The sequence below is a fragment of the Sphingomonas sp. PvP055 genome, assembly GCF_040546365.1.
GTDB lineage: Bacteria > Pseudomonadota > Alphaproteobacteria > Sphingomonadales > Sphingomonadaceae > Sphingomonas > Sphingomonas echinoides_A.
In genome coordinates this window covers 3923981-4006003 of record NZ_JBEPNS010000001.1, presented here as the reverse complement: position 1 = coordinate 4006003, position 82023 = coordinate 3923981, and the positions used below count along the sequence as shown (strand labels likewise).

Here is an 82023-nt window from a genome sequence, read left to right as displayed (position 1 = left end):
GGGATCACGCTGCGCAACACTGCCCGCTATTCGCACAGCGATCAGGCCTACATCTTCACGCTCCCCGACGACAGCCAGGGCAACGTTCGCGGCACTGCCGCGACCAACCCCACCACCGGCGCGGCGGGCACGCGCGGCGACGTGCTCACCGGCGGCTATGTCTGGCGGCGGGGCAATACGCGCTATGGGTATAGCGAAAGCCTGATCGACCAGACCGACCTCAGCGGAACGTTCGACACCGGCGGGATCAAGCACAGCTTCGCGGTCGGTGCGGAAGTCGCGTGGGAGAAGACCCGACGCGGAACGCTCGTTTCGGCGAACGGCTCGACCGTCAACCCGCGCTGCAACACCGCGACGATCGCACGGTATTATTGCGCGAGCCTGTTCAACCCCAACCCATCCGACCCGTGGGTCAATTACACCAGCGATACGTCGAGCATCGCGACACCGATCGTGCGTGGGGCTTCCAACACCGAGACGCAGAACGACGCGACGACGATCGGGCTGTACGGGTTCGATTCGATCACGCTGCTCCCGCAGCTGATCCTCAACCTCGGGGCGCGCTACGACCGGTTCAAGTCCAGCGTCACGCTGCCGTTCGCGGCGGGGGGCAATGCGACCAAGCTGTCGCGCAAGGACGAGCTGTTCAACTGGCAGGCGGGGCTGGTGTTCAAGCCGACCAGCGAGACCAGCCTCTACGCAAGCTACGCCACCGCCGCGACGCCGCCCAACGCGCTGCTCGGCGAGGGCCGCGAGGACAATGCGCTCCCGACCACCGCGACCCCGGCCAATCTCGCGATCCTCGATGCGTTGAAGGTGCAGAAGACCAAGTCCTACGAGGTCGGCGCGAAGGGCAGCCTGTTCCACGAACAGCTCCAGCTAGGAATTGCGGTATTCCAGACCGATATCAGCAACGCGCGGGTGCAAATCGACGCCAATACGGTCGGGTTCCTTGGTAAAACGCGCATCCGTGGCGTCGAATTGACGGCAAGCGGGACGATCTTGCCGGGCTGGACCGTGTTCGGCGGCTATACCTATCTCGACCCCAAGGTCATCGACGGCGGCAACAGCGCGCTCACCGCCGCTGCCAATGGTCGTGCCGCCGCGCAGACGGTGTACGTTCCTTCGGTCAATACCGGCAAGCAAGTCCCGCAGACTGCACAACATAGCTTTACCGCGACGACCAACTACGAACTGGTGAAAGGCCTGCAGATCGGTGGAAGCGCGATTTACATGGGGCGGCAATATGGCGGCTATGCCGACAATCGCACCGCGACGCAGACGACCGCCGGGGTCGTCACGATCACGCCTGCGACCACGATCCTGTCGCGCGGCATTCCCGATTACTGGCGCTTCGATGCGCGCGCCAGCTACGCGGTCACGCCCAATCTGGAGCTGAGCGTCAACGCGCAGAACTTGACCGACAAGGTCTATTTCACACAGACCTACGCGTCACACTTCGCCAATATCGCGGCGGGGCGGACGGTGTTCGGCACGATCACGGCCAAGTTCTGATGCTATCGGCGGATCGACTGGCGGCGCTTACCCCGGACGAGATCGCCACGCATCTCTCCGGTCCACCCGAGACCCGCGCGGCCTTCGTCCGCGCGGCGGCAGATGCAGGACATGCCGAGGCGCAGGCGGTGTACGGCCAAATGCTGCTCGACGGGGTAGGGGTGCCGCGCGATACCCCCGCCGCGCTCCGCTGGTTCAAGCGCGCGGCGGCGCAGCATCATGTGATGGGGATCAACATGGTCGGGCGTTGTTACGATCTCGGCTGGGGCACGGCACCCGACAAGACTCGCGCCGCCGATTGCTACCGCATCGCCGCCGAGCGTGGCCTCGATTGGGGCATGTACAATTACGCGACGCTGCTCGCGCTCGGGCACGGCGTGACGGAGGACAAGGCGGCCGCGCTCGACTGGTTCCGCAAAGCCGCTGCGCTGGGAAATGCCAAGGCGATTAACTTCGTCGGCAGTTTCCACGAGGACGGCTGGGTCGTCCCGCGCGATCTCGCCGCGGCGGCGCAGTGCTATGCGCGCGCGGCACACGGCGGCGACTTTCGGGGCGCGTTCAACCATGCCCGGATGCTCGGCAGGAAGGGACAGATCGAGGAAGCGATCGGTTGGCTCCGGCGGGCGGGCGCGAGCGCGACCCCGGCGTTTGTCGACAAGGCCGCGGCATGGCTCGCAGCTTCCGACATCGCTGCGTTCCGCATCCGGGGCGTCCAGGCGATTCGGGCGGCGGCATGCTGACGATCATCCCCGATCTGCTGAAGGCTGCGCAGGTTGCCGACCTGCGGGCGACGCTTGATGCCGCCGACTGGATCGACGGCAATGCGACCTCGGGCGCGCAATCCGCGCTCGCCAAGCGCAACACGCAATTGCCCGAGGATAGCGCGGCGGCACGGGCAGGGGGCAGCGCCGTTCTCGACGCGCTCGGGGCATGCCCCCTGTTCGTCGCGGCGGCGCTGCCGCTGAAGGTGTTTCCACCGCTGTTCAATCGCTACGGTGCGGGCGATGGTTTCGGCGCGCATGTCGACACCGCAATCCGCATCCGCCGCGGAAGCGATTTCCGCATCCGCAGCGACTTGTCCGCAACGCTCTTCCTGTGCGATCCGGACAGTTATGAAGGCGGTGAACTCGTCATCGCGACGCAATTTGGCGAACAGCGAGTCAAGCTGCCCGCCGGCCAACTGGTGGTCTACCCGGCATCGAGTGTCCACCACGTCACCCCCGTCACGCGCGGGACGCGGGTCGCCTCGTTCTTCTGGATCCAGTCGATGGTCCGCGACGATGGCGCGCGCGCGATGCTGTTCGAACTCGACACCGCGATCCAGTCGGTCGCTACACGGCTCGGCAGTGACGATCCCGAAATCGTCCGGTTGACGGGCGTCTATCACAATCTGTTGCGCCGCTGGGCGGAGGTCTGATGTCGAAGATTGGGTTGCGGCGCGCCTGGTTTCAGGCACACAAATGGATCGGGCTGCTGCTCGCGGTGCTGATCATTCCGTTGTCGCTAAGCGGTGCGGCGTTGGTGTGGGACGAAGCGGTCGACCACGTCCTCAATCCAGCGCGCTATGCGGTCAGCGGCAACACCACGCTCGATCCCGCACGCTATGTCGCAGCGGCGCGGACCACACTCAAGCCAGCCGAACGGATTGCCAGCATCGCGTTTCCGGAAGGCGAAGGACCGGTCCAGGTAATCGCGATCACGCCGCCCGATCCTGCAAGACGCGGCCCGCCGCAACGGACCACCGTCTATCTCGATCCGCCGACGGCGAGGATACTCGCGACGGCGAGTAGCGGCAGCGGTGTGCTGCGCGTTCTCCACAATCTCCACGGCAATCTGCTCGTCCCCGGCGTCGGTCGGCAGATCGTCGGCTGGATCGGCGTGGCGATGCTGGTGTCGTGTGTCTCCGGGTTGTGGCTGTGGTGGCCGACGGTCGGGCGCTGGACGCGTGGGCTACGCTGGCGGCGGCATCGCAACACCGACACTAATGTGCACCATCTGTTCGGCTTCTGGATTGCGCTGCCCTTGTTCGTATTGTCGTTGACGGGCGTTTGGATCTCCTTTCCGCAGGTCTTCGCGGGGGGTGGTGCGTCGCGCGGTCCGGGTGGACCGGGCGGTCGACCTGTCGCGCTGGAACGTCCGATACTGGCGGTGGATACCGTGCTCGCCCGCGCTGCAACGGTGACCCCCGGGGCGGTGTCACGGGTAGAATGGCCCACCGATCGGAAGCCCGAATGGAAGGTGCAGCTTCGCAAGGCGCGCGGGGTGACCGTCGATGACGTCACGGGCCGAGCAATGCCTGCACGGCCTGAATCCGAGACGCTCGCGCGGACCATGCGGCGGTTGCACGACGGCACGCGGATGGGGTTTGTGTGGCAATTGCTGGTCTTTCTCGGTGGGATTCTACCAGCGGTGCTTGCGGTGACGGGCATCATCATGTGGTGGCGCGCGCGACGTTGGAAGGCGGCGTTCAAGGCCAAGCAGCGCGTACGGGCCGCAGCCTGACGGGTCTTCAAGCGCGATCTGTACCCTCTGCTTTCGCCAGCTTACCGCCTCACCCAAAGGGTAATTTCGCCAACCCGTGTTGCGGGGCGGTACGGCAGCATTGCGCGGTGAACGGCCGGGTGTGCGATGATCCATGCCATTCCCGGTTCGGCATCCACCAAAACGATATTGGGTGCGTTGCGCGTGATGTCCGTAGCAAGCATTGCCGCTTCCTCGGCGGCTGCCTGCGCGACGGCGGCGCGCTGCGTCGGGGCGAGCGCCGGATCGGCCAGTTGCTGTCGACTACTCCCGGTCACCCATAGGCTGCCGCGTCGCCCGACCCAGCGCCCTGCCACCCAGCGCGTCAGGGGATGGCCAAGCCCGAAGTCGAAGGAGACGCCGATCATTTTCGGACGTGGTGGACCCAGCCGCAACACAGCGTCCCGCAGCGCATAGGGCTTCGCGACCTGCGCGTAGCCGTACGTGGCGGTAAGGGCCAGGACGGCAAGACAGGCCGTACCAAAAACGTCGCACAGGGCTGGGACGGGTGAGTTCCAGCGCAATTGCCAACAAACCTAACGCAACTGCCGGATAGCCGTGGTTGAGATAGCCCTTGCCCTGCACCAGCCCCGCGGCCACGAAGCCGACCGACGCGAGCAGGGCCGCCGTGGCCGGGATCGTGGCGCGACCGCGTGCGATCCAGACGGTCAGCGCCACGGCGACGGCCGGGATCAGCACCATAGATCCCATCAGGAGATGCGGCCAGCTATCCCGATTTGGCAGATACACGCGCCGCAGCAGCGGTAGCATGTGATCGAGATACAGCGGAAAGACTGTCCACACGACAAAAGCGTAGCCGACGCATAGCAGCGCAAGCGCGACCCATTCGACACCCAGCGCGGGTCTTGCCGATCGCTGCCGGAGGATTGCCCAGCCTGCGACGGGGAGAAGCGCCAGCAGCAGGTGCGGCTTAATCGCCACCATGATCCCACCGCCGAGTCCCGCCATCCAGGCATCGCGTCGGCGGAACGCGCGACCCTCGACCCGCCCAACCAGCACCGTCAGCATCGGCAGCGCTGCGATCAGCGCAATGTGTTCGCGCTGGGCAAACAGGTCGGCTGGAAGCACCAACAGCACAAACGCCGCGGCACCCGCCAACTGGGGCTGCGTTTCAGGGGGCGGATCGAGAAGCCGCCCTGATGTGATAATCGAAACGGTTGCCAATACCGTGACGAGGACCACCGTGACCGCTTCGGGGGGCAAAGCGATTGCGCGCGCCAACGCCAAGAACGGCATATAGATCAGGATCGACGCTGGCGGGTTCACCTCTTCGACGTCGCGGTACAGCACTGCCCCGTCGATGACCCGTTCGGCGGTGGTTATCAGCCAGGATACGTCGCAGTTGAGCGACGACAGCGCCTGCTGCGCGAGCGCAAGCACCACCACAACTCCCACCCACACAGCCGAAGGCCACCGGCCAACGGGTCTGAAGACAGAGGATCCAGCAGAAGCCATCTGCACCCGCTATCGCGGAACAGTTGCGGTCACCTTAAGCGCGCGGGCAACGGAGATGTTCACGCAACGCTGATCGGTTGCTCCGACGCTGCCCTTGCCCACTGGCAAGGGCAGCAACCGGATTCACCGCCCCAGCAACACCCGCGCTTGGCCCGCAATCTGTGCCAACATCGCGGCATTCGGGGCAGGGGCCAGCCGCGCCCGGTCGACCACCGCCTTGAACTGCGCGACGCGCGCGGCATTGTCGGAGAGCCATGCCTCGACCAGCGCCTGCGGATCGAGCTTGCCGCCCGCCGCCCGCGCCAGGAATTCCAGCCGCAACTGCTGGAAATCGCGCGCCAGGCCGGCAATCAGCAACCGCTCCCATGGGTCGCTCGATTCGATCCGCGCAGCATTTGCCTGCGCCCAGTCGAGCCCGAGCGCCTGGCCCAGCCGCGTGAAGGCGCGCGTCAGTTCGGTCTCGTCGATCCCGAGCCGGTCGCCAAGATCGGCAAGGCCAACGGCACCGTCCATCTCGAACAACCGGACGACCTTCTGCACCAGTGCAGTCGGCGCGCCTGCCGCTTCCAGGGCGGCGGCGATGCGCGCGCTGTGCGCGCTGGCTTCCTCGAGCAGCAACGCCTTGGTCTGCCGGTCGAGATCCGCGATCCCCTTGCCGAGCCGCTTTAGCGTCTCGCCCGGTCCGGTGCCGGTCCGGGTCGCGCGGAGCAGGTCCGCGATCTGCGAGCGGGTCGCGACCGCAGTCTCGTCGAACAGCGCGATGCGTGCCGCTTCAGGCATGTCGGTCGTCTCGATCTCGCGCCACAACGTCGGCAGGTCGAACAGCCGCTCGGCCACCACGAACATCCCGGCGATATCCGCGATCGCGGCGCCTTCCTCCTCGGCCAGCTCGAACGGATACAGCACGCCCATTCGGTTGATGATGCGATTGGCAAGCTTGGTCGCAACGATTTCGCCGCGGAGGCGATGCTCATCGATCGCCTTGCCGAACCGTTCCTGCATCGCCGCTGGGAAGGCCGCGTGCAGGTCGGGCAGCAGTTCGTCCGCCATGCCCAGGCCCGACCGTTCGATCGCCGCCTGCAACGCCAGCTTGGCGGTCGCCAGCAGCACGGCGAGCTCGGGCCGCGTCAGGCCGCGGCCCTCGACCGAACGCCGCAGCAGATCGTCGTTGCCAGCAAGCCCCTCGACCGCGCGATCGAGCGAGCCCGATGCCTCGAAGATCTCGATCAGGCGAACATAGCTCGGCACGGTTTGCGCACCGCCCGCTTCTGCGATCGACAAGGCAAGCGTCTGGAGTCGGTTATCCTCGAGCACCAGATGCGCCACATCGTCGGTCATGCTCGCGAGGAAGCTGTTGCGGTCCTCGAAGCCCAGGCGCCCTTCGATCATCTCGCGGTTGAGCGCGATCTTGATGTTGACCTCATTGTCCGAGCAATCGACGCCCGCCGAATTGTCGATGAAGTCGGTGTTGATCCGGCCGCCCCCCAAAACACCACTGCGCGCCGAGAAGGCAATGCGGGCCGCCTGCGTCACGCCAAGGTTCGCACCTTCGCCAATGGCCGTCGCGCGCAGATCCTCGGCATCGACGCGCAAGCGATCGTTGGCGGGGTCGCCGACCGCGATGTTGTTCTCGGCACGGGCCTTCACATAGGTGCCGATCCCGCCGAACCAGATCAGGTCGACCGGGCTCTTGAGGATCGCCGAAATAAGCGCACCCGGCTCGATCTCGCGTTCCGCGATGTCGAGCGCGGCGCGGACTTCGTCGGTCAGCGCGATCACCTTGGCGGTGCGGGGGAATACCCCGCCGCCTGCCGAAATGAGCGACTCGTCATAGTCCGCCCAGCTCGAGCGCGGTAGCGCGAACATCCGGGCGCGTTCGGCGAAGGAGGCGGCGGGCTCGGGGTCCGGATCGAGGAAGATATGACGATGGTCGAACGCGGCGACGATCTTGAGCTCGTGGCTGAGCAACATGCCGTTGCCGAACACGTCGCCCGACATGTCACCGCATCCGACGACGCGGATCGGCTGCGTCTGGACGTCGGTCCCGCGCTCTGCGAAGTGGCGCTGGACGCTGACCCAAGCGCCCTTTGCGGTGATCCCCATCGCCTTGTGGTCATAGCCGACCGACCCGCCGCTCGCGAACGCATCGCCGAGCCAGAAGCCGTGCTCGAGCGCGATCGCATTGGCGACGTCGGAGAAGGTTGCGGTGCCCTTGTCGGCGGCGACGACGAAATAGGGGTCCTCGCCGTCGTGGACGACCACGCCTTGCGGGTGGACGACCTTGCCCTCGACGATGTTGTCGGTGATCGACAGCAACGTGCGGATGAACACGCGGTAGCTTTCGGTGCCTTCCGCAAGCCATGCGTCGCGGTTGGATGCGGGCGGAAGCTGCTTGGCATAGAAGCCGCCCTTCGCGCCGGTCGGAACGATCACCGCATTCTTGACGCGCTGTGCCTTCATCAGCCCGAGGATCTCGGTGCGGAAGTCGTCACGCCGGTCGGACCAGCGCAGGCCACCGCGCGCGACCGGGCCGGCGCGCAGGTGGATGCCCTCGATCCGCGGGCTGTACACCCAGATCTCGCGCCATGGCACTGGGGCGGGGAGGCCGGGAATGCGGTGGCTATCGAGCTTGAACGCGAGTGCCTCTGAACCTGCGGGCGTGAACGCGTTGGTCCGGAGCGTCGCCGCGATCATGGAATAGAACGCGCGCAGGATGCGATCATCGTCGATCGCGGTCACCGCATCGAGGCCTGCTTCGATCGCCGCGTCCGTCTCCGCGGGATCACGGTTTTGCGCAGGATCATGCACCGCGGCAAAGCGGGCGATCAGCGCTTCGGCCACGCGGGGTGCCCGACGCAACGCATCCACCACGGTGGTCAGCCCATAGGTAAGCCCCGCCTGGCGCAGGTAGCGGAACCACGCGCGGAACAGCACGACGGCCTGCGGACTGACCCCGACTTCGATGATCAGCCGGTTGAACGCGTCATTCTCCGCAGCGCCTTCCAGCACGGCTGCGATCGCGCCTTCCAGCACCGCAGTGTCGACCTGCGACGCGGCGTCGTTCGATTCGACGATAAATTCATGGACGAAGGCATCGCTTTCGTCCTGCAGCCGCGTCGGCAACTCGCCGATGACACGGAAGCCGAAATTCTCGAGCACGGGTACCGCATCGGACAGCGGCAGCGCATTGCCGAGCTTGTAGATCTTGAGGTGGCGATCCTCTCCCGGAGCGGTCGGGATAAGGCGCACGCCCCGTGCGCTTTCATCTTCGAGCGCAGCGAGCCGCTGGATGTCTTCTCCAGCTTCGGCGGGGGTACTGACGTTACGGTAGTTCTGCGGGAACCCCGCCGCCCAGCGCAATGCGAGCCGAGCCGCACGTGGTGCATCGGTCTGCTCGACCAGCGCGGCTTCGACCGCGGGGACCCAGCCGCGCACCATCCGCGCGATCCGGGTGTCGAGCGCGTCAGTGTCGGGCAGCACGCCGCCTTCGCGCAAATCGAGCGTGTAGCGGATCAGCGCGATCGTATCGTCAACCGCGATCGACCAGTTGAGGATATTAGCATTGGCTGCTTCCGCCAGCATATCGCCGATTGCAAGGCGACGCGCGGTGGTGAGGTCGTCGCGTGGCAGCCATGCGAAGGCGAACAGGTGTCTTCCGAGCGTGCTGCGGACGAGCGCCAGCTTCGGTCGTGGCCGATCCGCCAGCGACATGGCGGTGAGCGCAACATTCTCGAGCGATTCGGGCGTGAACCCGGCAACGAGATCGTGCGGCAGCGCGACCAGCGCGTGCGTCAGCGCCTTGCCCGTGTGCCCCTTGGGATCGAACCCGAACTTCTTTTCCAGCGCAGCCAGACGCGCGCGCAGCACCGGAACATCCTCGGGCGCCGCGAGCAATGCCGCGCTCGTCCAAAGGCCGGCGTGGATCGACAACCCCGTTACGCGTGCGCCGTCGCGCAGTGGGACCAGTGCAAGATCAAGCGGAACATGGCGGTGAACGCCCGAGATCAGATTGGACTTGAGCAGCAACGGGGCTTCGCCGCCGTCTTCGAACCACGACATCGCGAGGCGCCGCGAAGCTTCCGCAAGGATTGGCACGGGTTGCTGATTGCGGGCGATACCCAAGGCCTGCGGGCTGCCCGAGCCTTCCGACACCCATGTTTCGTGGCCCAGCAGCGTCATCTTGCGATCGAGCAGCCAGGTGAGCAGGGCACGGCCTTCCCCCTCGGGCAAGGTCGCGATGTCGGATGCCATCGCATCCTCCAGCCCTTGCCAGTCCCCGACCGCCGCACGCACGTCCTCAAGGTTCTTGGTCAGCTCGATGACGAGGTCGCGTCGTTCCCGGGCGTCGACGCGTTCGAGCTCGATGTAGATCATCGACTCGGCGGCGCCTTCGTCGACTTGGGTCAGTGCGCCATCCGAATCGCGTGTGACACGCAACACGGGGTGAATGATCCGGTCGATCGAAATATCGTGCGCGCCGATCGTGGCAGCGATCGAATCGACCAGGAAGGGCATGTCGTCGTTGACGATGGCGAGTCGCATCAGCCGTCGGGGATCGGTCGCGGGCAAGGGCTCGAGCGCGATCGTTACGGTCGCGGGCGAGCGCTGTTCGGCGGTGGCGGCGACGAAGCTTGCGGCGGCGGCGCGCTCGGCCTCCCCGAACCCCTGCAATTCACCCGGAAGGGCGCCTTTGGTGAGCCGGACGGCAAGTGCATCCGACAGCGATTTGAGCGTGGTCTTAGGCATGGGCGGTCCTATGCGCCGGTCCGATGGCGACCTCAAGACTTGTGGCGGTGCAACATTTTCAACGAGTCGCCTGGCGCATCACGCGCTCTGTAAGCGCGGAGTCATCCGTAACCGTTGCAACGATATCGAGCGTACCAACGACGGAGGTGCGCGCGAGGAGCAGCACATACTCTCCTTCGATCGATCCGGTCTGCAGCTTGACCTGGGCAAGCGCGGGGCGCTCGGCAAGCATCATGGACGGGCTGATTCGCTGCCCGACCGCGGGCGCTCGAGCCTGTCGCTCGGCAGATACCACACCCTTTATCCCGCCGTCGAACCCTTCGAGAAAACTCTGAAGAGCACCCGCCGGCACACCGATCCGCCGCGCATGTGCCAGGACGGCGGCATATTCGGTCAACCGGGTCTTTTCATAATCAACGCCGAAAACAAGCTTCACCACCGGGGTCATGGGCGCACGAAGCTGGACGGTGATGTTCGCCCGATCGAGCAGCGTCGCATACCCAAGCGGATCGGCATCGGCCGCGATCGCGAAATCATGTGCGCGGGCAAGGGCACGGTACAGCGTTCCGCGGCTACGGAGGTCCGCGGTTGCGGCGGCCGCCGCAGTTTGCCGCGCGAGCAGTAGCCGATCGGACAGGCTGTCGTTCTCTTCGCCGTCCTTGGCAACCATGTCGGCATCGAGGGTGGATTGGCCCGTTTCGTCCTCTTCGGTATCGTCCTCCAGGTCGATCAGGGACGCTAGGGCGTGGTTTGGCCCGTCGGCCCAGACCGGTGCGGTGGCGGCGCGTGCCGGAACGGCGCGCGCTGCGGCGATTTCCGCATACAGTCCCGCCGCGGTATCGGCGTCGACGAGTTCCTTCCAGTTGATGACGCCATAAATGAAGTCGATCGTGTCCGCGTCGGAGGAAAAGGGCATCAGGATGCCGCGATACAGCGTATTGTGGCCGCGCATGCTGACGAATTCGGCTTCGAAACCGATCGGCGAGCGGCTGGCAATGATTTGCAGATAATGGTCGGTCAGCCGCGACAGGAGCGACCCGGCGGGCACCTGTGCGATATGCGTCGTTCCGGTATCGAGCGAACATTCGTCGCGAAGCGCCCGCCCGAGATACGCGATCGCAGGGTTCTCGATTCCCTGCGTGAAATCGAGCAGGACGCTGTTGCTCCCGAAATCGGCGATCGTCGCCGGGTCGAGGTCCTGGATCGAGGGATAGCCTCGCCCACCGAGCAGCGAGACCCAATAGTTGTAGGCGCGAACATGCATGCGGCGTTCATCGGTACCGACCGCGATCTGCGGTTCGGCCAATCCGTCGCCGGTTGCATCCGGCCCGCCGCGACCGGGGGTGCCGGCGCCGAACCGGTCGTCCTCGAAGTCGTGAACACTATCCATTGCGCAAACGCCCTATCTGGCCCGGGGGCCGCTATCGATTTGCTAATGCACCATGTGTGGTAAACGTCCGGTAAAGGAGCGATCGATCGCCAAAAATCGGAACGACTTTGCCGCATTGGCTTGCCAGCGCCAAATCCATTTGATAAGCGCCCGCCTCCACGGTCGCCGATCAGGCGCCGTGTGTGCCGCTTTAGCTCAGTTGGTAGAGCATCGCATTCGTAATGCGGGGGTCACAGGTTCGAGTCCTGTAAGCGGCACCAGAGCTTCCTAAAAGCCTGATTACCCTCAGAAATCCCAGAACAGCGTGACTTCGAAGTGCCATCGCGTACATTGCGAAGGTACAAAACGCCATGGGGATCACCGTGAAACATATCCTCAAACTTGGCGCGGGCCGCATGAGCTACCGCCGTGCCTACCCCGTTGCATTGCGCCCACATATCGCCGGAGAGCCTGTGCAGCTCAAGGTAGCTTTGGGGCTGGAAGGGTCCCCAGGGTTCCTATCTCGCTATGAGGAGGCTGAGGGCCGATACCGTGACATCGTGACGATGGCGAAGCGCAGGGCGGCGGGGGCCTTTGATGCCCTAGACTCGGCCACGATTGCCTATCTGGCTGAGACGTTCCGGGTCCAACTCCTGCAAGATGACGATGAGGCTCGGTGGGATACTGAAGAGCGCGATCAGTACCGGAGCATCACTGCGGACCTTGAGGCCCGTGGGGTCCCTCACATAGCGCCTTGGAAGGGCAAAGAAGCGCAACGCTTCGCCGCTAAGGCCCGAGCCCGTCTCGCGGAGAGCTTGCCCCTCTATCGGGGACTCAGGGGCAACGGGGACCTTAATGGCATCGTGGTCCTGTGGATGGATGAAGCCTTAACTTTACTGGAGGCGGCTGAGCTGGCTGTAGCCCCTGATGCTCTGAAGCCCTTTCAGCATCTGTGCAGGGCTATGAATGATGCAGCTATCTCGGCCGGGGAAGCGATGCTGCAGCGGTTGGATGGCTTCGATATCCCCACCCCTGCTTCTCCCGAGCCGCTGGGGGACCGTCCTGTTCCAACCCCTGCAGCTGAGGGTGTCGCCGCCGTCCCGTTGCTTGCGACCTTTGAGAGCTACGCTCAGGCTCAGGGGATGACGCCTGGGGTTCGTGCCGAGTGGCGTAACTATGTCCGCCGCCTAATCGACTTCCTAGGGCACGATGACGCAGCCAGACTAACGGCCACCGACCTAATGAACTGGCGTGACAAGCTGCTGACGGAGCCTTCCCGCCTGGGGGTGTTGAGGAAGCCCATCACCGTCCGGGACAAGTACATCGTCACCGTCAAGGCCATGCTGGCGTGGGCTGTGGAGGAGCGCAAGCTACCTGAGAATGTCGCTATGGGGGTGAAGGTTCGGGTCCCCAAAGAGGCGAAGCTTAGGGATGCTGCATTCACTACTGAGGAGGCCCGAGCGATCCTTTCGGCCACTCTGGAGCCTATGGGCCCTCGGGTGTCTGAGCGGCACGCCTTGGCCAGGCGGTGGATACCATGGCTTTGCGCATACAGCGGGGCTCGGGTGAACGAGATCAGCCAGCTACGGAAAGAGGACGTCCATACCGTAGATGGCGTGTGGGTCTTGCGGATAACGCCTGAGGCGGGGACGGTGAAGAGCAAGGCAGCAAGGCTGGTGCCGTTACACTCCCACATCATCGATCAAGGGTTCCTTGAGGTCGTCAGGCGGCGGCCAGACGGGCCCTTGTTCTTCGATCGGTCCCAGACGCGGGTGGAGTCGGATAGCAACCGGCATTTCAAGAAGGTGGGCGAACGTCTCGCGGCGTGGGTGCGGGCGGATGTGGGCATTACCGATCCAACCCTGCAGCCCAACCACGGCTGGCGTCACCTGTTTAAGGCCTTGTCCTATGATGCCGGGATTGAAGAGCGCTTGGCCGATGCGATTCAAGGGCACGCTCCAACTACTACCGGGAGGTCTTACGGTGGGCCATCGGTGACGGCAAAAGCGGAGGCCATCGAGAAGCTACCGCGATTTGATGTATAAAAATGATAGTCCACAATAAGATACTGTTGCCGATGTGGTGGTGACATTGGCTGGGCTTCGAACCTTAGCAGTCTGTCAATAACTCTGCTTCTAAGGAAGTGTTACAATCGGAGATTATCCACACCCTGCTAAATAATAGTCTGATCTACAACGATTTTAACTGTTGCTATTGGCGTGAATAACGTCACGATTGCGGTGATATTCACTGACGGGAGCAAGAGTATGGCACGGTCAATCAATCAGGCTGCGGTTATCGACATCAAGTTGGCCGATGGGATGGCGTTCGGCATGGGCGAAGGAGCTTACCTTATCGTGCAGCACGATGAGTACGGGCACCGCCATGCTGTGTTGGTGACCCCGGAAACGCTAAAGGCGATCGGTGCTGTTGAGCGGGCAAGGTCTGGCGGCGTGGCTGGGGCCATCATGAAGAAGGCTTCTGAGGGGGCCCTTGAGGCCCGTACAGCGCTCGTGGGGCTACGGCACCGGGTAGGTAGCCAGTGGGGCGCAAAGGCCCTTGGCGACTCTCAGGGGACTCAGGCTGGGCTATCTGCTGCCTGAGGTGGCAAAAGCCCCAGGGAGGCCCTTGAGGGGACCCTGGGGCGATAGTTCACTTGGAGGCCAGTACGTCTGCCTTACTTAACCTCTTCCACCGTCCAACCGTGTGCCGCAGGGGACTTACGGGTCGATGGGGGCGCTGAGCGCAGCTTGTTCGCGTAGGCTGCGTCAGACCCTACCAAGGAGCCGTGAGCCTTGACGTAGCTGTCCCGGAACTGGTGCTTATCAATCACGGATTGGTTGAGACGGCGTTGTTCTTCGACGAACTTCTTGTTGGCTTCGTAGGGCTTATCCTCGCTGCCGACGATGCCTTGCTGAACCTGAAGGTCCCTATCGGACTGAGGTCCTGAGCCTGGCTTATGTTGCTGCAGGGCCATCTTGCTAGTGATGGCTCGGAGGCGGGCTAGATCGGTATTGCCCATCCATCCCTGAACGACATGGGCCGCGTGGTCCAGAAGGCCTCCACGGGGCCTCAGGCGGTTGTTGATGCCTTCGAACTCGTTGAGGGTGGCCACGTTAGCAGATGCTGCGTCTGCCTCCTGTTGCTCGGCCAGGAGGGCTTTTTGGGCCTGTCGTCGCTCTGAGTCCGAACCGGCTTGGGCGAGGCCTTTGGCCCTGTAGGCGTCTAGCTCTCTCTTGTGTTCCGGCTTCAGTTTGCCTTGAGCCTCTCCTATTTGGAGGAGGGCGATGCGGGCCTTGAGTTGGTCTGCCATGGTTGGATCCTATTTCAGGTAATCAAGGTCGCTGTTGCCCGAAGGCTTGGCGCTGGGTTTCTTGCGGGTGGACGGCGGCGCAGCGTGCTTACGTTCAGCGAGCCCCAAGCGCTTGGTAGCGAGGCCGTAGTTGCGGTCAGCGTTGGTTTGGGTTCGGGCTCCGGATGCGGTGGCTCGCTCCCCAGCTGCTCGGGCTCTGGCGTCGGTCATGCGTTCCGTGGGGCTGACGGTCTGCCCAGCCATCGCTGTTGCCACGTCAGGGTTCCATTCTTCGGGGAGACCAAGGTCATACCCCAACCGAGTGCTATCGGCCCTAAAGTCACTGTAGGCCTGGGCCTGCTGTTCCTTGGGAAGTTGCAGGATTGCTGACATGGTGGCCGCCCGCATCCTCACATTGTCGGAGGCATTTGGGGCCGGTGGGGCTTTGGCAGCGCGGGCCTTGTCCGTTAGGTAGCTCTGGACCTGGGCAATCGGGGTATAGGTACGCATACCCGTTATAGGGTCCGTAGTGATCTCGAAGGCATCGTCAGGGCCCCCGGTTGTTACGTCTCTCTTTTGGAGGGCAGTATAGCCTTTGCGAAGCTGGCTAATGTTCTCTGCTGCCCCGCCGAGGCCGGCTGCGAAGCTTTCGGGGTGAGAGAGGAAACCGCTACCAATTGCGGCGAGGCTCTCAGAAAGGTTCTCTTTGGCAAAGGGCCTGTAGCGTTTGCGTTCTATGGACGCCGGAGGGGCCTGTGGGAGCCCCTGGGGACTCGCTGGGGCTTGTGAGGGCATCGGCTGGGCCATTGTGGCCTGAGCGGGCTGGAGAGGCCCAGGGGAGTCCTGCGAGGCCTGAGGGGCGAAGGGACCCTGAAGCCCAGTAAGGCGGGGGTCTGTCGCTGGGCTCAGGGGGGAGCCGTGAGGGACGTTGGGGTCGAATTGGCCGTAGAGGCTTTGGAGCCGGGGGTCCCGGTTTGAGAGGATTGTCAAAAAGGCTGACCTTATGAGAGAGGGCAAGCCCGCCACACAATGCGATTGTGCGTACCATTGGCGGGTGTTTAGGGAGCCCTCCGCCATCTCAGTGCGGAGTCTTACAGGCAGTAGACTGGCACGAAGGCTCAGTGACTGTGCTGCGTGCGGATCGGCGTTAGCGTCAGCGAGGAACCGCTTTTGGGGCGGCCCGATCCACTTCTTCCAATAAAGTACGCTCAATGGACGGCTTGGTCAATCGTCCCGTTGCAACGGTGTTTGTCTCATTGCGCTTAAGTCGCCGTGAGCTACGCTATGTCGACAACAGGCCAACCGGGAGTAGATTGTGGCAGTTCGTGAGCTTCGTTCGCAGAGAGAAAAGCGGCTGGCGGGCCTTATTAACAATGATGTGTATCAGTACGATCAAGTTCCAAACAGCACTCGCGTGCAGCTTTTGCTGATAGGAGTGGACGTGTTTGGTGAATTCCGAATGCGATATAGCAGGGGGGTTTCCGACAACCGAACATGGGATCGTCTGGAAAAGGACTACTGTCGAGAAATTGGAATTCACCAGATTAGGCCAAGTAGCACTCTCGCAGGTAGGATAGAAGACTTTTACCATAACGCCGCCGCACCCAAGTTGTTGGACTTTCTTGAGTTGGTTTGCTGCCAAATGATTGGTACTTTTCCAACTTTTGGTGATGAAGGTAAGCAGGGCGTGGAGGAAATCAATCATAGATTGAGGCAGGGACTTGTTGGGTACCAATTCGAAAACAATCAAATTGTGAGGGTAGATAGTCAATTCATCCACGCAGAGGTAGTCAAGCCTGCATTGAAATTGATGAATTATCCTAGGTTCGAGGGCCCTCTGGAAGAATATCTAGAGGCGCATAACCACTATCGTAATGGAGAATACAAGCAAGCTATAGCGCAAGCCTCAAATGCATTCGAGTCTATGATGAAAGCCGTGTGCGATGAGAAGGGCTGGGCCTACGACAAGAACGCTCGCGTCTCTGACTTAGTTAAAGTTCTAAAGTCTAACGCCCTTTGGCCAGAATATATGGACAACTCTTTCGAGCAACTTATTGCTACACTAAAGTCAGGGTTATCAGTTATTAGGGATAAAGATGCAGCGCACGGGCAAGGGGGTATTCCGAAAGAAGTCCCTGACTACATCGCCGCATATGCTTTGCATCTCGCAGCTAGTAAGATTGTGTTGATCGGGGAGGCCGCCCGGGTATGACGGCGGTTCGAAATGCTTCGCTTGCCTTGGGGCTATTGATGACCCTTTGGGTGGACGGCCGTTGAAACGGGTGGGTAGTCTTAGTGAGTGGGGCGGATGACGCGAGAGTCCGAGCTGGGTCAATTGCGGCGCAGCGAAACCGCCACTTTCTAGCCCGGATTACCAGAAGATCGATATGGAACCAGCCTTTGGTATAGGGGACCCATTGGAAAGGCATTGCCATTTTCTTGATGGGGCTGCGGTGGCGGGCCGTTTGGAGCTGTTGAATCGCAAAGGCCGCGTTCCGTTGGTCGGAGCAGGCGCGATGCACCCGGGTGCGAGCTGGGACATTCCAGGCGACACAGGGGCTGGCCGGTCCCGTAGGGTGACATTTGGCCGCCGTGCACAGCGAGCCCATCGCTGGTTCCGATTGACTAAGCCGTGGACCCAGAGTCCCCTGCGAGGGGGCGTTTGGGGGATAGTAAGTGAAGGTCTGGTTAGGCGCGACGATGATGCTGCTGGCGGGCTGTGGTCCGTCACCGAACGACCGTATCTGTTCAACCCCGGAGGCGGTGCCCGCTGTAGGCGACTGGGAGGGCTGTGTGCACCGATGGTCCTATCGGTTGGCGAGAGCTGATGGCTCGCTGTCCCAGATTGCCAGCGCTGCTGCAGGGGGGTGTGAGAATGCCATAGAGGCGGCGGTTGAGGCCGGGGTTCCGAACGGTAGCAAGGACCTGACATATATCCTCGACGCGACGACAAGGCGGAAGGCCTACGCCAGTGCCCTATTCCACGCGGCCCAAGCGCGGGCTGGGCATTGTGCCGTGCCGTGAACCTTACTGTTCGCATAGAATTATTCTTCGGACGCGTCCTTATGAGCAATCTCAAAATCTAATAGAGGCTTCCCAAAATGCCGCGCCATGTCTTTCTTGTAGAGGATCAGGCACCGGTCAACCTTCTCCATGTTCTCGTCTACCAATTGAATCATGCTCTCAAGTAAGGACTCAAGCATCAACGTATATGGTTTGATGCGGTCAGATTCCTCCTTGTTGAGATGGTGCGTAAAGGTCATTCCCTCATTGGCAACAGGTGTCGGCATTAGCTCGTACAGTGCCTCATGACGGACTTTGTACTCGTTCATTGCGTAAACAATAGACGAGTATCGGCCAAAGCATAACTCTAAGTCCATGAGGAGATCTGCCGATTGCGACTTCAAGAGGAAATCAGTTTCGCTTTGGTTTAGCTCTTGAGGTTTGCGATCAGGGACGCCCAGCGGCCTCACCAAAGGGAACTTCATGCCTGGGGGATACATCGGCTCCCGATTGGCGAGGCTCGCTTTCATGTGTCGATCAATGTCAGCGGTTTGGTTGAGCAAGGTCATGGCTTTCCAACCGATGCCTCTGCCAATCTCTGCATCGCGCTGTCGCTCGTCTAGTCGTCTCTGCCGCTTGCTGATGGGATAAGCGGATAAGGCCACAGCTACAGCCAGCGCTGACATCGATCCCGAGAACCAATCGGCCCAGCTTCCGGCTTCCAAACTGGCGAAGCCCAGCAAACTGTACACTTGCCCCATCCGTTAATCCCCCGCGAAACTCACCTCCGCATACCTCAGACGCGCCCTAATATCATCACGCTGTTGTCTGAGTTGCTGGTTGATAGCACGGTGTATCGCAAACGAACGGTTTCGAGCCCCTACCGGATACTGTATCGATAATTAGCTTGACCCGACTTACGATACATGAGCAATAGCGAGCTACGTTATCGATACAGGAACGGTCCCATGGCTCGCACATTCGCTTACTGCCGCGTCAGCACTCTCGATCAGACCACCGACAACCAGGTTGGGGAGATTGAAGCAGCGGGCTTTGCAGTCGATCCTAAGCGGGTGATTACTGAAACAGTATCCGGATCTACCTGCGCTCGGGAGCGTGTCGGCTTTGCGAAGCTCATGGACCGTCTAGAGGCGGATGATGTGTTGATCGTTACCAAGCTTGACCGGCTGGGCCGCAACGCGATGGACGTGCGGGCTACAGTCGAGGCGTTGGCCGAGGTGGGCGTTAGGGTCCACTGCCTTGCCTTGGGCGGTGTTGACCTCACCAGCTCAGCGGGGAAGCTCACCATGGGTGTAATCAACGCGGTTGCCGAGTTTGAGAGAGACTTGATCGTGGAGCGGACCCAGGCGGGCTTGAAGCGGGCTAAGGCCTCTGGGGCAGTCTTAGGCCGTCGCGCTGCTTTGGACCCGGAGCAGCAAGAGGTCGTACGGCAGCGTAGGGCCGCCGGGGACTCGCTGGGTGTGTTGGCGAAGACGTATGGTGTGTCCCGGGCGGCAATCCAGCGTGTGGAGCGTAGGGCCTCTGCGGGGGCCTGAGGGGCTACATTTATCCGGGCAGGGCTGGGTAGGCATTCTCAATCAATACCAGCGTGTTATTATAGTCCTACACCTGTAGTTTCGTTTTGATTGCCCCCAGTCTCACACGACGAGCCGTTGAAGCCGCGCAGGGACCAGAGGGACCCCACCGGTCCTCCAGGGCTCCTAGTGGACCTTGGGCACCGGGGCGCTTGCCATGCCTAGCCGCTCGGTGAAGTATTGCTCGAAGGCCTTCCCCAAAACCTCCACCCCAACCCCATGCTTGGACTTAGGGACAATCAGGGCGTCATGGACCGGGAGGAACCCTATTCCTTGGGCCTGAAGTTTGGTCATCGCCATCATCATTATCTCCGCCTCATGGTACTGGAGGTCGTGAGTGTTGATGCCGCAGGCAGCTAGACCCTCAAGGACCGGAAAGCGCTTTGAGGCAGCCTGGCGCACCTTGGAGCATCGGGGTCCCCCTGCATTGGGATCGGATGCCCCCAGCGCGATCATGACCCACCGCTTTACCTCTTTCGGATCGAGGTCGGGGAGAGCGTAAGGGGCCTCGTTGGCATCAAAGGGCAGGTTAAGGAGGCCGTGTAGGATTGTGAGGTGTGCCGCACTGAGGTCTACCTCTTCTACCTCTTCCCCATCGATCCTGAGGATAGCTGCGCGGGCCCTCCGCCCCCTGCCCCCTTCGTCCCCACCGTCGCTCATGGTTTCGTAGGCGTCACCCTTAGGCATCGAGTGGAAGCGCCCACCCCACTGCCACTTGAAGCCTGGTTGGTCGGCGTGGCTGTAGAGGCGGCGAAGGCCCGCAAAGACGATACCCTCAATTCTTCCAGGCGCCATGAGGTAGGCGTTCAGGCCTTCCATGCTGGCGACCAGGGCGGAGGCCTTAGGGTCTGCAGGATCGATAGGGACCTGTACGGCCCTGGAGGTCTTAGTCTCCTTCCTGGCCCTTGCCTCGATCACATCACAAGCGGCTGGGGGGCTGGCGGACCCTACAGCGAAATGGGTCGAGAGGTTGCTTAGGATGACCCCATGATCTTCCGCCATCTGGACCAATTGCAGCGTTGGACGAAAGCTGGTCATTGCGGCCCGCTTGTAGGTTTGTCCGAACCTCTCCTCTTCGTCCATGAAGAAGCCGGGAAGCTCCTCAAGCAACCCGGACGCTTTCAGAGAGTCCCGCATAGCTTTGAAGGCCGTGGCACGCCCTGGGTAGCTTGCTATCTCGCTATTGTTGGTCCTCAGTTTGCTCCATCTCCCTGCACGAATGCCGTGGAGTAGGTCTGACAGGAAGGGCCCCAAAGCCTCCCGGTAGCGCACAAGCATGGTCGGACGAGCTTGGACCTTACCGGCCATATAGGGGGCAATGACGATATCAATAATGGATCTAACCAAGGCCTCTGCCTCAGGGGACTTTGCATCACCGGCAAGGAGCATGGAGCGGGCAAAAGTCCTAGCGTCCCGTCGATCCGAAAGGCCTTCGGGTGACGACAGGGCCGCTAGGGGTGTGGATGCGTGCATGACTAGACCTTGATGGGTATTAATAATCATCCCTGTGGGGCAGGCTTGAGGGACTGAATGGGTCTTATGGTAGCGTAGGGTGAACGCTTAGCATAGTGGAGTAAAAACTCATGTTGAAATTGGACCGTTTGGAACAAGCAGCTTCGAAGGGCCATCATGAGATCGGCTAAGGTGCAGTGTTAGGTGCTTGCCTGCGAATTTTATGTGAATAACATGCTGTTTTATAATCGACGGCTGGACATGCAGCAGTGGTCACATTGACGATAAGGGTACGATCGATGGACCATAGTAAATTGCCGGCGGACCCAGCTGTAGCAAAAGAGGTAATAACCGCACAGTCAGCAGCCAGCAGAGTCAAACTTGATCGGGGGATAATAGGCGTAATTCTTGGAACAAAGGACCATGCGCCAAATAATGTTGCGGGTACCGTTGTTGTCGCTTCATTGACTGCCATCATCTATCTTGCCGCGAGTGATAGTGAACCACCTCACCATGAAAAGGCTATATCGATTTTGATGTCTATATTATCGATGTTTGGTGGCTTTATGTTTGGACGAAGCGTTAAGTGAACTAAAGTTTTCGCATCAAAGGTTTTTAGGGAGCTTGTCGTGTCCGTAACGATTAATCAGAAGATTCTACTGCTAAACGAACGCGTGCTGTTCAAAGAAAGACAATTAGTTGAGATTAGTGGAGCGTTCCCAATTCGTATTAGAGCAAACAGTGCCGCCGCCCCAGGAATTGGATTCGTGAGCGTTGGTGGTATCTTTGAGCTCTCCATTGACGGCATGAGTGTATCGAACTTTGATCAGGTTACTTCCGGATCAGGATCGTTAAACGGCGTAGCGTTTGAATACATTGTCCGTACAGTCTATGTTGCTGCGCTGGGTGCTGACAAAATTTACGAAGTAAGTATGACCGTTAACGCTGTTTGACGACTAGCGCACAGGTTCATCATGGTAGGATCGTCGTCCGCCATCTCACGAGCGCGTATGCTAATGGGCGGAAACGGAATGACCGCTTTATAAGTCTATGGTCTGCACCGTCGGCACCGCGTTGATCTGTGCCACCGCCAAATCGCCCCGGGGGGTCGCTCGGTACCGCAAGAGCCTACCATCCCCATCATCCCACCGTGCCCCCACAAACCTAGGACCCAGGGAGCCATCGCGCAGTTCCACGCCTAGGGTGCGCAAGTCCTGAGAGGCCGTGGTGGCGGGCATGTCCACCCTCTCTGCTACCTCTGCCCGTGTGGTGTCTGGGTGGGCAGCCACGTCAAGGAGAGTCTGTATCAGCCGAACGGGGGCACGCGGTCCCACAATGGCTTGAGCTGCCTTGAGGCCCGACAGGAACAGCTCAAGGCCTTTCCGCGTATCGGGGTCGAGTGGCTCCACAACCGGACGGCAGCGCGGAGGCGAAGGGCTGGGCGAAGGCTGAGCGGTCTGCATGAGCTAGGCCCTGAGCCTAGGAACTCACGCCGTCTAGTCGGATACACAAACGGAGAATGTCCCGGACTAGGAATGAACAAATCCCCAAAACCTAGAAATGCTAGCTTGAGCCGTTAGTAAAAGTAGGTACAAAGCTAAGGTCAGAATCAAGCGAAACGGGACTCGAAAGCTACGCATTTCCGCCGTTTCTTGAGGTAAAGGTCGCTTCCTGTAAGCGCACCATTTTTCATATATGAAAACTAGAGGCGGTCCGTGAGGATACGGGCAGTTGAGCATGCCATGGGGCTGCCTGACGTCTGCACGCGCTCTACCCGGCGACGGGTAGTGACGACGATGTCCCCCCACAGCGTCGCCGGGAATGGCATCCGGTTCGGTCCATGACGTTTTGGCCGGCGTTGGCGTGCTAAATTGTGCCGTGGCCGGCGCTGCGACCATACGCGTGGTCAACGCGAGCACCGATAAAGCGTTCGGCGTCCGTGATGAAATTGCTGCCATGATGCCCGCGTTTGTAAGCCTTTACGTGCCGCTTTGCCCTTTATCTCAATATCCTGTGATGGAATTAGGATTGTGGACAGAGCTTCTATTGGCTGCGGCATAGTCGCGCTTGGTCGACATCCCCCGGTCACTTGTTACTGGTCGGGGTGTCGGCGGATAGCGTTGGACATGACTCGCGGAAATAGATCCTATGGTGCCCAAGTTGCGCATGATCTGGCGCAGCGGTCGATCTTGGGGTGATGTTAGCGTCGAACGGTCCCGTAAAACTTGGAGCGCTTCCCGTGCGGGGCGAGTTGGCTACAAGCCAAGTCATGTCATCTTTGATCCTCTACATCGGTGCGGCGCTTGCGGAGATCGCGGGCTGTTTCGCGTTTTGGGCTTGGTTGCGCTTGGGCAGGTCGGCGCTGTGGGTCGTACCCGGAACCTTGTCGCTTGCGACGTTCGCGTTTCTTCTTGCCAAGGTGGATTCGACCGCTGCCGGCCGTGGCTATGCGGCATATGGCGGGGTTTACGTAACTGCGGCGGTGGTGTGGTTGTGGCTTGCGGAAGGTGTTCGACCGGATCGCTGGGACCTTGGCGGTGCTGCGCTATGCCTTCTTGGCACGGCCGTGATATTCTTCGGACCGCATCGCGCCTGATCCCTTCCAGGACGACGGAGGGCAACTTGGGTTTGCGGCCAGCCGAATGTCGATGTTGCGACGGACAATGGACGCTCCTTTGCATTTGCACGGTACCGAGTGGTGATCAGTATGGTGCCGAAAGCATTCATCGACTTCCGCTCCGCAGCCCGATACGTCTGCGCGGGCTATCCTGTTTCGATGCCACGCTAACGCTGTCGCGTATTGGCAGCGGCAACGGCGGATCGCCGCGTAACCTCTTCGCCAGGACTGCACAGGTTCGTGATAGCCGTTTCCCGCCATGTCGCGATCATCGCGCCGCCTACGCCCGGCCACCTGAATCCGCTGCAGGCGCTCGGTGTCGCCCTTGGAGAGTATGGTTACCGCGTCACGGTCGTTCACTTAGCTGAGGTAGCACGGTTCGTAACCACGCCGGGAATTGGTTTCGCCGGGCTCGATACAGCCGGCTCCACCACATTGTCGCTTGATTCCTATCTTGCCACGCTTGCCGATCCCACGGGATTCCTGGGCCTGACACGGATGATCCGCAGCACCGCCGCGATGACGGCGACGTTGCTCGACCAGGCGCCGGAAGTCCTGCGGCGAATCGGTGTAGATGCCGTGATCGCTGACTCGGCGGAGCCGGCCGGGCCGCTGATCGCCCAAAGGCTCGGCATTCCGTACGTCGTGAGCATCACAGGACTGCCGCTGCTGCGCGAGCCAAACATCCCGCCGCCGTTTCTCGGTTGGCGGTATCGCGCAGATCGATGGGGCCGAGTCCGCAATCAGGTGGGGTATTTCGTGTCGGACCTGCTCCTGCGCCCGATCACGCATGTCCTGGACGAACGCCGGCGTGCTTGGGGTGTCGGGGAGGACATGGCCCCGTCCGCGCCGCTGTCGATCGCGCAATGTCCGGAGTCGCTGGATTATCCGCGCTCGGAATCGGTCGTCTATGGCGGGCCTTGGCGTACGGTAGAGAGCAAGATGCTCGATTTGCCGGTCGACGCGCGGCCGCTGGTCTTCTGTTCGCTCGGGACGCTGCAGGGTGGGCGGCGCGCGCTGTTCTCGACGATGGCGCAAGCGTGTGCGGCGATCGGCGCACGTGCGGTGATCGGCCATGGCGGAGGCTTGAGTGCGGCGGAGGTGGCCGCGTTACCGGGGGACCCGCTGGTCCGGGCGTTCTGGCCGCAGCAGGCGGTGTTGCGGCACTGTTCGGCGGCGGTTCTGCACGGTGGGTTCAACTCGGTAATCGATGCGCTCTCTGCGGGGGTGCCGATCATTGCGCTCCCGATCGCGTTCGAACAGCCCGGAACCGCTGCGCGTCTGGTCCGGATCGGGGCGGGACGAACCCTGTCCCCGCGCGGGCTGACGGTGGAGCGGCTTGCACGTGCGCTAAAGGATGTGATGCAGGATCCGCGCTATCGTATCGCCGCGCGGGGGCTTGCTGCACAAATCGATACCGCAGGCGGCGTCGTTCAGGCCGCTGCCCGCGTCGATGCGGCGTTGTCGGCCCCAGCCTGAGCATCGCCCGATGTGAACTTGGGTAACCTCCACCACGGCGTGTGCGGGCTCAGGTGATGCTGATGGTGATAGGTTCCGAAATGGAAGCAGGTCACCAGCGAGACCAACGGCGATAGCGCGTTGCCGCGCGCATTGTGGGCGTCGGCGAAGGGTGTGTCTTCGTGGCGGTGGGGCAGGTAGGTGCCGAACAGGAACAACTGGACGAGCGCGAGCAGCGCCGGAATCGCCCAGAACACCACAATATTGAGAAGCGACGCGCCAAGTAACATGTACACGATTGCCGCGACGGTAATCCGCAGGATCTGTGCGTGCGTGTAATAGCCAAGGAAGAACCGGAAGAACCACGGACCCGCACGGCGAGGCTCGCCTGCGTGGAAGTCGGGATCGTCGGCAGTGCCAGGCGCGGCATGATGCGCGTGATGCTTGGGAAATAAAGCGCGATACGACAGGCCCGCATAAGCTGCCAGACACAGCGTGCCGATCGCGGTATTCACGCTTCGTCGACCCGGCATCAGCGACCCGTGCATGCAATCATGCGCGACGATGAACAGCCCGGTGCTGAGCCACGCCTGGATCAGGATTACCGGGACCGCGAGAAGCGCCGAAGCCACAGTCCATTGCCAGAAGAAGATCGCGCCCACGTGGATCGCCAGCCACGCGATCCCGATCGCCGCCGCAAGCATCACGCTGGTGCGGGCGTCGCGCGTTCTCGCGCGGGCACGGATATGACTGGCTGAAGCGGTGGTCATCGCTCGGTTCGGGCCGCAAGTTCGCGCTTCAGGCGGGCTGGGTCGGGGGCGAACAGGAAACCGAAACTCACGCTGCCGTCCTTGCCCTTGACCGCATGGTGAAGCCGATGCGCCTGCAACAAGCGCTTCGCATAGCCGCGCCGCGGGACCCAGCGCGCGCCAAACCGCTGATGGACCAGCATGTCGTGGACGAACGCGTAGATACCACCGTACACCGTGATCCCGAGTGCTGCCCACCACACGGGTTCCCACAGCACGCCCAAGCCGAACAGCGCGATCACGAATACCGCGAAGGTCACCGCATACAGGTCGTTCTTCTCGAACGCGCCGTCATGCGGTTCGTGATGCGAGCGATGCCAGCCCCAACCCCAGCCGTGCATCACATATTTGTGTGTCGCCCAGGCGAAGCACTCCATGAACAGCACCATGCCCACCACGATCGCCAGTTTGTCGTACCACGCCATTGCAAACTCCGAATCTCGTTGCGGCAAGCCGGAGCCTGTCTCCTATCGCCGGTTTACCCGGCCTGACCAGCCGTTGCGCGCGGGTTTTCCTGCACATTCGCTCTTAACCGTGCCAAGCCCGGCGCGACCGCCAAGCCGAGCACCGCCATCGCCAGTCCGGCCAGCACGTCCACGCCATAGTGGCCGCCGAACAATGGCGTCGCGAGGATCGTTACGCCAGCCCAGACCGTTGCAGCGACTCGCCATCCGCGCAGGTCGCGCTGTGCCCAGGCCAGGATCACGGCCAAGGTTGCATGATAGCTGGGAAAGCTGACGATACCCATAAGCTGCGTCAGGTCCACCGTGCGCCATGACCCATCGCGCAAGCCGAGTAGCATGTCCTGTTCGATCCATGCCACCGAAGGCCATAAGAGGTGATACGCGGCGGGATCGAACACGTTCCCGAGGGCCGGCATGAAGGCCGAGATCAGGATGGTCGCGAAACCAGTGAGAATGGCCGCCGCGACCGTTGTTCGCAGCGTGCCGATCCGGTCCGTTGCGGCCAGCGCGACGATGCAGACGATCATCTGGAGTGTCAGGCTGTGATAGGCGACCCCGCCGATCCACAACAGGGCTGGCGATCGGTCAGCCACTGCGAAGATGGCATGCCAATCGAATCCAAGGCGCCGATCCGCCGCCGCAAACACATCGTCCCACAGCGGGGCTGCATGGGCCGCGAGCGCGTAGGACAGCACGACGCCGATGGCTGTGAACAACGTCATTTGTAGAAACGCGATCGCGCCGTTCGCCAGCCTTGCTCGACCCGTCCGCGACCCGATGGCGTATCCGGCGTACAGCAGCACCAACCCGATCCCCAGCGGGGTCATGCTCGCGGGGCGAACATGAAACCCGAGATTGAACGAAACGGCAAAGCAGACCAGCGCCATGGCGCCGATTAACCACCAGGAGCCGGCGTCGGTGGTCTGCGCAAGGGGCGTTTTCATCGGCGGGGAACGCAGAACCGGTCCGACAGTGCCAAGACAAGGTAAACAAACTGCTATTTAAGGGGGGCTTGGCATCATGCACGTCAGGTTTGCCCGCCGCGACCCTCTATCTCGCTGGTGGAAAACGATTCTTGCTTATGCGAACGGTTGGCATATCATCCCGCATAGAGCGGTCGTACGAACTGCCGCGTTGGAGAAGATGATGATCGTTGATCGCCGATCGATGCTGTCGCTGGCCGGGCTAGGAATGGGATCGCTGCTGACGGGAACAGGGACGGCCGCAACCGGCGGCGTGTTCCGTCCAGCGTGGCAATCGCTGACTGACCACTATCGCGCGCCGGACTGGTTTCGCGACGCCAAGTTCGGAATCTGGGCGCATTGGTCCGCCCAGTGCGTTCCAGAGGCAGGCGACTGGTATGCGCGGGACATGTATCTGCAGGGATCGCGCGCCTACGACCATCATGTTGCGCATTACGGTCACCCGTCGCGCACCGGCTTTATGGAAATGTATCCCCGCTGGACCGCGAGCCGCTGGGATCCGGCGCGGTTGATGGATCTGTATCAACGTGCCGGGGCGCAGTATTTCATGGCGCTCGCCAACCACCACGACAATTTCGATACCTATGCATCGAACCATCAGCCGTGGAACGCGACGCGGATCGGCCCGCGACGCGACATCGTTGGCCAGTGGAGCAAGCTGGCGCGCGACCGGGGGCTGCGGTTCGGTGTGTCCAACCATTCCGCCCACGCCTGGCACTGGCTCCAGCCAGCCTATGGCTATGATCCCGAAGGCCCGCTTGCGGGGAAGCGCTACGACGCCGCCTGGCTGACCAAGGCCGGCGGACGAGGGAAATGGTGGGACGGGCTGGATCCACAGCAGCTCTACACCGGGCGTACCATGCCGATGCCGGATGGGTTGGGGTCGATCAAGGCAGCGAATGCTTGGCATGAAGCGAACGACCGCGTCTGGACCGAAGCAGCACCTGCCGCCAACCCCGCCTTCACGCGCAACTGGTTCCTGCGCTGCAAGGAACTGATCGATCTGTACCGGCCCGACATGGTGTATTTCGACAATTTCACCTTGCCGCTTGGGCAGGCCGGGCTCGATATCACCGCCTATTTCTATAACCAGTCGATGCGCTGGCATGGCGGGCGTAACGAGGCGGTGGTGACCGCAAAGGGCACGCCGGTCAACCGCCGCGCCGGGATCGTCGACGATGTCGAACGCGGCGTGCACAATGATATCCAGCCCTATCCGTTCCAGACCGACACATGCATCGGCAACTGGCATTACGATCGGGAGCTGTACGATCGAGATGGGTACAAGACCCCCGCCAAGGTCATCCACACGCTATGCGACGTGGTCTCCAAGAACGGCAATCTGATGCTCTCCGTCCCGATGCGCGGCGACGGGACGATCGACGAGAAGGAAGAAGCGGTGGTCGAGGGGATCGCCGCCTGGATGACGCGCTATGGCGCCGCGGTCTACGGGACACGACCGTGGCGTGTGTTCGGCGAGGGTCCGACCAAGATCACGAGTGGGGACTTCAACGAAGGAAAGCCGACGTCCCCCTATACCGCGAGCGACATTCGCTATGCGCGCAAGGGCGCGGCGGTCCATGCGTTCGTGCTCGGCTGGCCCGAGAACGGGGTGGCGAGGCTGCCGGAACTGGCGAAACAGGGCACGGTTCGCCGCGTCACTCTACCGGGGGCAGCGGCGCCGCTCGAGATCCGGCGCGGCGGCGACGCGCTTTACGTCACGCTCCCGGAAGCCCGACGCAATGCGATCGGCGTGGCGCTGATCGTTGAGGGGGACGGGCTAGCCTGACGGGCAGGCGCTCAAAGGAGAGACGCGCATCGACCAAGATCGATGCGCGTCTCGAAGGTCATTTCAGGTCGCGGATCCAGATCGACCGGAAGCTGATCGGCGCGCTGGGGTCGCCATGGTCCTGCAGCTTGATCGCGGCGGGGCCGTGCGCTTTGTACATGGGAGCGCCGATGTACCGAGTCTCCCCCTTGAGCGCGACGTGGTTCTGCACCAGCACGCCGTTGAACAACACGGTTGCATAGGCCGGGCTGGTCACCGAACCATCGGCGGCAAAAACCGGGGCGGTCCAGATTACGTCATAGCTCTGCCATTCCCCCGGCGCCCGAGTCGGGTTGGCGAGGGGGACGATCTGCTTGTAGATCGCGCCCGCTTGACCGTTGACGTAGGTCTTGTTGCGGTAGCTATCCATGATTTGCAGTTCGTAGCCCGCGTCGCCATCGCCGGTCGACGCGAGGAACAACCCGCTGTTCCCGCGGGCCTGACCCGTGCCGGTGATGTTGGCGGGAACGCGCCATTCGATGTGCAGCTGGTAGTTGCCGAACTTGCGCTTGGTCTCGATGTTACCCGTGCCCTTCAGCACCGTCAGCACGCCGTCGCGGACGGTCCAGCGCGCTGCGCCTTTGTCCTTTGTGCTGGTCCACTGGTGGAGGTTCTTGCCGTCGAACAGGACCAGCGCATCGGCGGGTGCGGGCACGGACGGCGTTGGCGCGACCACCACGACCGGGGGTTCGGGTTGCCAGACCTCGGTATCCTCGGGACGTTGCGCGGGCGCGGCCTGCGCAAGAAGCGTGATAGCGAGGAGACTGAACGTAGCGGCCATTTTAGACCATCCTTTCCGATGACGGTGTCGCGCGACATTTGCGGCACCAGGTATCTGCGGGGTTTGTGCGGAACAGCGCCGAAAGGCCGTCGCGGCCGATATCGAACTGATTCCCCCCCGTTTCGTTGCCGCAACCTGACACCCGATTCTCGCGGGAGCAAGCCGCCGATCCACTCGACCTGAAATTCCACGGTCGAAGTCGTGTGTTGCTCGGGCTAAACGCGATTAGGTGCGGGGCGGGGCAGTACTGCCCCGGACGACCAGCATATGCTTCAGCGTCACCTGGCGTGGTGGGCTCGGCGCATCCCGCAGAATCTGGACGAGCAACTCGACTGCACGGCGGCCGATCATCGCCTTGGGCTGCGCGATCGTCGTCAGCCCAGGCTGAAAGTACCGCGCGAGCGGAACGTCGTCGAATCCGACCACCGATACGTCGCCAGGGCAGGACAGGCCGGCTTCGGCGACGGCACTGATCGCGCCGATCGCCATTTCGTCGCTGAAGCAATACAGGGCGGACACCTTTTCCGCGAGCAAGATGCGCGCCTGTTCGAATGCAGTCCCTGCCGAATAGTCGGCGATCCGGACCCGCAGTCGATCGGCAATCCCGTGCCGTTCCGCCGCTGCGATCGCTCCGGTCAAGCGATCGCGGCTGATCGGACTAATCGGCGGTCCGGTAATGATACCGATGTCACGATGCCCGAGCGCCACGAGATGTTCGAACGCTTCGCCGCTCGCGGCGGCATTGTCGATATGGACGCTGGGGACGCCGATGCCGGGACTATATTCACAACCGTTGACGATCGGCGCCGAGTAGCCGCAGCGATCGAGCAATGGCTGGAGGCTGTCGGGCAAGCGGTGGCCGAGAAAAATCAATCCGTCGACTTCGCGTCGCGACAGCATCACGGCATATTGTTCTTCGATCTCGGGATCGTGCCGCGTATCCCCCACGACCACGGCGTAGCCCGCGTCGCGCGCTGCTTCTTCCGCGCCCCGTATGACGCTGGCGAAGAACGGGTTTGATATATCCGGTACGGTTAGGAGGATCTTCGCGGCTCGCAGCGTGCGCAGCGTCCGCGCTGCGACGTTGGGAGCGTAGCCCAGCGTGCGGATCACCTCGAGCACGCGCAATCGGGTGGGTTCGGCGACTCGATCCGGGCGACTGAGGACGCGCGAAACGGTGGCGGTCGAAACCCCGGCCGTTGCGGCAACGTCGATGATGGTCGTCATCTTTCCGTCATGGATCGAGTTGCAGGGCATGTCGATGACGATCCGATGTAAACCTTTACATCCTGATTTGGCGCGGTTAGCTTCTTGTCCGACAAGCAGGCAAACTGCGCGGGTGGGGATGATGATGGCCGTATCGGAACAGATTGAACGGACGATTGCCGCGCCTACCGATGGGTGGCTGACAGGGCGTCTCAGCGCTTTGATGTTTCTGCAGTTTTTTGTGTGGGGGGCGTGGACTGTCACGCTCGGCCTGGTCATGCAGACGGTTGGGATCGGCGCGTTGATCGGCAACGCTTTTTCGGTCGGGCCGATCGCTTCGATCGTCGGGTCCTTCCTCATCGGCATGGCGGCCGCGCGGTATGTCGCGCCGCGTTTGCTGATGGTGATCCTGCACTTGATCGGCGGCGCGCTTCTGTTCGTCCTGCCGACGCTCATCACGCCTCAGGCGGGCGGGACGTTCGTCTGGGTTCTGCTCGTGTATATGGTTCTCTACATGCCGACCGTTGGCCTCGCCAACACGATCGCGCTCAAGAGTTTCGGCGAGCGCACCGACCGGTTTCCCTTCGCCCGCGCCTTTGGTACGGTTGGCTGGATCGCCGCCGGGTTGATCGTGGGCTGGGCAGGGCTGTCGGCTAGCCCGCAAATCTTCACCATCGCGGCGGTCGCATCGATCGCGCTCGGTCTTTACAGTTTCACGCTGCCCAACGTGGCGCCGGATGCGCCGCGCGACGAAGGCGTGCTGCGTCAGGTGCTCTGCGTCGAGGCGTTCAGCCTGCTCAAGCAGCGGTCGTTCCTCGTTTTCATCGTCTGCGCTACGCTGATCTCCGTCCCGCTCGCGATGTATTATGCTTACGCTTCGCCCTATGTCGGCGCGGCTGGGATCGAGAATGTCGGTGGCACGCTTGCCATCGGGCAGATGTCCGAACTGGCGTTCATGTTTTCGATGCCGTGGCTGTACCGCCGGTTTGGCGTCAAGCCGCTGCTGCTTGTCGGGATGATGGCGTGGGCGTTGCGGTATGCCCTGTTCGCGATCGGTGACGGTGGTTCCGGCCTGTGGGCGGTCTACCTTGGCGTTGCTCTGCATGGCGTCTGCTACGACTTCTTCTTTGTCGCTGGCGCGATCTACACGGGCACGATCGCGACCCCCAAGGGGGTCAATGCCCAGGCGCAAGGAATGCTGACGCTGTTCACCTACGGGGTCGGGATGCTGTTGGGGTCGCAGATCGGGGCGTTGTTGTACGCGCAACTGCCCGCCACGCCGGACATCGCCGACTGGCATAGCATGTGGTGGTATCCCGCAATCGCAGCGGCTTGCATCGCGGTGCTGTTCCAGCTGACGTTCAAGGACAACTCAAGAGCAAGGACGGCCGTATGACCGCGATGAAGGGGCCGGGCATTTTCCTGGCGCAGTTCCTGGGCGACGCAGCGCCGTTCGATACGCTCGAAAATCTCGCGCGCTGGGCGGCGGGGCTGGGTTATGTCGGGGTTCAGATCCCCTGCAACGATCGGCTGATCGATCTGTCGCTGGCCGCCGAAAGCACCGCGTATTGTGACGATCTGCGCGGGATGCTCGACGGGCACGGGATCGCGATTACCGAGCTTTCGACGCATCTTCAGGGGCAGCTTGTTGCGGTTCACCCCGCTTATGACACGCTTTTCGATGGTTTCGCGCCGGTTGAAGTGCACGGCAAACCAGCCGAGCGGCAGGCCTGGGCGGTCGAGCAGCTCAAGCTTGCCGCCCGCGCGAGCGCCAATCTCGGCCTCTCCGCGCATGCAACGTTCTCGGGCGCGCTCGCCTGGCCCTATGTCTATCCGTGGCCGCAGCGCCCGGCCGGTCTGGTCGAGGAGGCGTTTGCCGAACTGGCGCGGCGTTGGCGACCAATCCTTGACACCTTTGATGCCGCCGGTGTCGATTGCGCATACGAAGTCCATCCGGGCGAGGATCTTCACGACGGCGCGTCGTGGGAGCGGTTCCTGACCGCGGTCGATCACCATCCACGTGCGCGAATGCTGTTCGATCCGTCGCATTTCGTGCTGCAACAGCTCGATTATCTGGACTTTATCGATCGGTATCATGACCGAATTGCGTGTTTCCATGTCAAAGATGCGGAGTTCAATCCGACCGGCCGGTCTGGCGTCTACGGCGGATACGAACCTTGGGTCGATCGTGCTGGCCGGTTCCGCTCTTTGGGGGATGGTCAGGTTGATTTCTCGTCTATTTTCAGCAAACTAGCGCAATATGGCTATACGGGCTGGGCTGTGCTGGAATGGGAATGTGCGTTGAAGCGCGCGGAGGACGGCGCGCGGGAAGGCGCTCCTTTCATCCGGGATCATATCATCCACCTCACCGATCATGCGTTCGATGATTTCGCGAAAAGTGGCGCTGACCAGACGGCAATTCGCAAGATCCTCGGTCTGCCGGCGAGCGAAGGCTAAGCGATGACGCGATATCCTCTTCGGCTCGGCATGGTCGGCGGCGGCGACGGCGCGTTCATCGGCGCGATCCATCAGCGAGCGGCTGCGCTCGACGGCGATTGGCGGCTGGTGGCAGGTGCGTTCAGCACCGATGCCGAACGTAGCCGCCGGAGCGGCGAGCGGCTGGGGCTGGCAGCAGACCGGGTCTACCCATCGTTCGACGCGCTGATCACGCAGGAGCGGGCGCTTCCTGCCGAGGAGCGGATCGACGCGATTGCGATCGTGACGCCGAACCACCTCCACGCGCCGATGGCGATCGCCGCCCTCGAGGCGGGTTTCCACGTCTTCTGCGAAAAACCGATGGCGATGAGCTTGGCGCAGGCACAGGCGATCGCTTCTGCAGCGACCGCGAGTGGCCGGCACTTCGGGCTCGCCTTCACCTACAGCGGCTACCCGCTGGTCGAAGAGGCGCGGTTGCGCATCGCGCGCGGCGATCTGGGCGCGATCCGACTGGTGCAGGTGGAGTATCTGCAAGGCTGGCTCAGCTTGCCGATCGACACCGACGGCAACAAGCAGGCCGAATGGCGCACCGATCCCGCACGCGCCGGGCTTGGCGGATGTCTCGGTGATATCGGCACCCACGCCTTTCAGTTGGCCGAGCACGTCTCCGGGCTGCAGGTCGAAACGGTTTCGGCCGATCTCGCGATCCATGTCGAAGGGCGGCGGCTCGACGACGATGTCGGCGCGATGCTGCGGTTCGCAGGCGGCGCGCGGGGCTTGCTCAAGGCGAGCCAGATCGCCGCTGGCGAGGAGAACGGCCTGCGCCTGCGCATTCATGGCGAGCGCGGTGGCCTGGAATGGGCTCAGATGGAGCCAAACACCCTCATCCTGCGCTGGCTCGATCGCCCCGCCGAGACCGTCCGCGCAGGCGGACCAGGGCTCGACGCCGCGACAACCGCCTTGCTGCGGACGCCCGCCGGTCATCCCGAAGGGTATATCGAAGCGTTCGCCAACCTGTACCGCGCGTTCGCCGCCGCCATCCGGGAAGAAACCGCAACCGCTGCTTTCCCGGGTGTCGCGGACGGTTTGCGTACGATGGCGTTCATCGAAGCGGTGATAGACAATGCCCAGTCCGACCAGAAATGGACTCGTGTCGTATCCGGAGAGTATGAATGAAGCTTCAAATCAGTTTGTTGGCGGGGGCCGCGGTTGTTGCGGCAGTCCTCGCGCCTGCATCGCCGACGGTTGCGCAAGGCGCCTCCGCAGCGCCGTCTGCGTTCAATGCGTGCCGTGCCTGCCACACCGTCCAGAAGGATGCGAAAAGCGGAATCGGTCCCAATCTTCATGGAGTGGTCGGTCGTCCGGCGGCATCGCTCGCGGGGTTCAACTATTCGCCGGCGCTCAAAGCCTCGAAATTGCGCTGGGACGAAAAGACGCTGGATGAATATCTCGCTGGGCCAAGCAAGAAGGTCCCCGGTACGCGAATGCCGATCGCAACGCCCGATCCGGCCAAGCGCGCGGCGCTCATCGCGTATTTGAAGAGCGAAGGCGCGAAATGATGCGGGTGGCCGCATGACGCTGTCACGCCGGACGCTACTCGCGGCGGGTGCCGTGGCTACGGTCGCGTCCGGTGTGGCTGCGGCGCGCGGTCGCACGTCCACCACCGCAAAGTTCGGGCTGAAATTCGCCCCGCATGAAGGCAGCTTCGCCAGTCGCGGCGGGTTGTTCGAACAGATCGCTTACGCCGCCGACCAAGGCTTCACCGCGTGGGAAGACAATGAAGCGCGCGCGCGACCGATCGCACAGCAGGAACAGCTCGCACGGACGCTTACCCAGCGCGGAATGACGATGGGCGTGTTCGTCGCGAGCATGCCGCAATGGTCCAAGTCGCGCCCGATCCTTGGCAGCACCGATGGCGCGGAGCGCGAAGCGTTCCTCGCCGACATTCGCGGATCGATTGAGGTGGCGAAACGCCTGGGCGCGACGCGGATGACGGTGGTTACCGGCTTCCTCGACCCCAAGGTGCCGGTCGATATCCAGACGGCGCGCGTCATCGACGTGATGCGTCGCGCGGGAGAGATCGTGGCGCCGCACGGCATTGCGATGGTGATGGAGCCGCTCAACACGCGGACCAATCATCCGGGCGTGTACATGCAGTCGATCTCACAGGGCTATGCGGTCGCGCGCGGCGTCAACAGCCTGGCCGTCAAAGTGCTGGCGGATCTCTACCATGAGCAGATTCAGTCGGGGAATTTGATCCCGACGCTGGATACGTGCTGGGACGAGATCGGCTATATCCAGTTCGGCGACAATCCGGGCCGCAACGAGCCCGGCACCGGCGAAATCAACTATGGCCCGATCGTCCGCCATCTCAAGGCCAAGCGCTATTCCGGCGTGATCGGCATGGAGCATGGCAATGCGACTGCTGGACGGGCGGGCGAAGACCGGTTGGTTGCCGCCTATCGAATGATCGACGCAGCGGACGGCACGGCATGATCCGCGCTGCCGCTTATACAGGAGAGGATAAGAGATGATCGATCGCAGAAGCGCGCTTGCGAGCGTTGCAGCGATGTTCGGTACGGCGGTGTTTGCGCCGATCGCCCGTGCGGCGGGGCCTGCCGGTCCAGTCGCCGTCGTTCCTAAGATCAGCGATGGTCCGCCGACCGTCGCGGTGTTCACGCCAGCGCAGCGCGAAGCGGTGACGGTATTGTCGGAACGCGTCCTGCCGACGACCGATACCCCCGGTGCGATCGCCGCAGGCGTGCCCGCTTATATCGAGAAACTGCTCGCCGACTGGTCCTATCCCGCCGAGCGAGAACCGCTCCTCGCCGGGCTCGCGCTGATCGAGGCGCGCAGCATGCAGGATTATAAGGTCCCCGTATCGAAGGCGACTTCCGCTCAACAGGATGCTTTGCTGACGCTGGCGATGAACGATCAGCTTCCCGGCGGCAGCCCCTTCTTCCTGGCGTTCCGGCAGCTCGTTCTCACCGGCTATTATACGTCGGAAATCGGCATGACGCAGGAGCGCGAATATCTGCCGGTGCCGGGCGAATATAACGGCGCCTTCCCCTATTCCAAGGTCAACAAGGTGTACACGGCATGATCCTCGATCGCAGACACTTGCTCGCTGGTGCCGGTGGCGCCGTCGCCCTTGGGCTGGCCGGAACCACCGTTGCCCGCGCGGCGGCGACCCGTCGGATCGGCGCGATCGGGTTGCAGCTCTATACCGTGCGCGAGATTTTCCAGAAGGACCCGGTCGGCACGCTCGAAGCGCTTGCGAAGATCGGCTATCGCGAGATGGAGTTTGGCGGCGGCGGGTATGACGCCATGGACCACGCGATGCTGCGCAAGACGATGGACCGGTTGGGCCTGCGCGCACCGTCGGCGCACATCAGTTACGATGCCCTGCTCGGCAAATTCGATGCGTCGCTTGCGATGGCGAAGACGCTCGGCGTCAGCACGGTGGTGCTGCCGTACATGACCGATCAGCACCGCACCGAGGCGGGCTGGAACGCGGCGCTGCCCAACTTCACCCGGTTCGCGACCGAACTGCGTAAGGCTGGGATCGGCTTCGCCTATCACAATCACGATTTCGAGTTCACGACCAAGCCGGGCGGGGTCAGCCTGTACGACCGGTTGCTGCGCGAAACCAACCCGTCGCTCGTCAAGATCGAGCTCGATCTCTACTGGGCTGCGCATGCGGGCGAGGACGTGGGCGCGTTGATCGATCGGCTCGGTGCGCGGCTGTATGCCTATCACGTCAAGGACATGCGCGCGGACCGCAGCATGTGCGCAGTCGGCGCCGGCAAGACCGACTTTGCGGCGCTGTTCCGCCGCAAGGGCAGCGCGGGCGTCCGCCATTTCTATGTCGAGAACGATGAGGCGCCTGCGCCATATCTGCCCGACGTCACCACCAGCTTCGAGACGCTGCGCGCCTTGCGGTACTGATCAGTCTAGCGGGAAATACCATCATGGCATCCACCAACAGGTTTGACGCGATCGTTATCGGATCGGGCGTCAGCGGCGGGTTCGCCGCCAAGGAACTCACGGAGAAGGGCCTGCGCGTCCTTATGCTCGACCGGGGCATCATGGTCGAACATGGCGAAGGTTACACATACGACGGCAAGCCGGCTTATGAGGTGCCTGCGCGCAATCGTATGCCTAAACCTCTGGAAGACAGCGACTATTTCATTGCGAAACACGGGTATGTGTCGCCCAGCAACCAGAAGTTCTACAATGACGACCGGCTGAACCCCTACGCCTTCGACGAGGGCGAGAAGTTCTACTGGATCCGCCCTGCCGCGGTTGGCGGGAAGTCGCTGATCTGGGGGCGCTGGGTGTTCCGCTGGAGCCCGGCCGATTTCGAGGCGAACAAGCGCGACGGGATCGATGGCGAATGGCCGATCGGGTATGACGATGTCGCGCCATGGTACAGCTATGTCGAGAAATACATCGGCGTTTCGGGTTCGCGCGAGAACCTGCCGTATCTGCCCGACAGCGAGTTCCAGCCGCCGATCCCGATGAATATCGCGGAAAAGTGGGTCAAGCAGCGGCTCGAGACGCAGTTCCCGGGGCGCAAGCTGATCAATACGCGGCTGTCCAACATGACCGAAGACAAGCCCGACCAGAATCGCACCAAATGCCAGTTCCGCAACCAGTGCGGCAATGGCTGTTCGTTCGGTGCGTATTTCTCCACTCAGGCGGTGACGCTCCCTGCCGCCCGTGCGACCGGGCGGCTGACGTTGCGGTCGGACGCGGTGGTGACGAAGCTGGCCTATGACGCGAAGCGCAAGCGCGTCACGGGCGTGCACTTCACCGATGCCAAGACCGGACTTTCCGAACTGGTCTCGGCCGATCTCGTGTTCCTGTGCGCATCGACCATGGGGACCAACCAGATCCTGATGAACTCGCGCATTCCGGGTGGTGATCGCAGCTATTTCGACACCAGCGGCACGCTTGGCAAATATGTGATGGACCACATCTTCCGCGTTGGGATTTCGGGAGAAATTCCGGGCATGGAGGACATGATCGAATATGGCCGTCGTCCGGGCGCGGTCTATATCCCGCGGTTCCGCAACATCGACAAGAATGACGGGGCAGGCTTCCTGCGGGGGTATGGCTATCAGGGCGGAGCGGGGCGTGAGGCGGCGTCCCCGGTCGGTTTCGGCGCCGAGATGAAGCACGGCATGCGCAAATATGGCCCGTGGAAGTTCAACATGGGCGCGTTCGGCGAATGCCTGCCTTATGCCGACAACAAGGTGACGCTCCACCCGGACAAGGTCGATCGCTTCGGCGTTCCGCTGATGAAGTTCGACGTCCGCTTCCGCGACAACGAACTCAAGATGATGGCGGACGCACGGGTACAGGGCGAGGCGATGCTGAAGGGCGCGGGGCTGCTCAACGTCACCAGCAGCGAACGCGAACATGTCCCCGGCGATGCGATCCACGAAATGGGCGGTGCACGCATGGGGCTCGACCCGCGCAAGTCGGTGCTCAACAAGTGGAATCAGGCGCACGAAGCGTCGAACCTGTATGTCACCGATGGTGCGCAGATGGCGTCGATTTCGTGCGTAAATCCCTCGCTGACCTTCATGGCGCTGACGGCACGCGCCGCGTCGCATGCGGTGGAGCACCTCCGCAAGGCGTAAAGGTTCGGCCTCGTAAACTGCCATGCCACCCTGACCTCCGGTTCGCCGGTGGGTCAGGGTGGTTTTTTATCGAGTGGATCGCAGCGCACGTATGACCACGGTTACTGTGCTGCAGGCGCTAGAACTCGCGACCTGACGCCTGCTCCCGCCGTGCACCCCCGGCCGAAATCAGACTGCTTTCGGATCCAGCCGTGGAACCAGCACGTGGACGATCGCCAGCGCGAGCAGATAGGCGGTACCAGCCCAGACGAACACGGGCGCGTAGCTGCCGACGGTCTCCAGCACATGGCCGACATAGCGCGCCATGATCATCCCCCCGACCGCGCCCGCAGCGCCGCCGATCCCCATCACCGACGCGACCGAACTCTTGGGAAACGTGTCGGAGACCATGGTGTAGAGGTTGGACGACCAGCCCTGATGCGCCGCCGCGGCGAGGCCGATGATCGCCACCGCTGCGACGAGACTGGAAACGGTGCTCGCGAACATGATCGGGAGAACGCCCAGCGCGCAGACCAGCAGGGCGATTTTTCGCCCCGCATTGACGCTGAAACCGCGCTTAATGAGCGCGGATGACAGCCATCCGCCGCCGATACTGCCGACGTCGGCGAGCAGATACACCGCGATTAATGGCGGTCCGAAGGTCTTGAGGTCGAGTCCGTGGCGTTTGGCGAAGAAGTCGGGGAGCCAGAACAGGAAGAGATACCATACCGGATCGGTCAGGAACTTCGCGCAGACGAACGACCAGGTCGCGCGCCGCCGGAACAGGTCGCGCCACGGAATGCGGGCAGCACCAGCGTCATTGTCCTGATCGCTGGTGATATAGGCGAGTTCCTGTTGGCTCAGGCGTGGATGGTGTTCTGGCGCGCGGTAGAAGGCGAGCCATGCCGCCAGCCAGATGAAACCGAGCAGCCCCGTCCCGATGAACGCCGCCTGCCACCCGTAGGTGAGCGCGATGATGGGAACGATGATCGGCGTCGCGATCGCGCCCACATTGGCGCCTGCGTTGAGGATGCCGGCGGCAAGGGCGCGCTCTTTCTTGGGAAACCATTCGGCGACCGACTTGATCGCGGCGGGAAAATTCGCCGACTCGCCGAGCCCGAGCGCGAACCGCATCGTCGCGAACCCACCAGGACTGCGCACCAGCGCATGCGCGAGGGCCGCCAGACTCCAGACGGTAATCGCAGCGGCATAGCCGAGTTTGGACCCGATGCGGTCGATCACCGGACCGCACAGCAACAGGCCGATCGCATACGCCGCCTGGAACCAGAAGACGATCGTGCCGTAATCGACCTCGGACCAGCCGAGTTCACCCTGCAACGTCGGCTTGAGGATGCCGATGACCTGCCGATCGATATAGTTGATCGTCGTTGCGAAGAAGAGCAGCGCGCAAATGACCCAGCGCACGTTGCCGCCCGCGCGCAGCGGTGGCGCGATGTCCGGGGCCGAACCTACAGCTCCTGTTGATCCGTCCACGCGCGCTCTCCCTGCGGTCATTTTTATGGGGTATCAAAAATTCGGCGTTGGTGTGGTTCGGTTCGGTCAGGCGGCACTCCGGTCGCGCGCGCGTTCCGTGGCATAGGCGATGCCGCGTTCCAGCCCGCGCAGCTCCGCCAGCCCGCGCATACGGCCGAGCAGGGAGTAGCCCGGCAACGTCTGCTTGGACAGATCATCGAGCATCTGGTGGCCGTGGTCCGGCCGCATCGGGATCGACCGTCCTTCGCGTGTTTGCAGCGCATGGACCGCCGCGACGAGATCAATCATGCCCGCGCTCCCGGCGAGATGCGCCGCTTCGTGGAATGCATCATCGGGCTCGCGCTGGACCGAGCGCAAATGCAGGAAGCCGATCCGGTCCCCCAGGCGAGCGATCATCCCGGGAAGATCGTTGTCGGCGCGCACGCCGAGCGACCCCGCGCAGAAGCACAGTCCGTTGGAACGATTGGGGACGCGCTCGAACAGGCGGACGAGGTCGGCTTCGGTGCTGACGACGCGGGGGAGGCCGAACAGGGCGAAGGGGGGATCGTCGGGATGGACGACCAGCCGGATCCCGAGCTCGTCCGCGAGCGGGCAGACTGCTTCCAGAAAGGCGACATGATTGGCGCGCAGCGCGTCCGCGTCCACCCCGTCATATTGGCCGAGCGCTTCGAGGAATCGCTCGGTGGTGAAGGTTTCCTCGCTACCGGGCAGACCCGCAATGATCGTGCGGTCCAGCAGACGACGTTCGGCGTCGGACATTCCCTCGAACCGACGTGCGGCGCGGTCGCGTACTGCCGGGGTATAGTCGTTTTCGGCACCGGGCCGGCGCAGGATGTGCAGGTCGAACACCGCGGCCGCCTCTAGCTCGAACCGCAACGCGAGCGCACCGTCGGGCATCGCCCAGGCCAGGTCGGTCCGGGTCCAGTCGAGCAACGGCATGAAATTATAGGTGACGACGTGGATGCCGCACTCTGCGAGGTTGACCAGGCTTTGACGGTATCGGTCGATCAGCCCGTCCCAATCCTGCCCACGGGTCTTCAGCGCGTCATGGACGGGAAGGCTTTCGACGACCGACCAGACCATGCCAGCGGCCTCGATCATCTGCTTGCGCGCCATGATGACGTCGCGCGGCCAGACATCGCCGTTGGGAATTTCGTGCAGCGCGGTCACGATTCCGGTCGCACCCGCCTGTCGAATGTCGCGCAGGGTTACGGGATCGGACGGTCCGAACCAGCGCATCGTTTCAGTCATCAACACCGTCAATAGTCTCCCTCCGCAATGGCTTGGGACGACGCGTCCATAGCGGATCCGCGGTTTGTTAGCAGCAGACAATTTGATAGGCCAGAAGCAATGAATTGGTAAGGCCATCTAGATCGATGGGCCGCCAAGGGTATTCCCGCGTAATCCGCGCGGTTCGGGAAACGGTATTGAGAAGAACGGGTTGCGGCCGCCGAGGCGATCCGCAACCCATGGTTACCGGTCAGAACTGGAAGTTGACCGCCAGGGCGTAGGTGCGCCCGAACGTCGACGTGTACAGCGGGTCCTGCCGCGTGCTGTCGGTGTACAGATTGTTCTGTTCGTTGGTGATGTTCGACACCTCGGCGATCAGCTTGATATGGTCGTTGAGGTTGTACGACGCCGAAGCGTCGACGAAGATCGTCTTCGGGGAGCCGACCGCGTCGCTGTCCTGCGGGCCCGGGATGCTGGTGAGATAGCCCGAGCGGTAGTTGATGGTCGAGCGGATGCTGAACTTCTTGTCCTCGTAATACACCGTGCCGCTCGCGGTTTCGGGCGACAGGCCGACCAGCGGCGCGGTGCGCGTCAAGGTCGCGACGCCGTTGACGCTCTGCAGGATGTAATTGATGTTCGACCGCACTCGCGTGAAGTTGGCGAGCACCCCGAGGTTGCGCAGCGGCCCCGGCAGGAAGCGCAGCGGCAGCTGGACGTTCGCTTCGAACCCGCGGAGCGGCCCGCCCGGCGTATTGGTGCTGCGCGAGACGTTGAACAGTTCGTCCGGCGTCGCATTGCTGTTGACCAGCAACGAATCCGGCAACCCCAGGTCGCGGAACGGCAGCAATTGCGTGGTGTTCTGGATGTAGGTTTCGATGTTCTTGTGAAAATACGCGACCGAGATCAGCGATCCCGGCGCGAAATACCATTCGAGCGCGGCGTCGAACGTGTTGGCGCGGATCGGGTCGAGGAACGGGTTGCTGAACGATCCGGTGCGGATCGCGACGTTGACGCTGCCGGCCGGGATCAACTGACCGTAGGACGGACGCGACATCACGCGCGCGGCCGAGAGACGCCCGATCAGGTTGGAGGTGATGTCGAACGCGACGTTCGCCGAGGGCAGCCAGTCGTCATAATCGCGGTCGACGCGCGAGATCACGCCGATCGTGGGATAGACCGACCCTGCCGGTGCCGCGGTCGGAATGACGCCTTCGGTATGTAGGTTGGTGGAGATGTAGCGGACGCCGACGTCGCCGCGGATCCCGATCGGCAGCCGGTCCTCGGTGTTGAACTTCACCATCAGATATCCCGAGGCGTAGCGTTCGTTGACCTTGCCATACAGGCTGCCGCATTCGATTCCACACAGCGGGAAGCTGCCAAAATTGACCGCTGCCTTGAATTTGTCGGGGTCGATCACCGCGAAATCCTGCATCTTGCCGCCGAGGTTGTTGGCGATCCCGGTGGTGGTGAAGGTCAAGTCGCGCAGCGCGACGTTGGCGGGCAGTGCGCGCGGCAGGCTGAACGCCGGCGTCTGGTTGAGCTGGCGCTGGGTATAGTCCCCGGTGCGATATTGCCCGCCCGTCTGCAGCGTGAAACCGGGGGTCGCTTCCCACTCGGTGTTGAGCTCGAAGGTCTTGCTGACGATGGTGTTGCGGCGATCGAAATAGGAGATCTGCCCGCGCTGGTTGCCGTCGGCAAGCGGCGGGCCATAAGCGTAGATCGACGGGTCGGTCAGATCGACGCCGTAGCCGAGCTTGGGAATATTGGGGCTGTCGCGGAAATCGATCGAGAAATTGTCGGTGTCGTTCGCATCCATCGCGACCTGAAGGCGGTTGGATTGCAGGACCGAATCCGAAATGCCCGCAAGGCCATAGACGCGGAACGTATCAGTGAAGCGATGGTCCACGTTGAAATTGGCCTGTCGGAAGGTCGAGGTGAACTTCTCGTTCTGCATTTCCGAGCGCAGATCGACGCCGTCCCACACGCCGTGCACCAGCGAGCCGAGATCATCGACCTCGATCTCGCGGACCGACATCATCGGTTGCCCGTTGTTCGAGGCGGTGCGGCCCATCGAGCGCGCGTCGAGATAGGTGTCGAGGCGGTCGACCTTGAACCGCGCATACAAGCCGTCGAGCGAGATGTCCGTGCGGTCGTCCGGCTTCCATTGCAGCGTCAGCGAGCCGGCGATGCGTTCCTGCACCTGGCTCGATTTCGCCGGGCGCGGGAGGCGCGGCAGGAACACGCCGCCGCCGGGGCGACCCGACACGCCCTTGCGGCTCATGATGTAATCATAGGCTTGCTTGGTGCTGGTCCGTGGGTTGCCGGTGCTGCAATTGGCCGCGTTCGCGCCGACGTTGTTGCCGCTGTTCGCGTAATTCGGCCCCGGGCTGTTCACCGCCGCGCCATTGTAGGTGTAGCCAACGGGTGTGCAGTAGGGGAACAACACGCTGCTGGTGGTGGTCGCGCCCGGTGCGGTCGGCACGGTCTGCGCGAGGCCCGCGACGTAGGAGGGCAGGACGTCCGCCGCGGAATAGGCGTATTCGTCGATGTGCCGCTTGGAATAGGCAACGCTGCCGAGCACGCCGAACGTACCCCCGAAGAACTTCTTCGAGACCAACGCCGACAGGCGCGGATCCGCCGTCTTGCTGATGTCGTTGTAGATCCCGCGCGCGGTGGCGGAGAGGACAAAATCCTTCTTCTGGTCGAACGGCTTGGGCGCGCGCAGGTCGACGGTCGCGCCGAGCGAGCCTTCCTCGACATCCGCCGAGGTCGTCTTGCGCACCGACAGCGCAGAGAAGATCTCGGTCGGGAAGGTGACGAAATCAAACGATCGCCCGGTGCTCACGCCGCCGCGGATGTCGCTGCCGCTGACCTGCGACACGCCTTCCATGCCGTTGATGCGGACGCGGGTGAATTGTGCGCCGAGCCCGCGCACCGAGATGTTGCGACCCTCGCCGCCATCGCCGCGTGACAGGGCGACGCCGGGGATGCGCTGCATCGACTCGGCGAGATTGGAATCGGGGAACTTGCCGATGTCCTCGGCGACGATGCTGTCGACCGCGGCGGTTTCGCGACGCTTGAGGTTGAGCGCGTTATTGAGCGAGGCGCGGAAGCCGGTGACGACAATATCGTCGTTCGCGGGAGAATCGACAGTGGTGCCGGGCGCGGCCTGGGAGGGATCCCTGCGATCCTGGTCGATGGTCTGGTCACTGGGCGGGGCGGGGACGGGGTTGACGGCTTGCTGCCCGAAGGCGGGCGTCGCCATCAGCAGGCCGATGACGCTCGTCGTGATAAGCAGACGCGGCTTATCGAAGCTTGTGCAGCGCATATCCCTCTCCCTTTTTGCTCGGGCCTACGGGGTATCCGTTGCCCAAGCCCTGACCTGCCACCTGGTTTGATCGGTTGGCTGAAAGGGTAGGTATCATTGCCATTCGCGTATGACAATGCCGTTAGATTTGGTCAGGGAAGTCCGGGGGCGGGAGGGCTAGACGGACCGCCTGGCCAGCGCACGGCGGCGCTGGTTGGTTTCCGCGCGCGCGCGCTCGACCGCTTCGGTTTCCGTGACGTCGAGCAGATGGTCGATCAGCCGGGCGAGATGGTCGCGCATCGCGGTGCGCGCGTCGACCGGCGAACGCGCTTCGAGCGCGGCAAGGATACGGCCGTGCTCGGCCATGCGACTCTCCGTGCCGAGACTGCCCGCCTTGACCAGCACTTCGCGCGCAAGCGGCGAGCGGAAGCGCATGTCCCAGAAGTCGGTGACCGCCGAAATGATCACCGCATTGCCCGTCGCTTCGGCGATTGCGATGTGGAAACGCCGGTCGGCGGCTTCGGCGGCGGTATTGTCGTCCTGCGCCATTTGCGCCAACAACGTGCGCAGTTCGGCGAGCTGCGCTTCGTTGATTTCGGTTGCGGCAACGGCGGCGACTTCGCCTTCCAGCAAGCGCCGCGCCTCGGTGATCTCGAACGCGCCGATGTCGAGTTCCTTGTCCTCGTCGATCGTCGAGGCGGCGAGCACGAAGACGCCGGATCCCTTGCGCGCCTCGACCAGGCCTTTCATTTCGAGCGCGATCATTGCTTCTCGGATCGTCGGACGGCTGACCTGGAAGCGGTCCGTCAGGTCGCGTTCGGCGGGCAGCCGCGATCCGACCGGGAACGTGCCATCGGCAATATCCGCGAGGATCGCCTGTACGATCTTGCGGTACAGCTTGCCGCCGCCTTCAGCCATGTTCATCGACTACCTCCCATTTTCGCCGGCGAAGCGAAGGATCATCCGCGCGAAAACGCCCCTTGTCCTTCGCGCCACGCGGCCGATCGTCAAGGCCTGTCCACCTCGAATCGCACACTTTGCGTAGAAATGTCTTACAATCCTATTGCGTGTGGTCCGACCACAACTTACTGAAGTTCGGACGAGAGGCCGCAAAGGCTCGACCAGACCAGACGGCGCGGCAGGACCGAACCTTTCGAGGTGGGATGTCCCGATGCGTACGGTCGGCGATAGAACAGGGGAGGCGCTATGACTCGACCGCTCACATTCCTGGCCATTGCGGCACTGCCGATGATGACGCTCGCATCCGTCCAGGCGGTATCGCAAGCCACACCCGCGCCGACGGCGTCGCAAGCCAGCGCCCCGTGGCAGAACGTCACGCCGCGCGCAGGGCTGGCGGGTTGGCATGTCACTGGCGGCAAAGCCGATTATAGCGTCGACAATGGGGAACTCGTCGGGCGGGCGATGCCTGGGGCAACCAACAGCTGGCTGGTGTCCGATACGAAGTACGGCGATTTCATCATCGAGTTCGACGCCAAGACCGACCCCAAACTCAATTCCGGCGTGATGATTCGCGGGCAGAGCCGCCCCGATTACCGCAAGGGAGTCGTGTTCGGCTATCAGGCGGAGATCGATCCCTCGCCGCGTCGCTGGAGCGGCGGGCTTTACGACGAGCAGCGACGGCAATGGCTGTACACGCTCGGCCGTAACGAGCCGGCGCGCGCGACCTTCGTGTCGGGCGGCTGGAATCATTACCGCGTCGAGGCGATCGGCAACCGGTTGCGGACGTGGATCAATGGCGTGCCCGCGGCGGACGTGGTCGACGATGTGGACGCCCGCGGGTTCATCGCGTTTCAGGTCCACGCGATTCCCGACGCGGATGCGGCACAGCACCCGGAAGTGCGCTTCAAGAGCGTGCGAATGATCACTGATAATCCAGCACGTTACGCGATGCCCGCGACGACCATTCCACAACAGGGGTGGCAATCGAACCAACTGTCCGAGGGCGAACGCCGTGCCGGGTGGAAGCTGTTGTGGGACGGCCGGACGACGGCGGGCTGGCGCAGTTTTGCGGCGCCCGCTTTTCCCAAGGGGTGGTCGGTCGCCAACGGCTTGCTGAGCGTCGAGGGGTCGGGCGGCGGCGATATCATCACCACGCGCAGCTATCGCAATTTCGAGCTTTCGGTCGATTTCCGGCTGACTCAGGGCGCGAACAGCGGGATAAAATATCTGATCGATCCTGCTTTGGCGAAGGGCGGTCCGGCGATTGGGCTGGAATATCAATTGCTTGATGACGCGAACCACCCGGATGCCAAGATGGGGCGCGACGGCAACCGCACGGTTGGATCGCTGTACGACATGATTGCGGCGCGGAACCTGTCTGACCCGGCGAGCGCAGGGAAGCGGGTCAATCCGCCGGGGGAATGGAACCGGGCGGTGCTGGTGGTGCGGGGCACGCATGTCGAGCATTGGCTCAACGGCTTCAAGATGGTCGAGTATGACCGTGGGTCGCCCGCGTTCCGCGCGCTGGTCGCGCAGAGCAAATATGCCAAATATCCGCATTTCGGGGAGGCCGACCAGGGCCCTATCCTGTTGCAGGATCATGGAAATCATGTCGACTTCCGGTCGATCAAGCTGCGCGAACTCTGATGGGGGATAAGACCATGCTGGACCGCCGTACGATGTTGACGGGGGCAGGCGCCGCGCTGGGCGTCGCGATGAGTGCGCGGAGCTATGCGCAGATCAAGGGGGCGAACGACCGCCTGCGGGTCGCTGTCGTCGGCGTAAACAGCCGCGGAATGGCGCATATGAGCGCCTTTTCAAAGCTGCCCAACGTCGAAATAACGCATTTTGTCGACGTAGATTCGCAGATTCTCGCCAAACGCGCCGCCGAGTTTACCGCCAAGGGCCATCCCGCGCCAAAGACCGTGGGCGACTATCGCCGACTGCTCGACAGCAAGGCCGTCGATATAGTGACGATCGCGACGCCGGACCACTGGCACGCGAAACTTACGATCGATGCGATGAATTCGGGGCACCACGTCTATTGCGAGAAACCGATCGGGATCGCGCCCGCCGAGGGCGAGGCGATGATCGCCGCGCAGAAGCGCACCGGCCGCCAGCTCCAGGTCGGCAACCAGCAACGCTCCAGTCCCGAGACGCAGCAATTGCGCGCGCTGGTGCAGGCGGGGGAGCTTGGCGACGTGTATGAAGCGCAGACCTGGTATGCGAACAACCGCAAGTCGATCGGCACCGGGCAGACGGTCGCGCCACCCGCGCATCTCAACTGGGACCTGTGGCAGGGGCCGCGGCCGCGTGGACCCTATCGCTCCAATCTGGTGCCGTACAATTGGCACTGGTTCTGGAAATACGGGACGGGCGAACTCTGCAACAATGCGATGCACGAGCTCGACGTGGCGCGCTGGCTGATGGGGCTCGCCTATCCGACGCGCGTGGCGGTGCAGGGGGCGAAGCGGTTCCACGCCGGCGACGATTGGGAAATGTACGATTCGCTCGCGCTGGAGCTCGCCTATGGCAAGGATCGCATGATCCGCTGGAACGGGCAGAGCTGCAACGCGATGCTGACCTATGGGCGGGGCCGCGGGGTGCTGCTGCTGGGGACCAAGGGGTCGGCGGTGGTCGATCGCAACGGGTTCGAGCTGTACGACCTGGCGGGCAAGTCGATCCGACAGGTGATGGCGAAGGCAACGTCCGAAACCACCGGGACGGTCGGCGAGGGCGTGCTCGACGTCTATCATGCGGGCAATCTGGTCGATGTGATCCGCGGCCGCGCGAGCGCGCTCGCCTCGCCGATCGCCGAGGGGCATATCAGCACCACGCTCTGCCACCTCGGCAACATCGCCTATCGCACCGACAGCGCGCTGACGATCGACCCCTCGACCGGCAAGCCCAACGGGGCCGAGGCGATGAAACTGTGGTCGGTCGCCTATGAACCCGGCTGGGAGGTCAAGGGCTGACCCCCGTGTCGATCTCCGCGGACGTCGAACGCTTCATGGCGATGGGGACGCGCATCGAACTCCACCGCTTCGGCGCGGCAGGGGCGGACGATGCGCTCGTCGCCGCACGGCACGCGATCGAGGCGGTGGACGATGCGCTGACGATCCACCGTCCCTCGGCGACCACCGCGCTCAACGAGCGGTTGCTGGCGGGCGAGACTGCGCCGGTCGACGATCCGGTGCTGTTCGATGCGCTCGTCGCGATCGATGCGGTGCATGAAGCGACGCTTGGGCTGTTCGATCCCGCCGCGGATCGCCGGTTTGCGGTGGCTGGATGGCGGGGGATCACCTTCGATCGCGCGGCGGCACGGCTGTATGCCACGACCCCCGTGGCGTTCGACTTCGGCGGGTTCGGCAAGGGTTTCGCGCTCGACCGGGCCGGTGAAGTCCTGCGCGCGGCTGGGATCGTGTCGGCGTGTCTGTCGGCGGGGGAAAGTTCGATCGCGGTAATCGGGGAGCATCCGCTTGGCGGGGGATGGCCGTTCGCGGTGCCGAGTCCGTCCGATCCCGATGATAGCCTCGTCCAGGTCGAGCTGATCGACCAGTCACTGTCGATCTCCGCGACGGTCGGGGCGGGGACGGCGGCGCCCGAGCGTGCCGCGATGCTGCGGCCCGATGATCGGGCGGTGATCACCGCACCGCGCTGCGCGGTTGCGGTCGCGCGGACCGGGGCGCTGGCCGAAGCGATGAGCACCGCGTTGCTCGTGGCCGATCCCGGGCGCGCGGATCGCCTGATCGACCAGGACCGGGCAAACCGCTTCCTGTTCGACCTACCTTGCGCGACCGCCCGCGCTTCCTCTGCGAGAATGGCTCTGCAATGACCGACATGGACTTCGACCTTTCCCGCCGTTCGTTCCTTGATCGCGTGCTGATGGCGGCGGCGGGCGCGGGGATGACCGCTGCGGCTCCCTGGGCCGCGATCGCGGCCGGCACCGCGGCGGCGACATCGGATCGCATCCGGATCGGCGTGATCGGAACGGGCGACCGCGGGCGCACGCTCATCCAGAACATCAACAAGACGCGCAACTGCATGGTCGCCGCGATTTGCGACAATTACGAACCGCATCTGACCAAGGCGCGCCCCTATGTCGGTGCAAACACGCCGGTGTACGCGGATCACCGCGCGATGCTGGAGAAGGGCGGGCTCGACGCGCTGGTGATCGCGACCCCGCTCAACCTGCACGCCAAGCATGTGCTCGACGGGTTCGACGCCGGGCTGCACGTATGGTGCGAAAAGGCGATGGCGCGGACGATCCCGGATTGCGGCGCGATGGTGAAGCGTTCGCAGGACAGCCGCAAGATCCTCCAGATCGGGCATCAGCGGATGTTCCACCCGAACCTATCTCAACGCGTTGCGCCGCGCCAAGGCAGGCGAGATCGGATCGCTGACGCAGATCCGCGCGAGCTGGCACCGCAACAACAGCTGGCGGCGCCCGGTCCCGGCCGGGGTGAGCGACCGCCAGATCAACTGGCGGCTGTACCGCGACAGTTCGGCGGGGTTGATGACCGAACTCGCGACGCATCAATTGCAGGTCGGCAACTGGTTCTTCGATGCGGTGCCGACGCGCGTGATGGGATCGGGGAGCATCTGCTTCTGGAAGGACGGGCGCGAGATCTATGACCATGTCGCGCTGATCTACGAATATGCCGGCGGGCGGAAACTGATCTACACTTCGCTGCTCAACAATGCGCGCTATGGCTGCGAGGAGCAGATCCAGGGGAGCAAGGGGACGATCGAACCCGAACTCGGCCGAATCTTTCAGGAAGTGCCGCCAAAGGTGCTGGCGTTGCAGCGGATGCAGAAGGACGTGGCGCGCGGTAAAAAGCGCGCCGTGCCGATCGGGGGCGCGACCTGGTTCCCCGAGCTGCCGGTGACGACGCCGGGCGAGTCGCTCGGCTGGGGCGAATATGACGAGACGATGCTCCAGTTCGAAGGGTTTGGCGAAGCGGTCCGCGCGAACAAGCCGCTCCCCGGGCTGCTGGCGCAGGCCTATGCCGCGAGCGTCGCGTCGCTGCTCGGCGAGCAGGCCATGGACCGGGGCGAGGCGCTGACCTGGCCGACCTCGCTTGTTACCATCTGAAGGGAATAGGACCGTGACCGATACCGATCGACGCGCGCTGCTCGGGCTGGGGCTCACCGCGGGCCTTGCCGCCGGGTTCGCGGGCGACGCCTTCGCGCAATCCGCGACGCGCGGGGATGCAGCGACCGAGGCGGCCCCCGCGCGTCCCGCGCCCGAGGCGAAATACCGCGTCCCGTTCGCGGTGATCGGGCTCGACCATAACCACATCTACGGCATTACCGACGCGGTGATCCGGGGTGGCGGCGTGCTGACCGCCTTCCTGTCGACCGACCCCAAGCAGATCGCGGCGTTCCGCAAGCGCTATGGCGACATCAAGCTCGCGCGCTCCGAACAGGAAATCCTCGACGACCGTGCGATCAAGCTGGTGTGCAGTGCCGCCGTCCCCAGCCTGCGCGCGCCGCTCGGGGTGCGGGTGATGCGCGCCGGGAAGGACTATCTGAGCGACAAGGCGGCGGTGACGACGCTCGAGCAACTCGCCGAGGTGCGCCGTACGATCAAGGAGACCGGGCGCAAGTTCGGAATCATGTATTCCGAACGGCTCGAGGTCCCCGCTGCGGTGATGGCGGGGCAGATGGTCCATGACGGCGCGATCGGCAAGGTGATCCAGACGGTCAACCTCGCGCCGCACCGCCTGTCCAAGCCGAGCCGTCCCGACTGGTTCTGGGACCCGGCGCGCAACGGCGGGATCCTGACCGACGTCGGCAGCCATCAGGCCGACCAGTTCGTCTATCTGACGGGGAGCAAGCGCGCGCATGTGGTCGCGTCGCAGACCGGCAATTTCAACAATCCCGACCATCCGCAATTCCAGGATTTCGGCGACATGATGCTGAACGGCGATGGCGGCGCGGGATATGTGCGGGTCGACTGGTTCACCCCCGACGGGTTGCCGACCTGGGGGGACGGGCGGCTCTTCATCCTCGGGACCGAGGGCTATATCGAGCTGCGCAAATACGTCGATATCGCCGGGCGACCGGGGGGCAACCATTTGTTCATCGCGGACCGCAAGGGCGCGCGTTATCTCGATTGCTCGAAGGTGCCGTTGCCGTTCGGTCCGCAATTCGTGACCGATCTGGTCGAACGCACGTCGGTGGCGCAGGATCAGGACGGTGCGTTGCTGGCGGCGGAACTGGTGCTGACCGCGACCGCCCGCGCGACCCCGGCACGCGCGTAAATGCTCCGGAACGCGGAGTCGTTCACCTCCCGTTCAACAGCGTAACAACCGCTGATTTCCGCGGATCTTTTGCTGTCTTCGATCGTATAAGGAGAACGTTTCGGCCAAATGCGATTGCCAATTTTCGTTGGTCCGCCTTGGCTCGTGAAACCAAAAACATTGCTAAAAGGTGAGTGTATGCGTCCGAATTTTGCGAAAGCTGCTACTGTTGCGATCATCATGGTCGGCTCGATCGGGATCAGCGGTTGCGCGACCAAGGGTTACGTCCAGCGCGAAATCGCCACCGTGAACCAGCGCATCGACGGGATCGATGGTCGCGTCCGCACGGTCGAGGGTACGTCCGGCCAGGCGCTCACGCAGGCGCAGGCTGCCGCCGGCCAGGCACAGCAGAACGCGCAGCGGATCGACCAGATCAACGGTCGCGTCGATGGTCTCGACCAGCAGATGCAGCAGCAGGCACAGCGCCAGCAGCGTCGTCCGCGCGGCTGATCACGCTGTCGCAACGCGCTTGCATTGACGGTCAGGACGGGTGAACACCGGTTCCGTGTTTACGCGCCTGTTCCGCTTCGGTCGCCTTAGGGGCGTGATTGCGTCCACCCTGGTGGCGCTGGCAGTTTTGCCGGCGCCACTTGCGGCGCAGAGTTCCCCCAAGCCAGCGGCGAAGGTTTCCAAGGCCGCGAAGTCCGTCGCCGATCCGGCGCGGAAGACCGCCAAGAAGACCAGCGGCAAGGTCAAGACCAAGACGCCCCCCAAGGTCGTCGTTCCGCTGGTCGAGCCGGTCCGGTCGGAAGCGGCGCAACGCATGGTCGCGTGGGTCGCCACCGCGCACGACAATGGCGCGCTTCCCTATATCATCATCGACAAGCAGGCCGCGTCGCTCTCGATGTTCTCGGCCAAGGGCGAGTTCCTGGGGGAAACGCCCGTGCTGCTGGGGATCGGGATCGGGGATGATTCCTCGCCCGGAGTCGGCGCGAAGGAGCTGTCGGACATCGGTCCTGCCGAGCGGACGACGCCGGCTGGACGGTTCGTCGCCAAGTTCGGTCTGGCGTTCGGGCGACAGCGGGTGCTGTGGGTCGATTATGCCAATTCGGTCGCGCTGCACGCGGTGATCACTACGCACAAGAAGGAACGCCGCGTCGAGCGGCTGTTGTCGCCGTCGCCTGAGGACAATCGGATCAGTTTCGGCTGCATCAACGTCGGCACGAGTTTCTACGCCAAGCAATTGCGGCCGCTGTTTTTGAAGAAGGGCGGTGTCGTGTACATCCTGCCCGATACCAAGCCGCTCGAGGAGGTTTTCCCGAGCGTGCGGTTGTTGCCCTATCTCACGGCGGCTACCGCCGACTAGCGTCCCTTGCGCCGCTGCGCCCGGGTTTGAAGGAAACGGTCATGATTCTGGCATTGATCGCACTGATCGCCGCCGCTCCCGAAGCGCCCGTGGTGGTCAGCTCGCTGGAAACCGAACAGCTTGCGGAATCGTGTCGCGGCAAGGATTCGGACGCGAGCCAGAGCTTCTGCACCGGTTATATTCTCGGCGCGTTCGACACGCTGTCGATGGCGCGCCAGATCTGTCCGTCCCCGACCAATGCCTCGACGTTGGAAGCGATCGCCGCGACGCGCAAGTATTTGCGAACGAACCGCAAGGCGTGGGACGCCGCACCCGCGTTCCTCGTCCGCGATGCGTTGAAGGGGGCTTTCCCGTGCAAGAGCGCGACGAAGGCGAAGCCCAAGGCCAAGGCGAGCGCATCGAAATCAAAGGCAAAGCCGACGCGCAAAACCACGAGCCGACAGCGCGACTGATCCTTTCTTCCGGTCCGGGCTGACCCGGCCGGTCGAATGCGAAGCTGCAGCGTCCTGTGCGGCGTTGGCGCAAGGCTGCCGCATCCATCTTCCAGAGTCTTGAAACGACGGATCGTCGTGCCGTAACCTTATGTCACCGCTCTGTAATTTTCGATGCAAATTGCGCTAATTTGTCGGACAAGATTGACATTTTGCACGAATGAAAACAAGTTTTCGCCTGGTGAGGATAACGGTGAAAGCGCGAACCAATGCCTTGGAGCAGAAGGACAGTCCTGAAGGGCGGTGCCGCAGCGGTCGTTGCTTCGGGAGCGCTGACGCCCGCGTCCGCGTCCGGGGCCGGGGCCGGCGGCGGCGCGATGCCCGATGGCGCACACGCCTTGTGGTTCGCCGCCCCCTCCGACACGTGGATCGAGTCGCTTCCGGTCGGTAACGGCCGCATCGGTGCGATGGTACGCGGTGGGGCGCAGCACGACGTTATCGCGCTCAACGAAGATACGCTGTGGTCGGGCGCGCCCCCGTCGCGCGGCAATCCGACGGCGCTGGCGTCGCTCCCCGCGATGCGCGCCGCAGTCTTCGCGCAGGATTATCACGCTGCGGACAGGATCGCGCATGCGATGCAGGGACCGTATAGCGAGAGCTACCTGCCGCTCGCGGACGTGCTGCTCGACATGGCGCATGGCGCTGCGGTGTCGGACTATCGCCGGACGCTCGATCTCGACACGGCGGTGGCGGGTGTTTCCTATGCGATCGAGGGTACGCGCTACACCCGCGAGGTGTTCGCATCACATCCGGACCAGGTGATCGTCATCCGCCTTTCCGCCGATCGCGCGCGGACGATCAGCTGTTCGGTCGGAGTGCGGACGCCGTTGCAGGGCAAGGCCACCGCAGCGGGACGGCGGATCGTGCTGGCGGGCAAGGCACCGGCGGTCTGCCAACCCAATTACCGCGATGTCCCCAACCCCGTCGTCTATGACGACGCACCGGGCAAGGCGATGGCGTTCGCCGCGGTCATCGACGTCGAGGTCGTCGACGGCGCGATGATCGCGCGCGGCGACCGGATCGAGATTACGAACGCGAGCGCCGTGGTCCTGCGGATCGCGATGGGGACGGGTTTTCGCGGGCATGATCGCGCGCCGGATCGTCCGGTCGCCGAGGTGATCGGCAATGCGACGCGACAGCTCGACGCGGCAGGCGCGCGACCGTTCGCCACGCTGCGCGCCGCGCACGTCGCGGATCACCAGCACCTCTACCGCCGCGCGTCGCTTTCGATCGGCAGCGCGCGGAACCGCGTGCCGACCGATCGCCGCCGCGTCGACAACGCCACCGCGCCCGAACCCGCGATGGCGGCCTTGCTGTTCAATTTCGGGCGCTACCTGCTGATCGCCAGCTCGCGCCCCGGAACGCAGCCGGCGAATTTGCAGGGGATCTGGAACGCTACGGTGCGCGCGCCGTGGAGCAGCAACTTCACCAGCAACATCAACGTCCAGATGAACTATTGGCACGCCGAAACCGCGAACCTCGCGGATTGCCACCAGCCGCTGTTCGATTTCATCGCGCGCGTCGCCAAGACCGGGGCCGTCACCGCGCGCGACTATTACGGCATGCCCGGCTGGTGCCTTCACCACAACACCGACATCTGGGCGATGGCCAACCCGGTCGGGCTGGGCGAGGGCGATCCGCAATGGGCCAACTGGCCGATGGCGGGGCCGTGGCTCGCGCAACATCTGTGGCATCATTATGTGTTCGGGGGCGACACGGCGTTTCTACGCGATCACGCCTATCCGCTGATGCGCGGTGCCGCGGAATTCTGTGCGGCGTGGCTGGTGCGCAACCCGCGCACCGGTCGACTGACGACGGCACCGTCGATGTCGCCCGAAAACCAGTTCCTCGCGGCGGACGGCAAGCCCGCGGGGATCAGCGCCGGGTGCACGATGGACCTGGCGCTGACGCGCGAACTGTTCGCCAATTGCGCTGCGGCGGCGGCGGTGCTGGGCACGGATCAGGCTTTCACGCGTCGGCTGACCGGGCTCGTCGCCGAGCTCGAGCCGTATCGTGTCGGGCGCTATGGCCAGTTGCAGGAATGGTCGGAGGATTTCGCCGAGCAGGATCCGGGCCACCGCCACATCTCGCATCTCTATCCGCTGTATCCCGGTGCCGAATTCACGCCGCGCCGCACGCCCGATTGGGCGAAGGCGGTGCGCGCATCGATGCAACGGCGCGAGGATCACGGCGGGGCGGCGACCGGATGGAGCCGCGCCTGGGCGACGTGCATCTGGGCGCGGCTCGGGGACGGTGCCCACGCTGGCTATTCGGTCGACCAGTTCCTCGCGAAGAGCACGGTCGGCAACCTGTTCGACACGCATCCGGGCAAGCCGCTGCCGGTGTTCCAGATCGACGGCAATTTCGGGATCGCGGCCGCGATCGCCGACATGCTGGTGCAAAGTCATGACGGCGCGGTGGCCCTTTGCCCGGCGCTGCCCGCGGCGTGGCGAGACGGCGAGATCAAGGGTCTGCGCGCGCAGGGCGGGGCGACCGTCGGGATCCGCTGGAGCGGCGGGCGCGTGGTGTCGGCTCGGATCGCGTCCACGATTGCCGGACCGCAGGCGGTGCGCGCGCCGCCGGGGCAGCGCGTGGTCGGGGTCAGGGCCGCCGGACGCGCGCTCGCCTTTGAGCAGGAAGCGGATCTCGCGACGTTCCGCGCCGAGCCGGGCCGGACCTACACGCTGCGCTTCGCCAACGTCTGACCCGGCATCCCGTTCGACGATTTCTCCCCAACGAAAACAAAAAACGCAACTTCAGGACAGGACAAACACAATGAACAAGACGCTTTACTCCGCGACGTCGGCGCTTGCGCTGGGATTGAGTGCACCGGCCTGGGCCCAGACGGCGACATCTCCCGCGCAGGACACCACCGCCGCGCAGACGACGACCGAGGACCCCGCACCCGCGACGCTGCCCACTGGGGCCGAGCCGACGCAGGACATCGTCGTCACCGGCATTCGCCGCAGTCTGCAGGACGCGCGCGCGTTGAAGCGCGACTCGATCGGGATCAGCGACGCGATCTCGTCCGAGGATATCGGCAAGTTCCCCGATCAGAACCTCGCCGAATCGCTCCAGCGCGTGACCGGTGTGCAGATCACCCGCAACAAGGGCGAAGGGTCGCGGGTTGCGCTGCGCGGGCTCGGGCCGAGCTTTACGCAGACCTTGTATAACGGGCGCCAGATCGCGACGCCGGGCGGCGGGCGCAGCTTCTCGTTCACGTCGCTCAGCTCCGACTTCGTCAGCGCGGTCGAAGTGCTCAAGTCGCCGACCGCCGAAATGGTCGAGGGCGGGCTCGCCGGATCGGTCAACGTGCGCGTCGCCCGGCCGCTCGATGCCGGACGCAATGTCGTCGCGGTGACCGCCGAGGGGATCTACGAAGAGAACCCCAAGATGGCGACCCCGCACGCGTCGCTGTACGTCAACCACGTGTTCAGCGACTCGTTCGGCGTCAACTTCGGCGTCAATTATGAGCGGCGTGGCGTTTTGCAGGCGGGGTTCTTCGGGTACGGTGCTGAACTCGGGATCGAGAACCGTCGCAATCCGCCACGCGACTACAACCGCGATGGCGACCTGAACGACCAGTTCCGGTTCGACCACACGACCAACCTGGTCGCGCAGGACGGTACGTTCGAGCGCAAGACCGTGATCGGCGGCGTTCAGTTCAAGCCGACCGATACGCTCAACCTGTACGCCGACGGCTTCTATTCGGACTTCCAGGACAATTCGATCTACAACGAGCATCAGGTCCGCTTCACCAACATCCAGGGCCCCAATTCGGGGATCGTCGGAAGCGCGAACGACGGTTCCTTCCTGACCTTCCTTGACGCCGACGGGGTTGATCACCGGTCGGACACGCGCGTGATCCGTACGCGCGACAAGCTGTATACCGCGGCGGTCGGCGGGATCTGGAAGAACGGGCCGCTGACGGTCTCGTCCGAGTTCACCTTCTCGAAGGGGGACCGGAACGCGCAGAATTACGGCTTCGGGATCAACTCGCGCGCATCGGCCTCGTATGACTTACGCGACGGCATCGGCAACCAGCCCAACGTGGCGTTCAATCGCGGGTACGATCCGCTCAATCCGTCGACCTTCAACCTGTTCAGCTTCGGCGGCGATTACAATGCGCCGAGTTCCGACCGCAATTATGACGGCCGGCTCGATGCGAAATATGCGTTCGACGGGGCGGGCTTCTCGGGCGCGTTCAAGGTCGGCGGGATGTTCGCCAACCGCAAGAGCAGCTTTTCCTCGAGCAATTTCAACATCAATTCGACGCAGCTCGCCAGTGCGCTCGGCCAGACTTACAATCCGACGATCGAAGGCGGCAGTACGTCTGCGTCGCAGATCCTTTCCGTCACCGATTACTCCAAATTCGTCGGGGATTCGCTCGGACGGTATCTGGCGCCCGACCTGGACAAGTTCTTCAGCCTCGTACCGTTGTCGCGCGTGCTGGAAATCTCCCCCGCAACCGCGCAACCGGCGCGGGATTATGCAGTGACCGAGCGGTCGTTCGAGGGGTATGCGCAGCTCGACGTCAAGGCGTTCGACAATCGGCTTAACGCCAATGCCGGGCTTCGCGTGGTGCATACCGACCAGACGTCGACCGGCTTTGCGGCGGACCTGACCTCGCTGTTCGTGCGGCGGGGCGGGGTCACCACCGTGGTCCAACGGACGTCGCCGGTGGCGATCGACAATTCGTACACCGAGTTCCTGCCGAGCCTGAACCTGTCGTATAACGTCACCGACTCGCTCAAGGCGCGCTTCGCCGCGGGCCGCACGCTGACGCGGCCGGATCTGGGGTTGCTGTCGCCGTCGATCAGCGTGGATGCCAACACGCGCGCGATCAACGCGACCAACCCGAACCTGAAGCCGTATCTGTCGTCGCAGCTCGACCTGTCGCTGGAATATTACTTCGGCGGCAGCGGCCTGTTGTCGGCGGCGGTGTTCTACAAGGACGTCAAGAACTTCATCGTCCGGACCAACTCGCCCGCGCAATATACCGTCCAGCTGGAAGAGGGCGGAACGTTGTTGCAGGACTTCACGCTGTTCCAGCCGCGCAACGGCGCGAGCAGCAAGATCAAGGGGTTCGAGCTTGGGGCGCAGGTGCCGTTCACCTTCCTGCCGGGGGCGCTCGACGGGTTCGGGGTCATCGCCAACTTCACCTATCTCGATCTCGGCGACGTGGTCGTGACGCAGGACCAGCCCGCGATCCCGATCTCGGGTGCGTCGACGCGGAGCTACAATATCGCGGGCTATTATGAGAAATACGGCTTCGGGCTGCGCGCCTCGTACAATTACCGCAACGGCTTCGTGAACGATCCGCGCAGCACGTTCGGCGACGGGGATTATCAGCGCGCTTACGGGCAGCTCGACATCTCGGCGAGCTACGACGTGACCAAGAAGTTCTCGCTCAACGCGGACATCACCAACGCGACCAACGCCAAGACGATCAACGTCACCAACATCGGCTTGTTGCGCAACATCCTCGATGTCGGCCGCCGGTATACCGCGGGCGTTCGCTTCCGCTTCTGACGCTACGGGCGTCGCACGAGGACGGGGGCAGGGGCGGGCTGCGGTTCGCCCCTGTCGTCGTGGCGACGATCACTCGCGGCGGAGGAAGATCCAGTAGCCACCGGCGCTTGCGGGTTGGATCCGGACGGTCAGTTCGCGGTGGCGATCCCCGAAATCACCGATGTGCGTGAATTCCAGGTCGAGCGTGCCGGCGGCGCTGGCGCGTTCGACCCTTCCGCGAAAGTCCGGATTGTCCATGCACGGCGCGACGCGCCCGAAGAAGTCCAGTCCGATCCGATCGTGCATCCCCGACCCCGACAGCCGCCGTTCCGCCGCGCTGTAATAGGCAACGGTGCCATCCACCCCGAGCCGGATCGCGCCGAACGGCAGGTCGTCGACCACCGACGGCGGGAGCGCTTCGATCGCGCGGGCGAGCGCGGGCGTGTCGAAATCCGGGAGGGCCGGTTCGGCCGAGGTGTGCTCGTCCATCAGCGCTGCTGCACGACGGGATGGCGTTGCAGCACGACTGCGCCGACGATCGTATCGACCAGCGTCCCATCGACCGAAAACGGCAGCAACAGCCGTTCGAACGTTTCGATATCGCCTTCCCCCAGATCGACGCGTGCATATTCGTAGGCCGGTTTCCCGGCCAGTGCGCAGCGGCGGTAGGCGGCTTCGCGTGCCGCCAGCGTATCGGCACCGTCGAGCGGGAGCGCATCCAGGCCGCCGGTCTTTCCGGCATACTCCGCAAGCGCATCGTGCAAAGTCGATCCGACGTGCGTGAAGGTGAACTCGATCGGACTCTTGCACAGGTCGATCGTCGCGATGAGGATGCGGTGCGGTTCGTGGCAGGCCTCCAGCGTGAACCGGTCGAAGACCGGCATCCCCGCCCCGCCGCGGATCGCGCGCCAGTGATCGAGCAGCGTCCGCGCGCACTGCGACTTCACGCGCAGCGCGAGCCTCTCGATGCGCTCCTCGTCCGACGCGCGCTGGCTGGCGGCGATGAGGACGCGGCGGACGGCATAGTGCAGCCCGGCCGGGCTGAACGGCTTGCGCAGCACCGTCTCGCCAGCGGGAATCTGCGCTTCGTCGCCCCCGGTGATGAATACGCACGGTATCCGGATCCCGGACGCGTGGATCGCTGCGACGAGGTCCACTCCGGACATGCCGGGCACGTCGACGTCGGTGACGAGAACGTCGATATGCCTGGCGCGTGCGATGCGCAGTGCGGTCTCTGCGTCCCTCGCGACGAGAACCTCGAACCCGCGATCGGACAATCCCGCCGCGAGAATGTCGGAAAGGTCGGGATCGTCATTGAGGAGCAGGAGCGTCTCGAACGCGGTTTCGGCCAGGGTCTCCTCGACCGGATCATCCGGCGGTGGGTGGGCCGCGACGTCGCGTTCGGTGGCGCGCGGAAGATATAGGGAAAAGGTGGTGCCGCGGCCGACTTCGCTGTCGATTCGAAGCGCCCCGCGTGACTGCTGGATGAAGCGTTGCACCATCGTGAGACCAAGGCCCGTACCCTTGCCGCGCGCCTTGGTGGTGAAGAACGGCTCGGTCACGCGGCGCAGCGTTGCGCCGTCCATGCCGGGGCCGGTGTCCGTCACCAGGATCACCACCGCGTCGTGCCCGCCCAGTTCGCGGGGATGCGGTGGTCCGGCGGTCGCGGGGTGGGCCGGGGCGTTCCGAACGACGATCCGCACTTCGCCGCCGCCCGGCATCGCGTCGCTCGCGTTGGTGGCGAGGTTGAGCAATGCCGCTTGCAACTGCGTGGGATCGACCAGCGTCGGCCACGCGTCGGGCGCGCAATCGATCATCAGCGCAATGTTGCGGCGGACGCCATGCGACAGGAGATCCGAAATCTCGGCGATTGCGGTTGCAAGATCGACCGGCTGCGGCATCACGTCCTGCAAGCGCGTGAAGGCGAGCAACTGGCGGATCAGCGTTGCGCCGCGCTCGGCCGCGCGCTGCCCCATGGCGACGATCTGCTGGATCCGCGGGTCCTCCGTACGGTGTTCGATGATCGCGAACCCGCCGAGCACCGCGCCCAGAATATTGTTGAAATCATGCGCGATCCCCGACGTCAGCTGGCCGACCGTCTCGAGCTTCTGGCTTTGCAGTTGCGCCGCCTGCAGCGTTTCGAGACGCGCGATTTCCGCCGACAGGCGTGCGTTGGCGCGGTGAAGCGCCACGGTGCGGTCGTGGACGCGGCGTTCCAGATCGGCGGTCAGTGCCCGAAACTGCGCCTCCCGCTCCGCCACCGTGCGCACAAATTGCGCGGGTCCGATCCGATCGTGGAAATAGCAGATCACGGCGTATTGGCTGTCGGGCAGGGTGACGCGCTCCATCCACCAGCCGCCGGGGTCAAGGGCGCGGGCGGCGGCGTCTGTCGTGCTTTCCTGGTCGATCCCAGTCTCCAGCGTGCGGCGCACATCCGCGACCGCCGCGTCCGCCAAGCGTTCGGGCCAGATCGCCCGGAGACAGTCGCCCAGCGGACGTCCGATCGGCGCGGGAATCGAGGCAAAGGTCCGTTGCGCGCCACGACTGAGCAGGCGCAGCGTCCCATCCGCATCGATCAGGCAGACGCTGAACGGGGTGTCGAGGATGAGCGCCTCGAGCGGCGCGACCTCTCGTTGCGGCAGGGTATCGTCTGGACCGATCGTGCGGAGCATGCGCGGGCGCGCGGGCTCGCACACCCGCTCCCTCTGCATTGGCCCCCGATCATGGCCCGTGTTTCCCGCCTGGACCACCCTTCGCTCCCGTCGGATTGAGCCATTGTCGAAACGATGCCGCACGTATCAGGCTTTGGCTATGCGCGAATCCGGCACTAGCACCAATGAACGAAGTGCGGGATCGGTCACCATCGCGATCATCGTGTGTTACGAGGCAAGGCTCCGCGTCGGCGCGGTTAGCCAAGGGGTTGAGCATCCATGAAAATCGCCATCGTCGGAGCCGGGATCGCCGGAATGTCCTGCGCCTCTGCATTGCAGGCCGGTGGCCATGCGGTTGCGCTGTTCGACAAGGGGCGCGGCCCCGGCGGGCGGATGGCGACTCGGCGGGTCGAAAGCGCGACCGGTCTCGTGGCGTTCGATCATGGCGCACAATATTTCACGGCACGCGATCCGGCGTTTTCGCATGCGGTCGCGCAATGGTCCGCGGCGGGTGTCGTTGCGCGGTGGCCCGCTGCGGGGGAGGATGCCTGGGTCGGCACGCCGGGGATGAACGCGCTCGTCAAGGCGAGCGCGCAGGATCTCGACGTGACGTGGAACAGCCGAGTCGAGGCGATCGCGTCCGTTGACGGCGGCTGGCGGCTCGCCCCCGTTTCCGAGGGTCTGTTCGATGCGGTGATCGTCGCGACCCCCGCGGAACAGGCCGTCGGCTTGCTCGCGCCGCTGGACGCGACGATGGCGGCGGCGGCGCGGGATTGCCCGTCCGCACCGTGCTGGACCGCGATGGTGGCGTTTGCCGACCGCATCGCGCTGGCCGAAGACGTGCTGCGGGATCGCGGCATGATCGGCTGGGCAGCGCGCAACAGTGCCAAGCCGGGCCGGAGCGGGGCAGAGGCGTGGGTGATCCAGGCGACACCCGAATGGTCGCGCGCGCATCTCGAGGATGCGGCAGAGGATGTGGTCGACGTGCTCCTGTCCGCGCTGGCGGGCGAAGCGACCGCGCCCTTGCCGGAAGCGACCGTGCGGATCGGTCATCGCTGGCGCTATGCGCGGGTCCATGCCCGCGACGACGGCGCGCTATGGGATGCGCACCGCAAGATCGGCGCAGTCGGGGACTGGCTGCTCGGCCCGCGCGTCGAAAGCGCGTGGATGTCCGGCCAGACCCTCGCGGACCGGATCCTCCGGCCCGCGCGCGTTTGACCTCTTCAGTCTGACCCGCTCGTCTCGAGCACGTACTTTCTGCGCTCGACCGTATCGGGCATCCCCGCGACGATCCGCTGGTCGACCTTGTAATCGCGCGCAATCTCGCGGGCGGTCATTTTGGCGGACATCATCACCGAGGGGGTTCCGCCACCGGGCTGCGTCCCCTGACCGACGAGATACAGGTTGGTGACGTCCTCGCTGCGATTGTGCGGGCGGAAGAAGGCGGTCTGCGTCAACCGTGGCTCGACCCCGAACCCGTTGCCGGCATAGGCGCCGAGCGTCCGTTCGAAATAGTCCGGCGTGACGAAGCTGCGATACACCAGCCGCTCGCGCAGGTTCGGGATATAGCCGCGCTCGTCGAGGAAGGTCAGGACCTTCTGCGCGAAGCCTTCGCCGACCGCGTCCCAATCGACGTCGCCCAGCGTGTTGGGGACCGGGATCAGCGTATAGGCCGCATGATGCCCCGGGGGCGCCAGGCTCGGGTCGGTCATCGTCGGAATGTGGAGATATTGCGAGAAATCCTCGGCGAGGATCTTGCGTTCGAAAATGTCGGTGAGCAATTCCTCGTAGCGCGGCCCGAGGATGATGTTGTGGTGGCGCAGATCGGGGTCGCCGTCGCGCATTTCATACCCGAAATAGATCACCATCAGGGACATGCTCTGCTTGCGGAACTTGACCACCGCGTCGCGATTGATCCGGCGATGCGCCTTGTCGATCAGCTTGAGGTAGGTCGTCGCATAATCCCCGTTCGAAACGACCAGATCGGCCGCCAGGGTCTCGCCCGACGCGAGCGTCACGCCGGTGGCGACGCGCTTGCCGCCGCGCTTTTCGACGTCGATCCGCGCCACTTCGGCGTTGAGGCGGACGCTGCCGCCCAGTTCCTCGAACTTGGTGATCATTGCCTTGACCAGCGCGCCCGTCCCACCCATCGCGAAATGCACGCCCCAAGTCTTCTCGACGAAGTGGATCATCGCATAGATGGCGGGGACCTTGAGCGGGTTGCCGCCGATCAGCAGCGGCTCGAAGCTGAACACCTGCCGCATCTTGTCGCTCTTGAAGTATTTGCTGATGAGCGAGAACAAAGGCTGGATCGCGCCGAGCTTGAGCAGATCGGGAACGACCCCGACCATCGAACCCAGGCTGCCGAAATAGGTATAGCCGAGTTCGAGGAACCCGCGCTGGAAGATCGCCCGCGCGGCCTCATGGAAGCGTTCGTACCCCTCCAGATCCTCGGGCGCGAGCCGCGCGATCTGCGCGCGGACGTTCACCGGGTCGGCATCGTAATCGAAGAAGGTGCCGTCGTCGAAATAGATGCGATAGAAGGGCAGGACCGGGACGATCTCGAGATAGCGGCTGGTATTCGGGCCGGCGCTGCTGCCCGTCAGGATGCGTTGGTCATCACCCAGCACGTCATCGGGGAAATCGGGCGCGGTCAGCATCGCCACGTCGCGCTCCAGCGAGAACAGCTCCTCGATGAAATGCGGCACGGTCAGCACCGTCGGGCCCATGTCGAAAGTGAACCCCTCCGCGCGGCGGACATAGGCGCGCCCCCCGACGTCATCGAGCTGTTCGACGATCTGCGTATCGAACCCGAGACTTTGCAGGCGGATCGCACAGGCGATACCCCCGATCCCCGAGCCGATTACGATCGCGGTACGTCGTGTCATGGAATGGCCGTCTCTTTGTCAGAACGCTGGAACGGGAAAATACGCGATCGAGTCCCGGTGGTGTCGTACGATTGCGCGAGAAACGGGTGCGGTGAATCCACCGGCACCGGCACTCGAACGCCTGCCTGACCACTGCGTCCTACATGTGGTTTTGGGTAACGGACCGCAAGCCCCCGTTCGCTCGGTATCGCGATGGTCGGGAGGCCGCGCCTGTGTGAACACTCAAAGTTAACTCTCGGTTCGTACTACCAAAACCTTATCCGAGTGAGGGTTGTGACGGTGTTCCACGCGTTTGATGAAATCGATCTGGGTGCGCTTGCGCGCATGCCGCTGGAAGACCTGGATCGTCTGCCGTTCGGGGTCGTCGGGTTGGACTCGGAGAAGCTTGTCGTCGTGTACAATGCGACCGAGGCGGGGATGGCAGGACTTGCCCGCGATTCCGTGATTGGCCTGCCGTTTTTCGACGCGGTTGCGCAATGCATGAACAATTTCATGGTGGCGCAGCGGTTCGAGGATGAAGCCGAGCTCGACGAGATCGTCCCCTACGTCCTGACCTTGCGGATGCGTCCGACGCGTGTCCGGCTACGGTTGCTGGCGACGCCGGACGCGCCGCTGCAGTACATCCTGATCGAACGCTGAGGCGGTATGGACGCAGACCTGTCCCGGGAGCACGAGCAACTGCTCGAATTCCTCTACGCCTGTCCGGTCGGATTGGTGGAATTCGACGCCATGGGGGCGATCACGATGATCAACCCGCATGCGATGAAACATCTGCTGCCCGTTGCGGGGATGCGCGACCCGGGCAATCTCTTCGCGATGCTGGAGGGGTGCGCACCCGAGCTGCGCAACCTGCTCGCCGATTATCCCAAGGAGCGCGGGGGGATTTGCGAGGGGCACCGGATCGCGGTCGACATGGCGGCACGGCGCAGCGGCAAGGATCCCAAGGTGCTTGCCTGCACGATGATCAAGCTCGGGCCGAACCGCGCGATGGCGACCTTTTCGGACATTACCGTGCAGGTCGCACAGGAACGTCGCCTGAAGCAAAGCGAGAGCTGGTTCGGATCGCTGATCGCGGCGGTCAACGATTATGCGGTGTTGTCGATTTCCGCGGACGGCGTGATCGAGGGCGCGAATGCTGCCTTTGCGCGCCAGAACGGTTGCGCGGCGGGCGACGTGACGGGCGTTCCGCTCGACCAGATCGTCAGCGTGACGCCCGGGTCGGGCGTGATGACGGTGGCGGACCAGTTGCGGCTGGCCGAACGCGACGGATGGTATCTCGATGAAAGCTGGCAGGTCCGTGGGACGGGTGAGCGGTATTGGTGTCAGCGGCTGTTCGCGGTGCGCCCCGAGCTCGACGATCGGAGCGCGCCCGGTTTCTTCGTCGTCCTGCGCGACGTAACCCGCGACGCGTCGGACACGTCCGATTTGCGGCGGATGCTGCTGTTCGATCATCTGACCGGCGCAGCGAACCGCACGCACTTTCTGCAACTGTTCGAGCGCGAGCAGCGGCGCTGGCGTGATGCACGCCAGCCGTTGTCGCTGATCCTGCTCGATGTCGACCACTTCAAGTCGGTCAACGATGCTTACGGCCATCCGACCGGGGACGTCGTGCTCAAGCAGCTTACCCAGCTTTGTAGTGCGACGTTGCGTCCGTCGGACCTGTTCGCGCGGCTGGGCGGGGAGGAGTTCGCGGTCCTTCTGCCCGACACGGCACTGGTACAGGCGGTCGCCATCGCCGACCGCCTGCGCGAGGCGATCGAGGCGCTGGTAATCCCGGTGGCGGCTGGTGCGGTGCGGATCACCGCAAGCTTCGGGTGCGCGGCCGCAACCGACGCCTGCGGGACGGTGGATGGCCTGATCGAGCTTGCCGACGTGCAGCTCTATGCCGCCAAGCACGGTGGCCGTAACCGCGTCCACGGCCAAGCGCACCGATCGGTCGAAGCATGACCGCGGCGCCGATCGCACGTCCGGCGCTTCGGCGGATCGTCGCCGCACTGGTCGCGGACGAGACGAACCGGTCGCGGGGGCGCGTGGGTGGCACAAGCGGCAGCGTTCGCATCGAGGATCCGTTCGCCTGGACCGACGACTGTCGGTTGTCGGTCGGCGGCTTGCCGCTTGATTCGCTCGAAACCGTCAATGCGGGGGCGGCGCTTTACGAGATGTTCGGCCTTGAAGGGCTGGAACAGGAGGCGAAGCGCGGTCCGCCCTCCACCGTCGGTCACTGGCTGGATGATATCTCCACGGTGCTGCTCGGGGAGGATCCGCGGCTGACGCTGATGACCTCGGGGTCGACCGGGCGCGCAAAGCCGTGCGTTCATGCCATTGCCGACCTGCTGGCCGAAGCCACCTATTTCGCGTCCGTCCTGCCGCAGGTCCGGCGGATCGTGGCGCTTGTGCCGGCGCATCATATCTACGGGCTGATCTGGACCGCGCTGCTGCCGGAAGCGCTCGGCGCGCCGGTGGTCGCGGCGTCCGTCCTGAGTTTTCCCGCGCTGGAGGCGGGGGACCTGATCGTCGCAGTGCCGGATCAGTGGGGCGCGATCGTCCGGTCGATCCGGCGCTGGCCGGCGGGCGTTTGCGGCGTCAGCGCGGGGGCGCCGCTGTCGGATGCGCTGGCGGAGACGGTGCGCGCAGCCGGGGTCGAGCGGTTGTACGACGTTTACGGCGCGTCCGAAACGGGTGGTATCGCGTTGCGCTGCGCGCCGGGATCGCCGTACCGACTGCTCCCGCGCTGGCAATTCGCTGCTCCGATCAACGGCGCGGATGCGGTCATCGTCGATGCGGGCGGGCGTGAAGTGCTGCTCCCGGACCGGCTCTCGATCGCGCTCGACCATGGTTTCGCGGTAGCGGGGCGTCGCGACGGCGCGGTGCAGGTCGGCGGCATCAACGTCTGGCCCGAACAAGTCGAAGCGGTGTTGCGACGGCATGTCGGCATCGCGGATTGCGCGGTCCGGCTGAGCGGGCAGAACCGGTTGAAGGCTTTCGTAGTCCCCAGCGGCGTGGGGGATGAAGCGGCGCTGACGGCGGACATTGCGCATTACGTGCAAAGAGTCCTCCTTCCAGAACAGCGCCCGACGGCGTACGCTTTCGGGCCTGCTTTGCCGCGAAACGCAATGGGCAAGGTGTGTGACTGGTCATGAGCTTTATGCAGACAAATGCCTTTCCGACGGCTGAGGACCCATCCTCTGCTGCGCGCTGTCGGGGATGCCGCGACGGCGCCGCGCTGCCGTTCGGCTTCACCATGGCGTTTCAGCCGATCCTGGACATCGCGGCCGGGCGGGTGTGGGGCTATGAAGCGCTGGTGCGCGGGACTGCGGGGGAAGGGGCTGCGGCCATTCTCGCACAGGTCAGCCCCGAGCTCGTTTATGGGTTCGATCAGGCGTGCCGGGTGCGCGCGGTCGAATTGGCCGGGACGCTGTTTCCCCCCGACCCTGCGGTGAAGCTGTCGATCAATTTCATGCCCAACGCGGTGTATGAGCCCAACGCCTGTATCCGCGCGACCCTGTCGGCGGCGGCGCGGGTCGGGTTCGACCCCAACCGGCTGATGTTCGAATTTACCGAGAACGAGAAGATGCGCGATGTCGGGCACTTGCGGAAGATCATCGCCGCGTACCGCGCCCAGGGGTTCACGACCGCGCTCGACGACTTCGGGGCAGGCTATGCCGGGCTGAACCTGTTGACCGAGCTCAAGCCCGATCTGCTCAAGATCGACATGGCGTTGATCCGCGACATCGACCAGTCGGCGACCAAGCGCGCGATCGTCGGCGCGGTCGTCACGATGGCACGCGATCTGGGGATCGTCCTGCTCGCCGAGGGAATCGAAACCGCGGCGGAGCTGGCGACCGTGCGCGCGTTCGGGATCGACCTGTGCCAGGGATACCTGCTGGGACGCCCCGCGTTCGATATCGCAGAGCAGGTTACCCCTTCAGTTTTCGGGTAAACGCGTCGAGCGTACAGAGGCCGACGACGCCGCGCGCGCGACAGCCGGCGATCGGCACGATCCGACGATATGGCGCGCGTGCGGTGCCCGCCCGCAGTTCCTCGAGCGATTGCGCCCGGTAGCGCGCGCGGACGAAGATGTTTCCGGCGGTGTCGCGCAGGCGCTCGAGCAGGATCGCGCCTCCGGGCACGGGATCATCCGCCGCAATCCCCGGAACCCGCCAGTGCAGCCCGAGCAGCCCGGCAAGGTTGGCAATGTTGGTGTCATGCCCCGATATCATCGCGATCTGCGCCGCCGCTGGGGCTGCGTCGGTCAGCCAGCCGACGATCCGCGGTGACAGGCCCGCCATGTTGCGCGCGGCGAGATACGGCGGCCGGGCGAGGATCGCGAACTCCAGCGCATGGAACGCGCCGAAGTCGGTGACGTCCTGCGCGCTGGCGCGGCCCCAGCCGACGTCGGCGGCAGGCTTGCCATCGGCATATTCGAGCAACAGAATCTGCGCCGCGGTCGATGCCCGGTCCAGCGCACCGGCAAGCTTCGGGCGCGTCCGTGCGGTTGCCGGCGTGATCGTCGTCGGGTCCTTCGCGACGCCGCATTGCGTGTCGGTCGTGCGTCCGCACAGCACGGCATCGAGCCGGGCGAGCAACGGCCGCATTCGTGCCTCCGTCGCGGCGATGCCGCCGGGGCCGACCGCAGCGTCGATCGCGGCTTTGGCGCGTGCAGCGTCGAGCGGGGCGTGGCCGTCGTCGATCTGTGCGAACAGCGGGTCGGTCGTATCCTGGGGCAGATGCTCGATCGGAACGCCGCAACCGGGGGTAATTCCGCGCGCATACTGCTCGGCGGTTGCGATCGTGCGCTGGTCGCTGTCGGCGAGCAAAGCGATCCTTCCAGCGCAACCGTGCGCCGGAAGGAGCCCGCCCGCGGTAAACGCTGCCCGATCCGACGCGGCGATCGCTTCGACCGCGGCGGCGCCATGCGGGGTGAGCCAGCCCGGGGCGACTGGCCAGCGCGGCCACGGATCCTGCGCAACGCCCAGCGGCATCGGCTGCGCCTTGGTCGGGGGGCGGATACCGTGCCGCATCACCACCACGACTCGGTCGACTCGGAGACCCGCGACACCATCCGTCGGGGGGGCGGCAACGGATGCGGTGAACGCGGCGGCGCCGACCACGGCGCTTGCCATCCCCTTGCGCCAGGACGCGCCAAGGCGTCGTGTGATCGTCATCTCGTTTCTCCCCACCGCCGCCATGCCTGCGTCATGTTACAGCCGTGCGGCGGTCCGCATAACGGTCAGGGAAGCGCAGGCATCATGTCCGCGACCTTGGTGATGAGCTGGTGCAGCGAGAACGGCTTGGTCAACAATTCCATCCCCGGTTCGAGATGCTTGTCGCCCAGCGCCGCAGGTTCCGCATATCCGGTCACGAACAGCACCTTCAGGTCGGGGCGCAACAGTCGGGCGATGTCCGCGACCTGGCGTCCGTTCATGCCGTTGGGCAGGCCGACGTCGGTGATCAGCAGATCGATTTTCGCGCCCGACTGCAGCACCTTGATCCCGGCGGCACCGTCCGCCGCGCCGATCACCGTATAGCCCAGCTCGTCTAGGATCTCGTCGATCAAATGCCGAATGCTGGCTTCGTCATCGATCAGCAGGATCGTCCCGCCACTAACGGTCGCCACTGCCGCGTTGGCCGAAATGATCTCTTGCGGCGCCGCCGCGCCGGCGTGCTCGGGCAGATAGACGCAGATCGTCGACCCCTGGCCAAGCTCGGACAGGATTCGCACCTGTCCGCCGGACTGGCGTGCGAATCCGTAGATCATCGACAGGCCCAGCCCGGTGCCTTGCCCGATCGGCTTGGTGGTGAAGAACGGTTCGAACGCATGTTCGATCGTCTCTGCGGACATTCCCGTACCAGTGTCGGTGACGCAGACCGTGACATAGCCACCGGGCGGCAGATCGCGTTCGAGCGCGGAGGGTTCGTCGAGCAGGACGTTGCTCGTCTCGATCGTCAGTTTGCCACCGTCCGGCATCGCGTCGCGGGCGTTGATGCACAGATTGAGCAACGCATTCTCGAACTGCGTGGGGTCGATCATCGTCGTCCACAAGTCGGGAACACCAACGATACGGATCGCGGTGGAAGGCCCTACGGTACGGCGCAGCAGCTCCTCCATACCTGCGATCAGGCAGTCGATGTTGGTAGGGCGCGGATCGAGCGTCTGACGGCGCGAGAACGCCAGCAGACGCTGCGTCAACGACGCCGCCCGACGCCCGGCCTGCTGCGCGGCGGCGATGAAGCGGTCGGCGTCATCGAACCGACCTTGCCCGATGCGCAGTTCGAGCAATTCCAGATTGCCCATCACCCCGGTCAGCAGATTGTTGAAATCATGCGCGATGCCGCCGGTAAGCTGGCCGACCGCTTCCATCTTCTGCGCCTGGCGCAACTGTCCTTCGGCCAATTCGAGCGCGCGGGCCTGGACCTTGACCTCGGTCGCATCGCGCCCGACCGCGATGATCTTGCCGTCTCCCGGCCCCGCATTCCATTCGAGATCGCGATAGCTCGAATCCTTGTGGCGGTAGCGGTTGGCGAAGCGCGCTACGACCTCTCCTTCGCTGATGCCTTTGGCCGCCGCGACCGTGCTCTCCAGGTCGTCGGGATGGATGAACGCAAAGAAGGGCTGCCCGACCAGCTCGTGCTCGGACCAGCCGAGGACGCGCTTCCACGCCGGATTGACCGCCTTGATCGTCCCGTCGAAATCCGCGACCAACATGACATCCGACGACAATTGCCACAGCCGGTTGCGGTCGGTCGTGCGGTCGGCGACCTGCTGCTCGAGCGTCGCGTTGAGATCGAGCAAATCGGCTTGCGCGCGGAGCAGCGCGGCGTCGCTCAGCACGCGATCGGTCGTCTCGTTGGTGAGGATGAACAATCCTGCGATATCGCCCTTTCCGTCGAGGATCCGCGAATAGGAGAAAGAGAACCACGTGTCGGCGGGGCCGCGATCGGTATCCAGTTTCCACGGCAGGTCGTTGAACCGCTGGCTACGCCCCGCGAACGCTTCGTCGATGATCGGCTTGGCCTGCTCCCAGGCATCCGCCCAGACCTCGGCGAAGGGCGAGCCCATCGCCCACGCGACGCGCGGTCCGAGTAGCGGAATGTAGGTTTCGTTGAAGAAGAAGCTCAACGTGTTCGCGCCCCAGACGAGGATCATCGATTCGGGGGAATTGAGGATCGTGCTGATCTGCGATTTGAACATGTCGGACCAGCCCGCAGGCTCACCCAGCGGATGATCGGACCAGTCGCGTGCCAGGATGAGGCGGGTGGCCTCGCCGCCGCCGGCAAGGAACCGGAGATCCGGCGCAAGCGCGGCCGGGTCACGAACATCGGTAGAGATCATGATACGCTCTTACAGGTCCAAGCGACGGATCGCTTGGAAAAAAAGACTCGTTTATTGCACGGCGCCGGACCTCATGAAAAAGGGCCCGGATTGCTCCGGGCCCTGATCCTACCACACGCTTTCGCGTGAAGGATGTTAGTCGCGATCACCGGTCAGGAAAGCCGGCGCGAACTCGGGCGCGGGGCCGTCGTCGTCGCTCTGCTTCTCGCTGCGCGGGGCACGCTCTGCGCCACCGGCACCGCCGCCCGAACCGCCGTCACGGCGCGGACCGCGACCACCGTCGCCGTCACGACGCGGGCCACGACCCTCACCGCGACCACCGTCACCACGGCCACCGCCGCCTTCGCTGCGCGGCGGACGACCACCGTCGCCATCACGACGCGGGCCGCGACCTTCACCACGACCTTCACCGCGCGGACGCTCTTCGCGGGCAGGGCGGGTGTCTTCGATCTCGGCACCGGTTTCCTGGTCGACGACGCGCATCGACAGGCGAACCTTGCCGCGCGGATCGATCTCGAGGACCTTGACCTTGACTTCCTGGCCTTCGCTCAGGACGTCCGAGACCTTCTCGACGCGCTCGTTCTTGATTTCGGACACGTGGACGAGACCGTCCTTGCCACCCATGAAGTTCACGAACGCCCCGAAGTCCACCAGGTTGACGACCTTGCCGTCATAGACCTTGCCGACTTCGGCTTCCTCGACGATGCCCTTGATCCACTTGATCGCGGCGTCGATCTGCGCGGTGTCGGACGAGCTGATCTTGATCAGGCCCTCGTCGTCGATGTCGACCTTGGCGCCGGTCTGCGCGACGATCTCGCGGATCACCTTGCCGCCGGTGCCGATCACTTCCCGGATCTTCGACTTGTCGATCTGCAGCGTCTCGATCCGCGGCGCGTGCGCCGACAGCTCGGTACGCGTCGAATCGAGCGCCTTGTTCATCTCACCCAGGATATGCGCACGGCCTTCCTTGGCCTGCGCCAGCGCGACACGCATGATCTCGTCGGTGATGCCGGCGATCTTGATGTCCATCTGCATCGTGGTGATGCCGGCCTCGGTCCCTGCGACCTTGAAGTCCATGTCGCCGAGGTGATCCTCGTCGCCCAGGATGTCCGAGAGAACCGCAAAGTCCTTGCCCTCGAGGATCAGGCCCATCGCGATGCCCGAAACAGGACGCTTGAGCGGAACGCCCGCGTCCATCATCGACAGCGAACCGCCGCAGACCGTCGCCATCGACGAGGAGCCGTTGCTCTCGGTGATGTCCGACAGGACGCGGATCGTGTACGGGAACTCGTCCTTCGACGGCAGCACCGGATGCAGCGCGCGCCAGGCGAGCTTGCCATGGCCGACTTCACGACGGCCCGGCGCACCGAAGCGGCCGACTTCACCGACCGAATAGGGCGGGAAGTTATAGTGGAGCATGAAGTTCTCGTAACTCAGGCCGGTCAGCCCGTCGATCATCTGCTCTGCGTCCTTGGTGCCGAGCGTGGTCGTGCAGATCGCCTGCGTCTCACCGCGGGTGAACAGCGCCGAACCGTGTGCGCGCGGCAGGAAGTGCACCATCGCTTCGATCGGACGGATCTGCGTGGTGGTGCGGCCGTCGATGCGCGTGCCATCCTTGAGGATCGCGCCACGGACGATCTCGCCCTCGAGCTTCTTGACGAGCTTGCCCGCTGCCATCTGGTCCTGCGGGGCTGCATCGGCGAACGCCTCGCGTGCCTTGGCGCGGACTTCGTACAGCATCGTCGAACGCTTCGACTTGTCGGTCACCTTATAGGCGGCGGCAATGTCGGCACCGACGAGCTTGCGCAGCTTGTCCTTGGCGGCGGTCAGATCGCTCTGCGCCGGCATTTCCCACGGATCCTTGGCAGCCTGCTCGGCCAGATCGATGACGAGGTTGCAGACTTCGCGGCACGCCTTGTGCGCGAACTGGACCGCGCCGAGCATGACCTCTTCCGAAAGCTCCTTGGCTTCGGATTCGACCATCATCACGGCATCGCCGGTCGCGGCGACGACGAGATCGAGCTCGCCCGCCTTGATCTGCTCGACGGTCGGGTTGAGGATATACTCGCCATCGATGTAGCCGACGCGGGCTGCGCCGATCGGGCCCATGAAGGGGACGCCCGAGATGGTCAGCGCAGCCGATGCTGCAACCATCGCCAGCATGTCCGGCTCGTTCTCGCCGTCATAGCTGAGAACCTGGCAGATCACGTTGATCTCGTTGTAGAACCCTTCCGGGAACAACGGGCGGATCGGACGGTCGATCAGGCGGCTGGTCAGCGTTTCCTTTTCGGTCGCACCGCGCTCACGCTTGAAGAAGCCACCGGGGATACGGCCGGCAGCCGAATATTTTTCCTGATAGTGAACGGTCAGCGGGAAGAAGTCCTGGCCTTCCTTCACCGACTTGGCGGCGGTCACGGCGCAGAGCACCACGGTCTCGCCGAGCGTTGCCATCACGGCGCCATCAGCCTGGCGCGCGACGCGGCCGGTTTCCAGCGTCAGCGTCTTGCCACCCCATTGGGTGGTTACGGTCTTGGTATCGAACATGCTTTTTCCTTCAACACCGCCGGCCGGATGCCGACGGGGCCACTGTGCGGACTAACCGGTCCGCGCGGTCTGGAGCGCTTGATCGCTCCCGACGGAAGGGCCGAATTGCCGTTCCCTCTGCACTTCCCCGGCTTTAGGCCGGGGTCCAGGTGCGCAACGTCGCGTAAAGGGCCGCTGCGCCCGAACTTGTTATGCCCGATGTCGGGCCTGAATGCCAAAAGGGGCGACCTTTCGGCCGCCCCCCGGTGTTACTTGCGAAGACCGAGCTTCGCGATCAGGTCGAGATACCGCTGACCGTCCTTGTGACGGAGATAGTCGAGCAGCGAACGCCGCTTGTTGACCATCATCAGCAGACCGCGACGCGAATGGTTGTCCTTCTTGTGGCCCTTGAAGTGCTCGGTCAGGTTGCGAATGCGCTCGGTGAGGATCGCGACCTGGACTTCGGGGCTGCCGGTGTCGCCTTCGACGCGGCCATGTTCCTTGACGAGCGCGTCCTTGCGCTCTGCAGTGATCGTCATTTCAATCTTCCTTCGACATCGTCACAGGTTGAAGCCGCGAACGACGCGGACCTGGCGGTCCTGAACCTCCACCAGAGCAACCGGACTGTCGTCCAATGTTGCAAAGTAGGGGCCATCGTCTGCGGCGATCCCGACCAACACCCGCCCCTGTCGGAGCAGCCCTGCCTGATCGGGGGTGAGGGATAGAGCCGGGATGTCGTCCAGCCCCGCCCTCAACGGCAGGAGATTGTGTTCAAGGGTGCGCGCTTGGCCGAATTCGGCCAGTTTGTCCAGCGATATCGCGTGCGACAGGTCGAACGGCCCGGCCTTGGTACGGCGGAGCATGGTGACATGCCCGACCGTGCCGAGCGCGATCGCGATGTCGCGCGCGAGCGAGCGGATGTAGGTGCCCTTGGAGACATGCGCGGTGAGGGTGATCTCGCCCAATTCCTCCCCCGGCGGGGGAGGGGGACCGCCAGCCTCCTTCAGGCTGGTGGTGGAGGGGTGATCGCTGGCCGCAGCGCGCTGGGCTACCCCTCCACCATTCGCTGAAGTAGCGAATGGTCCCCCTCCCCGTGCCGGGGAGGAATGAAGGGCGTGGATCGTCACTTTGCGGCTGGCGAGAACGACCTCCTCGCCGGCGCGGGCGCGATCATAGGCGCGTTCGCCATCGACCTTGAGCGCGGAATAGATCGGCGGCACCTGCTCGATCGGCCCGGTGAATTGCGTCAGCACCGCCTCGACTGCGGCGCGGGTCGGGCGCACGTCGGAGGTGGCGATGACCTTGCCTTCGAGGTCGAGCGTATCGGTCTGCGCGCCGAACCCGATCGTGAAGTCGTAGATCTTGTCGCTGTCGAGCATCCGCCCGGCGAGCTTGGTCGCCTCGCCAAGCGCGATCGGCAGCACGCCGGTCGCGAGCGGATCGAGCGTGCCGCCGTGGCCGACCTTGATCCCGCGCTTGCTCGCATCATAGCCCGCCGCGCGCAGGGCGCGCTTGACCGCGGTGACGCCATCGGTCGACCCGAGTCCGAGCGGCTTGTCGAGGATCAGCCAGCCATTGATGCCGCTCACAGGCCGCCCAGTTGCGCAAAGCCCAGGAAGAAGTCCGCGACCGCGGTCGCGATCGGGCCGATCACGCGGCGGACGATATCCGCCTGCGGGCTGATCATCGGCAGCACGAACAACAGGACCAGCAACAGCGGGAACCCGAAGCGCGCGAGCTTTGAATATTGGATCGCCGCCGCGCGCGGGAGCAGCCCCTGCACGACATGCCCGCCATCGAATGGCGGCAGCGGGATCAGGTTGAACACGCCGAGGAACACGTTGACCAGCACGAAGCTGTAGAGGCTGTCGAACACGAACCCCGCAACGGTATGCGGGGCGCCCTGCGCCGGGATGCCGCCGTGCAACCCGACGAACGCACCCAGCGAAAGTGCCGCGAACGTCGCCAGCACGAAATTGGTCGCCGGACCCGCCAATGCGACCAGCATCATGTCGCGGCGCGGGTTGCGCAACCGCATCGCATCGACCGGCACCGGTTTTGCCCAGCCAAAGATCGGCGCGTGCGCGATCGCGAGGATCATCGGCAGCACGACCGTGCCGATCGGATCGACATGACGGATCGGGTTGAGCGTCAGCCGCCCGAGCCGGTCCGCCGTCGGATCGCCGAAGATCCGCGCGACATAGCCGTGCGCGACTTCGTGGAAGACGATCGCGATCACGAGGGGGATGAGCCACACCGCGATGGTGTAGGGCAAATTGGGGTCGGTCATTCGGGTCCGTTCGGGTCAGGAGGCGGCAAGCGCTTCCCGGAAATGGCGACGACATAGCGCGATGTACAGGTCGTTCCCGCCGATCTCGGTCTGCGCGCCCTCGGCGATCGCGCGACCGCTCGCGTCCATCCGCAGGTTCATCGTCGCCTTGCGTCCGCAGGCGCAGACCGATTTGATCTCGATCAGCGAATCCGCAATTGCGAGCAGCCGCGCCGATCCCTCGAACAACGCGCCGAGAAAATCGGTGCGCAGGCCGTAGGCGAGCACCGGAATGCCGTGGTCATCAGCGAGCGCGGCGAGCTGATCGACTTGCGCGGCGGTCAGGAACTGCGCCTCGTCGACGAGCACGCAGGCGGGGGGTGCCTCGCCGTCGCGCACCACCGTGGCGACCAGATCGGTGTCGCGTTCGAACGCGATCGCGTCGGCGGCGAGCCCGATCCGCGAGGTGATCGTGCCCGGTGCAAAGCGGTCGTCGATCGCCGCGGTGAGGAGGACGGTGCGCATGCCCCGCTCGCGATAGTTGAAATCGGCCTGCAGCAGGTTGGTCGATTTGCCCGCGTTCATCGAGGCGTAGTAGAAATAGAGCTTGGCCATCAGGAAAGCGTCTCGATTTTGATCGGCGCGTCGAGGCCGGCCTGCGCGACGATGCCGCGATCGAACGTCGCGAAGGTTTCCGCCACCCCGCGCGCGGTGATCAGATGGATCATGTCTGCCCAATCGGCCCCGGCACGGTAGCGTTCGATTGCCCAGCGGACCCCGTCGCGGTCGGCGGTGTGAACGGTCTCGATCATCAGGATCGTAGAAAGCGCGTCGCTGACGACCGTGCGATCCAGTCGCAACCGCTTGCTCAAGACCCAACCCAGTTCGACCCACACCGTAGTAGGGACCCAAACGGGTTCGCCGATCAACGCGACCGCCGATGCATATTGCGTGTCGTCATCAGCGAGAATCAGCCGTGCGAGAACATTGGTGTCCAGCGCTTTCACGGATCGGCATCGTCGACAGCCGCTGACCAGTTCAGTCGTTCCAGAGGGACAGGCGCACCTTCGTGCCGATAGAGCGTCCGTAAGCGCGCCACACCAGCATTTACCGTCAGGGTGTTGGCCATGACACGGCGGCGCAGCATGACGCCATCGCCAGTCTCGATCACGTCAAGATCGGTTCCGGGTTGCCAGCCCAGCCGATCGCGGGTCGCCTTGGGGACGACGACCTGGCCCTTTTCGGAGATGCGAGTCTGTGCCGTCATGCCAGTAAGATACGTCTTACCGGTGTGAGGGTCAATCTTCGGCGGTTTCGCCCAAGTCGCGCGCCACTTCGGGCTTGCGCAGCAACTTGTCGATGTGGCTGCCCTCGTCGAAGCTGTCGTCGGCCAGGAACTTGAGCTTGGCGGCATATTTCATCCGCACCTGCGATGCGACCTCGCGCTGGAGGTAAGCGGTGTTGGTGCGCAGCGCTTTCAGCACCGCTTCCTCGTCCTTGCCGAGCAGCGACTTCATGAACACTGTCGCGTGGCGCAGGTCGGGGGACATGCGGACTTCGGTGATCGTGACGGTGTGTTTGGCCAGCGTCTCGTCATGCACGTCGCCGCGCGCGAGGATCTCGCTCAGCGTGTGGCGCATCTGCTCGCCGACGCGGAGAAGGCGGACGTTGCGGGATTCGGGTGTATCGGTGGGGCGCATTTTCTTCTCACTCCCTCTCCCCCCTGGGGAGAGGGCAGGGGAGAGGGGCAGTTCAGCAGACCAACGTCCGCGTGACTGCCCCTCTCCCGACTTCGCTTCGCTCGTCTGCCCTCTCCCCGCAAGCGGGGAGAGGGAGACGTACTTACAGCGTGCGTTCGCGCAATTCGACTTCGAACGTTTCGAGGAAGTCGCCCGGCTTGATGTCGACGAAGTTCGACGTGAAGGTCACGCCGCACTCCAGACCCGCGCGGACTTCGGCAACGTCGTCCTTGAAGCGGCGCAGCGAGGCGATCTCGCCCTGGTAGATGATGACATCCGCCCGCGTGATACGCGCCTTGAGCGCCTTGCGGATATTGCCTTCGGTAACGAGCAGACCAGCCGCCTTGCCGTGCTTGCCAGCCGAGAAGACGTCGCGGATTTCGGCGCGGCCGACGACCGTTTCGAATGCCTCGGGTCCAAGCTCGCCCGCCATGCCGGCGCGGATCTCGTCGGTCAGGTCGTAGATCACGTCATAATATTTGAACGCGACCTTCTGCCGTTCCGCGATCTCGCGTGCCTTGGCGTTCGGACGGACGTTGAAGCCGATGATCGGTGCGCCCGATGCACCCGCCAGCGTCACGTCGCTCTCGGTGATGCCACCGACGCCCGAATGCAGGACGCGCGCCTTGATGAGATCGGTCGATATCTTGTTGATCGCACCCACGATCGCCTCGACCGACCCTTGCGTGTCGGCCTTGACCACCAGCGGATACTCGATCGCCTGCTTTTCCTTGAGCGCCGAGAACATCGATTCGAGGCTGGCCGGGCCACCCCCGGTGCGCTTGTCCGTAATGACGCCCTTGCGATATTCGGCGACTTCGCGCGCACGCGCTTCGCTCTCGACCACCGACAACGGATCACCCGCACGCGGAACACCCGACAGGCCAAGCACCTCGACCGGCATCGACGGCCCTGCGACCTTGATCTGCTGACCCTTGTCGTTGGTCATCGCGCGGACCTTGCCGCTCTCGGCGCCGACGACGAAGATGTCGCCGACCTTGAGCGTGCCGCGGTTGACGAGGATCGTCGCGACCGGGCCGCGGCCCTTGTCGAGCTTCGCCTCGATCACGGTGCCCTCGGCCGAACGGTCCGGGTTGGCCTTGAGCTCGAGCAGTTCGGCCTGGAGCTGGATCTTCTCGATCAGCTCGTCGAGACCGGTCTTCTTGAGCGCCGAGACCTCGACGTCCTGGACGTCACCCGACAGTTCCTCGACCACGACCTCATATTGCAGCAGCTGCTCGCGCACCTTCTGCGGATTGGCGTCGTGCTTGTCGACCTTGTTGATCGCGACGATCATCGGCACGCCAGCGGCGCGCGTATGGTTGATCGCCTCGACGGTCTGCGGCTTGATGCTGTCGTCCGCTGCGACAACGAGCACGACGATGTCGGTCACGTTGGCACCGCGCTGGCGCATTTCGGTGAACGCTTCGTGGCCCGGCGTGTCGAGGAAGGTGATCTTCGACTTGTCCTTCAGCGTGACCTGATAGGCACCGATATGCTGGGTGATGCCACCGGCCTCACCGCGCACGACATCGGTCCCGCGCAGCGCATCGAGCAGCGAGGTCTTGCCGTGATCGACATGGCCCATGATCGTCACGACCGGCGGACGCTCGACTGCGTTCTCGTCGTGATCCTCATGCGTGTCGTTGGTCAGATCGATGTCCGAATCGCTGACACGCGTCAGGTTGTGGCCGAATTCGGTCACCAGCAGCTCGGCGGTATCCTGGTCGATCGTTGCGTTGATCGTGACGGGCATACCCATCTTGAACAAGGCCTTGACCAGGTCCGCGCCCTTTTCCGCCATGCGGTTGGCGAGTTCCTGCACGGTGATCGCTTCCGGCACCACGACGTCGCGGATCTGCTTGGCCTGCGCTTCGCGCGGGCCGCCCATCCGGCGGTTTTCCTTTTCGCGGGCACGCTTTAGCGCGGCGAGCGAGCGAGCACGCGCGCCGTCGCCATCGTTGAGCGCGCGGTTGACGGTCAGCTTGCCGCCGCGACGCTCGTCACCCTTGCGGTCACGCGGACCGGCGCCGGGACGCGACGGTGCTTCGCTGGTCGGAGCCGCCGAAGGCGAACCCGGGCGCTTGACCGTTCCCGCGGGGGTCGGCGTCGCGCTGGTTGCTGCGGGCGTCGGCTCGGGGGCTGGTGCCGGTGCGGGCGGCTTGGGCCGCTCCGGACGCGGAACCGGGGTGAACAGACGCGGCGCGGGCATCGACGGATCGCGCTCGAGCGACAGTGGGCGCAGCGCCGGGGCGGGCGCAGGCGCTGGCTTTGCGGCTACCGGCGGCTTTGCAACCGGAGCAGGCGCGGCGGCTGCCGGGGCTGGCGCCGCCGCCGCTGGAGCAGCGGGTGCCGCCGGTGCGGGAGCCTGGGCTGCCGGAGCGGGGGTTGCCGCGACGGGCGTTGCGGGTGCTGCCGGAGCAGCGGGTGCCGCTACGGGAGCGGGCGCTTCAGGCGCAGCGGCTTCGACCGGCGCCGGGGTCGGCGCGGGCGGGGCCTGCTCTGCGACGGGCTCGGGAGCGGGCGTCGGTGCCGGGGCAGGCGCCTTGGCGCGTTCCTCGGCGCGGCGACGCTCTTCCTCGAGCGCTTCGGCGCGGAGACGCTCGTCGCGACGACGATTCTCTTCCTGCGCCTGCATGCGCGCCTCATCGGCCTCGCGCAGCAGCTTGGTCTGGAGTTCCTGACGCGACAGCAGCGAGTTGGCCGGGTTTACCGGCGTAGGCGGGGGCGCGCGGCGCGGTTCGGGCGCACGTGCGGCAGGCGCCGGCGCAGGCGCGGGGGCCGCAGCAGGTGCTTCCTCGACGACGGGTGCGTCGACCGGGGTGCCGCCCGGGGCCGA

At 64.0% G+C, this 82023-nt stretch carries 69 protein-coding genes, 1 tRNA gene and 1 pseudogene (1 of these 71 running past the window's edge); 39 read left to right on the top strand and 32 right to left on the bottom strand.

The genetic code is table 11. The features are described 5' to 3' along the window. The 4 genes from ABIC16_RS18715 to ABIC16_RS18700 all read left to right on the top strand — a co-directional run. The coding region (locus ABIC16_RS18715) for a TonB-dependent receptor (protein ID WP_354292222.1) at positions 1–1515 on the top strand (1515 nt) is incomplete at its 5' end. Beyond that, complete coding sequence (locus ABIC16_RS18710; protein ID WP_277968833.1) at positions 1515–2255, top strand: tetratricopeptide repeat protein; 741 nt, start codon at positions 1515–1517, stop codon at positions 2253–2255. The genes ABIC16_RS18715 and ABIC16_RS18710, both read left to right, overlap by 1 nt. After that, positions 2249–2932 (top strand): Fe2+-dependent dioxygenase, encoded by a 684-nt coding sequence (locus tag ABIC16_RS18705; RefSeq protein ID WP_354292221.1) that lies wholly within the window; start codon positions 2249–2251, stop codon positions 2930–2932. The genes ABIC16_RS18710 and ABIC16_RS18705 overlap by 7 nt, the downstream gene beginning before the upstream one ends. Beyond that, positions 2932–4017 (top strand): PepSY-associated TM helix domain-containing protein, encoded by a 1086-nt coding sequence (locus ABIC16_RS18700; protein ID WP_354292220.1) that lies wholly within the window; start codon positions 2932–2934, stop codon positions 4015–4017. The genes ABIC16_RS18705 and ABIC16_RS18700 overlap by 1 nt, the downstream gene beginning before the upstream one ends. Before the next feature lie 41 nt (positions 4018–4058). On the opposite strand, the gene ABIC16_RS18695 is transcribed toward ABIC16_RS18700, so the two are convergent. The 4 genes from ABIC16_RS18695 to ABIC16_RS18680 form a co-directional block, all read right to left on the bottom strand. Then, the gene (locus ABIC16_RS18695; RefSeq protein WP_354292219.1) at positions 4059–4313 is read right to left on the bottom strand and encodes a hypothetical protein; all 255 of its coding nucleotides are present in this window, start codon (positions 4311–4313) and stop codon (positions 4059–4061) included. Beyond that, on the bottom strand, positions 4300–5439 hold the full coding sequence (locus tag ABIC16_RS18690) for a hypothetical protein (RefSeq protein ID WP_354292218.1): 1140 nt from the start codon (positions 5437–5439) through the stop codon (positions 4300–4302). The genes ABIC16_RS18695 and ABIC16_RS18690 overlap by 14 nt, the downstream gene beginning before the upstream one ends. Positions 5440–5634: 195 nt before the next feature. Continuing rightward, the gene (locus ABIC16_RS18685) at positions 5635–10257 is read right to left on the bottom strand and encodes an NAD-glutamate dehydrogenase domain-containing protein (protein WP_354292217.1); all 4623 of its coding nucleotides are present in this window, start codon (positions 10255–10257) and stop codon (positions 5635–5637) included. A gap of 58 nt (positions 10258–10315) precedes the next feature. Continuing rightward, positions 10316–11647, bottom strand: coding sequence for a PAS domain-containing protein (locus tag ABIC16_RS18680; RefSeq protein WP_354292216.1), 1332 nt, complete (start codon positions 11645–11647; stop codon positions 10316–10318). A gap of 184 nt (positions 11648–11831) precedes the next feature. Between ABIC16_RS18680 and ABIC16_RS18675 the strand changes: the two genes are divergently transcribed. From ABIC16_RS18675 to ABIC16_RS18665, 3 genes are all read left to right on the top strand, one after another. Continuing rightward, positions 11832–11907, top strand: a tRNA-Thr gene (locus tag ABIC16_RS18675). 90 nt (positions 11908–11997) lie between these two features. Further along, complete coding sequence (locus ABIC16_RS18670) at positions 11998–13671, top strand: site-specific integrase (protein WP_354292215.1); 1674 nt, start codon at positions 11998–12000, stop codon at positions 13669–13671. Positions 13672–13876: 205 nt separating this feature from the next. After that, entirely contained in the window at positions 13877–14026 is a 150-nt protein-coding gene (locus ABIC16_RS18665) for a CocE/NonD family hydrolase C-terminal non-catalytic domain-containing protein (protein ID WP_354292385.1), read from the top strand. 277 nt (positions 14027–14303) lie between these two features. On the opposite strand, the gene ABIC16_RS18660 is transcribed toward ABIC16_RS18665, so the two are convergent. Together ABIC16_RS18660 and ABIC16_RS18655 are read right to left on the bottom strand one after the other, a co-directional pair. Continuing rightward, positions 14304–14939, bottom strand: coding sequence for a hypothetical protein (locus ABIC16_RS18660; RefSeq protein WP_354292214.1), 636 nt, complete (start codon positions 14937–14939; stop codon positions 14304–14306). Between the two features lie 9 nt (positions 14940–14948). Beyond that, entirely contained in the window at positions 14949–15428 is a 480-nt protein-coding gene (locus tag ABIC16_RS18655) for a hypothetical protein (RefSeq protein WP_354292213.1), read from the bottom strand. An 805-nt stretch (positions 15429–16233) separates the two neighbouring features. On the opposite strand from ABIC16_RS18655, the gene ABIC16_RS18650 reads away from it, so the two are divergent. Continuing rightward, positions 16234–17130: an abortive infection family protein gene (locus ABIC16_RS18650; RefSeq protein WP_354292212.1), complete on the top strand. Its 897-nt coding sequence runs from the start codon at positions 16234–16236 to the stop codon at positions 17128–17130. Between the two features lie 832 nt (positions 17131–17962). Here the strand turns inward: ABIC16_RS18650 and ABIC16_RS18645 are convergent. Next, positions 17963–18673: a hypothetical protein gene (locus ABIC16_RS18645; RefSeq protein WP_354292211.1), complete on the bottom strand. Its 711-nt coding sequence runs from the start codon at positions 18671–18673 to the stop codon at positions 17963–17965. Positions 18674–18889: 216 nt separating this feature from the next. Between ABIC16_RS18645 and ABIC16_RS18640 the strand changes: the two genes are divergently transcribed. Continuing rightward, positions 18890–19477 carry a recombinase family protein gene (locus ABIC16_RS18640; RefSeq protein WP_354292210.1) on the top strand — a complete coding sequence of 196 codons (588 nt, stop codon included), beginning with the start codon at positions 18890–18892 and terminating at the stop codon, positions 19475–19477. Positions 19478–19642: 165 nt separating this feature from the next. On the opposite strand, the gene ABIC16_RS18635 is transcribed toward ABIC16_RS18640, so the two are convergent. After that, positions 19643–20905: a hypothetical protein gene (locus ABIC16_RS18635; RefSeq protein ID WP_354292209.1), complete on the bottom strand. Its 1263-nt coding sequence runs from the start codon at positions 20903–20905 to the stop codon at positions 19643–19645. A gap of 362 nt (positions 20906–21267) precedes the next feature. Here ABIC16_RS18635 and ABIC16_RS18630 point away from each other — a divergent pair, with 362 nt between their 5' ends. The 5 genes from ABIC16_RS18630 to ABIC16_RS18610 all read left to right on the top strand — a co-directional run bounded on the left by ABIC16_RS18630 (position 21268) and on the right by ABIC16_RS18610 (position 25064). After that, on the top strand, positions 21268–21558 hold the full coding sequence (locus tag ABIC16_RS18630) for a hypothetical protein (RefSeq protein ID WP_354292208.1): 291 nt from the start codon (positions 21268–21270) through the stop codon (positions 21556–21558). 39 nt (positions 21559–21597) lie between these two features. Then, entirely contained in the window at positions 21598–21921 is a 324-nt protein-coding gene (locus ABIC16_RS18625; protein WP_354292207.1) for a hypothetical protein, read from the top strand. A gap of 868 nt (positions 21922–22789) precedes the next feature. Beyond that, entirely contained in the window at positions 22790–23029 is a 240-nt protein-coding gene (locus ABIC16_RS18620) for a hypothetical protein (protein WP_354292206.1), read from the top strand. Between the two features lie 208 nt (positions 23030–23237). After that, positions 23238–23564, top strand: a complete 327-nt coding sequence (locus ABIC16_RS18615) for a YnfA family protein (RefSeq protein ID WP_354292205.1) — start codon at positions 23238–23240, stop codon at positions 23562–23564. 261 nt (positions 23565–23825) lie between these two features. Then, complete coding sequence (locus ABIC16_RS18610) at positions 23826–25064, top strand: glycosyltransferase (RefSeq protein WP_354292204.1); 1239 nt, start codon at positions 23826–23828, stop codon at positions 25062–25064. On the opposite strand, the gene ABIC16_RS18605 is transcribed toward ABIC16_RS18610, so the two are convergent. Genes ABIC16_RS18605 through ABIC16_RS18595 form a run of 3 tightly spaced genes read right to left on the bottom strand, consistent with a single transcriptional unit; the run spans position 25019 to position 27260 of the window. Beyond that, on the bottom strand, positions 25019–25813 hold the full coding sequence (locus tag ABIC16_RS18605) for a fatty acid desaturase (protein ID WP_354292203.1): 795 nt from the start codon (positions 25811–25813) through the stop codon (positions 25019–25021). The genes ABIC16_RS18610 and ABIC16_RS18605 overlap by 46 nt on opposite strands. Continuing rightward, the gene (locus ABIC16_RS18600) at positions 25810–26277 is read right to left on the bottom strand and encodes a sterol desaturase family protein (protein ID WP_354292202.1); all 468 of its coding nucleotides are present in this window, start codon (positions 26275–26277) and stop codon (positions 25810–25812) included. The genes ABIC16_RS18605 and ABIC16_RS18600 overlap by 4 nt, the downstream gene beginning before the upstream one ends. A 53-nt stretch (positions 26278–26330) precedes the next feature. Beyond that, on the bottom strand, positions 26331–27260 hold the full coding sequence (locus ABIC16_RS18595) for a phosphatase PAP2 family protein (RefSeq protein ID WP_354292201.1): 930 nt from the start codon (positions 27258–27260) through the stop codon (positions 26331–26333). A gap of 199 nt (positions 27261–27459) precedes the next feature. On the opposite strand from ABIC16_RS18595, the gene ABIC16_RS18590 reads away from it, so the two are divergent. Then, positions 27460–29088 (top strand): alpha-L-fucosidase, encoded by a 1629-nt coding sequence (locus tag ABIC16_RS18590; RefSeq protein WP_354292200.1) that lies wholly within the window; start codon positions 27460–27462, stop codon positions 29086–29088. 58 nt (positions 29089–29146) lie between these two features. Here the strand turns inward: ABIC16_RS18590 and ABIC16_RS18585 are convergent, their stop codons facing one another. Together ABIC16_RS18585 and ABIC16_RS18580 are read right to left on the bottom strand one after the other, a co-directional pair. After that, positions 29147–29908, bottom strand: a complete 762-nt coding sequence (locus ABIC16_RS18585) for a 3-keto-disaccharide hydrolase (RefSeq protein WP_354292199.1) — start codon at positions 29906–29908, stop codon at positions 29147–29149. A gap of 225 nt (positions 29909–30133) precedes the next feature. After that, on the bottom strand, positions 30134–31135 hold the full coding sequence (locus ABIC16_RS18580; protein WP_277968820.1) for a LacI family DNA-binding transcriptional regulator: 1002 nt from the start codon (positions 31133–31135) through the stop codon (positions 30134–30136). A gap of 118 nt (positions 31136–31253) precedes the next feature. Between ABIC16_RS18580 and ABIC16_RS18575 the strand changes: the two genes are divergently transcribed. Genes ABIC16_RS18575 through ABIC16_RS18540 form a run of 8 tightly spaced genes read left to right on the top strand, consistent with a single transcriptional unit; the run spans position 31254 to position 39198 of the window. After that, on the top strand, positions 31254–32510 hold the full coding sequence (locus ABIC16_RS18575; protein ID WP_354292198.1) for an MFS transporter: 1257 nt from the start codon (positions 31254–31256) through the stop codon (positions 32508–32510). Then, entirely contained in the window at positions 32507–33571 is a 1065-nt protein-coding gene (locus ABIC16_RS18570; RefSeq protein ID WP_354292197.1) for a sugar phosphate isomerase/epimerase family protein, read from the top strand. Before ABIC16_RS18575 ends, ABIC16_RS18570 begins: the two co-directional genes overlap by 4 nt. A gap of 3 nt (positions 33572–33574) precedes the next feature. Beyond that, positions 33575–34726, top strand: a complete 1152-nt coding sequence (locus ABIC16_RS18565; protein ID WP_354292196.1) for a Gfo/Idh/MocA family protein — start codon at positions 33575–33577, stop codon at positions 34724–34726. Then, positions 34723–35109 carry a c-type cytochrome gene (locus ABIC16_RS18560; RefSeq protein ID WP_277968816.1) on the top strand — a complete coding sequence of 129 codons (387 nt, stop codon included), beginning with the start codon at positions 34723–34725 and terminating at the stop codon, positions 35107–35109. Before ABIC16_RS18565 ends, ABIC16_RS18560 begins: the two co-directional genes overlap by 4 nt. Before the next feature lie 13 nt (positions 35110–35122). Further along, positions 35123–36046: a hydroxypyruvate isomerase family protein gene (locus ABIC16_RS18555; RefSeq protein ID WP_354292195.1), complete on the top strand. Its 924-nt coding sequence runs from the start codon at positions 35123–35125 to the stop codon at positions 36044–36046. 34 nt (positions 36047–36080) lie between these two features. Beyond that, on the top strand, positions 36081–36653 hold the full coding sequence (locus ABIC16_RS18550) for a gluconate 2-dehydrogenase subunit 3 family protein (RefSeq protein WP_277968814.1): 573 nt from the start codon (positions 36081–36083) through the stop codon (positions 36651–36653). Beyond that, positions 36650–37498 carry a sugar phosphate isomerase/epimerase family protein gene (locus ABIC16_RS18545; RefSeq protein ID WP_277968813.1) on the top strand — a complete coding sequence of 283 codons (849 nt, stop codon included), beginning with the start codon at positions 36650–36652 and terminating at the stop codon, positions 37496–37498. Before ABIC16_RS18550 ends, ABIC16_RS18545 begins: the two co-directional genes overlap by 4 nt. Before the next feature lie 23 nt (positions 37499–37521). Beyond that, positions 37522–39198: a GMC oxidoreductase gene (locus ABIC16_RS18540; RefSeq protein WP_354292194.1), complete on the top strand. Its 1677-nt coding sequence runs from the start codon at positions 37522–37524 to the stop codon at positions 39196–39198. Positions 39199–39366: 168 nt separating this feature from the next. Here ABIC16_RS18540 and ABIC16_RS18535 read toward each other — a convergent pair whose 3' ends face one another. The 4 genes from ABIC16_RS18535 to ABIC16_RS18520 all read right to left on the bottom strand — a co-directional run bounded on the left by ABIC16_RS18535 (position 39367) and on the right by ABIC16_RS18520 (position 46132). Next, the gene (locus ABIC16_RS18535; protein ID WP_502958333.1) at positions 39367–40692 is read right to left on the bottom strand and encodes an MFS transporter; all 1326 of its coding nucleotides are present in this window, start codon (positions 40690–40692) and stop codon (positions 39367–39369) included. 45 nt (positions 40693–40737) lie between these two features. After that, positions 40738–41922, bottom strand: coding sequence for a mannonate dehydratase (gene uxuA / locus ABIC16_RS18530; protein WP_354292192.1), 1185 nt, complete (start codon positions 41920–41922; stop codon positions 40738–40740). 229 nt (positions 41923–42151) lie between these two features. Beyond that, positions 42152–45229 (bottom strand): TonB-dependent receptor, encoded by a 3078-nt coding sequence (locus tag ABIC16_RS18525; protein ID WP_354292191.1) that lies wholly within the window; start codon positions 45227–45229, stop codon positions 42152–42154. Positions 45230–45385: 156 nt separating this feature from the next. After that, positions 45386–46132, bottom strand: coding sequence for a FadR/GntR family transcriptional regulator (locus ABIC16_RS18520; RefSeq protein ID WP_354292190.1), 747 nt, complete (start codon positions 46130–46132; stop codon positions 45386–45388). Positions 46133–46456: 324 nt separating this feature from the next. Here ABIC16_RS18520 and ABIC16_RS18515 point away from each other — a divergent pair, with 324 nt between their 5' ends. The 11 genes and pseudogenes from ABIC16_RS18515 to ABIC16_RS18465 all read left to right on the top strand — a co-directional run bounded on the left by ABIC16_RS18515 (position 46457) and on the right by ABIC16_RS18465 (position 59802). Then, a complete protein-coding gene (locus ABIC16_RS18515) occupies positions 46457–47815 on the top strand; it encodes a 3-keto-disaccharide hydrolase (protein ID WP_354292189.1) in 1359 nt (452 codons plus the stop codon). A gap of 14 nt (positions 47816–47829) precedes the next feature. Beyond that, positions 47830–49143, top strand: a complete 1314-nt coding sequence (locus ABIC16_RS18510) for a Gfo/Idh/MocA family protein (RefSeq protein ID WP_354292188.1) — start codon at positions 47830–47832, stop codon at positions 49141–49143. A gap of 5 nt (positions 49144–49148) precedes the next feature. Next, on the top strand, positions 49149–50003 hold the full coding sequence (locus ABIC16_RS18505; protein ID WP_354292187.1) for an FAD:protein FMN transferase: 855 nt from the start codon (positions 49149–49151) through the stop codon (positions 50001–50003). After that, a pseudogene (locus ABIC16_RS18500) lies at positions 50000–50440 on the top strand (Gfo/Idh/MocA family protein); the annotation flags it as partial. The gene ABIC16_RS18505 and the pseudogene ABIC16_RS18500, both read left to right, overlap by 4 nt. Positions 50441–50534: 94 nt before the next feature. Continuing rightward, positions 50535–51263 (top strand): Gfo/Idh/MocA family protein, encoded by a 729-nt coding sequence (locus ABIC16_RS18495; protein WP_354292186.1) that lies wholly within the window; start codon positions 50535–50537, stop codon positions 51261–51263. Positions 51264–51276: 13 nt separating this feature from the next. Continuing rightward, a complete protein-coding gene (locus tag ABIC16_RS18490; protein WP_354292185.1) occupies positions 51277–52434 on the top strand; it encodes a Gfo/Idh/MocA family protein in 1158 nt (385 codons plus the stop codon). A gap of 177 nt (positions 52435–52611) precedes the next feature. Further along, on the top strand, positions 52612–52923 hold the full coding sequence (locus ABIC16_RS18485; RefSeq protein ID WP_277968803.1) for a hypothetical protein: 312 nt from the start codon (positions 52612–52614) through the stop codon (positions 52921–52923). 94 nt (positions 52924–53017) lie between these two features. Further along, entirely contained in the window at positions 53018–53779 is a 762-nt protein-coding gene (locus tag ABIC16_RS18480) for a hypothetical protein (RefSeq protein WP_502958332.1), read from the top strand. A gap of 41 nt (positions 53780–53820) precedes the next feature. Then, positions 53821–54231, top strand: a complete 411-nt coding sequence (locus ABIC16_RS18475) for a Rap1a/Tai family immunity protein (protein WP_354292184.1) — start codon at positions 53821–53823, stop codon at positions 54229–54231. A gap of 248 nt (positions 54232–54479) precedes the next feature. Further along, positions 54480–56975, top strand: a complete 2496-nt coding sequence (locus tag ABIC16_RS18470; protein ID WP_354292183.1) for a glycoside hydrolase family 95 protein — start codon at positions 54480–54482, stop codon at positions 56973–56975. A 70-nt stretch (positions 56976–57045) separates the two neighbouring features. Continuing rightward, positions 57046–59802: a TonB-dependent receptor gene (locus ABIC16_RS18465; protein WP_354292182.1), complete on the top strand. Its 2757-nt coding sequence runs from the start codon at positions 57046–57048 to the stop codon at positions 59800–59802. A gap of 69 nt (positions 59803–59871) precedes the next feature. Here the strand turns inward: ABIC16_RS18465 and ABIC16_RS18460 are convergent, their stop codons facing one another. Together ABIC16_RS18460 and ABIC16_RS18455 are read right to left on the bottom strand one after the other, a co-directional pair. Further along, on the bottom strand, positions 59872–60270 hold the full coding sequence (locus ABIC16_RS18460) for a hypothetical protein (RefSeq protein WP_354292181.1): 399 nt from the start codon (positions 60268–60270) through the stop codon (positions 59872–59874). Then, entirely contained in the window at positions 60270–62453 is a 2184-nt protein-coding gene (locus ABIC16_RS18455) for an ATP-binding protein (protein ID WP_354292180.1), read from the bottom strand. Before ABIC16_RS18455 ends, ABIC16_RS18460 begins: the two co-directional genes overlap by 1 nt. A 258-nt stretch (positions 62454–62711) precedes the next feature. Between ABIC16_RS18455 and ABIC16_RS18450 the strand changes: the two genes are divergently transcribed. Next, positions 62712–63650 (top strand): NAD(P)/FAD-dependent oxidoreductase, encoded by a 939-nt coding sequence (locus ABIC16_RS18450; protein WP_354292179.1) that lies wholly within the window; start codon positions 62712–62714, stop codon positions 63648–63650. 5 nt (positions 63651–63655) lie between these two features. Here ABIC16_RS18450 and crtI read toward each other — a convergent pair whose 3' ends face one another. Further along, positions 63656–65320: a phytoene desaturase family protein gene (crtI, locus tag ABIC16_RS18445; RefSeq protein ID WP_354292178.1), complete on the bottom strand. Its 1665-nt coding sequence runs from the start codon at positions 65318–65320 to the stop codon at positions 63656–63658. 279 nt (positions 65321–65599) lie between these two features. Between crtI and ABIC16_RS18440 the strand changes: the two genes are divergently transcribed. Genes ABIC16_RS18440 through ABIC16_RS18425 form a run of 4 tightly spaced genes read left to right on the top strand, consistent with a single transcriptional unit; the run spans position 65600 to position 69260 of the window. Further along, positions 65600–65959: a phosphonate transporter gene (locus tag ABIC16_RS18440; protein WP_354292177.1), complete on the top strand. Its 360-nt coding sequence runs from the start codon at positions 65600–65602 to the stop codon at positions 65957–65959. 6 nt (positions 65960–65965) lie between these two features. Beyond that, on the top strand, positions 65966–67267 hold the full coding sequence (locus ABIC16_RS18435) for a diguanylate cyclase (protein ID WP_354292176.1): 1302 nt from the start codon (positions 65966–65968) through the stop codon (positions 67265–67267). Next, on the top strand, positions 67264–68460 hold the full coding sequence (locus ABIC16_RS18430; protein ID WP_354292175.1) for an AMP-binding protein: 1197 nt from the start codon (positions 67264–67266) through the stop codon (positions 68458–68460). Before ABIC16_RS18435 ends, ABIC16_RS18430 begins: the two co-directional genes overlap by 4 nt. Beyond that, positions 68457–69260, top strand: a complete 804-nt coding sequence (locus ABIC16_RS18425) for an EAL domain-containing protein (RefSeq protein WP_354292174.1) — start codon at positions 68457–68459, stop codon at positions 69258–69260. Before ABIC16_RS18430 ends, ABIC16_RS18425 begins: the two co-directional genes overlap by 4 nt. Here ABIC16_RS18425 and ABIC16_RS18420 read toward each other — a convergent pair. The 12 genes from ABIC16_RS18420 to ABIC16_RS21195 all read right to left on the bottom strand — a co-directional run. Next, the gene (locus tag ABIC16_RS18420) at positions 69238–70485 is read right to left on the bottom strand and encodes a histidine-type phosphatase (protein WP_354292173.1); all 1248 of its coding nucleotides are present in this window, start codon (positions 70483–70485) and stop codon (positions 69238–69240) included. The two genes, ABIC16_RS18425 and ABIC16_RS18420, sit on opposite strands and share 23 nt — an antisense overlap. 65 nt (positions 70486–70550) lie before the next feature. Then, positions 70551–72653 carry a hybrid sensor histidine kinase/response regulator gene (locus ABIC16_RS18415; protein WP_354292172.1) on the bottom strand — a complete coding sequence of 701 codons (2103 nt, stop codon included), beginning with the start codon at positions 72651–72653 and terminating at the stop codon, positions 70551–70553. Between the two features lie 135 nt (positions 72654–72788). Beyond that, on the bottom strand, positions 72789–75197 hold the full coding sequence (pnp, locus tag ABIC16_RS18410; RefSeq protein ID WP_354292171.1) for a polyribonucleotide nucleotidyltransferase: 2409 nt from the start codon (positions 75195–75197) through the stop codon (positions 72789–72791). Positions 75198–75445: 248 nt separating this feature from the next. After that, positions 75446–75715, bottom strand: a complete 270-nt coding sequence (rpsO, locus tag ABIC16_RS18405) for a 30S ribosomal protein S15 (RefSeq protein WP_010160983.1) — start codon at positions 75713–75715, stop codon at positions 75446–75448. A gap of 21 nt (positions 75716–75736) precedes the next feature. Further along, a complete protein-coding gene (gene truB, locus ABIC16_RS18400; RefSeq protein ID WP_354292170.1) occupies positions 75737–76765 on the bottom strand; it encodes a tRNA pseudouridine(55) synthase TruB in 1029 nt (342 codons plus the stop codon). Continuing rightward, the gene (locus tag ABIC16_RS18395) at positions 76762–77466 is read right to left on the bottom strand and encodes a site-2 protease family protein (RefSeq protein WP_354292169.1); all 705 of its coding nucleotides are present in this window, start codon (positions 77464–77466) and stop codon (positions 76762–76764) included. The genes truB and ABIC16_RS18395 overlap by 4 nt, the downstream gene beginning before the upstream one ends. Before the next feature lie 15 nt (positions 77467–77481). Further along, a complete protein-coding gene (locus ABIC16_RS18390) occupies positions 77482–78060 on the bottom strand; it encodes a thymidine kinase (protein WP_354292168.1) in 579 nt (192 codons plus the stop codon). Further along, positions 78060–78452 (bottom strand): type II toxin-antitoxin system VapC family toxin, encoded by a 393-nt coding sequence (locus ABIC16_RS18385; RefSeq protein ID WP_354292167.1) that lies wholly within the window; start codon positions 78450–78452, stop codon positions 78060–78062. Before ABIC16_RS18385 ends, ABIC16_RS18390 begins: the two co-directional genes overlap by 1 nt. Then, positions 78449–78712, bottom strand: coding sequence for an AbrB/MazE/SpoVT family DNA-binding domain-containing protein (locus tag ABIC16_RS18380; protein ID WP_354292166.1), 264 nt, complete (start codon positions 78710–78712; stop codon positions 78449–78451). The genes ABIC16_RS18385 and ABIC16_RS18380 overlap by 4 nt, the downstream gene beginning before the upstream one ends. Before the next feature lie 31 nt (positions 78713–78743). After that, a complete protein-coding gene (gene rbfA, locus ABIC16_RS18375; RefSeq protein ID WP_354292165.1) occupies positions 78744–79145 on the bottom strand; it encodes a 30S ribosome-binding factor RbfA in 402 nt (133 codons plus the stop codon). Positions 79146–79287: 142 nt separating this feature from the next. Continuing rightward, positions 79288–81822: a translation initiation factor IF-2 gene (infB, locus tag ABIC16_RS18370; RefSeq protein ID WP_502958331.1), complete on the bottom strand. Its 2535-nt coding sequence runs from the start codon at positions 81820–81822 to the stop codon at positions 79288–79290. Between the two features lie 7 nt (positions 81823–81829). After that, positions 81830–82023, bottom strand: the 3' portion of a protein-coding gene (locus ABIC16_RS21195) for a translation initiation factor IF-2 associated domain-containing protein (protein ID WP_502958362.1). Its footprint extends 112 nt past the window's final position; the window shows 194 of its 306 coding nt (coding positions 113–306); its start codon lies beyond the right edge, outside the window — the gene reads right to left on this strand; it ends in the stop codon at positions 81830–81832.

Coding starts and splice junctions, on each gene's coding strand:
- ABIC16_RS18710 (WP_277968833.1), top strand. CDS start 1,515: ATGCTATCGGCGGATCGACTGGCGGCGCTTACCCCGGACGAGATCGCC.
- ABIC16_RS18705 (WP_354292221.1), top strand. CDS start 2,249: ATGCTGACGATCATCCCCGATCTGCTGAAGGCTGCGCAGGTTGCCGAC.
- ABIC16_RS18700 (WP_354292220.1), top strand. CDS start 2,932: ATGTCGAAGATTGGGTTGCGGCGCGCCTGGTTTCAGGCACACAAATGG.
- ABIC16_RS18685 (WP_354292217.1), bottom strand. CDS start 10,257: ATGCCTAAGACCACGCTCAAATCGCTGTCGGATGCACTTGCCGTCCGG.
- ABIC16_RS18680 (WP_354292216.1), bottom strand. CDS start 11,647: ATGGATAGTGTTCACGACTTCGAGGACGACCGGTTCGGCGCCGGCACC.
- ABIC16_RS18670 (WP_354292215.1), top strand. CDS start 11,998: ATGGGGATCACCGTGAAACATATCCTCAAACTTGGCGCGGGCCGCATG.
- ABIC16_RS18660 (WP_354292214.1), bottom strand. CDS start 14,939: ATGGCAGACCAACTCAAGGCCCGCATCGCCCTCCTCCAAATAGGAGAG.
- ABIC16_RS18655 (WP_354292213.1), bottom strand. CDS start 15,428: ATGCGTACCTATACCCCGATTGCCCAGGTCCAGAGCTACCTAACGGAC.
- ABIC16_RS18640 (WP_354292210.1), top strand. CDS start 18,890: ATGGCTCGCACATTCGCTTACTGCCGCGTCAGCACTCTCGATCAGACC.
- ABIC16_RS18635 (WP_354292209.1), bottom strand. CDS start 20,905: ATGCTCCTTGCCGGTGATGCAAAGTCCCCTGAGGCAGAGGCCTTGGTT.
- ABIC16_RS18630 (WP_354292208.1), top strand. CDS start 21,268: ATGGACCATAGTAAATTGCCGGCGGACCCAGCTGTAGCAAAAGAGGTA.
- ABIC16_RS18620 (WP_354292206.1), top strand. CDS start 22,790: ATGGCATCCGGTTCGGTCCATGACGTTTTGGCCGGCGTTGGCGTGCTA.
- ABIC16_RS18615 (WP_354292205.1), top strand. CDS start 23,238: ATGTCATCTTTGATCCTCTACATCGGTGCGGCGCTTGCGGAGATCGCG.
- ABIC16_RS18605 (WP_354292203.1), bottom strand. CDS start 25,813: ATGACCACCGCTTCAGCCAGTCATATCCGTGCCCGCGCGAGAACGCGC.
- ABIC16_RS18600 (WP_354292202.1), bottom strand. CDS start 26,277: ATGGCGTGGTACGACAAACTGGCGATCGTGGTGGGCATGGTGCTGTTC.
- ABIC16_RS18595 (WP_354292201.1), bottom strand. CDS start 27,260: ATGAAAACGCCCCTTGCGCAGACCACCGACGCCGGCTCCTGGTGGTTA.
- ABIC16_RS18590 (WP_354292200.1), top strand. CDS start 27,460: ATGATGATCGTTGATCGCCGATCGATGCTGTCGCTGGCCGGGCTAGGA.
- ABIC16_RS18585 (WP_354292199.1), bottom strand. CDS start 29,908: ATGGCCGCTACGTTCAGTCTCCTCGCTATCACGCTTCTTGCGCAGGCC.
- ABIC16_RS18580 (WP_277968820.1), bottom strand. CDS start 31,135: ATGACGACCATCATCGACGTTGCCGCAACGGCCGGGGTTTCGACCGCC.
- ABIC16_RS18575 (WP_354292198.1), top strand. CDS start 31,254: ATGATGATGGCCGTATCGGAACAGATTGAACGGACGATTGCCGCGCCT.
- ABIC16_RS18570 (WP_354292197.1), top strand. CDS start 32,507: ATGACCGCGATGAAGGGGCCGGGCATTTTCCTGGCGCAGTTCCTGGGC.
- ABIC16_RS18565 (WP_354292196.1), top strand. CDS start 33,575: ATGACGCGATATCCTCTTCGGCTCGGCATGGTCGGCGGCGGCGACGGC.
- ABIC16_RS18560 (WP_277968816.1), top strand. CDS start 34,723: ATGAAGCTTCAAATCAGTTTGTTGGCGGGGGCCGCGGTTGTTGCGGCA.
- ABIC16_RS18555 (WP_354292195.1), top strand. CDS start 35,123: ATGACGCTGTCACGCCGGACGCTACTCGCGGCGGGTGCCGTGGCTACG.
- ABIC16_RS18550 (WP_277968814.1), top strand. CDS start 36,081: ATGATCGATCGCAGAAGCGCGCTTGCGAGCGTTGCAGCGATGTTCGGT.
- ABIC16_RS18545 (WP_277968813.1), top strand. CDS start 36,650: ATGATCCTCGATCGCAGACACTTGCTCGCTGGTGCCGGTGGCGCCGTC.
- ABIC16_RS18540 (WP_354292194.1), top strand. CDS start 37,522: ATGGCATCCACCAACAGGTTTGACGCGATCGTTATCGGATCGGGCGTC.
- ABIC16_RS18535 (WP_502958333.1), bottom strand. CDS start 40,692: ATGACCGCAGGGAGAGCGCGCGTGGACGGATCAACAGGAGCTGTAGGT.
- uxuA (WP_354292192.1), bottom strand. CDS start 41,922: ATGACTGAAACGATGCGCTGGTTCGGACCGTCCGATCCCGTAACCCTG.
- ABIC16_RS18525 (WP_354292191.1), bottom strand. CDS start 45,229: ATGCGCTGCACAAGCTTCGATAAGCCGCGTCTGCTTATCACGACGAGC.
- ABIC16_RS18520 (WP_354292190.1), bottom strand. CDS start 46,132: ATGAACATGGCTGAAGGCGGCGGCAAGCTGTACCGCAAGATCGTACAG.
- ABIC16_RS18515 (WP_354292189.1), top strand. CDS start 46,457: ATGATGACGCTCGCATCCGTCCAGGCGGTATCGCAAGCCACACCCGCG.
- ABIC16_RS18510 (WP_354292188.1), top strand. CDS start 47,830: ATGCTGGACCGCCGTACGATGTTGACGGGGGCAGGCGCCGCGCTGGGC.
- ABIC16_RS18485 (WP_277968803.1), top strand. CDS start 52,612: ATGCGTCCGAATTTTGCGAAAGCTGCTACTGTTGCGATCATCATGGTC.
- ABIC16_RS18475 (WP_354292184.1), top strand. CDS start 53,821: ATGATTCTGGCATTGATCGCACTGATCGCCGCCGCTCCCGAAGCGCCC.
- ABIC16_RS18470 (WP_354292183.1), top strand. CDS start 54,480: ATGCCTTGGAGCAGAAGGACAGTCCTGAAGGGCGGTGCCGCAGCGGTC.
- ABIC16_RS18465 (WP_354292182.1), top strand. CDS start 57,046: ATGAACAAGACGCTTTACTCCGCGACGTCGGCGCTTGCGCTGGGATTG.
- ABIC16_RS18460 (WP_354292181.1), bottom strand. CDS start 60,270: ATGGACGAGCACACCTCGGCCGAACCGGCCCTCCCGGATTTCGACACG.
- ABIC16_RS18455 (WP_354292180.1), bottom strand. CDS start 62,453: ATGCTCCGCACGATCGGTCCAGACGATACCCTGCCGCAACGAGAGGTC.
- ABIC16_RS18450 (WP_354292179.1), top strand. CDS start 62,712: ATGAAAATCGCCATCGTCGGAGCCGGGATCGCCGGAATGTCCTGCGCC.
- crtI (WP_354292178.1), bottom strand. CDS start 65,320: ATGACACGACGTACCGCGATCGTAATCGGCTCGGGGATCGGGGGTATC.
- ABIC16_RS18435 (WP_354292176.1), top strand. CDS start 65,966: ATGGACGCAGACCTGTCCCGGGAGCACGAGCAACTGCTCGAATTCCTC.
- ABIC16_RS18430 (WP_354292175.1), top strand. CDS start 67,264: ATGACCGCGGCGCCGATCGCACGTCCGGCGCTTCGGCGGATCGTCGCC.
- ABIC16_RS18425 (WP_354292174.1), top strand. CDS start 68,457: ATGAGCTTTATGCAGACAAATGCCTTTCCGACGGCTGAGGACCCATCC.
- ABIC16_RS18420 (WP_354292173.1), bottom strand. CDS start 70,485: ATGACGATCACACGACGCCTTGGCGCGTCCTGGCGCAAGGGGATGGCA.
- ABIC16_RS18415 (WP_354292172.1), bottom strand. CDS start 72,653: ATGATCTCTACCGATGTTCGTGACCCGGCCGCGCTTGCGCCGGATCTC.
- pnp (WP_354292171.1), bottom strand. CDS start 75,197: ATGTTCGATACCAAGACCGTAACCACCCAATGGGGTGGCAAGACGCTG.
- rpsO (WP_010160983.1), bottom strand. CDS start 75,715: ATGACGATCACTGCAGAGCGCAAGGACGCGCTCGTCAAGGAACATGGC.
- ABIC16_RS18395 (WP_354292169.1), bottom strand. CDS start 77,466: ATGACCGACCCCAATTTGCCCTACACCATCGCGGTGTGGCTCATCCCC.
- ABIC16_RS18390 (WP_354292168.1), bottom strand. CDS start 78,060: ATGGCCAAGCTCTATTTCTACTACGCCTCGATGAACGCGGGCAAATCG.
- ABIC16_RS18380 (WP_354292166.1), bottom strand. CDS start 78,712: ATGACGGCACAGACTCGCATCTCCGAAAAGGGCCAGGTCGTCGTCCCC.
- rbfA (WP_354292165.1), bottom strand. CDS start 79,145: ATGCGCCCCACCGATACACCCGAATCCCGCAACGTCCGCCTTCTCCGC.
- infB (WP_502958331.1), bottom strand. CDS start 81,822: ATGCAGGCGCAGGAAGAGAATCGTCGTCGCGACGAGCGTCTCCGCGCC.